This window comes from uncultured Clostridium sp., assembly GCF_963515715.1.
Lineage (GTDB): Bacteria > Bacillota > Clostridia > Clostridiales > Clostridiaceae > Clostridium_AW.
Map to the genome: position 1 here is coordinate 1 of NZ_CAUPZS010000014.1, position 95,556 is coordinate 95,556.

The window sequence follows — 95,556 nt, forward strand, 5'->3', positions numbered from 1 at the left end:
TTAGCTTGGGTAAACTTGGCACATTAGTGCTATTGACCAAGAAGCTCCCACCTCTTTAGGTGAAGAGCAGTTCACGTATGGTATATAATTTTTTATCGTAGTATAATTAAATCATTATATGAAATTTTTATATGTTATGATTAAGGGGGTCGTAAGTATGAACATTAATATCATTGGAGTTCCAATGTTTTATGGTAGTGACATAGAAGGCGTGGAATTTGGACCGCAAAAGCTGAGAGAAAAAAATATTTATGGAGTTTTAAATAAATACCATAAAATTAATGACTTAGGCGATGTATATGTTCCTGAGGAAAATGTCTCAAATAAGTTTTTTTATCATCCTAAGATGAAATATTTAAAACCTATAATTGAAGTAAATACAGACTTAGCACATCAGGTATATACCTCCTTAAATTCCGGAAAATTTCCTCTTGTACTTGGCGGTGATCATTCAATTGGTTTAGGGAGTATTTCTGGGGTAAGTAAATATTATAAAAATTTTGCTGTTATTTGGATTGACGCTCATGGAGATATTAATTCTTATATAACCACTCCTAGCGGAAATGTTCACGGAATGCCATTAGCCGCTGCTATGGGAATTGGATATAAAGACCTAACAAATTTATATTTCCATGGAACAAAAATCAAACCTGAAAATGTATTTATAATTGGAGCAAGAGATTTAGATGTAGGAGAATCGGATCTTATTAAAGAGAAAAAACTTGATGTATATTCTACTGCAAGACTTCATGAAGATGGAATTACTTCAATAATTAATGATATATTGTGTAAAATAAATAAGCTTAATATTAAAGCCATACATTTGAGCTTTGACATTGACTGTATCGATTCAGATTACGTACCTGGAACTGGTACTCCTGTGAAAAATGGAATGACTGTAGGCGAAGCTAAGACCCTTTTAAAGTCATTAGCTGAGACAAATCTCATAAAATCTATGGATTTTGTTGAGTTAAATCCAAAGTTAGATAAGGAAGATGAGACTGCTGATTTATGTATAGAATTAATTGATTGGACATTTAAATATATAAAATAATATATTTATAAAAACTGCTGTAGTTAAACAGCAGTTTTTATTTTACTTCATTCCTACTTTTACCTGTTTTTTCAAATTCACTTAAACATTCTAATGAATATTCAACCATATTATCTACAGCTTCATCAGTATAAAACCCATAGTGAGGTGTAAATAACACATTGGGAAATTTTAAAAGTCTTACTAGAACGTCATCTTCAAGTATAGAATTTCTATGATCATTATGGAATATACCAACTTCATTTTCATAAACATCCGCTGCAAGGCCGCCAATTTTTCCGGATTCAAGACCTTCTATTATGTCCTCTGCATTCATTAATCCACCACGGGCAGTATTCACTATTATTACTCCATCTTTCATTTTAGCTATGCTATCTCTATTGATTAAATGATAGTTTTCTGGAGTCAAAGGACAGTGTAGAGATATTATATCAGCTTCAGCAAACAACTCATCTAGAGTTTTATATTCAATATATTTTTTTGCTTCTTCATTTTCATATAGGTCATATCCAATTAATTTACCACCAAAGCCTGAGAAAGCTTTGATTGCAGCTAATCCTATTCTACCTGTGCCAATAAATCCTATAGTCTTATTTCTGAGTTCACTACCTATAAGACCAGCTAGCCCAAAGTTCTGATCATCTACACGGCGTATAGCTTGCTGAATATTTCTGAGCACACATAATGTTATTCCAACTGTAAATTCTGACACCGCATTTGGAGAATAAGCTGGCACATTAGAAACTTTTATATCACATTTTTTAGCTGTTTCTAGATCTATATTATTCACGCCTGCGGAACGACTGGCTAGATATTTCACTCCAAGTTTTGCAATAGCTTCTATTCCTTCTTTATTAGCTTTGCAATTTCCTAGTATACTGACTCCATAAAAACCCTCTGCCAAATAAGCATTATGTGGTCCAAATGGTTCTTTTATTAAAGTAACATTATGACTATATCTTTTAGAATATTCTTCAAAACTAGCTATTTCGTCTGGACGTACAGCATAAGCTATTACTTTCATATTAATCTCTCCTATTCAAACTTTAGTTTATAATCTTCTGGCTTTACTAACTTAACTGCTTTAGTAAATACATAGTTAAATACGAAGCCTAATACTATAGGTATAACAACAAATATTAATGTCACCATAATAATATTTGTTGCTGACCATCCACCACTCATTAAATTTAATGCATTAATTGGACCTATTAATCCTGATATACCGAAGCCAGCACTCATTGGTGTTCCAGGTATATTAAACATTCCAGCCAAAGCTCCTAATACTGCTGCATTGCAAACAATTGGTATTATCATCTTAGGTTTCTTTATAAAATTAGCCATTTGCATTTTAGGTGATCCTAAAAAGTGTGCTACTGAAGTACCCACAGAATTGGATTTCCATCCTGATATGGCTAATCCAAATCCTGCTGCAACAATTCCTAAATTTGCTGCTCCAGAAGCAATTCCTGATAGGGAAATTGCTGTAGCAACACCTACTGTAGAGATTGGTGATACGATCAATAAAGCAAAGGCAACTGCTGTTAAAATACCCATTAGTATTGGTTGTAGTAGTGTAAAGTTTTGTACTACTCTACCAATTCCATCCGTGATTAACTTAATGTATGGTAATGTAAATAATCCTAAAGCTCCTGCCACTGTAATTACAATGGTTGGAACTAGCAATATGGTGTATGCTTTTAATTTAGAACCTAATACTAATACTATTACTACTGCTATCGCTGCTGTTATACCAGCATTTATTACATCACCAGTTCCAACAAATGCAAATATCCCTTTCTCTCCAGTCATGGCAACTCCAGATCCCACTACTGTTGCAATTCCTATTGACGCAGTCTGTATTGGAGTAAATCCAAATTGCATTGCTACTGTTACTCCGATAACCATAGGTAACATTCTTGCCGCTAAATTTGTCATATCTATAATTAATTTAGCACCAGGAAATACAGGTAATAATGCTTTAGCTAATTCTCCAAGTAAAGCTCCTGGAACCAATGCAACAACTATACCTATGCTTAAGCCTGCAAGAATTTTATTGAAGAAATTTTTGTCTGACATTTTTCATCTTTCTCCTTTGTTTTTATCATATTTTATATTCTTTAGTATGAAAGTTATTTACCTTTTATATAATTTTCAAAGAGTCTCAATAATATTATTTCTTTATATAAGTCATTTATTCTAATTCAGAAATTAAAAAAAGATCAGCCTTATTAGCTGATCTTTACCTTATCTATAAAGTCCTCAAAAATTACTAGCATTATGTTATTTCCTCTTCCTGCCCTATTTTGAGATTTAATATTATCTATAATTATCTTTTCTTCATTCTTTTTCTTTGAAATTAAATGTAGTTGTTTATATTCTTTTTTTGCTAAAAAAGCAAATGCTGCATTATCGTCCTCTTTTAGACTTATTCCTGTAACTCCCGAAGCAATTCTTCCCATAAGACTTACAGAGGAGGATAAAAATCTTATACACATAGCTTTTTCAGTTATTATAATTATATCTTCTTCTTCCTCTTTAGAATATTGTACTGATATTAATGAATCTTTTTCCCATTTAAATTTATATCCTTGGTATAAGAAGTTTTCTCCTTTAAATTCGCTTAAAGCTGTCTTTTTTACTAAACCACTTTTAGTAAAGAAATATACGTATCCCTCTTCCTCATCTTTAAAGGAAATTATATTTAATATTTCACTTTTATCAATTTCTAATAAATCTTCAAGGTTTATTCCCTTATCATCTAAGTTTTCTAACATAAATGAAGGTATGGATACTACTTTTCCATCTTTAAAGAATATAAGTAATTTACTACTTGAATCTGTGTTTAATGTGAAATGGAAGCCTTTTTCTAATTTATTACCTTTCTTAATACTGCCAAATTTATTCCATAATATTTTAAAGCTATTAAATACCCCTTCCCTTACAAAATCAGCCTCTATTACTTCATCTTTTTCACTAATAGAGAATAATTGAATTGGAAGTATGTTTCTATCTACGCTTTCTAATGAAGGCTCTTCTATTGTAAATTCAAAACCTATTTTAGTTAATATTTTAATAAAACTCTCTTCTCTGTCTCTTGAAACTAAATCAACTTTTATTAATTCTTCACCTTGCTTTAATTTAGATGCAACCAACTTAGCATAGCTAGTAATATATTTATCTAACCCTGTTTTCTTTATACCGCCCTTTGAGGTTATGAATATAATATCCTTTTGAGAAGAGAAATTTTCTATAGAATAAGCATTGATTATCCTTTCTTCTTCAAGGTCTAATCCTTTTATAATATAATCTATTCTCTCTCCTTTTTCCTTCCATCTCATTTCAGGTATATCTACCACTTTTATTTGATACATATTTCCCATGTTTGTAAATAACACTAAAGTATCTTTAGTGTTAGAGTTTAGTAAAAATCTATTATAATCTCCTTCTCTATAATCAATTTCCTCAACATCCGTATTAGAACGATTATAAGTTTTTTGAGATATTCTCTTTACGAAGCCTTCATTAGACATGGTTATTACAACTTCTTCTTCTATAATCAATTCTTCTATATCTATTTTTGCCTCTTCATCATTTTCTATTATTTCAGTTCTTCTATTGTCACCGTATTTATCTTTTATTTCATTTATTTCTTCTTTTATTACCTTTAATAATTCTTTTTCACTTTGCAATATTTTGTTTAATTTATTTATTTGCCTTTGAAGTTCCTTATATTCTTTTTCAAAAGCTTTGATTTCAAGTCCAGTAAGCCTATATAACATAAGCTCTAATATGGCATCACTTTGAATTTCTGTAAATCCAAATTTACTTATAAGATTTTCCCTAGCATCTTTTTTTGATTTAGAGCTTCTTATCGTCTCTATTATCTGATCCATTATACCTATAGCTTTGATAAACCCTTCTACTATGTGAAATCTTCTTTCCGCTATTTCTAGTTCTTTTAGAGTTCTTTTTGTCACTACATCCTTTTGATGTTCAACATAGTGGTGAATTATAGTTTTAAGGCCCATAGTTTCAGGTTTTCCTTCGGCTAGAGCAACCATATTAAAAGATAGGTTGCATTGTAGTTCTGTTTTTTTATATAGATATTTTAAAACCTTTTCCCCAATTTCTTCATCTACGGATTTTTTAAATTCAATAACAGCCCTTATACCAGTTCTATCAGACTCATCCCTTATATCGTTAATTCCCTCAAGGGATTTTGCATGTCTTTTATCTGCTGTCATTTCAGAAATAGTCTGTAATATTCTAGCCTTGTTTCGTCTGTATGGAAATTCAGTTATGACAATACCTAGTCTTCCATTTTCAAGTTTCTCCAAAGAAGCCTTTGCTCTTAAAGTAACTTTTCCTGTCCCTGTCTCATAAGCGGATAAAAGTGAATTCTTCCCTATTAAAATTCCTCCTGTAGGTAAATCAGGGCCTTTGATATGTTTCATCATATCTTTAGTGCTTATGCTACTATCATCTATATAAGCTAAAGTAGCATCTATAACTTCTCTAAGGTTGTGAGGTGGTATATTAGTTGTAAGTCCCACTGCTATCCCAAAAGCACCATTTACTAAAAGATTTGGATACCTAGCTGGAAGTACCCCTGGTTCCTTTTCTGAAGATGAGTAGTTATCCACCATGTCAACTACTCCTTTTTCAATATCCCTAGTTAGTTCTAAAGCAATAGGGGTAAGTCTTGCTTCTGTATAACGCATAGCAGCAGCACTATCTCCATCTATACTCCCCCAGTTACCATGTCCATCAATTAATGGCATTCTAGTTGAAAAATTCTGAGCTAATATTACCATAGCATCATAAACAGATGTATCTCCGTGAGGGTGGTACTTACCTAAAATATCCCCTACAATTCTTGCAGATTTATAATATGGTTTATCTGGAAAAGCAGATAACTTATATGCCCCATATATAATCCTTCTATGTACTGGTTTTAATCCATCTCTCACGTCCGGCAGAGCTCTTTCTTTTGCTACCTCTACTGCATAAGGAAGATAATTATCTGGCATAGCTTCTTCAATTGGTATATTAATTATATTTTTATCCTCTGGTATATTATTTTTTTTAGACATTCAAACACCCCTCTAGACTTAAATAGGTTAAAATTCTCCGTATTTATACATGTAGTTCTTTCTAGGTTCAACCACATCTCCCATAAGTAAAGACACCATCTTTTCCGCCTTTGCAGCATCTTCTATGGTTATCCTTTGTAATGTTCTGCTTTCTGGGTTCAAAGTAGTTTGCCAAAGCTGATCAGGATTCATTTCACCTAACCCTTTATATCTTTGAATCAAAAACCCTTTTCCTATTTCCTTCTTTGCACCATTTAATTCCTCATCACTATAGGCATATTTAACTATCTCTTTTCCCTTAACTTCTTTATATACCTTATACAAAGGTGGTGATGCAATGTAGAGATGTCCATTTGTAATTAATGGTCTCATATACCTATAAATATATGTCATCCACAAAGTACGAATATGGTATCCATCCACATCCGCATCTGAAAGAATGATTACTTTATCATACTTTAGATCCTCTTCACTATAATTATCAAGAACTCCAGTACCAACAGCAGTATTAAATATCTTTAACTCCTCACTGCTCAATACATTCTCCAGTTTTTGTTTTTCTGTGTTCATTATTTTTCCCTTTGAAGGCATTATGGTCTGAAATCTTCTATCTCTTGCTTGCTTGGCAGATCCTCCAGCGGAATCTCCTTCCACTACTATAAATTCACAAAATTTAGAGTCTCTTAACGTACAAACAGCTATTTTCCCAGCAAGAGGCGCCGTGCCTTTTCCTATTTTTTTCTTTTCAGCTTCATTTATCTTTTTAATTTTTTCCCTTCTTGCCGCGGCTTCCATTGCATTATTTATTAATAATGTAGCGGTATCCTTATTATCCTCAACCCATTCAGATAGCCTGGTATACGCTAAATCATTCATCGCAGCATAAGCTTCATTATTCCCTAATTTTGTTTTAGTTTGACCTTCAAATATAGGATTAGTTAACTTTATTCTTATTATGGCAGTCATACCTTCTCTAAGGTCATCCCCCTCAAAGTCTTTATCTTTTTCTTTCAAAATATTTAGTTTTTTAGCCCATTCTTTAAAAGCCCTAGTCATACCTGTTTTAAAACCTGTTTCATGGGTTCCTGACTCTGTGGTTGGAATGTTATTTACATAGCTTGCAATATTCTCCGTAGTTGAATCAGTAAATTGAATACACACTTCTCCATACATACTGATTCCATTTACTTCTCTTTCCCCATCAAATAATATAGGAGGATTGTGTAATACGGTTTTGCTTTCATTTAAATAATCTATAAAATCTAAAAGCCCTCTCTCAGAGTGATATTCTTTTGTTATAGGCTCCTCTTTTCTATCATCTATTAGAACTAAAGTTATTCCTTTGTTTTGAAATGCTAATTCTTGAAGTCTCTCATCTATTATGTCAAATTTAAAATCTATTGTTGAGAAGACTTCTTTATCCGGCAAAAATGTAACCTTAGTACCAGTTTCTTTTGTCTTCCCTACTATCTCTAGCTTTGTTACTGCTGTTCCTGGCATACTTTTTTTAAAAGATTGGTCATAAGAATATTCAAATCTTTGCCTATATATATTTCCGTTTTGTTTTATTTCAACTTCTAACCATTCTGAAAGGGCATTAACTACTGATGCACCTACTCCATGAAGGCCTCCAGATGTTTTATAATTAGAATTATTAAACTTTCCCCCTGTATGCAGCTCAGTAAATACCATTTCTACTCCCGATTTTTTCTTTATAGGGTGTATTCCTGTAGGTATTCCTCTACCGTTATCCTGTACAGTAACAGTTTTATCTCTATTTAAAGTAATAATAGCTTTATCTCCATAACCATTGGTTATCTCATCTATAGCATTATCTAATATTTCCCATATGCAGTGATGTAAACCCTTACTTCCTGTAGAGCCTATATACATCCCTGGTCTTACACGTACTGGCTCCAACTTTTCTAAAGAAGTTAACGCAGTTACATCGTATATAGAATCCATCTCCAAATCTTTATCCATATTTCTCCTCCTAACTGCTGATATATCACAAATCAAAATTATATCAGAAATAATCTTCAAAAACAAATGTTCTTATCTAATACCTAAGCAGTAAATTAATATTTTTTATTTTAATCGATGAGTATTAGGACTGCTTAAGTATGGGATAAATTAAAAAGGTTCTTGGCGTTAGCACAAAAACCTTTGAGCATTTGAATTTTTATAAATCCTTTGCTTTTTTAAAGAAAAACGTGGCTGAAGCCGTTGCAAAAATTATAAAAGCTAATGGAACAATAAATTTGGCAGAATAAGGATTAAATATATTTCTGCCCATTACTGAATAACATAAAGTTTCAGGCACTACTCCAATAATAGAAGCTAATATAAAGTCCCTATACCTTATTTTGCTAAGTCCACAAGTATAGCTTAGTGGATCATAAGGTAACACCGGAGGAAGCCTTAATAAAAGCAACATCTTAAATCCATTTTTCTCAATATTTGCATTTATATCGGCAGCTCTTCCTTTTAGCATCTGGCTTATTTTAGATTGTCCAAGAAATCTAGCTATTGAAAAAGCTACTGTACCAGATAAGAAGAATCCTACCATACTTAGTATAAATCCTATAATAGGTCCAAATAAAATTCCACCAATTATAGAAAACATAGCTGATGGCACGCAAATTAAGAGTGGCTTTAATAGACATATTATTAAAAAGCACAACATAGCAAACTTACCATAGGTAGATATATAATCTACTAAATCATCAATTTTTATATTTCTTATGTCTATATCAAATATTTTCATCATATAAAAAGCTAACATTATAATGATAATAATAAGAGTAATTTTTAATATAGTCTTTTTATTTTTCATATTTATCTCCTATATTGTGGCAATATTTTCAATTACTATTATAATCATACAACAAATAAATATTTTATTCAAACTTAAGCTTATATGTGTCTTTTATTTTAACACACTCTTTAAAGTTTATATTTCTTATTATTTTTCTTACTTTTAATATGGAAGATGGACTCATGCTAAACTCATCTAATCCCATTCCTAAAAGTAAAGGAATTAACTCCTCTCTTCCTGCCATCTCTCCACACATTCCAACCCATATTCCTGCGTTATGTCCATTTTCTATTACTAATTTAATTAATCTAAGAAGTGCTAAATTATTAAAATCATAAAGGTATGAAACCTTTTCATTCATCCTATCCACTGCCATAGTATATTGTATTAGATCGTTCGTTCCGATGCTAAAAAAATCTACTTCTTTTGCTAAAATATCAGAAATAATAGCTGCAGATGGAACTTCAATCATTATTCCTACTTCTAAATTCTCATCATATTTCAATCCTTCTTCTTTTAATTCATTTTTACATTCTTCTAAAACTTTTTTACTCTCTAAAAGTTCCTCTAAATTACATATCATAGGGAACATAATCTTTAAGTTTCCATACTTAGAAGCTCTTAATAGAGCTCTTAATTGTGTTTTGAAAATATCCTTTCTATCTAAACATAACCTTATAGCTCTGTACCCCAAAAATGGATTTAATTCTTCCTCAATCGGTAAATATGGGAGCTTTTTATCGCCTCCGATATCTAGAGTTCTAATCACTACAGGTTTTCCATTTAATTTTTCAACTACACGTTTATATGCTAAAAATTGCTCTTCTTCATTTGGGAAATTTTCCTTTTCCATATACAAAAACTCGGTTCTAAAAAGTCCTATACCGTCTCCTCCATTTTCAATTATGCTATCCACTTCTTCTACCGTTCCAATATTTCCTGCTATTTCTACTTTTCTAAAGTCTAAAGTAATACTTTCTAAATCTCTATACTCTAATAGTTCTTTTTTATCTTTCATGTACTTTTCCATTTTTTCTTTATAGTTTTGCAAGGTTTTTTCATTAGGATTTAGTATAACCCTACCTTCGTTTCCATCTAATATTAAAATCTCTCCATTTTTAACTTCATTTAATAAATTATGTATACCTAATACTGCAGGAATTCCTAAATTTCTAGCTATTATCGATGAATGAGAAGTGATTCCTCCCATTTCTGTAGCAAAACCTAATACTTTATTTTTGTCCATTTGAGCAGTTTGAGAGGGCGTAATATCTTTTGATATTATAATACTTTTTTCTCTAATGTTTTTTATATCTTCTTCAGTTTGCCCCGTTAATATTCTTAATATCCTTTCAGTGACGTCTTTTATATCTACAATTCTCTCCTTTAAATATTCATCTTCTATCCCATTAAATACTTCTACTAATTCGTCACATACAGTCTTTAACGCATATTCAGCATTTATCTTTTCTTTTAATATTTTTCCCTTAACTACTCCAATGAACTCTGGATCATCCAACATGGTCAGATGAGCCTCAAATATTTCTCCTTCATTTTTAGTAAAATTTTCAATAGTGGCTTCTATCAATTCTTCTAATTCCTCTTTTGCTTTTTCTACAGCCTTATTGAATCTTTTTTGCTCTAAACTGCTATCTTTTATTTCAGTTTTCAAAGGTTTAAAATCATGTTCTTTTATCACAAATGCTTTACCTATAGCTATTCCTGACGACGCTTTTATACCTTTCAACATAAAAAATCCTCCCAGATATAATTAATTTCATCTAAATATGTAAAGATATTACACATATTATATCATTAATAATTTCCAGTTCATAGCGAATTCATTAGTAAGCATTGCCAAATTAAATTTATCTTAAAGTAATAAAAAATAATAAGTTGCTAAAACTAAGAAAGATGATAAAAGATAAGGGGATGATTTTATGAAAGCTAGAAAAACATTGTTGATTTTAATAACTACCCTACTTATAGGAGCTGCAGCACTTTATGGCTCATTTTATCTTCAAGCCTCAAAATGGAATAATAAAATTTATCCAAATACTTTAATAAATGGTATTGATGTATCAGGTAACACAAAAGAAGAAGCTAGAAAAATAATAGAAGATCATTTAAATACAATAGAAAATAAAAATATAAAAATCAAAGCTGGAAGCAAAATTTATGGTCTTGAACTATCTGGTGCTGAAACAAACTCTTTAGACGGCATATTAAATAATGCTTTAACCTATGGTAAAAATCTAAATATATATAATAAATATAAAGCAATTAAAAATCCTGATAAAAAAGAGTATAACCTTTCATTAAACTATAAAGGTAATATGGATAAAGTGATTGACCAAATAAATAAAGATGTAAGTAAAGCACCTGTAAATGCACACATTAAATCCATCTCCTCTGGAAAACCAGTAATATCTAAAGATACACCAGGTGAAAAGCTAGAAAAGGAGGATTTAATAAATCAAATCAATTCAACCCTTAAGGAAAATGCAAAAGATAAGGAAATTATAGCAAAAATACAACAATATGAAGGTAATATTACAGAAAAAAAGTTAAAACAAATTGATTCCTTATTATCATCTTTTTCCACTAATCTAGGCGGTTCTCCCCCAGGTAGGATTAAAAATATACAGCTAGGTACTAGTTTTATTAATGGTACTTTATTAATGCCAGGAGATAGTTTTAGCTTCAATGATAAACTGGGTAAAACATCTGTAGAAAGAGGCTTTGTCGAGGCTCCAGTTATAATAAAAAATCGTTTAGAAAAAGGTATTGGAGGAGGCCTTTGTCAAGTTTCTACAACTTTATATAATGCTATTACTACTTCAAATATAAAACCCATTGAAAGAAAAAACCATTCCATACCTCCAGCTTATGTAGAGCCAGGTTTCGATGCGACTGTTAGCGAAAATTTTGTAGATTATAAATTTAAAAATACACTAGCATACCCAATATACATTGAAGGAATTGCAAATGAAGAAAAGATAACTTTCAATATTTATTCCAATTCTTCATTAAATAAAATAAAATATAAATTAGTTAATGAGGTTTACGATAAAACAGAACCCAAGACCATACATGAAGATGATCCTTCTCTTCCTAAAGGTAGCATAAAAAAAGTTCAATCTGCTAAGCCTGGTTGTAAGGTGAATGTGTATTTAATTGGATATAAAGACGGAAAAGAAATGTCAAAAGAACTAATATCAAAAGATATATATAAACCTTCAGATGAAATAATAAAAAGAGGAACTAAATAGAAAGCATAACTTTTATCATTGATGATAATAATATTTTTAAAAGAATATTATTTTCAAGGAGGCTATTTGTTATGAATAATAGGGATTCTATTAAAGTAAACGCAAATACAAAAAAGAGACCTATAGAACAACACGATACAGCGGCATGGGCAAATATAGAATACTTAAAACCTGTTTCTCAAGTTTCTGTGCCTAGTGAAGTAGAAATGTTCAATGCTAAAGAATGGGTAGATACGAATCAAAAATAACTTTCTAATCAAGCTTTGTTAAGCCTTGTTTTTAACAAGGCTTTATTTATTTCTACTAAATATAATGGTTTTAAAAACCCTTTTTCTTATGATAAAATATGTATATATTAATATATGCATTTATAAATAGGAGGACTTTAAAATTATGAAAGTAGGTATGAGAAATATAAAAACCTCTATATCTGTGGTTTTATGTGTAGTATTATTCAAACTTTTAAACAGGGAATATCCATTTTTCGCCTGTATAGCCGCTGTTGTAACTCTACAACACTCCGTTTCCGATTCTTTTAAAGCTGGACAAAACAGACTTATCGGAACTGTTATAGGTGCCACAACAGGTTTAATTTTTTCCTATCTACCTCAATTTAACTTTTGGATACATATTGTTTACATTGGATTAGGTATATGCATGGTGATTTATCTTTGTAATATATTTGATAAAAATGACTCAATATCCATAGCTTGTATTGTATTTTCTGCTATAATGACTAACCTAAAAGGTGTACCTTCATACGTATATGTAGTAAACAGAACAATCGATACTTTCATTGGAATAATAATATCTATTTTGGTAAATAAGTACTTTAATTTTAATTTTTTAAATAAATTTAAATAAAATATAAGGTTAGGTGATTGATTTGAATAAAATATTTAATGTGGGTCTAATTGGTTATAGTTCTGGCGGTAGAATTTATAATGGCCCAATAATATCAAGTATTCCTGGCTTTAATATACTAAAAATATTTGAAAGAAAAGACCATAACATTTATTATGCTCGAAATAATTTTCCTAAAGCTACAATAGTATCAAATTTAGAGGATATATTAGAAGACCCCTATATAGATTTAGTAGTTATAGCTACACCAACTCCCCTTCATTATTCATTAGCACATAAATCTATTTTGGCCGGGAAGCATACAATCGTAGAAAAACCTTTCACTATAACAGTTAGTGAAAGTGATGATTTAATAAAATTAAGCAAAGAAAATAACAAATTATTATCTGTACATCATAATAGAACTTGGGACAGTGATTTTTTAACAGTTAAAGACATAATAGAAAAAAAATTATTAGGTAGATTGGTAAAATACGAATGTAATTTTAATAGATTCAGGCCTGAAATAGCTCCAAACACTTGGAAAGAATCCCCTTCTCCAGGCTCTGGAGTACTTTATGATTTAGGATCTCATTTAATTCATCAATCCATATATCTTTTCGGGCTTCCTGAGTATATTACAGCAAATATATATATTGAACGAGAAGGCGGAAAAGCCCCAGATAGTTTTCATATAAAACTTCAATATCAGGATCTGAATGTATATCTTAATTCCAGCATGCTTGTAAGGGGAGAGCTTCCTAAGTTTACTCTTTTAGGGGACAAAGGCTCCTTTATAAAGTATGGATTAGATCCTCAAGAAGAATTCTTAAAGAAGGGACTTCTTCCTAATCTTCAAGATAACTGGGGAAGGGAAGATGAAAGTATATGGGGAAATATAAATACAGATATCCATGGAACCCACATCATTGGTAAGGTTGAAAGTAAGTTAGGTGACTATAGAAAGTATTACGAAAATATTTATAATACTCTTTTAGGTAAAGAAGAGCTAATAATTTCACCGGAACAAGGAAGAGATGTAATTAGAATTATAGAATTAGCTATTGAAAGTGATATGAAAAAATCTTCACTACCTTATACACCTTAAACATATATAAGAGGTTGTAGCCATTAAGGCTACAACCTCTTAATTTGTCTCTCTTAAAGATGGCTTTATAATCAATCTCAACTCACATTTCAGCGTAAATTAAACGCTGGGCAATTCTACAGTGAATTTTGTGCCTTTGTTTTGCTCACTTTCAAAATAAATTCTGCCGCCTGAAATCTCAACAATCCTTTTGGCGATGACAAGCCCTAATCCATTTCCTTCTTTATTTCGAAATTTATTACTTCTATAGAATCTATCAAAAACTCGGTCTTTATCCTCTTCTGCGATACCTTCACCATTGTCAGCAATGGTGGTAATAAAGATGTCATTTTGATGATGTAGTGTAATTGATATTAAATCGCCGTCATTCGAAAACTTGATTGCATTTTGTATGAGATTAAGCCAGACTTGGCGGAGCAAATCTTCTTCACCTGTATATTCTATTTCTTCAAGATCAAGATCAAATATGATATTCTTTTTTGTCCACTGTGATTCAAGAATAAGAATGGTTTTTCTGATTTGCTCATCCAGTGAAAAACGGGATAACTCTTCACGAATCACTTGGCTGTCAAGCTCTGAAAGCCGAAGCATATTGCTTGATAGCTGTGTAAGCCGTTCACTTTCATCCACAATGATATCGCTGTATTCTAAACGTTGCTCTTCTGTTAATCTATCATCCCGAATCAACTTTGCGAAACCTTTAATAGAGGTGATTGGTGTTCTGAATTCATGTGATACATTTGACACGAATTCCTTGCGGAGTAAATCTATGCTTTTTAATTCCTGCACCATTGTATTAAAATCTGTAGCAAGCTGTCCAACCTCATCGTTACTATTTGTATTAACGCTAATGTCAAAATTACCTTTTGCAACTTCTTTCGAAGCAGCTGAAAGCTGTTTGATTGGCTTCACAATTCCCCGTACAACAAATAAAATAACCACTGTTCCAAGACATGAACTGACAAAAAAAGAAAATCCAGTAAGGACTCTTACTTTGTGAAATTCGGCAGACATTTCAATAAATTGCGGTGCCAATCTCACTAAAGGACTATTTGCCATAACATGCATGATAGCACCAAAGGTCAAAAAATTTAACATCCACCAGACACTTAAAAAGATAATGGTAAACTTGTCATATATGGATTTGAATTTAAACCTAAACTTCTTTTTCATACCTTTCGTTCCGCCTTGTATCCAAGACCTCTTATGGTTATGATCTTAAACTCAGTAAGATGATCAAACTTTTCTCTAAGCCGCTTAATATGGACATCCACCGTTCGCTCATCGGTTTCGGTGTCATAGCCCCAAATCTCATCCATAAGATCTTGCCGCGTAAATATCTTTTGAGGATAGCTAAGAAGTTTAAACAAGAGATAAAACTCTTTCCCCGGGAGCAGAATCGCTTCCGTTTTTGTTGACACCGTCAATGTATCATAATCCAGTGTAACATCTCCCATAACAATCTTTTTCTCATTAGAAATTTTTGCGCGCCTGAGCAGTGCAGAAACTCTTAGCAGCATTTCATCAAAATCAATGGGCTTGACCATATAATCATCTGTACCCACAGTAAATCCTTTTTTCTTATCTTCTATTCGCTCCTTTGCGGTTATCATAAGAATGGGCAAATTATAATTTGAAGAACGTAAATTCTCAGTTAATGTATAGCCATCCATATTGGGCATCATGATATCCACAATCATAAGGTCAATATGCTCCTGTTCAAGTACATCCAGTGCCTCTAAGCCATCAGCCGCGGCAAATGTATTATAGCCTTCACGTTTTAGATAAGTGATAATTAATTTTCTAATACTGTCGTTATCATCCACAACTAAAATATTAAACATGATTTTCACCCACACTCATTATATAATTTAAATTTGAGAATGATCTATAAGAGTATTATGTCACAATTGAGCAGATTCAATTCTGCTCAATTGTGATTTTAAAACTATTCGGTACGCAAGGCAACAACGGGGTCTTTCTTTGCGGCCATTCTTGATGGAATAAGTCCCGCAATTAAAGTGAGGGTCATGCTACCGAGAATGAGTACTGTAGCGTGCAACGGGTTCAAGTTAGCAATGTTGTCAATACCTACAAGCCTTGAAATAACCACGTTGATCGGTATTGTGAGTAAGTAGGATAATCCTACGCCAAGCAACCCTGCAGAAAATCCTACAATTAGTGTTTCTGCATTGAACACTCTTGAAATATCTTTTTTTCTGGCACCCACGCTTCTCAGTATTCCGATTTCCTTTGTACGCTCAATAACGGACACATAGGTGATAATACCAATCATAATAGTGGAAACAATTAATGAAATGGCTGCGAATCCTATTAAAACATAAGAAACGGTATCAAGCAAAGTTCCGGTCATAGAAGCAACCATTTCCGCCATATCAGAATATATGATCTGATTCGCTTCAGCCTTGCCTTCATTATAGGCGTCTAAATATTCTTTAATATCGTCCTTGCTTGCAAAATCTTTTGGATAAATATTTATGCCCGTTGGTGTAGTATCTGCACCTAAGCTTAAAAGTCTTTGCTCTTTCGCTGTATCATTTGCAAAAGGCGTACCTAAAAGCACATCTTTATTTGAGTCTTTTTGTGTAGTGGCTATTTCTGATTTTTGTGCATTATCTACAACATAGTCTGTCAAAGCAGTAGTATATGCTATACCACTTGATAAGTAACTGCTTGTCGCATCTTCCTTAATGCGTACAATACCTGTAATAGTAAGCTTTACGCCGCTGTCACTTTCATACAAAGCATTGTATTGGCTTGGATTTGCTGCAATAAATGTATCTCCACTTTTTGTGTAGAAATCATCATTGGGAACAACCTTTAATATTGTCTTGCCAATAAAATCCGTTAATTTGTAGTTTCCCCCGTCTGTAGATATACCCAATTTCTCAAAAAAGGCTTCATCTAATCTGTTATATTCATCTACTACAAGAACTACTTCGTTCTTAGCTTTAGGTAGACGGCTTCCTTCGCCTATAAGATCATATAATGAAAGAACAAACTCTTCATTGTCAGGCATTTCCTGCCAATAGGTACTGCCCATTCCCATTGCAGCAGGCATTTCCTGCATACCTGTAAAAGCGGCGGATGTTTCATATTTTGTGACAGCATCTTCGCCTTTTGCTAATAAATTGATACCTACGCCCCTTGAATATGAAATATTGTTTACTGTGCCCGGCAATGCGGTTTCCAATTTAGATACATAGTCTAAATAATCCTGCGTTAAATCATTAGTGTGCTTGGTTGCGTTTTCGTTGCTGTCATAGGGATAAATCACATCTTCCTTTGTAAATTTTTTCGATGCATTTGTATCTTTATCCTTACCCATCATTCCAGGATTGCTGAAATCAATACTTTGTTCTGTGGTATTTACTGTGATGGGAAAACCGGATAAAGCTTCTGACTGCATACTACTCATATATGTGGACAAGCCATTTGAGAGTGCAAGTACAAGTGCAACACCTATAATGCCTATGCTACCCGCAAAGGAGGTAATGATGGTTCTTCCTTTTTTGGTGAGCAAGTTTTTAAAGGATAGGGATGTGGCTGCAAGCAACGACATGGATGTCTTTTTCAGCTTTGTTTTTTTGCCATTGGTTTCTGCTTTTTTCTGTTTAGATAGCTGTTTCTTTTCAATTGGATTACTGTCTGATTGAACCTCACCATCTAACAATCGGATAACTCTGCTGCTGTATTCATCAGCCAATTCACCGTTGTGGGTAACCATAATTACTAGACGTGTTTTAGATATCTCTTTAAGTATTTCCATGACCTGCACGCTGGTATTACTGTCCAGTGCTCCGGTGGGTTCATCCGCAAGGATGATGTCGGGATCATTGACAAGTGCTCTTGCTATAGCAACCCTTTGCATTTGTCCACCGGACAGTTGACTAGGTTTTTTATTTATTTGGTCATGAAGGCCTACCGATTTAAGGGCCTCTATTGCTCTCTGTTTTCTCTCTGCTGCCGGTACGCCGGACAGGGTCATAGAAATTTCAACATTATGCAGTATAGATTGATGGGATATCAGATTGTAGCTTTGAAATACAAAACCGATTGACCTGTTTCGGTATGCATCCCAGTCTGCATCCTTAAATTTTTTAGTTGACATATCACCAATAATCAGGTCGCCGCTATCGTAATGGTCAAGTCCACCAATAACATTCAAAAGAGTTGTCTTTCCGCAGCCTGACTGACCTAAAATTGAAACAAGTTCACTTTCTCTAAATTCAAGTGATATGCCTTTTAAGATTTCGACAGATTCGTTACCTGCCTTATACGATTTTCTAATCTGAGATAATTTAAGTTTGGACATTATTTATTGCTCCTTTTCACTTTTGTATGGTCACATCTTAACAGGCTCATATGAACTCAACGTGAACTGTTTTTTTAATTGATTTTTTAAATTAATTAAAAATATGGTTTATAAACAAAAAAATAACAGCGAATTATTCATTCGCTGTTCTATACTCATTTTCTACAGAAAATTAAGTTTTATTATTTCAAATTGGCTATAAATGCATCTGTAAGTCTTGAAATCTCTTCAGCTTGGGTTCGATAAATAAAATGAGTGCCATCAAGTATAATATAGGATGCCTTATCCCCTAAACGCTTTAAGTGGTCTTCTTGAAACTCCATACTTCCCATATATTCAGATGTCTTTTTCATATCCTCATCTGTAAGTGGTACCACCTTTTCCGTTGTTTGTTTAGCTATAATTTTCAGCACAGGAATATCCTCTGGAAATGGTAAATCTTTAACTTCTCTCACACAACTATACAAGTTTTCAATCTGCTCAATGATTGTATCATTTATATTGTAGTTCGAATATTTTTTATAATCCTCTATTTCCTTCTCGGTATAACCATTTTCTGTCGTTAGAAGCACATCGTTTTTTACCAATATATCTTCAGGAGCGAGGCTTAATGATAATCGTGTTAGGCTTATCGACTGGCCAAATTTTCCAGTATTAAAAAGCGCAATCTCCTCTTTTGGCATTTCCTCCATTGTAAATGCTGTTGAGGTAGTATCAAGTAAAATCATACCTTTAACTTCTTCTGGATATTTTGTAGCGTAATATTCGCTATAGATACCTGATATTGAATGTGGCATTAATATATAAGGAGGTTTAAACCCTGCCTTATGAAGAGAAGTTCTGATTTCCTTCATATAGTTTTCACAAGTACGTGGCTTGTCCGTTTCGCCGCTAAATCCAACCCCAAAATATTCTACCGTCACAACTGTATATTTTTTACTCAATTCACGCATAAGGGGAGCAAATTCTGCTGATGGCAGAGGGATACCATGACCTGCTAAAAGTACTATAGTTTCCTCCCCATTACCCATAGAATAAACATGCATACTTTCATTATCTACTTCCACCATTTTACCATAAGGTTTTATTTCCTCCAGCTGGCTCTTATAATAAGTGTTATGCAATGTGAAACCTGTAAGCATAGCTAGTGCTATCAGACCTACAATAATACCTATAATCCAAAGAACTATTTTACCTATTTTTCTAATTTTTGTTTTCATTGTTCTCCCCTTTCATTATTTTCTCCTTTTATTGCTTTTAGCTTTTCTACCATGCTTTGAAAACTACATTCATCAGCAAGTGAGGAAAAAACAGGGCTATTAACCACCAAATCTACCACGTTTTGCTTAATTGTTTTTTCATTTTTAACCATCCCAGCTCCTAAATCTAATTTATTCAGCCAATGGTCAAGTGAATCAAAAAAATTATCGCCGTGGGGCGTCAACTGATAAATATTGCTTGTGGCAAGCTCTGTGTATTTTTGCAACATATTAAGGCTTTTTTCTGAATTACCTTGCACTATATACCCTTGTGCAGCCACTATATAGAGCTCCATAATAACAGTAGGGAGAAGCTGTTTTACATTAAAGGTTTCTTCTACTGCCAATGCACGATTTAATACTTCCTCATATCTTTTTGGCTCATCGATACACATTGCAAGATATAAGGGAAAAACACTGAATAAGCCTATAACATATTGATATATTCCTATTTGCAATGTGGATTTTGCTTCATCTGTTTTTCCTGACATTTTATAAGCAGAAGCAAGAAGTGCTTCTACAGGGAGCAGGGGCTTGTTCATAGCTTCAAGTAATTCCATGGCAGATTGTGGATCTCTAATAGTAATATAGCAAAACGCTTCCATATATTGTGCCTGTTTGATAAGCTCCACATCTCCGCTTTCCTTTTTTACTCGAATAAAAAGCTCTTTTGCTTCCAAGGTCAAGGCAGTGGTTTTTTCTGTGTCTTTTGCCAAATCACTATGAAAGAGTATCAAAACCCCCATTTGCAATAGAAGAGGAAGGCAAGCATAATATTTTTTGATGATATCCCTACAGTTGTTTAAAACCTCATCATAGGGTTTTGATGTAAAATCCGTGGATAATTTGTGATAAAGCTTGCAAATATCCTCTCTTGACATTTGCGGCTCGTATCCCATTAAATCATCTATACTAATATTAAAGTAAGCTGCAAGTTGCGGTAGAAAAGTAATATCTGGATAACTTTGTCCCCTTTCCCATTTAGAAACAGAGGCCTTTGAAACACCAATATATTTTGCCAACTCCTCTTGAGTAATACATTTTTCTTTTCTCTTATTTACAAGTGTTCTAGCGATATTTATTTCTTTCATTTCATCACCTCTACTGCTCTCTTATTTTAATTATACTTACTATGGCTAAAGAACTCAAAGGATTTGCAGTTGACTTTGGTTGATAAAATCAACTACAAAGAAATATGGAGCACTTTCAACTTCATAGGGATGTTACCCGGGAAATAACGAAAAAAGCACAGGATATTTCAAGGTATCCTGTGCCAATCCAACGGTTTTTATTAAAAGTTTTCTGATAGCTTTTTATATATTTCGTATCTATTTTTAGCATGTTTTTCTGCTTCGTTAAACATTTCTTCTGCAACTTCTGGGAATACATTTGCTAATGAAGTATATCTTATTTCCCCTCTTATAAAATCTTGGAAAGATTCTTTTGCTTCTTTAGATTCCAGTATAAATGCATTTTTCCCTTCCTCTTTAAGCTTCGGATTGTATCTATATAGATGCCAATATCCCGTTTCAACAGCTTTTTTGCTTTCCATAATACTTGTTCCCATACCTGTTTTAATACCGTGGTTAATACATGGAGCATAGGCTATTATTAATGAGGGTCCTTTATACTCTTCTGCTTCTTTTATTACCTTAACTGTTTGATTCATATTGGCTCCTATGGATATTTGAGCAACATACACATAACCGTAACTCATAGCCATAAGACCAAGATCCTTCTTTCTTATCCTCTTTCCTGCCGCCGCAAATTTAGCTACTGCTGCAGTTGGTGTTGATTTTGACATCTGTCCGCCTGTATTCGAATATATTTCTGTATCTAAAACTAAAATATTTACGTCATCCCCTGAAGCCAATACATGGTCTAAACCGCCATATCCAATGTCATAAGCCCAGCCATCTCCTCCAATTATCCATACGGATTTCTTAACTAAATATTCAGCATTATCCATTATCTCTTTGTATAGAGGATCTTTCATGTAGTCTACCTTCCTCAATGCATTTATAACCCTTTCTGATGAAGACTTTGATTTATCACCATCATCTATATTATCAATCCACTGAGCAAAAGCTTCTTTAAGCTCCTCATCTATATCTTTATTTAAAGCTTCATCCATAAGTAAGGCTAATCTTTCCCTTATTTGTTTAATACCTAAGTACATGCCATATCCATATTCCGCATTATCTTCAAATAGAGAGTTGCCCCAAGCTGGCCCTTGACCTTTTTCGTTTGTAGTATATGGCACTGAAGGTGCACTTCCTCCCCAAATTGATGAACAACCTGTAGCATTAGCTATCATCATTCTATCTCCATATAGTTGAGTTATCAATCTAACATAAGGAGTTTCTCCACAACCTGGGCATGCTCCATTAAACTCCAGAAGTGGTTTATTGAATTGGCTACCCTTAACAGTATAAATATCTTGAACATTATGTTTTTCACGTAATGTTATAGCAAAATCCCAATTGTCCCCTTCCATTTCTATTTCTTGATCAGCTGGTTTCATAATTAATGCCTTACCTGGTGCTGGGCAAACATCCGCACAGTTACCACATCCAGTACAATCTAAAGGACTTACTTGAATCCTATATTGATAGTTTTCTAATCCTTTACCTACTGCTTTCTTTGTCTTAAAGGTTGATGGAGCTTTATTTACTTCTTCTTCATTAAGTAAGAATGGTCTTACAGTAGCATGAGGACAAATATAAGAACATTGGTTGCACTGTATACATTTATCAATTTGCCACTCTGGTACAAGTACTGCAATGCCTCTCTTTTCATAAGCTGTTGTACCCAATGGGAAGGAACCGTCTTCTCTTCCTGTGAAAGCACTTACAGGTAATTCATCTCCTTCCATTCTTGCCATAGGAATTTGAATGTTTTTAACAAACTCTGGAATATCTTTTTCTAAGTCTTTTTCTATTTCTACATTACTCCATGAATTTGGCACAGCTACCTTAATTAATCCTTCTACTCCTTTATCTACAGCAGCTTTGTTCATTTCTACGATTTTTTCACCTTTTCTACCATAAGTAGTTTCTATAGAGTCTTTTAGATATTTTACTGCATCTTCTATTGGAATAACTTTAGCTAACTTAAAGAAAGCTGCTTGCATTACCATATTTATTCTTCCACCAAGGCCTATGCTTCTTGCAATACTTACAGCATCTATTACATAAAAGTTAATATTATTATCTGCAATGTATTTCTTTATAGAAGCTGGCAATTTTTCATCTAGTTCGTCTCCCCTCCAAGGACAGTTAAGTAGAAAAGTACCACCTTTTTTAATCCCTTTTAAAAGATCATAATTATATAAGAAAGACTTGTTGTGACAAGCAATATAATCAGAATTATGAACCAAATAAGATGACCTTATAGGTTTACTTCCAAATCTTAAATGAGATACTGTAGTACCTCCTGACTTTTTACTATCATAAGAAAAATACGCTTGTGCATATAAATCTGTTTTATCTCCAATGATTTTTACTGCAGTTTTATTTGCTCCTACAGTACCATCAGAGCCTAACCCCCAGAATTTACAGCTTATTGTTCCTTCTGGAGTTGTATCAACAAATTTTTCTGTAGCCAATGATGTATATGTAACATCATCTGTAATTCCTATTGTAAAATGGTCCTTAGGATTATTACTCTTTAAATTTTCAAATACTGCAATTATTTCTGAAGGTATTGTATCTTTTGAACCTAAACCATATCTTCCACCTATTATTAAGGGTCTATTTTCTTTTTTATAAAATAAATTTGATATATCAAGACAAAGTGGCTCAGCTAAAGAACCTGGCTCTTTAGTTCTATCTAAGACCGCTATTCTTTCTACGGTTTTTGGTAATACCTTAAAGAAATACTTTTCTGAGAAAGGCCTATACAAGTGTACCTTTATGAAACCTACCTTCTCACCTTGTTTTAGTAGATAATCTACGGTTTCCTCTAATGTGTCACATACCGATCCCATAGCAACGATTATATGCTTTGCATCTTCGGCACCATAATAATCAAAGGGGTGATACTCTCTTCCTGTTATATTTTTTATCATTCCCATATAATCTTCTACTATATCTGGAACTGCATTATAAAACTTGTTTGATGCTTCTCTCCCTTGGAAATATATATCTGGATTTTGCGCAGTACCTCTTAATACTGGTCTTTCAGGATTTAAAGAATTATTTCTGAATTCATTTAAAGCATTGTAATCTACAATCTTTGCTACATCTTCGTAATCTATAACCTCTATTTTTTGATATTCATGAGAAGTTCTAAAGCCGTCAAAAAAATGCAAAAATGGAATTCTAGATTTTATTGATGATAGATGTGATATAAATCCTAAATCCATAGCTTCCTGCACATTAGAGGAAGCAAGCAATGCAAATCCTGTTTGTCTACAGGCCATAACGTCTTGGTGATCACCAAATATAGATAATGCATGAGCAGCTATTGCACGAGCACTAACATGAAACACTCCTGGCAATAATTCTCCAGATATTTTATACATATTAGGTATCATAAGTAGCAGCCCTTGAGAAGCTGTATATGTAGTCGTTAGAGCCCCTGCTACTAAAGAACCATGAACTGTTCCAGCAGCACCAGCCTCTGATTGCATTTCTACCACTTTAACCCTTTGGCCAAATATATTCTTTTTACCATGTGCCGCCCACTCGTCTACTCCTTCTGCCATTGGAGTAGATGGGGTAATAGGAAATATAGCCGCAACCTCTGTAAAAGCATACGAAGCATAAGCTGCTGCACCATTTCCATCCATTGTTTTTGTTATCTTTTTCATAGATTACCCTCCTTATATATGTTAGCCATACATAAGTTATTATTATATTAATACTCATGTTTTATGTATTAACTGCATATTAATAGATGGGAATATTAAAACCGCTTAATTATGAGATAAATCATATTCTATAAGTTAAAATTTAAAATATATAGCCTGCAAAAATAAACTTTTTGCAGGCCGTTCTTTTAATATTCCTCGTGTTCATCGTATCCATCGTTCTCAGTTTCAAAAATGCTATCATTTATTGCTTGACTCTCTATAGTCTGAACCATATTGCTGCTACTAAATTGTCCTTTAGATTTGTGTCCCTTTTGGTTATAATTCTTTCTATTTTCGCTTTTTACTTCCTCTCTACTTTTCACTTAAATTCCTCCTAAAATTCATTTGATTATAAACTTATATTTCCCTCGTAAACTATTCTTTATCCTAATATAATATAAAAAAACCTACAATCCAGTAAAATAAGTGATTGTAGGTTTTTATATTAAGCTTCATTAACTTCATAATCCAATGCATCATCTTCATCTTCTATATCTAATCCTCTTCTTACAAAGAATATTCCCGTTAGCCCCGATATTATATCCGATAATGGATAAGCAATCCAAGCTCCTAAGGTTCCAAACATCTGCATTAATATCAATAGCAAAGGTATAAATACAACTATTTGCCTAAATATAGATAATAAGAAGGATGATTTAGCTTCTCCCATTGCTTGATAGTAATATATTGCAACATAATAGACACTTACTATTGGAAATACCAAAATTACAATTCTAAAGATTTTTGCTGCATCATATAATATTTCACTTTCATTTATAAATAATCCCATTATATTTTTTGAGAATATAAACATTCCTAGCCAACAAATAAGGGATGAAATTACAGCAATTTTTATTGTACTAATGACAACATCTTTAACTTTCTTATAGTCCTCTCTACCAAAATTGAAAGCTGCTATAGGTTGCATAGCTGAACTTATTCCAATCAATGTTATGAATAAGAACATAGACACTCTGGTTACTAAACCAAAAATAATTACAGATTCTTCTCCACCATATGTTAATAGTAGATTATTTAGTATAAATGCCACTACGGCATCAGAAATTTCTATCATAAAGGTTGAAAATCCAACACTTACTATCGATCCTACAATTGCTTTTTCTAAAGTAAATTTAAATTTAAGATTTAATTTAGTTCTTACTTTTTTATTAAAATAATAATAAGCATATACAAAGGAACCCATCTGTGATATTACCGTAGCAATAGCAGCTCCTTTTACTCCTAAATTAAGGTTAATTATTAAAATATAGTCTATAATAATATTAGCGATAGCACCTATAGAGGTGGCTTTTAAGGTTATTTTCGTATCTCCTAATGCAGTCATTATATAACAATAAACCGCAGTTAGACACTGAAATATTCCACCAAATATCACTATAGAAATATAGTCTCTTGCATAAGGAAATATGCTGTGGCTTGCTCCTAAGTTTAAGATTATTTTATCTCTAAATATATAGATTAAAAAGGTTAAGATTAAGATTATTGAAATTATCAAACTAATAGAGTTGGTTATTGAATTTTTAATTTCTTCTTCATTCTTTTCTCCTAAGTGTCTAGCAACGGATGTATACACACCTACTGCCACCATAAGACCTAGGGCTATTATTAACCTTTGTATAGGGAAAGCTACTGTTAAACCTCCAACTGCCATAGCACCAATAGTTCTTCCTACATAAAGGGTGTCTACCATATTATATAATTCTCCTACTAGTAAAGATATAATAGACGGCACTGCAAATTTTAACAACAATTTATTAGTACTTTTTTCATTAAAAATACTACTACTATTCATAAAAATCCTCCTCGATTTAAATTAATATATAATGCTTTAAGAGCCACACCCTCATTTCTACTTTCACCCTCTTTCTAAGTCTTATAATATAAGTATACATAATTTCTTTAGAACCTTCATTCACCAATGTACCTAGTATAAAGTATAACTTTAAGTATTTCTGAGTATTGTTTTTTTCTGTAAATATAAAAAAAGCACCTTATTAAAAGTGCTTTTGTACTTTTTGCAGTATAATTAGTACCGCTCCATATCCTTCGACTTTTGGAACTATATTATAAATAGGACTTTTTTTACTATAGGATAGGCCTATATAAGGGTTGCTTGTAGTTTTAAAAAGATTTATTTCATCATAATTTATCTGCTTTGGCTTACCCATGCTTACCCAATTGTTATAAGCAGAACCTTTCTTTTCATTAATTTCATATTTTATAACCTTATAATCAGAAGGTAGTCCCTCAAAGTTTATAGAATATTTATTTTCTATAGTACTTTTGTCCTTTTTGAAGTTATAAGAAATATTATCTAAACTTTCTTCCTTTAAATTATCTTTAATGGTATATAAAAGTATTTGAATCTCTTCATCTTTCTCAGTTATTATATATCCTTCACCTTTTGATAGTACATTATCTCCTAATTTAGATAAAAAATAGTAGGCATAATAGGAAGGTTTTTTTATACCCTGTATATTAACTAATCCATTACACCCAAAAAACACTTCATTATCTATAATTTCCTCACTATTAAATTCATCTATGATATAAAAATTATTATTTGTAAATTTATTATCCAAGTTTCTCTGTATTAAATATGGAAGCATAAATGGACTATCATGGATTTTATTATAATTAGGTTTTTTAATATCTTCTTCTAGTACCTCTAAACCATAATCTATTAAATATTTTTTTAACTTATTTTTGCTTTCATCATCCATATTATGATCTAAATAGAATTTCCATTTTTCTAATTCATAACTACTATAGATGTCCTCGAAATAGTCTAAAAATGAATAAAAGGCTACGGAATAGTCTTCTATATATATGGCAGGTCTTAAGTCCATGTCCAGTAAGAATTGAATGACTTCTTTTATTTCTCCCCAGTAATAGAATTTTCTATTTTCTTTTGAAATAACATCTTTTAATAAAACATAGGAAAAATTGATATCCTCTTTCATTCTTTTTAATATCTTTTTATTTTTTTCTTTAAACAATTTACTTACGCTACCTAGTATAAATAAACTTTCCCAAGGCTTATCTAAAGTTTCTTCTGAGGATAATACTACATCTATCCTATTTATCTTTCCTTCATAATTGAATCTTAAATAGTCTTGTAGATAGTAAGAGACTTCTTCTAAAGCTTCTTTTATAGGCAAGATTGTAAATTTTTTCATTTCAATGAATTTTTCTTCGTCAACTTTGTATTTTTTTCTATATTGCATGGGAGTACATTTATAGTGTTTCTTGAAATGTTTATTAAAATACCTAGTATGAGAAAATCCTAGTTCTTCTGATATTTCTGATATTGTTTTATCCGTATCTAATAATAATTTTATAGCTTCTTCAACTCTAGTTAAGTTTAGAAAATCATTGAAGCTATATCCTACAGTATTTTTCATACTATAAGAAAGATAGTGAGAACTTAGATACTCTCTTCTTGCAATATCTTGTAAACTTATTTTATTATTATAGTTTGAATATATATATTTAATTATTCTATCATATCTCTCAAATTGTTCCTCATTTCCTTTTAAACTCTCTTCATCATATATTAAATAATGAAAATTGTTTATAAGATGATATAAAATATCAACTAAAGTGTCCTCAATTACATCTTCATAGTCCTCTCCTTTTTGAGCCATTTCACAAAGAAGTATACTCAAATAGCTTCTTAACTCTTCGTATTTAGCATGTTTTTGAACATCCTTTACTGAGGACTCTGTATAGAAGAATATATTTTCTATATTATAATATTTATTAAAAAATGAGGTGTCAATTTGAAATATAAGTATTTTATTATCCTTATCCAAACCAGCAATACTATGCGCTTCATCAAAGTTTATGATTTCTAGCTCGCCTTCATTTATTATATGAGTTTCTGTCTCAATATTTATTTTAATCCTACCTTTTAGGCAATATATTATTTCCATACAATCATGCCAGTGAATAGGATATTCAATAATATTAATATAACTCACATTTATAGGTATATTAGATAAAAAGTCTACATACTCTCTTCTCATAATTTCCCCTCTTTTAGTATTTCCATCTATAGTGCCCATCTACTTTTAATTTTTTATAATTATAAAGGGTTTCTCGAGCATAGGGATAGTAATTATGGATAATATAAGGCACTCCATTCCTATCCCTTTTATCAGAAACTATAACCACATGCTCATATGGTTTATACATAATAATTATATCACCAGGTTGCCACTGCTTTAAATTTTCCACATCTCCTGGTATTATTTCATTAATCAAACTTTCTGCATTATTCTTAAAAAACACATCTTGGTTAGGAACTCTTCTAAAATCTATATTGGGTTCTGGTGTTCCCTGAACCCTCCAATAGATTTTTGTATTCTTTTTAATGTCTTCATCTATAAGTTCCTTCAAATTTAAATCTATACTTTTAAAAGCTCTCCATATAACATCAGTACATACACCTTCTGAGTCTGGAGGGTATCCTCCATTATAATATGCATCTACATATTTAGTTTTATTCTTAACCTCTTCTCTCGCTCCTTTTACAATATCTAAAGAATCTGGTATACCGTTATTATTCCTATCTACTTTAGAATATTCTTCAGGTACAATCACTCTTTTACCTGCCATCTGTTCTATTTTAATAATTAGTTCTTGTACATCATAATCCACACTTTTTAAAAGTAAGAATCCAATAGTCAATAAAAACATTAGTATTAATATAAACACTTTTTTCTTACTTCTTTTCATAAATTACCTCTTAATTATTAAACCTTAATAATAGTTTTTCTAAATAAGTTCTTATTATAGCCATAACTGGTACTCCAAGTATCATTCCTACAGGACCATATAGTCCTCCACCTAATGTTACGGCAAATATTACAGCAAAGGGTTTTAAACCTACCTTATTTCCTATAAGTTTAGGATCTAAATACCATCCATCAAATTGCTGGAGAAGGAATAAGAAAATTAACACTACTAATGCCCTTATTGGACTAAAGAATAAGTTAATAATTGCAGCCACTACCATTCCTATAAAAGGGCCAAAATAAGGTATCATATTAGTTACTCCAACTATTAAAGCTATCAAAAGTGAATAAGGTGATTTTATTATGGATAAGCCCACCAAAGCCATTATTCCTATAATTGTAGAGTCTATGGCTTTAGTTCCAATATAAACACCTATCATGTTATGTAAATTCGAAATAAATTCTAAAGCCTTACCTGCGTTTTTCTTTCCTAAGATGGCATATATAATTTTTCTTACCGTTTCTAAAATACTTTCCTTGTCCGCTAAAATATATATAGAAATAATAAAACCAAAAACCCATTTTACAAAGTAGTTTGTAAAAGACACGGTTTTGGATAAGAAAGAATTTAATACACTTGCAAGAAAACTGCTACCCTTTGATATTATAAAATCAGTCTTTAATTCCATATTACCTGTGGAATAAAGTATATTTTGTACCCTCTCATCTTTAATTAATGTATCAAAATAATTTTGAGCTACTTTAGTAAATTCGGGTATGTTTTTAATTATATCCATTATACTAGTTATGATTCTAGGCATTAAATAAGATGAAAAAATTGCTAACATCAACACTATAGTTATATAGGTTATTAAAATGCTTTTCCCTCTAGTAAGCTTGAATCTTCTTTCAAAAAAGCTCATCAATGGATTCAATACATAAGCTATGATAAAAGCATATATAAATGGAGATATTATGCTAAAAATTCTATTAACCCCTGTAAAAAATAGTTCATAGTTGTCCACAATCTTAATTGATATCATTATAGTTATAACTATTTTTATTATATCTAGATATTTTATCTTATCTTCTTTAAACAGTTGCACCTGTACTCCTCCTTGTAGTATTTATATGTTTTTTAAATTATAACATTTATTGTCACGCCGAACCATTAACAATTTATTAAATTTTAATGTTTATATAATAAAATCAATAATAGAACTAGTATTTTCACTAATTCTATTATAAATTAAAAAGTATACACATTTTTATTTTTTAGTAATTTTTCAATTTCCTTTGCTTCAACTGGTTTACTAAACAGATAACCTTGCCCTACATCACAGCCATATTCTTTTAATAGTTTTAATTCTGATTTAGTTTCTATTCCTTCTGCTACGACCTTCAAATCTAGAGCTCTTCCAAGCTTAACTACAGATTTTACTATCTCCTCTTTTTGCGAATTCGCTGTAACTCCTTTAATAAATTCTCTATCAATTTTCAACACATCTATAGGAAGATTTCTTAGATACGTCAAAGAAGAATATCCTGTTCCAAAATCATCTAATGCTATTTTAATTCCTTTTTTCTTCAAGCTTTGTAGTATTTCTATAGCCATATCCATATCTTCCATTACTGCAGTTTCAGTAATTTCTATAATTATTCCTCCTGTTAGATTTAGTTCGTCTAGTATTTGACTTATCTCATATGCTAAATTACCTTTTTTCAATCTAGTACTTGATAGATTTATGGATACTTGCAAATCTTTATATCCTTCTTCTTCCCATTTCTTTTTTTGATATAGCGCTGTTTTTAATACCCAATCTCCTATCTCATAAATCAACCCTATTTCTTCTGCAAAAGGTATGAATTCCATAGGAAATATAATTCCCTTTTCTGGATGATTCCATCTGATTAAAGCCTCAACCCCAATAATTTTTTTAGAATGTAAGTCTACTAATGGCTGATAAAACAAAACAAATTCTTTATTATTTATAGCCTTATGAAGTTGATTAACAATATTTAAATAATTGTAGGCCTTTTCCTTCATATTTTTAGTATAAAAGCCATATCCATTTTTCCCTTTTTCCTTAACATTAAACATAGCAGTATCTGCATGCTTCAAAAGAGTGCTATAATCCATTCCATCTTCAGGATAAATAACTATTCCCATACTGACAGATATGAAAAGTTCATTGCCATCGTTCATCCATGGGGTTCTTAAGTCCTTTAATAAATTTTCTAATTTATTTACTACATCCATTCTATCTTTTATTTCTACTAATATTATTACAAATTCGTCACCACTTAATCTTCCTATTAGATTTGGGAATTTTAAATTATTCTTCATTATTTGTGATATATGTTTTAATAAAGCATCTCCTGTTATATGGCCTAAGGTATCGTTTACATGTTTGAAATTATCTATATCCAAATATATAAAAGCAAATTTATCTTCACTGTCTTTATGCTCCTCAATAATTATATTTACTTGCTTTTCAATCATCGTTCTATTAGGCAATCCTGTCAAAGGATCATAATATGCTAATGTATGAAGTTTTTTCTCCATTCTTTTTCTCTCTGTTATATTAGTCCCAACTGATATAATTTCTGTAATATTATCATGACTATCATATATTGCACTGCTATTCCATAAGACATCTATAATTTTACCATTTTTGCTGATCAATTGGCTTTCATAATTTATAAGACTTTTGCCGCTTACAATCTTTTCAAACACAAACTTTGTATAAATTTTGTTTTCTTTTGGAATCACAAACTCCATCCAGCTTTTATCTTTAACTTCATCACAACAATATCCAAACAATTCTTCTGCAAAGGGATTGATTCTCTTTATTTTTCCATTACTTTCCCAAATGGCTATAATTACAGAAACATTATTCATGATGTTTTCTGATAAGGCTTTCTCTAATCTTAAATATTCTTGAAGGTTTAATTGTTCAGTAATATCAGTATGTGAACCAGCAAATCGAATGGGGGTTCCATCTTTATTCCATAGAGCTTTACCGTGACTTAAAATCCATCTATAACTGCCATTTTTACAGCGCAATCTGTAGGTATCTTTATACACTCCATACCCTTTTTTAAAATATTCTTCCATTATTTTAATTGTCATATCTTTATCTTCAGGGTGCAATAGTCTTTTCCATCCTTCTATAGTATTTTCTATCTCCCCTTCTTCATATCCGAAATATTCTTTAAAATTTAGAGAAAAATAATACTTATTAGTTTTAATTTCCCAATCCCAAATCCCATCATTAGCTCCCTCTACCGCAAGCTCATATCTTTGTTCACTTATGAAGAGGGAAGCTTTACTCTTTTGAAGCTCATTATATTGTTCCCTAAGTTCTTCTTCTACAGCCACTAATTGTTCATGAGCCGAACTAAGGTCTTTATAAGACTCATTTTCCCTCTTAATAATTGATTTAATTAAAATTATGTTATTACGATTTAAAAAATAAACTATTATGGCAATAATTAAAACAAAAAATATCTCTTTGTATTTTTGAATATTTTCAAAAATAATATTATCTTTATAAAATAAATTTATAATGTTATTAAAAAATAATATTAAAAAAACTCCAATTCCCAGAAAAACTATTGATATTTTAAGCGATTCAAATGCTGGATTTAAATTTTCATTATAATTAGCAAAATAATCTTTTTTATTATTTTTCCACATTTTCTCACTTCCTTGATAAAAATTACATTTTTCATCTTTATTAACCTAATTTTATCATATTTAACCAATTTTTTAAATTACAAAATATATAAATTAATTGTAAACAACCTATGCAATTTAATATTTGCATAGGTTATTCATATAGATACTATCTAGTTTTGGTAGCAATGCATATATAGCTGGAAGTTTATAATTTTTTATAATTAATCTACCAACAAAAATTAAAAATTCATGAAAAATATGAGATTTAGGTAGATTATATGTATTTTATGTGATATTATGACTTTGTTTGCGCAAATTTATGACAATTTTATAGTAAAGGGTGAGTGTGAATTGAATAACAAGACTGTGAAAGAAGTGCTATCCATAGCTCTCCCTGCAGTAGGTGAAATGTTCCTTTATATGATGGTTTGGGTCTTTGACACAATGATGGTAGGTAAATATGGTGGACAAGTTGCCGTAAGTACTGTAGGACTTTGTTCTGAAATAATGACAGGAATTGTAAACATTTTTATTGTTTTAGGTGTCTGTGTGGGTGCTGTATCCTTAGTTTCTAGAAATTTGGGTGCAAATAAATTTGATTTAGCAGAGGAATACGCCTCACTTTCTCTTGTTATAGGCATTATATTATCTTTAATAATTTCTAGCTCTGCTTTTATATTGGCACCTAAAATTTTATCTTTCGCTGGAGCTAAAAACCAAGTATTAAATCTGGGAGTAATATATTTAAGAATAACTTCCATAGGCTTATTTTTTAATATGATTATGAATGTTCTAAACTCTATATTAAGAGGAAGTAAAAACACTAAAACTCCACTAATTGCTGCTGTAATCATTAATATTATAAATATATTTCTAGATTGGGCTATGATATTCGGTAAGGCAGGTTTTCCTGAATTAGGAGTTAAAGGCGCAGCAATAGCAACTTCCTTCTCTCATATAATAGGTTTTTTATTTATTTTTATATATACTTTTAAATATTCTAAAATAAAACCTAGATTTAAATACATAAAAGATATGTCCTTAGCAAAGCTAAGAAACCTAGTTAAACTAGCCATTCCTTCCTCTTTGCAAGAAGCAGCCTATAGCTTAGCTCGAATATGGGGAATTTTTATGGTGATGGGTTTAGGAGAAACCGCTTTTGCAGCAAATCAAATAGCTACCACTATTGAATCCATTTCTTATATGCCCGGAACGGGATTTGGAGTAGCTTGTACCGCATTAGTAGGACATAAAATAGGTGAGAAAGATTTCAAAGAAGCTAATGAATATGCTCATACTTGCGCTATTTTAGGGCTTATTTTTATGGGACTTTGTTCCACTATATTTTTAATATTCCCTAAATTTATAGTTTCATTATTCATTAGTAGAAGCGAATTAGAAGTTATAAAGCTAGGTGCCCTATGTCTTATGGCAGGCGCTTTAGAACAGCCTTTTATGGCCTTATATTTAGTTTACGGTGGAGCTTTAAAGGGATCTGGAGATACAAAGACTCCTTTCTATATTGCCCTCATTGCCGCTTGGGCAATTAGAATTCCACTAATGTTATATTTCATAGGATACTTAAAAGTAGATATATACTATAATTGGTGGATTACAGGAGCTCAATGGGCTTTCCAAGGGATTGGAATATATATGCTATTTAAAAAGAGATTTTCAAAGTATGTTAATAATCAGGAGAAAGCAATTAAGCTTAGCGCTTAATAGAAAATTGAGATGAAAAACTAGCTATATCCAAAAGATAATTTAGGTATCCAAAATGGGAACTGAGATACATAGTGACGTCGCTTCAAAAAAGGCACTCCTCTCACTATATACCTCAGTTCCTTTATTTTTTACAAATAACTTTTCAAAATTTTATTATGACAGGTTAGTTTTTCATTTATCCTCCCAAATAAGTCTTCTTTACGTTTTCGTCTTTTAAAAGGTCACATCCATTTCCCTCTAAAGCTATTTTTCCTGTTTGAATAACATAAGCCCTATGAGCTATAGATAATGCCATGTTGGCATTTTGTTCAACTAAAAGTACCGTTGTTCCAGACTTATTAATATCTTGTATCGTTGAAAATATTTCATCTACCATAATAGGTGCAAGACCCATAGATGGTTCATCAAGAAGTATTAATTTAGGTCTTAACATCAAAGCTCTTCCCATTGCAAGCATTTGTTGTTCCCCTCCGCTTAAAGTGCCTGCCATCTGGGTTCTTCTTTCTTTTAGTCTTGGAAATTTTTCGAATATCTTCTCGTAATCTTCTTTGATTTCTAATTTATCTTTTCTTATAAAAGCCCCCATCTCTAAATTTTCCATAACAGACATGTTCGCAAAAACTCTTCTTCCTTCTGGAACATGTGCTATTCCCATTTTCACTATATTCGACGCTGAACTATCTGTTATATCTTTATCTATATATTTTATAGCCCCCTCTTTTGGTTTTACTATACCTGATATTGTTTTAAGCATTGATGTTTTGCCAGCCCCATTGGCACCTATCAAAGTTACTACTTCCCCTTCTTTTACTTCTATTGATAAATCCTTTAGTGCATGAATTGCTCCGTAATATACGTTGATTTTATCAAGTTTTAACATGCTTCATTCCTCCCAAGGTAGGCCTCTATAACCCTTGGATTATTTATAACGGATTTTGGATCTCCTTCAGCTATTAAGGTTCCATAATCTAAAACAGATAGTTTATTACATATATTCATTACTAAGGACATATCATGTTCTATTAAAATAATTGTAAGTTCATAGTTATCTTTTATCCATCTTATTAATTCCATAAGCTCTCTTGTTTCATTAGGATTCATTCCAGCTGCTGGTTCATCTAATAATAAAAGACTTGGTTTTGAAGCAAGAGCTCTTACAATCTCTAAACGTCTTTGTTCTCCATAAGGTAAATTTTTAGCAAGTTCATCCTTTTTATGGTCTAAGTCAAATTTCTTTAAAAGCTCTAATGCCTCATTGTAAATTCTCTTTTCCTCTTTATAAAAAGAAGGAAGTTTAAAAAAGCTAGCCAAAAGTCCATATTTAATATTTTTATGAAAACCTAAAGTTACATTTTCAATAACAGTCATATTTTTAAACAATCTTATATTTTGAAAAGTTCTTGCTATACCATAATCCGTTATTTTATAAGGCTTTAAATTATTAAGATGTAAATCTTCAAAAGAAATCTTTCCGCTAGTTGGAGTATACATACCGGTTAATAGATTGAAAAAGGTAGTTTTCCCCGCTCCATTTGGCCCTATGAGACCCACAATGTCCCCCTTATCAATCATCATATTAATATTAGTTACAGCTTTTATACCCCCAAAACTTTTTGATAAATTATCAATTGTTAATACTGCCATTTAATTTTCCTCCTTTCTTAAATAACTTTCCCTTGCTTTCATATTTTCCCAAAAGACCTTCAGGTCTATATACCATAATCAAAAATAATATTACCGAATAAATTACCATTCTAAGTTCTGGGATGTTTTGAAGGAATAAAGATATTATAGAAAGTGCAACTGCTCCAGCAATAGAACCTGCAATACTTCCCATTCCTCCAAAAACTACTATGACCAAAATATCTACAGATTTCATAAATCCAAAATTATTTGGTTTTATAAAGTAGAAGTAGTTTGCATAAAGAGCTCCCGCTATACCTGCAAAGAATGCTCCAATTACAAAGGCAAGCACCTTGTATAAAGTAGTATTTATCCCCATAGACTCTGCTGCTATTTCATCCTCTCTAATTGATATGCAAGCTCTTCCTGCATAGGAATTTATAAAATTTTTTATTAAAATAATGGTTCCTACTACCCCAAAATAAATCCAAGTCCAAGTAGTGTACTGCGGTATATCATTTAATCCACTAGCCCCTCCTACATAATCAACATTCAATAGAATTATCCTTACAATTTCACTGAATCCTAAGGTAGCTATAGCAAGATAATCCCCCTTTAACCTTAAGGTTGGTATTCCTATCACTAGCCCCGTAAAAGCTGCACATATTGCAGCAATGATTACTGATATAAAAAATGGATAACTGAATTTGGCGGTCATAATTGCGGATGCATAGGCCCCAACAGCCATAAAAGCTGCATGTCCTAATGAAAATTGTCCAGTGTACCCAGTTATTAAGTTCAAGCTAACAGCAAGTATAATATTAATTCCAATTACTACTAAGTTTAATAATATATATGAGTCTATAACTCCAGCACTTATAAGACCTTGAGATAGTGCATATAGTATAATTATTAAAATAAAACTTATTATATTTTTTTTATTAAACCAATTCAAAGTATCACCCCCTACACCTTTTCTCTCACATTTTTACCTAAGAGACCATTAGGTTTTATTATTAGAACTATAATCAATATGGCAAATGCAACTGCGTCCCTATATAGTGAATTTCCATAGGCACTGACCATTGTTTCCGTTAATCCTAAAAACATTCCACCAAACATAGCACCGGGGATGACTCCAATTCCTCCTATGACTGCTGCTACAAAAGCTTTAAGCCCTGGCAACATACCCATTAGAGGATCTATTGAATTATAGTATACTCCAACTAAAACTCCTGCTGCCCCTGCAAGAGCTGAACCAATTGCAAAGGTATATGATATTGTATTATCCACATTTATTCCCATAAGTTGTGCTGCCTCCCTATCGTGGGATACAGCTCTCATAGCCTTACCTACTTTAGTCTTATAAATGATATATTGAAGTAATAGCATTAGTAAAACTGTTATTATAACTATATAAATGTCTTTCGTATTTAATAATACTTTCCCACTAAACAAACTTATTTGTTTTCCTTTTAATACTTCTGGGAAAGTTCTTGTTTCTGCTGATACAAAATACATTGTTCCATATTCTAAAAATAATGATACACTTATAGCCGTTATAAGAGCGGCTATTCTTGTAGAATTTCTAATAGGTTTATAAGCTACTTTTTCTATAACAACTCCAATCAAAGAACAGGCTAACATAGAGATAAGAAGTGCTGGTATAAAACTCATGTGAAAAATTGATGTCATTGCAAACCCCACATAAGCTCCTAACATATATACATCACCATGAGCAAAATTTATTAGATTTATAATTCCATAAACCATAGTGTATCCTAGTGCAATAAGAGCATATATACTTCCAAGGGAAACTCCATTAATTAACTGCTGCAAAAACTTCTCCATTGAATCACTTCCTTTTTTTATTAAGATTAATGGGTAGGAGGGGAAACATCCCCTCTTTATACTAAATTTTATGGTTCTTGCTTCTTTAAGAAAGTTGGTTCCCCATCTTTTACTTCTAATATTGTTATAGATTTTACTGGATTGTGGTTATTATCAATGGATAAAGAACCAGTTATTCCTTTAAAATCTTTTGTTGATGCAAGTGCATCTTTTAATTTTTCTCTATCTGCTTCTCCAGCTCTCTCCAATGCATCCGCTACAAAGTAAGCAAGGTCATATCCTAAAGCATTAAAAGCATCTGGTTCTTTACTGTATTCCTTATTAAAAGTATCTCTAAATTTTACAACCTCTTCACTAGTATCCTTTGAGGAATAGTGATTTGTATAATAAACTTTATTTAAAGCTTCTTTTCCTGCAAGTTCTAATAGCTTTGGAGAGTCATATCCGTCTGCACCAAGAATTGGAACATTTAAACCTAATTCTCTTGCTTGTTTAACAATTAAACCTACTTCTTCATAATATCCTGGTAAATATATTAAATCAGGATTTGAATTTTTAATATTTGTTAAAACAGCTTTAAAATCCTTATCTTTACTCTGATAGGCCTGTTCTGTTACAACCTTTCCTCCCAAGCTTGTATAAGTTTCTTTAAAACTCTTTGTAAGACCTTTACTGTAGTCACTTGTAGTATCCATAAGAATAGCTGCATTCTTAAGTTTAAGATCTTCTGCCGCAAAGTTTGCAAGGATTACCCCCTGAAAAGAGTCACTAAAACAAGTTTTAAATATATAGTCTCTCACCTTTCCATTGCTGTCTATGGTAACATCGTCAGCAGTTGATGATGCTGAAATTAGAGGAACCTTATTTTGCGTGGCCTGAGGTATTGCTGCTTTAACACTACCAGATGTTGCAGGTCCTAAAATTGCTACAACCTTATCCCTAGTTGCCAATTTAGATGCTACATTAGCAGATTCTGCTGTATCTGATTTATTATCTGCTTTTACCAGTTCAACTTTCTTTCCTAAAACTCCACCAGCTTCATTAATTTCTTTAAATGCCAGCTCAATTCCCACAACCATACTTTGTCCATATGTGGCAACTTCATTTGAAAGTTCATAATTTAATCCTAACTTTATAGTATCTCCTTTATCTCCACTTTTCTTATCTCCACTTCCACCACATCCTGTAAATAGGGATGCTGTCATTAATAATGCCATAAATAATGATAATTTTTTATTCATAATATTACTCCTTTCTTATTACACAATTCTCTCCTCTTTTAACCAAAATATATATAATACCATCTTCATCCAGACTACTGACTAACCCCAACAAAATCGCCCCCTTTTTATTGTTGTATAAAAAAAGCCTCTATACGTATTATTCATACATATAGAGGCGTATTCTTCGCTGTACCACTCTAATTCGTTACTGTTTTATAACAGTAACCTCATTTAAGGTTCTTTAAGTAAACCCTGCACTATAACGTAATGCAAAACGGTAATGACCTACTACTATTTCAGCCACACAATTCAGGAATGACCATTATATATCTATTAGTACTAGGCTTCCACCATCCCCAGCTCTCTTTAACTAATTTTTAGATATTTTTCTTTCCATCATCATTGTTAAAATTTTTAATTATATATCTATGCATAAATATAACTTCTTGGTAATAATTTCACACTGCAAAAATTATTATACTCACTTTAGCACACGGAAATACAAAGGTCAACAGACTTTCTTAATGTTCTATTATTATAATTATTGAACTGTTAATTGCATCTATATACATAAATAATTAAATATAAACTTTCTTCAATCTTAAATTTTGCAAGTTTTCATGCTTTGATTGTTGCAGTTTTTTCACTGGTGAATGCTAAATTTCCTTATAAACTTCAAATTTAAATGGAATTCGTATTGATTTTCTGTTGAAATTGATTACATCTGACCATTTTGATGAATTCACTTCATAAAATCCAATTAGAGTATATTTATTAATTTACGAAAATGAAAGTTGAATTATATAAAATCATATGTGCTTATTAAGAATACATTTGTTTTTGAAGAAAGTTTCCTTGCATATTTCCTTATAAAATCAAACTTATGTAATGTTTTCACTATTAATCTCCACATAGTTTTTTAATATTTTTAAGGATATATACGTTCTATGCATTGAAAATACTAGATTTCCTAAAACGAAACTTATCTTTCAAAAATTTTAGCTAAATTTATAAAAAGCTAATATTTTTTTAAGTTTTAGATAATGAAATTTAAAAAGTCAATGTTTGAGAGGCTAATTTGACATAATAAAAATTTGAAAATAGATTTGTAAAATACAAAAGAGCTAAGTATGTGGTGAAATAGCGACTTTTTTCAGAGCGGCTTCACTACATACTTAGCTCTCTATTTGTGAAACTAAGTTATCTTCGTAGAATTTTATAATTTATAAAACCAATTTAACTTTTAAGCAAAAAATTTCCTAGCAATATTAACCCCTTCTTTTGCATCTTTAGCATAGAAGTCAGCATTTATCATATCAGCATACTCTTCATTTAACACAGCTCCACCTACCATAACTTTGCAATCAACATTATTTTCTTTTAAGTACCTAATTGTTTCTTCCATGCTTTTTACTGTGGTAGTCATAAGTGCGCTTAAACCTACTAATTTAATATTGTTATTTAATATAGCCTCTAAAATTTTTTCTTTATCTACATCTTTTCCTAAGTCAATAATGTTAAAACCATAATTCTCTAAAAGAGTTTTAACTATATTCTTACCTATATCATGTACATCACCTTTTACTGTTGCCAGCAAAATTGTACCCTTACTTATTTCATTTTTGTTTTCAAGAATAATTTTTTCCTTTATAGCTTGAAAGGCTTTTTTTACAGTTTCCGCTGATTGGATAAGTTGAGGTAAAAATATCTCTCCTTTTTCATATTTTTCTCCTACTATATCTAAAGCTGGTATTAAAAAATTTTCTACTATTTCTAACTCTTCCTTTTCATTAAGCAATCCTTTTGTAACAGAATAAGCTTCATCTTTGATACCATTTATTATAATATCTTTTAAACTTCTTTCTACCTTTTTAATATTTTTAGTTTCAGTTACTATTTGAGAATAATTACTTATATATTTTTCCCCGCTGACATCTTCATTATTTAACACTTTAAAAGCATTTATAGTATCAATCATATCTTCTTTATTTGGATTTATTATTGGCAAATCCAATCCTGCGTAAAGAGCCATATTTAAGAAACTTCTATTTAAAAGCTCCCTATTAGGTAACCCAAAGGATATATTAGAAACTCCTAATGTGGTTTTTACACCCAGTTTTTCTTTTACCATTGTTAAGGCCTTTAATGTTTCTAACACTTCTTTTTGTTGAGCTGATGCTGTTAAAGTTAGACAATCAATAATTATATCCTCTTTTTTTATACCATAATCTAAGGCTCTACTAACGATTTTCTCTGCGACTTTAAACCTTTCCTCCGCAGTTTTAGGTATTCCTTTTTCATCAAAGGTTAATCCGACTACCATGGCACCGTATTTTTTTACTAGTGGCAATACTTTAGTCAAGGATTTCTCTTCACCACTTACTGAATTTACTATAGGTTTTCCATTATAAATTCTAAGCCCCTTTTCTATAACTTTAGGGTCACTAGAGTCTATTTGAAGTGGAACATCTATTATGCTTTGTATTTCTTTTATAACCTTAACTATCATCTCTTCTCCATTTATTTCTGGAAGACCTACATTAATATCTAAAATATCTGCTCCATCCTCTATCTGACTTATTCCTTCTTTTAAAACATAGTCCATATCACCTTTTTTCAAGGCTTCTTTTAATAGTTTTTTTCCTGTGGGATTTATTTTTTCTCCTATGACTTTAACTCCGTCTATAAAAATAGACTTTGAAGGGGTGCATATACCTGAAAATTGCTCTACCTCTATCTTATTTATCACTTTACCCCTAAGAACCTTCGATAATTCCTCTATGAAAGTATCATCAGTACCACAACAGCCCCCCACTACGCTTACTCCTTTTTCCACCATAGATTCTATAGCCCTACAGAACTCTTTTGGAGTAATCTTATATAAAGTTTTACCATCTTTCACTACAGGAAGTCCTGCATTTGGCTGTATCATTACAGGTATATTTGAATATTTTAATATTTCTTCAACAATAGTTTTAAGCTCGACGGGTCCTAAAGAACAATTTACACCTAGAGCATCCACTCCTAAACCTTCTAAAGTCATCACCATAGAAGGAATAGTACATCCTGTAAATGTTCTTCTATCTTTTTCAAAAGTCATTGTACAAAATACAGGAAGATTTGAATTTTCTTTAGCTGCAAGTATTGCCGCCTTAGCTTCATAAAGATCTGACATAGTTTCTATAATAATCAAATCTACTCCATATTTTACTCCAGCAATAATTTGATTTTTAAATATATTGTAAGCCTCTTCAAAGGTCAAAGTCCCCATTGGCTCTAAGAGTTCCCCTATTGGCCCAATATCTAAGGCTAATAAAACATCACTATCTCCTATGGCTTTTATCCCATTATCTACGGCTGCTTTTATTATCTCCTCAACGGAATATTTAACATCTTTAAGTTTTTTCTCATTACACCCAAAAGTATTAGTAGTTATAATATCCGCTCCTGCACAAATATATTTCTCATGTATACTTATAATAACATCTTTTTTTTCAATATTTAAGATTTCGGGTATTTCTCCTCTTTTAAGATCATGCTTTTGAAGCATGGTACCCATTGCCCCATCAAATATTAAAATCTTTTCCCCTAATAACTCTTTAATTCTCACAGCTTCCACCAATCTTTCTATAAGTACAATTATTTTTACTTAAACAATTTTCACAGCTTCTTTTATTGGTTCTTTTTTCTTTAGAAATTATGCCTATTATTGCCGTTACCGATTTTTTAGGTATGAGCATGCTGCTTTCTGAAAGATATAGACCAATATTTTTATCCTTTTGTAATAATTTTAGTAATTCTCCTTGAATATTTAGTGATAAATCTCCATATCCTGGGCTATACCTCCAGGTAATATCCTCATTTGAGGAGCAATATTCTTTTCTTATCAATTTTTCTACAAAATCGCATCCTTCTTCAATAAAAGCAGTGGCCCCTGCATTCATTATCAAAGCTTTAAACATATCAATTTTTTGATAGTAGTTTATTTTTTTATCTACTTCTCCCCCTAAAGTAGCCCCCATTATTATGCATTTATTTGATTCTTTCAAATGGGATTGTATATCTTCTCCTCTTAATATAATGTTATAGTCCTTTAATAGTACTCCCTCTTCTTTAATTTCTATATCAAATATGTCGTAGATAAATCTAAACCTTACTATTTCTTTTAATTCTTCTTTTATTTTGTATAATTCCTTCTTTATTTCTTCTTCCTTATTGTCTTTAACTCCTAAATACCTTAATATTTCACCTTCATCACCTATAAATTTATATTGAATCATTAATTATCACCGTATATATTTAGATTAAATCCTTTTTCTAATACGTATTTTGCGTACTCTTTAGCTCCAAATAAGGACAAATCTCTATAGTTTCCACACTGTAAATCATTAGCTGCTGGAACCTCTTCTGCTTCCACAACTTTTTTTAGTGATTCTTCTAAAGCTTTCTTTATTTCAGAGGCTTCCCTATCCCCCCACAAAGTTAAATAAAACCCTGTTCTGCATCCCATTGGTGATAAATCTATTATGCCTTCTAAATACTCTCTTAAAAATCCAGCAAGTAAATGTTCTAACGCATGAATTGCCCCTGTTGAGATATCTTCTTTGTTTGGTTGAGTAAATCTTAAATCAAACTTTGTTACAAAATCACCTTTTTCTCCACTTAATACAGTGCATTTCCTTACATAAGGTGCTACAACCTTTCTATGGTCTAATTGAAAACTTTCAACTTTTTTCATAATTTTCGCCTCCTAAATTTCACTTTATTCATCTATAGATTTAATTATAGAACTTACATTTTCTACAATAGCTATTTATTTCTTCTAGTGTATCATATATTTTTTCTATTGTGGTAGCTGCTTCTGATGAAAAAATTTCAAAAGAAAAAATTATTTTATGACACACTAAAATAGCCTAAAGGCATCCCTTTAGGCTATAAAATTCGAGCACTCTTATCTTCCAGCTCACGCTGCAGGATTTAGCACCTTGTATGATTTCCATACGGTTGCTGGGTTTCATGGGGCCAGTCCCTCCACCACTCGTGATAAGCTCTATCAAATTATTCTATTTTAATTTTGAGATGCCCAATCTGCCGGATATGTTACATATATAAATCTAGCATAGTTCGGAACTGAGAATTGTATTTTGCTTCCTTTAGGAATTAATATTATCTCTCCTGCATCTGCTGATACCTTTCTTCCGTCTATTATTATATCTAAATGTCCTTCGATAATGTAATCTATCTCATCATAGTTGAGAGTCCAATCAAATGTAGTTTCCTTCATTTCCATCATACCACAGCCTAGTCTTGGACTTTCTTCTAATGTAAATAAATCCTTTGTATAAACTACATCCTTAGGGTTACCTGTATCTAATCTATTTTCTTCACTAACTTTTACTGTAGGAAGTTTTATTGAGGTAATTCCACTAATGTCTTTATGTCTTACAAAATCTACTTCATCTTTACCGCCTAGTTTTTCTTCAATTATTTTTCTAATTAATTCTTCAAGCATTTGTGGATCCATGTTTTTCATTTATTTTTCCTCCTTTTGTTTATCCAAAATCTTATTTGCTATAAACATAGCTACAAATACAGCAGCAACACCACCAACAAGCTTACCAACTATCATAGGGAAAATCATATTTTTTGCAACTCCTGCAACAAAACCTAAATGATCCCCAAATACGAATGCCCCAGATACAGCAAAAGCAACGTTAATAATCTTTCCTCTGTTATCCATGTTTTTCATCATTCCAAACATTGGGATATTATTTGCTAAAGTAGCTACTAAACCAGCTGCTGCAACATCATTCATTCCTAAAACTTTACCTAAAGCTAAAAGTGGCTTATTGAATACTTTAGTTATTATATAAACCATTGGGAAAGCTCCTGCTAATACCACAGCTATATCTCCAACTACTGCAATACCCTCTGAGATTGGTGCCATTCCTGGTATTACGACTATTCCAGTGAGCATTTCAACTACACCAGCTGCTAAACCTATTGTGATTATTATAACAACAAATTTACCGAAATAAGTAAATCCTTTTACCATCTTATCAGGCATTTTCCATAACCCTAGAGCTATTAGTGCTGCAACTAGTATAATTGGTACTAAATTTTTTAATATCATCATTATTGGAAAACCAGCAACTAATCCTCCCACTAATGCTCCAAGAGGAATTGTGATTATTCCTGCCAATACTCCTGTTGCTAAAAATCTGTGATCTTCTTTTTCAATTATTCCAAGAGCTACTGGAATAGTAAACACTATTGTAGGTCCCATCATAGCACCTAGAATCGTTCCTGCAAATAAACCTGCTTCTGGAGTTTGAGCAAGTTGAACTGCCAATGAAAATCCTCCCATATCACAAGCAAGAAGTGTTGTAGCAAACATAGCCGGGTCAGCCCCTAAAGCACTATATATTGGAACTACAATTGGCTTTAAAATATTTGCTAGCACTGGTGCTAAGGAAATAACTCCTACCATAGCTAATGTTAATGATCCCATTGCCATAAAACCTTCTTCAAAGGCTGCCCCTAAACCAAATTTATTATCAAGGCATTTATCTATAGCACCCAAAACCATAAAAATGACCATTGCGTAGATTATAATTTCATTAATACCCATTTTCAATCTCCTTTCAATTAAAACAAATTAGATAATATAAGTTCGTCTGGTGAAGGGATTACAGAAGTTTGTATTATTTTCTTTTCTTCTATTTCCCCCCTAGCTTTTTTAATGGAATCTTCAACATCGCTAACTGATCCAGAAATTGTAAAAACTAATTTTCCACCTATAGTATTTGCAATCTGCAATTTCGCTAAATGGACATCTGAAGACTTCAGTGCCTTGTTTAAAGCTTTTATACCACTGCAAACATTTGCAGTCTCAACTATACCTATGGCATCAAATTTTTGTTTTACATATTTATTTTTTAAGCCCTCAATAATACTTGGATGAACTGCATTTATAATAAAACTGTCTACTAAATATTCCCCAGCAGCACCAACTCCACAAGTTATTGCTTCTTCAATTTCTCCTTCATTTCCACTAAGTATTACTAAAAACTTACCTATACAAATGGTTCTGAAGAAAGCTACATCTACTGTAGCTCTCTTCACCATGAGGTCTGATACTTCTACACCTTTGCTAATGCTTCTAAACTCTAAGGCTCCTATGCTTTTATTCATCTTCCACCTCTATGGAATCCACAATACCAACAATAACAGCATCTACAGGTATATCTTTTGCCTCCAAGGAAGCTCTTGCAGCTCCACCTTTAGTGATGAGAACTAAATCTCCAACTCCTGCTCCTGCATTATCTGCTGCTACAAAGAACTCGTCTTTTTCTTTATTTTTACTTATCAAGAGTTTAACTACTAAAAATTTTTGTCCATTTAATTTCTCATCTTTTCTAGTAGCCCAAAGGTTACCAACCACTCTTCCTATTATCATATTATCCCTCACTAAACTCGTTTTATATTCAACTTTTGAATTCTTATAAAATCACTAGCTAAAGGTGTTATTATGCTCTTTTTATCAATAATAACTTCTTCCATGTCTCTTTTGTAAAGCCTTCTTAAATCTGATTCCACGATGAGCTTTTTATTTCTTAATTCAAGACTCTTCTTAGAATAACTTTCACATTTTTCTGACACTTCTTCTTTTACAACATTATTTTTCACTACATCTTTACATTGTTTTATTTCTATAAGAGAATCTATAAACTTTACTCCATAATCTTTGAGTTTTTCTTCAAATTCTACATATTTATTATAAAGAATTTTTGGTGCAGTCTTTGAATATCTTTTGTATTCAACACCACTATTTACTACAAAAATCTTTTTACCCTTCATAATCATTTTTAAAATAAAACGTTCTTCATTAGAAACATTCATTCCATTGGCTAAATTCGCCAATCCTCTTAAGCAAAGCTTTGAAACTACTACAGTATCGCAATCTTTTATGCCATCTTCATAGGGATATATCTCGTATTCTTTAGTTAATTCCTCTTTATATCCTTCTAAGGAATCTTCCCATAAAACTACAAGTTTTTTCTTTTCATTAAATACTTCTTCATTTCTATTTTCTAATCTCTTATATACCTCTGCAACAACTAAATCTACAAGTTTTTCAAAATCCATGAACTCACCTCCTAAAAGGTTACTTTATTATTTTGCCTAAAGTCCCCTTAGTAAAGCCACAAGCATTAGCTTCGTCATAATCTATATGCATATAAGTTCTAAAGTTTGGACTTACTCTCACTACCACATCATCAAATATCAATGGTCTATCCCCAAATATTTGAACTTTTACTTTTTCCTTGTCTCTTACTTTAAATTTTTCTGCATCCTCTGGAGTGATATGCACATGTCTTTTTGCTACAATAACTCCTTGCTCTATTCTTACTGCACCTTTTTCAGAAGCTATTATTACAGGTGGGGTTCCCTCGATATTCCCGCTTTCTCTAACTGGTGCTTTAATACCTAAAATTAAGGCATCTGTTTGAGATATTTCAACCTGAGTATTCTTTCTTTCTGGTCCTAAAATTACCACATTAGAAATAGATCCCTTAGGCCCGATAATTGTCACCCTTTCCTTGCAAGCAAACTGTCCTGGTTGTGACAAATCCTTAGTTTTAGTAAGATTATGTCCTTCTCCAAAGAGCGCCTCTAAAGTTTCCGTATCCACATGAACATGTCTCCCTGATGCTTCTACTTCTATAAAGGCTTCTTTTTTTACTCTTTTAATTACTTCATCTATCAATTCTTCTGGTAATAGATTGTCCATAGAGCTCCTCCCTCTTTATTTATATTTTCCTGTTCTAACTTTAAACATCATAATCCAAAATAATGAAGATAATCTATTCAATCCCCTTATTAAATCTTCTCTTTCTACATCACCATACTCATTTTTGAATGTAGAAAATGCTATTAACTCCGTTTCTCTCGTTAGACTTCTACAACTATTTAAAGCAATAACAACCTCTCCCATTGTATGATCTGGAAAAAAGTGTCCAATTCCAAAATATTTTTGAGGATTGTGAGATTTTTCTCTAAGTTCTTCTGCTGTCATCCCCTGGAGATTAACTTCTTGTAACTTTTCATTTAACACTTCACATCTTAAAACATTTCTTACAAAGTCTAATACCTCTTGTAAATCACTTACAAGTTTAATCATGCCTAGCTTTGAACAGGTAATTTGCGTCTCTAATATTTTAGATTCAAGGGAGTCTATTTTCCCTCTAAATATAATTCTTTTATGATCCTTAAAAACAAGAACATTTCCATAAAGATGTGTCATATGTTCTGGCTTTTCTTCTAAGTAGCCTCCATATATAGTTTTAAATTTATAGTTATGCTCTTTAATAACTACCTTTTTTTCCTCTGTTTCTTTAATTTCTTCTTCACCATCAACATATTTAAGCTGTATATTATTCTCACTTAAAAATGACTTTGCTGAAGGTGTTACTATTTCTCCCTTTAATACTTTTAATTCTTTAATTTCCTTAACATCTTTTCCTTTTAAGCGTTTTCTAATTTCACTTTCTGTGATAACACTCATGTACTCACATCCCTTATTAGATGTATGAGATGTGCCCTATTTGGCACATCTCTTTATAACTTTACTATTCTTGTACTTTTGGAAGAATAGCATCTACTTCAAAGTGTGGTCTTGGTATTACGTGAACTGATACTAATTCTCCTACTCTTTCAGCAGCAGCAGCTCCTGCATCTGTAGCTGCTTTAACAGCTCCAACGTCTCCTCTTACCATAACAGTAACAAGCCCACCACCTACGTGTTCTTTTCCTACTAGTGTAACATTTGCAGCTTTAACCATAGCATCCGCTGCTTCAATTGCTCCTACCAATCCTTTAGTTTCAATCATTCCTAATGCGTTTGTATTTGCCATAATAAAATCCTCCTTAAATTTCACTTACTTAAATTTTTTAATTTAATTGTTGAAGTATTCTTTTTACTAATTCATCTATAAGCTCTTCTTTGTCAGCTTTAGAACCAAAAGTTTCTATAGATGATATTGGTTTTTCATTGCCTCTTAATTCTTCAAGTTCTCTAACTCCATAAGCCACTCTTCTTATATTCAAAAGATTAAATGGCCCAATGTTATCTGAAGTGGAACTTCCTCCGACAGCACCACAACCTAAAGTTAGAGCAGGCATTAAGTTGGTAGTTGCTCCAATACCTCCTAGAGCACCTGGGGTATTTATAAGCATCCTTGATACTGGTTTTCTTAATGCAAACTCTCTTATTATTTTCTCATTCTCTGAGTGAATTATAAGAGTGTGACCAGCACCTTCATTATTTAATATCTCTATGCACTTTTCACAAGCACTTTCCCAATCCTTTTCTGTATAGAATGCAAGTATTGGAGCAAGCTTTTCTCTTGAGTATGGAACAGTATTACCAACCCTTGTTTCTGCGGCAACTAGAACCCTTGTTCCTTCTGGAATACTTAAGCTTGCAAGATTAGCTATAGCTTCTACACTCTTTCCAACTATCTGTGGATTCATGGTTCCATTAGCTCTCATTATAAATTTTTCAAGCTTTTTAGCTTCTTCATCAGTTAAAAAGTAAGCCCCTTGTTTTTTAAGCTCTTTAATTACTTCTTCTTTAATACATTCTTCAACTACTACAGATTGCTCAGAAGCACATATTGTTCCATTATCGAAAGTTTTAGAGTCCAATATTCTCTTAACTGCTAAAGGAATATTAGCACTTCTTTCAATAAATGCTGGACCATTTCCAGGACCTACTCCAATGGCTGGAGTACCAGATGAGTATGCAGCTTTAACCATAGCTGAACCACCGGTAGCAAGGATTAATGCTATATCATTATGTTTCATTAACACATCTGTGCCTTCCATCGTTGGAACTGTCATACAAGCTATAGCACCATCTGGGCATCCTGCCGCTTTAGCAGCTTCAGAAATAATCTTTACAGTTTCAAGTATACAATTCTTAGCATTTGGATGAGGTGAAAAAACTATAGCATTTGCCGATTTTATGGATATCATAGCTTTATATATAGCTGTAGATGTTGGATTTGTTGAAGGTATTAGTCCTGCAACGACTCCAACTGGAACTGCTACTTCTATAATTTTATTCACTTTATCATCTTCTAATATGCCTACTGTCTTCATATCTTTGATGGCATTGTAAACTATTTTAGAAGCAAAAGTATTTTTCACTATTTTATCTTGCCATTTTCCAAATCCGGTTTCTTCGTTGGCCATTTTAGCTAATCTTTCTGCATTCTCAAATCCTGCATCAGCAATAGCCTTTACTATTTTGTCAATCTGCGATTGACTCATCTGTGCTAGCACTCTTTGGGCTTCTTTAGCTTTTTTTATTAAATTTCTAACTTCTTGTACTAAGACCAAATCTTTATCTAGAAGCTCCATTAATTATCACCCTCTCTGTAAAAATTTAATATTTGTTTTATTAGTTCATCTTTTTTTCCAAACTTAATCTGTTTATTTGTCATGGTAGGTAATTTTAATTCCCTTGCCAATTTTCTTAAATCTTCAACTTTCATTTCTAAAAGTTCATCTTCTTTATATTTATTCTCTGATTTCTCAGTTTCTTTTACATCATCTATTTTATTTATATTTACATCTATTTTTTCTATGTCTTGTATATGTTCAATTTCTTCTTTTTCTTTAGTTTCTTCTTCTTTAATTTCTTCTTTAACTGATTTTTCAAGTTTGCTTTTTAAATCTATGTTTTTAATAGAATGATTCTCATTCATTTCAGGGATTATTTTTAAAGTTTCCTCATGCATCCTTGGAATAACGTGAGAGGTTAGGAATACTCCCAGTCTTTCTACAGATGCCACTCCAGCATCTACAGCAGCTTTAACTGCATCTACGTCTCCAGTAAGCTTTACTGTAACTATTCCGCCTTTCACTTTCTCCCAACCTACAAGATTTACATTAGCAGCTTTAAGTGCAGAGTCAGCAGCCTCTATAGCTCCTAGTAAACCCTTAACTTCTATTAATCCTAGTGACTTATACATATTTATTCCTTAAAATTAATAGTTAGTTGGGTTTTCTGCTACAGATTGCACTGCTGCTGCAAATGCGTCACAAGCAGCTTTAGCAGCTGATTGACTTCCTGTTAATAATCCCCCACCAAAGTTGGTTTCTGATGGTGGTCCGAAAAAGGCTACCATCCTAACATCTGCCGCTTTTAATGCTGCATCTAATCCGTACATAGCTTCAAGGGGTGGGGCTATTAAATAAGCTAACGGCTCTCCCTCTTCTATTCCAGCTACTCCAGATAAATATGAACCTGTTCTTGATACAGTGTGAGCAAAATATGGTATTGTATTGTCATCATTAGCACTTGTAAAATGTGCTCCATTTCCACTTTCTATGAAATCAACAGCAGCATTTAATCCGCTTCTTACTTCTGCTGGGCTAGGTCCTGCAAGTATTCCTATAACTTCTCCTGCAAGTTTCGTTGAAGCATTAGCAGAACCAGCGTACATTGATCTTGCATAAACAACATCTACATCAGCTGCTTTAGTAGCTTCATCAAGTGCAGTATAAGTTACGTCATCTATATCAGCAGTAATTAACCCTAAGCTTTTATGGTGTGGTTTTAATTCAAATTTTTCAGCTAAGTCTAGGCTTACGTTTGAAATAATCTTAACACTTAACACTGTAGCGCGAATTGCTTCATTCTTCACTTTCAATTCCTCCTATATTATAGTTTCAAATCTATACCGGATGCTTTTCTATCAAGCATAGTTTTTATAAGTTCAGCTATGTGGGCGCCAGCTTCAACAGGTGGTGTACCACCTTTGTGTATATTGGAAATAACTGTTCTCTTTGCTTCTGGCATATTTACTGTTGGCTTATACGCAATATAAGCACTCATAGATTCAGCTGTAACCAACCCTGGTCTCTCTCCAACAAGTAAACATATTACATCTGCTCCAGTAGCTTCACCTATAACGTCCATTGCCGGAACTCTGCAATGTTTTACAAAGATAACTTCAGGAACATCTATTCCATAAATTTTTAAACCTTGTTTTAAAGCTGGTAATATATCTCCAAGATTTGCTTCAATAGCAGAAGAGCTTAATCCATCTCCTACAACTACTTGAACCTTTGCATTCTTTCTAAAATTATCCTTTAAAAGTTTAATTGTATCTTCTGAAAACTTTCTTCCTAGATCTGGACGTGTTATATACTCGTCTTTATCCTTACATAATGTCGCAATAGGTACTAAATTATTTTCTTTTATATATTCTTCTCCTACATATGAGAACACAGCATCCTGAGCAGCTGCGTGATCCGCTCTGAATCTAAGAGAGGTTTCAGTTTTATATCTTGGACCTGCTCTCCATATTCCAATTCTTGCTGGCGTTTTTTCCTTCATTTTCAAATAGCCTTCTCTATCCTCAGGCTCTGGTACTAAAAGTTGTTTTCTTATTTCAACTTCTGTTACATCGTCTAAGTATCTATCTTCTGTATCAAATGTCTCTGTGGATTTTCTAATAACTTTTCCAACAGTCTCTTCGCTACCATTTGATACCATTTGCGCTAATAACTTTTCAACCATTGACTTTAATTCTTTTTCATTAATCACCCTATATCCCTCCTATTTCAAGAATACTGATGCGTCTCCTGCTTTTTTAGTAAGCTTTCCATTATGGTAGAATCCCATTTTTTCTAACCATGTTTCAAATTCCTTTATTGGTTTTAATCCTAATAATTCTCTTAATGCAGCAGTTTCATGGAATCCTGTACATTGATAGTTAAGCATCACGTCATCACCATGTGGAATTCCCATAAAAAAGTTGCATCCAGCTGCTGAAAGTAATACTGATAAGTTTTCAATATCATTTTGGTCAGCTTTCATATGATTTGTATAACAAGCATCGCAACCCATAGATATTCCTGTTAGTTTACCCATAAAGTGATCCTCTAATCCTGCTCTTATAACCTGTTTGGAGTCATAAAGAAATTCTGGTCCTATGAATCCTACAACTGTATTAACTATAAAAGGATCATATTTCTTACCAAATCCATAGCATCTTGCTTCCATTGTAACCTGGTCAACATCATGATGAGACTCAGATGAAAGTTCGGAACCTTGACCTGTTTCAAAATACATTACATTTGGACCTTCTCCTGTACCTTCTTTTAGAGCTAAATCTCTGGCTTCCTCAAGCATGCTTGCTGAAATTCCAAAGGCTTCATTTGCCTTTTGTGAGCCAGCTATGGATTGGAATATAAGATCCGTAGGAGCTCCCTTTCTTATAGCCTCCATTTGTGTAGTTACATGTGCAAGCACACAAATTTGAGTTGGTATTTCCCACTTTCTCTTAAATTCATCAAATCTTTTTAGAACTCTTGATACACTTTCAACAGAGTCATCAACTGGATTTAATCCTATTACAGCGTCTCCTACTCCATAAGATAAACCTTCCATTAGCGATGCTGTAATTCCATCTGGATCATCTGTGGGGTGGTTTGGTTGAAGTCTTGCTGCTAATACTCTTTCATCCCCTATAGTTGTGTTGCAATGAGCTGTAATTCTTATTTTCCTTGCTCCATAAATAAGGTCCATATTTGACATTAACTTTGCAACAGCAGCTACCATTTCTGAGGTTAAACCTCTTGATATTCTCTTTATATCGGCACCTGTTGTATTTTCGTTTAAAATCCACTCTCTAAGTTCTGATACAGTCCAATTTCTAATTTCATTGTAAATTTTTTCATTAACTGAATCTTGAATTATTCTTGTAACTTCATCTTTTTCATAAGGCACCGCTGGGTTATTTCTTAAATCTGCTAATGTAAGATTTGATAAAACAACTTTTGCTGCTACTCTCTCCTCTGCAGATTCAGCTGCAAGCCCTGCTAGCTTATCACCAGATTTTTCCTCATTTGCCTTACCTAATACTTCATTGAGGGTATTAAATTGATAAACGTGTCCAAATAATTTTGTTTTTAAAATCACGTTAATCCTCCTTCCATTTAGTTAAATACTAATGTTTTTATTACTACTGGTAATACTTTACCTTCAGCTATAGGCTTACCTATATCGATATAATCTCCATTTTCCACTTTGATACCATCGATACAAATAACATCCTTTTTAAGCTGAAAAGCAGCGTATAATGCATGACCGAGAACCTTTGCCATATCATTTTCTACTATTATTATTATGGGAAGCTCTCTTTTTATTAACTCTTCCATACCTTCAGCAAAACCTTTAGCATACGCCTGTATTTCATTAAAGGATGGATTTTTTTTGCCATTTATTGCTATGGCAACTTTTTGAAGATCATTTTCTACCTTGAACCAATTAAGCTTTTCTTTTATAGCTTTTTTTAATGTATCAGTTCCTCCTTTTTCATCTTCCTCAGAAAGTTTTAATATAGGAAGATTTTTTATAGGGAAATGATCTGTTGTATATGTGATTGTGCTTCCGCTAATTTCAGTTGTATGAGAGCCAGCTCCCACCACTGTAGCTCTAATGGTCTCTAGTGGTTTTACAATTTTAAGCTTTTTGCACATATCTGACTTTGCAATTGCTTTTCCTAGTAATATACCTATGTCACCATATTCAAAATAATCATTTACTTCTCCTTGATGATATATGTAGTCTGCTACTCCCCCAGAGAATGAAATGCAATCTATCTTCTCATTTAAACCTATAGATTTATTTGTTACTATAAGATCAAATAATGAAGTCTTTTCTTTGATTCCTACACTTTGTTCTAGTAGACTTACCATTTCATTTATAATTGGGGAAAGTTTTTCACTGGTGACCTTATCTCCAAGTTCTATATCAAAATTCTTTTCTCTAATTATAGTTTGAATTTTTGGTGCAATATATTCTACTTTTTTTGTATTTTTATCAATTTTTATAAGTCTTCCTCCGATGTCAAGACAGCCAGTTTCTTTTACGTCTCCTCTTGAGAAAAGGGCTAGATTGCTAGTTCCTCCTCCAATATCTATATTTACTACGGAAACAGAGTGCTCTTTTGAATAAATATGCGCTCCTGCTCCCTTGCCAGCTATTATGCTCTCTAAATCTGGTCCTGCTGTAGCTACAACAAAATCTCCTGCAAATCCGCTTAAAGAATGTAAAACTTCATTAGCGTTATTCTTTCTTGCAGTTTCACCTGTTATAATTACTGCTCCGGTTTTTATATCTTCTTTTTTTATATTTGCTTTTTCATATTCTTTGTGTACTATATTTTTAATTCCTTCTGCATCTATCTCATCCTTTGATATTAGAGGCGTAAAATAAACTTCACTTTTATAAATTATTTGCTTATCTACTATGGTAATTCTAGGCACTGTAAAGTTTGAGGCCATGTTTTCTATTATAAGTTTTGAAAATATCAGTTGAGTAGTACTAGTTCCTATATCAATTCCAATACTTAATAATTCCTCTCTTATGACAATCACCTCCAAAAAAAAGCTTAAAGTTATATAAAGATTATAAAAATCTTTACAACAACTTTAAGCTTCTTTGCTTAAATAAAACTACATCATTGTAGTCATATATATATTTATTTAAATAAAGGGAACTCAATTATAACTTTTGTACCGTTTTCATCTGAGTATATATTAATATTTCCTATAAGTTTATCCTTAACATAGCTTTTAACTATGGACAACCCAAGGCTATCAATATTTTCTTCCTCAACATTGAAACCCTTCCCGTTATCAATTACAGCTATTATTTTATAATCTTCATCACCTTCAATAAGAACTTGTATTTCACCTTTTGTCATATCTTCAAAGGCATGATCATAACAATTTTGGATAAGTTCATTTATTATTAAAGCTATAGCTGTAGCTCTGTCACTATCAATATAAAAATCCTCTCCAATAAGGTCTATTTCAATTTGTTTAGATGTATTATTAAAGCATCTTTTTATATTTAACAGAATAGAATTAATTACATTAGTAATGCTTATAAGATCCGAAATCTGCTTTGATAAAATTTCATGAGTAGCTGCAATAGCTAATATTCTGCTAACACTTTCTTGAAGGTTAATCTTCGCCTCTTCTGAGACACATCTTCTACTTTGTATTCTTAAGAGGGAAGCCACAGTTTGAAGATTATTTTTAACTCTATGATGAATCTCCCTTATAGCTACAGATTTTGAAATAATTTCTGCTTCCTTATTTTTTATTTCAGTTATGTCGCTTATTATCATAGCTAATTTCAAGTCTCTTTCCTTCATAATTATTTTTTTTATAACAAAATAATATTTTCCTACTTTTATTTCATTTTTTTCAGGCTGTTCCACCATATTTTCACCATAACCATATACCACTTGATCAAAAGTAGTATTATCCAATGACAAATTATCATAGTGAAGTCCTTGTATATCATCCATATATCCAATATTACTGTAGTAAGTGTCTGCTTTTACATTTTTAATTCTTAAAAGTCCTTCTTTATCAAAAATTAAAATAGCATCACCTAAATTGTTATTTATTATTTGATTTGAATTTATCGCAGTCATAAATTGATGAGAAATAAGTTTTTGTTTTAATGGAGATAATTTGCCTATACTAAATTCTCCTTTTATCTCATCACTTATATCCTTTTCAACTATTATAACTCCCACAACTTTTTTCTCATTAGTTATAGGAAAAACCTTTTGTCTAACAAACCTATCTTCTTGAGTCATTGCTCTAATGTCCCTAGAGGGTACTCCAGTTTTTAAAGTTCTTAAAGCTCCTGGTTCATTTTTTCTTAAAGCTTTTTCTCCTACTACTGAAGAGCTATATACAGATTTTCCACTAGAAGGTTTTGCTTCGCATACTACTATAGCTATATCATTATCTCTGGACATAACGTCTATAAAAACATCGCTTTCATAAAATTCAGCCATAATTTCTAAAGATTTGGAAACCTCTATTACCTTCTTTACATCTAAATCTGTTAGATCTGTGTGCTTCTTGCAAAGGGCATAAATAGCTGCACTAGTATTCATAATTTATAAGTATAGTCTGAGCAATTTCAGCCATAGAACATCTTTTATCCATGCTCAGTCGTCTTATCTTTTTGTAAGCTTCATCTTCTGTAATTTTGAATTCTTTCATAAGCATACCCTTTGCTTTTTCTACTACTTTTCTCTCATCAAATTTCCTATTTAATTTTTCTAAATCATCTTTTAGATTTCTAAAATCCTCTCCTCTAGCTAAGCACATCTCTAAAGTTGAAATTAATGATTTTTCATCTAAAGGCTTTACTAAATATCCAAAAGCTCCTACACTTTTAGCTTTTTCTATATATTCAGTATCATTAAATGCCGTTAAAAGTAGAATCCCTCCTGCTAAATTTTCACTCATTATCTTTTTGCTTGCCTTTAGTCCATCTAGTAAAGGCATTTGAATGTCCATTAGCACTATATCGGGAAGATGCTTTTTACAAACTTCAATTGCGTCAAATCCATCTGCAGCCTCTCCTACAACACTGTAGCCTTCTGCCTGAAGGATATCTTTAATATCCATTCTAGTAATAGGTTCATCATCGACTATTACAATTTTCTTATTCATAATATTAATTTTCACCTCAGCTATTTTATCTTAAATAATCGAGCATATCTTTTATGCCAATATCTTTTACTGAAGAAACTTTAAATATTCTCGTAGCACCTGCTGATTCTAATTTTTCTTTTGCTCTTTCAATCTGGTCTTCGTCTTTAGCTAAATCTATTTTTGTAATTATTCCTATAGCTTCTTTAGAAAATATTGATGCAAAACCTGGAGGTATGTATCCTTCCTCCTGAGTACAATCATGTACTAATGCTATAACATCAGCTTCTGCTGCAGTTACAATCAGCGCTCTATAATAAACTCTATTCTCTATATACTCCCCAGGAGTGTCTATAATATTATCATAAAACTCAACTGCTTGAGTTTTTTTATATTCTAAATCTATTTTATTTATCATTTGAGATAATGTGGTTTTTCCGCTTCCAGTTCTTCCAATAAAAATTACCTTTTTCATATTTTCACCTTTATCAAGTCTTAGTTATCTTAGCAGCTGAAAAATTCAGAAGATTTTGAAGCACATTAACCACTTCTTTTAAAGCTGATTCAACCGAAGATACATCACCTGTTAATACCACTGATCCACTAAATCTATCCACAAAGCCAAGTGCAATGCCCGCTGATTTAGTTGCTACATCAGCTGCGATTATAGATGCTTCGCTTGGAGTTATAGTAAGTATTCCAATAGCATCCCTTCTATCTGTCACCAATCCTAATTTTTTGTATATATCCTCATTAGGATTAGCAATGATATGAGCGAGAGTTACTTGTTTACCTGGAACATATTCTTGTATCATCCTCTGCTTTTCTTCATTCATATAATCAACCTACTTCACATTTAAAATAATAAAAGCTTCTTAAAAATAAAATTTCATTTTTAAGAAGCCTCTTTGCTTACTAATAATTTGATACTACATTGTATCTAATTCAATTATAGAATTTTCTCAAAATATTGTCAAGATTTTTATGACTTAATTTTATCAATAATTTGAAGGATGTCGTTTTTTGTAGAAATTCTAGGGTTTGCAGCGGTACATGCATCCTTTAGTGCAAGTTCAGAAATTTCCTCTTTTACTCCATCTATCTTGCTGAGCTCTACATCACATGCTCTTAGTGTAGTTGGCATATTCATAGTTTTTTGCATCTTTTTTATTTCATTTATTAAGCTTCTCACTGCTGACCTTGGAGTAGAGGATGGAAGTCCTAACACTTTAGATAAATCAGCATACTTAAGAGCAGCTCTGCTACATTCATGGCTTCCAAAACCATTAATTTCAGAATTATATTCTACTATATGTGGAAGAAGAATAGAGTTTGTTCTGCCATGTGGAATATGCAATTTACCTCCTATTGCATGGGCAATACCATGGTTTAGTCCTAATCCTGCTGCATCAAAAGCTAACCCTGCTAGACATGAAGCATTATGCATTTTTTCCCTAGCTTCCATGTCTTCTCCATTTTCATATGCTCTAATCAAATATTTAAATACCAAAGAAACTGCTTTTTCAGCAAGAGCATCAGAAAAATCAGAAGCATTTATGGATACATATGCTTCCAATGCATGGGTCAATACGTCCATTCCTGTATCTGCTGTAATAAAGTTTGGCACACTTTTAACCATATTAGGATCAAGTATAGCAATATTGGGTAACAACTCCTGAGAAACTAACGGATATTTTGTTCCCTTACTCTTATCTGTAATTACAGCAAAAGATGTAACTTCTGAACCTGTTCCACTAGTAGTAGGTATAGCTATAAATTCTATATCATTGTTATCTAGTATTTTCTTTGAAAAATCCATTATTGCCTTAGCAGAATCTATAGCAGATCCTCCACCTAGTGCTATAAGTATATCTGGATTTACTTTCCCCATCTCCTCAATTCCTTTTACAACGGTTTCAATGGGAGGGTCTGGAACTATATCTGAAAATATTTCATACTGAACATCTTTTAGCTTCTCTGTAATGAGACTTATAGTTCCTGATTTAACCATAAAAGGGTCTGTAATTATAAAAACTTTTTTATCTTTTATTTGAGAAAGCATATCTAAGGAACTTTCTCCAAAATAAATCTTGGTTTTAATTTCAAAACTATTCACGTTATTTCTCCTTTCTTAAAATACTTCTATTCGCTGTGGTTAAAAATTAGAACAAAAAACTCCATAGGTAATTTAATTACCTATGGAGCTCCTGTGCTCACGTTACACTTCATTGTGTTTAATTCTAATATACTATTGTGAAAATCCATTGTCAATAATTATTCCTAGTTTAACTCTGGATGCATAACTTTATACATTTTAATGCTTTATATAAATTATTTCTTATTTTTGAAATATATTACAAAAACGAAATAAAGGAGAGCTTACAATTTTAAATAAATTCTCTTATAATAAATTAATTGTTATAATTCTTCATCATTTTTGTATTCTAAAATATCGCCTGGCTGACATTGAAGTATACTGCAAATAGCATCTAAGGTAGAAAACCTTATAGCTTTTGCCTTTCCAGTTTTTAATATAGATAGGTTAGCAGGGGTTATACCTACTTTTTCCGAAAGTTCATTAAGAGAAATCTTTCTCTTAGCCATCATAACATCCAAATTTACAACTATAGCCATAATCATTACCTATATAGTTAATTTATTTTCTTCTTTTAGTTTATAAGCTTCATAGAATACATGGGATAATATAAAAGCTAATAATGATAATATCACCAATATTAAAGTTTCTAATCTGATTGCAAATACGCTAAATAAGTTTATTATACTCATACTATTTGATTCCCAAAAGCAACTTATGACTGCTATAAATAAAAATATATACCCTATTTCCTGAAAATTTTTCCTATTTCTTTCTATAAACATATTTCTATTTCTAACAGTATCTGTAATTTTTTTCAATTTATATATCACTACCAGTGTTGCCATAAATATAAGTATAAACACTATATTACTTAATAATGTCATTGAATTTCTATTATTATAAAAATTCATTCCTCCAAATATTATAACAATAATCGCAAGAATATTTAAAAGTGTTTTTAAAGTTTTTATTTCCTTCATATAAATCTTCCTCCTTATTTAATTTATATAATTAAATGTTTTTCTTAGATTATTCTAATCACAAAAATTATAGTAACGAAAAAATGTAGAATATATGCTAATTTAAATTTTTTTATATGTTCCCTAATACGGCCTCTTAATTTATAAACCACAGCTAATATAATCATTAAAAATGCAGCTAGAAAAATACCATAAGTCATCCAAACGGGCAAATTCATGGCTTTTGCTATTAAACCTTCATCATTTATATAGAAAGTATTTACCCCACCTAGTATAGAAAATAAATAAGTATCTAATCTTGTTAAACACATAATTATAGTTATATATGCCCATACATCTTTATTCTTTTCGGTGATATACAATGCAACAACTCCTGCTAAGGCAAGTGTTAAAGACATTACAGGTCCTCCTAATAATCCATAAATACTTATTGCATCTCCTAAAGGCTCTGTATAATTAAAACCAATTACAGCAGGTATATCATCTACTCTATATCCAAACCAATGTCCTAGCTCATGCAATGGTGCTGCTATAATAGTGATAATTATAGCTATTATAGTTTCCTTTATATCCCCATAAGATTTTTTCATATTCCTCTCACCTTTTCAAAATTCTTAATTACATTATATACCACATTTTATCGTTTATCAATAATTATTTATTATATTTTAATATGGAACTTCGATTTACAACTGAGGAGCAAAATCAAGATTCATCAAAACAAAAAGAGTATAACCATTTAGGCTATACTCTTTTTGTCTTTATTTAATTTTTATAAAACATGCTTAGTATAATTAACTCAACCCTTTGGATGTGGATCATAATACATTATTATATTGTCATTATTTAGTGCTGCTTCAATCTTTGTAACGTTAGTATTATTGTTAATCATGCCGAAATTTACATACATAAATTTACAAACTAAACTTATAGTTAAAATCAAAGCTGCGACTTTTTTTCTTTTAACCATTTTACCCCCCCTAAATTTGTTTTATTATATATAATATACTATAAATACCTTAAATAGTAAATAAATTAATTTACTTTGTATGTTTATGTATTATAATATATATAATATTCAGAATTTAGGAGGGGCAAAATGGAACTTACAGACATAACCCAATGTGAGTTTGCACTTAAAACTACAATTAATAATATTAATAGCATGTTTGCTAATGAAAGTTTAAATTTTTATATAATAGAAGATTCTTTGATTAAAAAGGATCCCTCTCATATAAATGATATTTTTGATAAGCTTATAGATTTGTTAACAAATTATAAAGAGGATTCACAAATGGATTTTGTAGATATTATAGAGAATATAGAGAGTTTTCTAATAAATATAGACTATGATATATTGGATATATTAGAAAAGAAAATACTTTTATATGAAAAAATAGGTGATATGTTTAGGGCAAAGAAAGAGTATTATTTAGCTTATACTTATTATATAAAAGCTTTTGAAAATTATTATAATTCCTTTAATGATATTAAATTTTTGAAAGTCTTATCTAGAATATCCTATTGTTGCATTATGCTAACTAAATATAAGGAAAGTATACACTTTGGAAACATTGTTTATTCCTATATTAATAATGGTAGTATTCATAGCAGATTATGTTTTGATGTATTGTTTAATAATGCATTAGCTTATAAAAAACTTAATTTATTTGACCAATCATTAAAGGAAATTGAATATATAGAAAAGAATTTGCCGCCAGAAAGTTTAGTGGATACAGCTGATTTAATAGTACTAAAATCAAATTGCCTTAAAGAAAAAGGCCAATATATTGAAGCTATACAACTAAACTCATATTTGTTATCAATTTTACCTAACTCTGAAGAAGAGATTAAATTAACATCTATAATTAATTTATTAGAGCTTTATTCAGCGATTAAAGACACTGAAAATATTAAAAAATGCTTAGATACATACTTATATATAATAGATAACTATAAACCTTTAAATACTTATAAATATATCGATAAATATTCTCCTGAAATTTATCATGGACTTGGAGTAGCTTATAAGTGTATAGGAAAGTATGCTATTGCTATAAAATATTTTAATGATGCTATAGACAAAGGAGAGTTTTATAGAAATAATATAATAATTAACACCTCTTTAGATAATTTATTTGATATCTATGCCGATCCTGACAATAATTTAGATATAAATGTCCTTAAATATAAACTATTAGAGTTGTTATCTATTAGTACAATTACAATAAATACTTCAATACTGTTAAAATTTATAAATTATTACAATGAACAAAATAGCGGGGATGAGGTAAGAAATTTATTAAGACTTATGTTATGTAGATAAAATAAAAATTGCGGCAAAACTCTTAAAGCTTATTTAGTTAGATGTTTAGATATATAGTTTTTTAGATTTTTAGATAATGAAAAAATTCCCTCAATGGAATTTTCACTACATCTATCATCTACTATCTATTGATATAATCATCTTTAAAAGTATAGGCCACATTACATAGCATTTTTAAGTTTTACACAATAAATAGGTATTTACAATATGTATAGCAATCAATATTTGAAAATATATTTGTAAAACATAAAGGAACTAAGTATATAATGTGAGGAACACCTTTTTCCGAAGTGACATCATTATGTACTTAGCTCCCCTTTTTAGATAATCAATTATTTTAAAATTATAATTTTCCATGGGTCGCAATTTTTATTTATTAAATCACAAATTTACAACAAAAACATTCCAACATATGCTAGTGTATCTTCAGAATAATTGAATTTAAGTCCACAGGAAGTTAGTAATGTTCCTAAGTTTATTCCATAAGCTTCCGCTGAAGATATAGCTTTTTCAGGATAATAGCACTTCTCTTCCTTTGAATAAGCACAGCTTGAGCATATTTTACATGGTCCAGCTCCCATAGGTAAGAGATTAGATATTTTGTGCTTGTCCCTTAAATGCTCAGTTAATCTTCTAGTAAAATCATTGTGCATATCTCTTATTTTATCCGTTTCATTTCTATCCTTTATGTTTTTTACAGGATAAATTGTTTGATAAACAATACCCTTGTCAAAGTTCATGACCTCTAATTTTAATTTTTCCATATCTCCAACCCCTGGAGGACACATCCAGTTAGTCCCGTAATTGCCACAACGATTTTCTTCACAGTATTCTCTAAATTTATTTGAAAACTCTAGTTCCTCGGTTTTAAAAGTTTTTGCATATTTTGCACCAAAATTTAGAATATCTTCAATAATTATTTCCAAATTTAGTTCATCCATTTAAAACTCATCTCCTTAAAAATACAATATAAATTAATTATATAGCAATTTTTACTTTTTTACTAATTCTACACATACAATTTCAGGTCTATTAAAAAGTCTTTGGGGAAAAAGGCTATTGCCTAATCCTCTATTTACTACCATATTAGTATTTTTCTCATTATATACACCTTTATGATACTTAGGAAAAAAACCTTGATTGGGAGCTATTATTCCACCTAAAAACGGAATATTTATTTGTCCTCCATGAGCATGTCCTGTAAATACTAAATCCATGTCCTTTTCCACATAAAGATCAAATAACTCTGGTCTGTGACAAAGTAATATATTAAAAGCATTTTCCCTTTTTATTTTTTCTATTTCTTCTTTGGCAATATCATAGTCTTTATATTTTTCTCTATATCCAATTGTATTAAATGATGGATCATCTATACCTAAGATAAATATTTCTTGTTCACTTTTTCTTATGGATATGGATTCATTTCTTAATACAATCACTCCTTTTTCTTTTAACTTTACTTCCAAGAACGAAAACTTATTAGACCATCCTTCATGATTTCCCGTCACATAGTATATAGGAGCTATATCTTTAATTCCGTGGATCAATGACATTGCTTTTTCTTCATTGTAACTCCTTCTATCTATCAAATCTCCAGTTATAACTATAATATCTGGTTGCTCTTTATTTATTTTGTTTATAATTTGTTTATTGTTCTTACCAAAAACTTTACTGTGTAAATCAGATAGATGTAATAGTTTAATATTATTAAATTCCTTTGGAATTTTGCTACTCTTTATCTTATGTCTTGTTATAACTATGCTATTATTCTGAAAATATAGTATTGAACTCATTAATATAATTATTGATAATATCAGGATTATTTTCTTCATATAAACTATCCTCCATATTTTTATTATATAACATTTAATCTATCAAACTAATCCTCGATTTGTTTTAGTATTTTAATATCTAGCTTTTCTAATTTCTTATACAAGGTCGTCCTATGAATTCCCAGTTCCTTTGCTACTTTAGATATCTTATAATCATTTTCCATTAAGGCCTCAATAATTATATCTTTTTCAAACTCCTTTAATATTAAATCTAAATTATTTTTATTGGAACCAATGACCGAACTACTATCTACTGTTAGCAAATTGGAAGGTAGATGCTTTATCCCTATTATATCTTTATCTGCTATAACATAAGCGCTTTCAATAACATTTTTCAATTCCCTAATATTACCAGGCCATCTATGGCTTAATAACAATTCTCTAGCTCTTTGAGAAATAATCGTATTAGTTTTATATTTTTTGTTTAATTGTTTCAAAAAATTATTAATAAATAAATCTATATCTTCTTTTCTTTGTCTTAATGGGGGTATTTTTATATTTATTACGTTTAATCTATAGTACAAATCTTCTCTGAATTTCTTTTCTTTTATTAATTTTCTTAAATCTTGATGTGTAGCTGCAATGACCCTTACATCAATTGGTATAGGTTTATCCCCTCCAACTCTCTCAATTTCATTTTCTTGTAAAACTCTTAAAAGTTTAGCCTGCATATGTAAAGGCATGTCTCCAATTTCATCTAAAAAAATTGTACCTTTATTAGCTAATTGAAATTTTCCCTTTTTTCCACCTCTTTTTGCTCCTGTAAAAGATCCTTCTTCATAACCGAACAGCTCAGATTCCAAAAGCTCATGTGGTATAGCAGCACAGTTTATGGTGATTAATGGCTTGTCCTTTCTAGGCGATGCATAATGTATAGCATTGGCAAAAACTTCTTTTCCCGTTCCAGTTTCACCATTTATTAATACTGATAAGGTACTGCTGGATGCTTTTTTAGCTAATTTTAAAGTCTCCAAAAAACATTCACTATTACCTAATATTTTATTAAAAGCAAATTTACTTTCCCCCAGTCTTTGCAACTCATCTTTATAATATTTAATTTCTTTGTCCTGTTTAATCAATTTTTGAGCTAACTTCATTGTATGTAGTCTAAATTTAACTTGAGCTACTGCTGCAATAACTTCTCCGTTCTTTTTAACTGGTGCTCTTGTTACAAATAAAAATTTATCCCCCTTATAAGTTCTTTCTCCAATAAGATCATGAATCATATCTACCTCTTTTATACCTTTCTCAGCAATTTGAGGCATTTTAGTATTTGGTATAAATTCACTTATATGATAGCCTATAGCTTTTTCCTTTGTGGTTTCTAAAAATGAACAATAGGCATTATTTATTTCTAATATGGTCCCATTGGTTGAGGTAACTACGAATCCATCCTCTGTCATATCTAAAATTTCTTCAAAAATAAGTTTATAATTCTCTTCATCGTTAATTATATTATTAAACTTATTCATACCATTATTTTCTCTCCTTTAATTACTATTTAAGTAATATTATACCATACAGTTAAAGCTATATTGGTACAATACTTGCTCTATTATATACAAAACTAAAATTTAGGAGGTAAATATAAATGGATCTTAAAAACATATTACTAGAAGAAAAAAATTCAATATTAACCTTAACTTTTAATAGGCCTAAGGCTCTTAACGCTTTAAATAATGAAACATTAAAAGAATTAGAAAAAGTAATTCAATATGCAAAAGAAAAATCAGAAATCAAAGGAGTAATACTAACTGGTGGTAATGGAAAAGCTTTTGTTGCAGGGGCAGATATTGTCCAAATGCTCCCTTATAAATCTGAAGAAGGCAGAGATTATGCCTCTTTTGCTCAAAAGGTATTTAACGATATAGAAAATTTAGAAAAACCGGTAATTGCTGCAGTTAATGGGTATGCTTTAGGTGGTGGATGTGAACTTGCCATTAGTTGTGATATAAGAATTGCTTCTACTAAAGCCACATTTGGACAACCAGAGGTAAATCTAGGAGTAATACCTTGCTTTGGAGGTACTCAACGACTGACTAGATTGGTTGGTGTAGGCATGGCTAAAGAACTAATTTATACTGGCCGATTTGTTAAGGCTGATGAAGCTAAAGCCATAGGACTAGTAAACAAAATAGTGCCTACTGAAGAATTATTAAAAGATGCTTTAACTATGATGGAAAATATTATATGCAAAGCTCCCCTAGCCATAAAATACTCAAAAATTGCTATTGATAGAGGTAAGGAAATGGATTTATTTAATGGGCTTGAGTTAGAGAAAGATTTAGCCGCACTATGCTTTGCTTCTGAAGACAAAGAAGAAGGTATGAAAGCCTTCGTAGAAAAAAGAACCCCTATCTTTAAAAATAAATAAAGTATTAAATTAAAAAGCTGTAGAAATTTTTCTACAGCTTTTTAATCTTCTATTGATTCTTCATCTGAATTTCTTCAATAAACCTAAGTATAACAAAGCTTTAACAATTATTGTAGAAGAATTTCTACATATTATAAATATTTATACAGTTAATTTAAAGATTTTATTACTATAATCATCTTACAATCATCCTTTATTCCATATTGAGGAATATTTTTACAAATCAATAGGGTTATGGCATGGATAATGCTATATAGAATCATAGAACTTTATATTATGAATTGTTATATATTTAACAATTCATATCAAGAGGTGTAAGTTTAAAACACCTCTTGACACAAATTATATAAAACAAGGAGGGTATTAAATGTTAAGTATTTTAGGGTTATTTCTAGGATTAGGACTATTAGCTTTTCTTATTATGAGGGGCTACCACATCATTATAATAGCCATTTTATGCTCAGCTATAGTTGCTATTACAGGCCAATTAAATCTTTATAATGCCATAACTGATACATATATGGCAGGGTTTGTATCTTTTTTCAAATCTTATTTTCCTGTATTTTTAGTTGGTACTATATTTGGTAAATTCATGGAAGAAACAGGTGCTGCTGCATCCATAGCTCATTTAATAGTTTCAAAACTTGGAAAGGATAAGGCTGTCCTTGCTGTAACCTTAGCTTGTGGTATTTTAGCTTATGGCGGCGTTAGTGTATTTGTTGTTGGTTTTACCGTTTATCCTATAGCTCTAATGCTGTTTAAAGAAGCTAATCTCCCTCGTAGATTCATACCAGGAACGATTATATTCGGTTCTATAACTTTTGCTATGACTTGTCCTGGCACCCCTCAAATTCATAATATTATTCCTATTAAATTTTTAAACACAACGCCAATGGCAGGAACTACTGTAGGATTTATAACTGCTGCCATCATGCTAGTGGTTGGTCAGATTTGGTTGGAAAAAATGATTAAAACAGCTGTTAACAATGGAGAACACTTCATTTCTAGAAATTCAGATAATATAAAGTCTAATGGAGATAAGGGACTACCTCCTGGATTCTTATCATTATTGCCCTTGATTAGTTCAATAATATTTTTAAACGTATTTAATTTCAAGGTAGAGGTAGCTGTTCTATGCGGTAATATTATAGGACTTATTATTTTAAATAAATATGTAGAATGGGAAAAACTTTCTGATGATTTTGGTAAAGCTTCTGTTTCTGCTGTAAACGCCATAGCTAATACTTGTGCTGTTGTTGGTTTTGGTTCAGTAGTAAAGGCTGTTCCAGCTTTCACAATCTTAGTTGATGCCATAGTAAAAATACCTGGTCCTCCACTAGTTGGGGCTGCTATTGGAGTTTGTTTAGTAGCAGGTATAACAGGTTCTGCTTCTGGTGGCATGGGAATTGCTGTACCATTGTTATCACCTATTTTCTTAGCTAAGGGAGTTGCTCCTGATGCACTGCATAGAATTTTAGCTATAGCCGCTGGAGGATTAGATTCCTTACCACACAATGGTTATGTAGTAACTACGTTAAACGGTATTTGTGGAGAATCTCATAAAGATGGATACGGACCAGTATTTTGGCTTACAGTTGTTCTACCAATTATAGCAACGGGATTTGCAATTTTATTATTTACATTATTCCCCAACTTACCGTAGAAAATAAATATTTATAAATATAAGGAGGATTTGCATGTGTAAAATAATTTCATCTAAGGCTGCTATTGATTTAATTAAAGATAATCAAACCTTGGCTATTGGAGGATTTGTTGGTTTTACCATTCCTGAAGAACTTTTAGTTTCACTTAAAGAAAAATATTTAAGTGAGGAAAAGCCAAATAATCTATCAATTTTCTATTGTGCAGGTATAGGCGATGGAAAAGAAAGAGGATTAAATCATCTTGCTTATGAAGGTTTAATTGGAAAACTTTATTGCGGTCATATTGGACTAGCACCTAAATTAGGCGCTTTAGTTTCCAAAAACCTGTTTCCAACTTATACAGTTCCTCAAGGAGTTACAGTCCATCTATTGCGTGCCATTGCGGGGAAAAAACCTGGAGTATTAACTCATATTGGCTTAAAAACCTTTGCTGATCCAAGAATAGAAGGCTGCTGTGCAAATGAATTAGCAAAAAAAGAATCTATTGTAGATCTTATATCAATTGGAGGAAAAGACTATTTATTATATAAGTCATTTCCTATTGACGTATGCTTCATTAAAGCAACTACATCAGACACTCACGGAAATTTAACTTTCGAAAATGAAGCAGTATTTGCAGACCAACTTTCTATGGCTGAGGCTACTAAAAATTCCGGTGGAATTGTTATAGCCCAAGTAGAAAGAGTTACAGAATACGGAACTCTAGATCCTCATAGAGTCAGAGTCCATAGTCATCTAGTAGATTATGTAGTAGTAGGTAAACCAGAAAATTGTCCTCAATCTTTCTTATACCCAAACTTTGTTCCTGAATGGACAGGACAAATAAAAAGACCTTTAGACAGCCTTGAAGCAATGGATTTAAATGAACGAAAAGTTTGTGGAAGAAGAAGTGTTTTAGAAATAAAGAAAAATATGCTAGTAAACTTAGGAATTGGAGTACCTGAATCCGTTGCCGCTGTTGCTGGTGAAGAAGGAGTTTCAAGTGAGTTTACATTGACTATTGAATCTGGAGTAATGGGCGGTGTTCCTGCCTCTGGTCTTGGCATAGGTGCCACATATAATCCTGAAGCTATTCATGAACAAGGATTTATATTTGACCTATACGATGGTGGTGGAATAGATGTAGCTTGCTTAGGTGCAGCTGAAATTGATAAAAAAGGTAATGTAAATGTTAGCAAATTTGGTGGTAGAGTTGTAGGCCCAGGAGGATTCGTGAATATATCTCAAAGTACAAAAAAAGTTATCTTCTGTGGTACCTTCACTGCTAAAGGATTAGAAACCAATATTAAAGATGGCAAATTAGAAATATTACAAGAAGGTAAAAGTAAAAAGTTTAAAGATGAAGTAGAACAGATTACTTTTAGTGCTGAATATGCAAATGAATCCGGCCAAAATGTTTTATATGTTACAGAAAGGGCTGTATTCAAACTAACTGATAAAGGCCTTATGCTAATAGAAATTGCTCCAGGAATAGACTTAGAAAAAGACATATTGGCTAATATGGAATTTATGCCATTGATATCAGAAGATTTAAAAGAAATGGATGAAAGAATTTTTAAAGAAGAAGTTATGAAAATTACTATTTAAAATTATTATTAAATTCAAGGAGGCTATATAAATGAAATTTGATTTTACCAGTGAGCATGTTATGATCAGACAAACTATTAAAGAGTTTGTTGATAATGAAATAACTTCTATAAGCGCAGATATTGATAAAACTCAAAGATTCCCACGAGAAGTTTTTGAGAAATTAGGTGATTTCGGTTTTTGTGCTATAGGTTTCCCTAAGGAATACGGTGGTGCTGAGGGAGATGAAATATCAAAAACTATAGTACTAGAAGAGATCTCTAAAAAAAGCGGCTCTATTTCCGCTATATTATCAGTTCATTATCTTCCTGTTAATTTAATATTTAAATTCGGTACAGAAGAGCAAAAGAATAAATATTTACCTCAAATGATAGGCGGTCAATGGTTAGGAGCCTTTGCTTTAACCGAGCCTAATGCTGGATCCGATGCCTCTAACGTGCAGACTACTGCTGTATTATATGAAGATGAATATATATTAAATGGAACAAAATGCTTTATTACAAACGGCGGCGAAGCAGATGTTTATGTGATTCTTGCTATGACAGATAAAAGCAAAGGAACTAAAGGAATGTCAGCTTTCATAGTAGAAAAAAACACCCCTGGATTTACCATAGGAAAAATAGAAGATAAGATGGGAATTCGAGCTTCTTCTACTGCAGAATTAATCTTTGAAAATGTTAAAATACCTAAAGAAAATCTACTTGGAAGAGTTGGAGAAGGTTTTAAAATTGCAATGGCTGGACTAGATGGTGGAAGAATAGGAATTTCCGCTCAGTCTCTAGGTATTGCTGAAGGAGCTATGGAAGAAACAATAAAATATCTTAAAGAAAGAGCTCAATTTGGTAAGCCATTAATTAAATTTCAAGGTTTGCAATGGTATTTAGCAGAAATGGAGGCAAAAATAGATGCCTCAAGACTCCTTGTTTATAAGGTATCTTACTTAAAAGACTCCGGTAAACCATTTACTAAAGAAGCTGCTGTGGCAAAACTATTTGCTTCAGAGACCGCTATGTTTGTAACCCATAAAGCAGTTCAACTTCACGGTGGATATGGCTTTATGACAGATTATCCATTAGAAAGAATGATGAGAGATGCTAAAATAACGGAAATATACGAAGGAACTTCCGAGGTAATGAAGATTGTTATTGCCAATCAAATCATTAAATAAAAATTTGTTAAGGAGGATGAATTAATGAAGATTGTAGTTTGTATAAAGCAAGTTCCAGATACTAATGAGGTAAAAATCAATCATGAAACTGGAACCTTAATTAGAGATGGAGTGCCTAGTATAATAAATCCTGACGATAAATATGCTTTAGAAGAAGCTTTACGTATAAAAGACAATTTTGATAAGGTACATGTTACTGTATTAACCATGGGACCGCCCCAAGCTGAACTAGCTTTAAAAGAAGCTATTGCAATGGGTGCAGATGAAGCCATTTTATTAACTGATAGAGCCTTCGCTGGTTCTGACACTTGGGCAACCGCAACTATTTTAAGTGCGGCTATGGATAAAATAGCAGACTATGACATAATATTCTGCGGTAGGCAAGCAATTGATGGAGATACAGCACAAGTTGGCCCAGAGCTCGCTGAATTTTTAGATCTACCTCAAATTACTTATGTAAATAAACTAGAAATTAATAAGGATGAAAATGAAATTATAGTCCATAGAGCTGTTGAAGATGGGTACTATACTATAAAATCTAATATGCCAATTTTATTAACAGCAATTAAAGGATTAAATGAGCCTAGATATATGTCCACTTGGGGCATATTTCAAGGCATTCCTAATGCCCCTATAAAAAAGTGGTCTTTAGATGATTTAGTTATAGACACTACACAAATTGGATTAAAGGGTTCTCCTACAAATGTATTTAATACCTTTGTACCTGTACGTAAATTTGAGGGAGAGAGGATTACCGGCTCTACAAATAAAGAAATAGCAGATAATTTAATCTCAAAATTAAAAACCATTCAAATATTATAAGGAGGCAGATCATATGACAAAGGCAAAAGTAAATACTGGAATTGATATAAATGATTATAAAGGCATTTGGATTATTGCTGAACAAAGAGAAGGTAAGCTTCAGCCTGTCTCATTAGAGCTTTTAGGAATTGGTAGAGAGTTAGCTGACAAGCTACATGTAGAACTTACAGCAATACTATTAGGGGATAATTTAGATGTGGCTGCTAATGAGCTAATTAAATACGGCGCCAATAGAGTTGTATTTAATAGCCATAAATTACTTCATACTTATACTACTGATTTGTATACTAAAGTTATAGCTGATTTAATATTTGAAAGAAAGCCTGAAGCAGTGTTGATTGGTGCCACTACTATAGGGAGAGATTTAGCTCCAAGGCTGGCTGCAAGAGTTGGAACTGGTCTTACTGCTGATTGTACAAAGTTAGATATAGATGAAACCGATGGAAAAATACTTCAAACTCGCCCCGCTTTCGGTGGAAATTTAATGGCAACAATAGTATGCAAAAATAATAGACCTCAAATGTCTACCATAAGACCAGGTGTTATGAAAAAATTACCTTATGATCCACAAAGAAATGGATGGGTAGAAACATTAACTCCTACTTTAAGGGAAGAAGGCATAAAAGCTAAAGTTATAGAAATAATCAAAGAAAGAAAAGAAAGAGTTAGCTTAACTGATGCAGAAATAATAATATCTGGTGGTAGAGGCCTTGGAAATAAAGAAGGCTTTGAATTGATAGAGAAATTAGCAAATAAACTAGGAGGTGTTGTAGGATCCTCTAGAGCTGCTGTGGATAATGGATGGATACATTCCTCTCATCAAGTAGGCCAAACAGGTACTACAGTAAGACCTAAATTATATATTGCTTGCGGTATTTCTGGAGCTATCCAGCACTTAGCTGGCATGAGCGAAGCAGAATGCATAGTTGCCATAAACAAAAATCCTGACGCACCAATATTTAAAATTGCTAATTATAGCATAGTTGGCGATGTATATGATATTATACCTGAAATAATAAATTCTCTGGATAGTTAATATCTAAAATTAATAAATATACATTTAAATAATCATAAAAAAATGTGTAGTATGCATAATCAAGCTAAAGCATACTACACATTTTTTAATATATATTGTAGAATTAAACTATAAATATTTAACTTGGAGGGATAATTATGGCATATACTGTAGAATTGATAAAAAAAGAGGATCAAAAAACAAGCTGTTGGTCTGGAGGAACGACAACTCAACTAGCAATATATCCTCCTTCTTCTGACTATGGAAAGCTTAATTTTAAATGGAGACTAAGCTCTGCAAAAGTTGAGGTTGAAGAATCTACCTTTACAAATTTGCCAGGTATTTGGCGACATATAATGGTAATAAATGGAGAATTAAAACTAAATCACGAAGGACATCATAACATAAATCTTAAACCCCTTCAAAAGGATAGCTTTAGTGGAGATTGGACTACTAAAAGCTATGGTAAAGTTACAGACTTTAATCTAATGCTAAACAAAGGTTGTTCTGGAGATATATCTCCTATAATACTAAATAAAAATTGCAGCTTTATAGTTAATTCCAACTTATCTACTACTGAAGCATTATATTGTGTACAAGGGTCTATGGAAATAGTTATAAATAAAGATGATAAAATAACATTAAATATGGGAGACCTTTTGCTCATAAATAAAGAAAAAGAAGATATTGAAATAGAATTAAATAGTAATAATGAAGATTCTATAGCAATCAGAGGATGTATAAATTACTAATAAGCAACCAATGAACTAACTAATAAACCATTAAAAGGGATAATTCCCAAAAAGAAATTATCCCTTTTTAAATTAAACTATTTTAAATTGTCTAACTGTACTTATCAAGTTATCTTTTCCTTTATTTAATGAAGACACTTCCTTTAATATGCTCTCTGTAGCTGCAGCAATTTCCTCAGTATTCTGTGCAATATTGGAAGTACTATTTGCCCCTTCGTCCGCCGCTGAAGCTACATTATTAATTACTTCTACAACGCTTTTTATTGAAGATAACAGCTCTTCAGAAGTGGCACTAAAATCTTCTGATATTTGGTTATAATATGAAGCATCTTTGCTATATTCATCACATACTTTAGTGGTATTATTGTACACTTCATCCATATCCTTATCCATGAACTGAAGAACTTCTTGAGAATTAATTTTAAGATTTTCAACAGCATTTAGTACAATTCCTGTTGTATCTTGTATTTCTTTTGCCCTCTTTTTTGATTCCTCTGCAAGCTCTCTTATTTCTTCTGCAACTACAGCAAATCCCCTTCCCGATTCTCCTGCTCTTGCTGCTTCTATTGCAGCATTTAATGCAAGCAGGTTTGTCTGAGAAGTAATCTGTAAAATTGCATCCGTTAAAAGCTTTATTTGTTCAATAGATTTAGAGTCTCTTATGGACTTATCCATTTTATTATTGATATTTTCTTTTAATTCATGAGCTAGTTGCTGTGATTTCATTGCCTCTTCCTTTAACTTGCTAGCTTTATCTAATATGTTTATGGAACTTATAGCTCCTTCTTCAGCTTTTATTGCTATCTTCTCAATTGCCTTTTCAATTTCTTGAGATGTAGCACTCATCTCCTCAGCAGAAGCTCCTGTCTCTTCCATACTAGCAGATAATTCTTCCGCCGCCGCTGATGTATTATGTACTTTATAATTAAGTGTGTCCATATTTAAGCTTATATTTTCAACAGATTTCCCTGTATACTCTGATTGTTCTAATACATTTTTAATAATTTCTTTTATAGAAATGTTCATTTTTTCTACAGCCTTAGTCACATCACCCATCTCATCTTTTCTTCCTATTAGTTTTTCTGAGATGCTTTCACTAAAATCTCCTGTGGATAATTTATTTAAATAAACAATAGTATCCTTCAATGGCTTTACTAGTGAATTTGATATAATTTTTGTTAAAAGCATTCCTATTAGAAATATGAGAATTAGAACTGTGGTAATAATCTTTACAGATGACTCATATTTATCTTGGCTAAAGTTTTTGAAATCACTAGCTTCTCGTATATTATAATTTGATAAATCTACTAAAGCATCTTGATAAGTTTCAATTAATTCACTTATAGAATTAAACTTTTTTATAGCTTCTTCAGATTTTCCCTCTAAGGCTAATGATATAATCTCTTCCCTTTTTGTTCTATATTCATCTAGATTTTTCTCCATACTCTTTACTATTTTATTTTCTTCTTCACTATCCATTCCTACTTCTTTAAATCTTTCTATATCTTTATCAAATCTTGCTACTCTTGTTTCTATGTCAGTTATTATCTTTTCTTGCTCAGAAGAATTTCCTATTGATAATATAAGCTTCATTATATCTCCTTCTATAGCCCTCGCTTGAGCTCTAGAATCATTTATAACTTCCACACTAATTAAATTTTTTTCATAAAGTTCTTTAAGATAATTATTTGTGTTTTTATTAAAATAAAGTCCTACTCCTCCCATAATGCATAAAAAGCTCAACATGCTTATAGCCATGAGTCGTAGTTTGTTTATAACTTTTAAATTGTCGATCATATTAGTCCCCCTTATCTATTATAAAATTATTTTTTATGATTTTCATTATTTATATATTTAATGGATTCTACAAAAATTTACATAATAAAGCACAAAACTGGTTTTATTTACTATTATATAAAAATATATATTATTCGATATTAAATGTCAATAAGCAATGCCTAATATAAAAAAATTTAAATACTCTATTGATTTTTTTTGATAACATGATATACTTACGCTATAATACATAGTAAACATATGGGTAATGTATATTTAATTATTATTAGACAATCTTTAAAAAGAAAGGTGATTGTATATGAATTTTATATTTTTTATAGCCTCATTGTTATTTTTATATTTTCTAAAGAAGAAAAAAATTAGCTTTGGCAATAGAGTTCTTATCTCCATGGTTCTAGGAACCATGGCGGGAGTAATTTTAAAAGGAAATGTACAGTTTATTGAGATTTTAGGAAAAGCATATGTTAATTTAATTAAAATGCTAGTTATACCTCTTGTAATATCTACTGTAATATCTAGCGTTACTTCATTAGAAGATCCTGATAGGCTTAAAAAAGTAGGAATAAAGACCATATCCTGGTTATTAATTACCACAGCAGCAGCATGTATAGTTGGAATAATAGTATCTCTAATGATAAATCCAGCTGCTGGAATAAACTTTGTAAAAGACCCTAGTTTTGAAGCTAGAGAAATTCCTAGCATAGCCAATGTAATTCTTGATATGGTTCCATCTAACCCTGTTTCAGAGATGGCTGATGGTAAAATAATACCGGTTATCATATTCTCTGTACTAGTTGGAGTAGCTATAACTATTGAAGGGGCAAAGAATGCCTCTATAGTAAAACCAGTAAAAGATTTCTTTAAGGGTTTTTCGCAGATTATGTTTAGAATCACAAAAATAGTTCTTAGGTTTACCCCTTATGGAGTGTTAGGACTTATGGCCTCTGTTTCTTCTAAATATGGTTTAAGCACTATTTTATCTCTTGGAAAATTAATCATTGCAGTTTATTTGGCTTGCATTTTACAAATGGTATTAGTTCATGGAGGGCTTTTAGCATTTGTAGCTAAGGTAAATCCTATTAAATTCTTCAAAAAAATGTACCCTGCTCAAGTTGTAGCTTTTACTACAAGAAGTAGTTATGGCACATTGCCAGTGACCATAAAGTGCCTGACTGATAGCGTGAAAATTTCTGATAAAATTGCAAGCTTTGTTGCTCCTATGGGTGCTACTATGGGCATGAACGGTTGTGGCGGAATATATCCAGTTATTGTAGCTATGTTCGTGGCAAAAATATTTAATATACCAATGAATTTTTATAGCTATATAGTATTGGTTTTAGTGACTACAATTTCTTCCATCGGCACTGCAGGGGTACCTGGAACAGCATCAATTATGGCTACAGTAGTTCTAGCAAGTATGGGACTTCCTATAGAAGGAATTGCAATGGTTATCGGTATAGACACAATTTTAGATATGGCTAGAACTGTAACTAATGTTACTGGTTCCTCTGTAGCAGCATTATTAGTTGCAAATTCAGAGAATGAGTTTAATAGAGAAGAGTTTAATTCTAACGAAGATGACAAATTAGAATTAAGTGCATAAAATTAATATAAATAAAAAAGTATGTGATGCTTACTCTTAACATCACATACTTTTTTATTCCGTATATCTTTCATGGCATGACTTTTAATTATAAGTTTAGTTTATATAACTTGATATAACTTTTCTTTGCCAACTATTTTTTCTATAAATAGCAAATCCGTATAAACATATTATTAAATTACTAAAACTCATAGAAAACCATATACCTGAAGGTCCTACAGTGGTAAAATATTTAAACATTAATATCATAGGTAATCTAACAAACCAAAGACGTCCAATTTCCATAGCCATGGAGTATTTAGTGTGGCCTGATCCTTGAAAAATCCCCTGAAGCACACTAAATATCCCCATAAGAGGCATTGAGAAAGAAATATATTGAAGATAAGTAATCCCTTGTGATATAACTTCTTGGCTATCTCTAGATTGTATAAAGAAATTAATTATCTCTTTATCTTTCCAAATTAAAAATACACATCCAACTATTGAAAATGAAACAGTAAGCTTTAGAGATTTTATAAAAGCTTCCTTTGCTCTGTCTATTTGATCGCAACCTAAGTTTTGACCAACAATAGAAGTCAATGCTGTCCCAACTCCCATAGCTGGTTGCATTACAAGGGATGTGATCCTATTAACCATTCCGAAAGCAGCGATTGTTGCATTTCCATAAGATACTATAAAACTATTTAAAACTATAAATCCTAATGCTGAACCAGATTGTCCAATTGAAGAGGGCAATGCTACATCCACTATACTTTTTATTATCTCTTTATTAAACTTAAAGTTTTTAAAATTTGGCTTAATCATAGTAGAAGAATTCATCAATACATATAACCCGGCAATAGCAAGTATAGCTTTGGATAGTAATGTGGCTATGGCAGCTCCTGCTATTCCCATATTAAATGTAAATATGAAAATGGGATCTAGCACAACATTAACTATGGCACTTATAGCACTTAATATAGTTGGAGTTACCGTATTCCCTTGGGCATTCATAATTGAATTAAAGTTAAAAAATAGAAAAGTAAACGGCATATCTAAGAAAGTAATTTTTAAATATATATTACTATACTCCCCTAATTCGCCTGTTCCTCCCATCAATTTAATAACAAAAGGACTGACAATGTACCCTATAATTGCAAAACAAATAGAACATATTAAAGACATTACAATAAGCTGGCTTGCATATTTATTTGCTTCCTTATATTTTGATGCACCGATTAGTTGAGATAACAGCGATGTACCAGCAATAGATAGCCCTATCCCTAGGGATATAAACAAAAAGTTTACTGGCCATACAAAAGAAGTAGCCCCAAATTGAACAGAGCCTAATTTACTAACCCAAACTCCATCCGCTAAATTATAAAGTGTTTGAATTAAGTTGTTAATCATAATCGGCAGAGATAGTGTAATAATTAATTTGTACATATCTCCCTTAAGTATTAAATTCTTTTTTTCTTGAACTTCCATTAACCCCACCCTGTCCTAGTAAATTTTAAATTTGTAACATATCGATTATATCACTAAATACTAAATAATATTAATTAAAATTTACAAATATTTTATTAGTTACTAAATTATAATTCTTTTTCTATTTCTCTTAATAAAATCTATGTTATTTTGGTAAAATATTTATAAAATGAAATAATCAGAGGTGAAGTTTATGAAAATCAAAAAGTATGGAAAGCCAAATGCTGATGAATTAAAAAGAAGTCTTACCCCTCTACAGTACAAAGTAACCCAAGAAAGCGCTACAGAAAGAGCTTTTGAAAATGAATATTGGAATAATAAAAAAGAAGGTTTATATGTTGATATATGTAGCGGTGAACCTTTGTTTTCATCTAATGATAAATTCGATTCTGGATGTGGTTGGCCTAGTTTTGCAAAGCCTGTAGATGAGTCTACTATAACTAAAAAAGAAGATCTTTCTTATAATATGCGTAGAATAGAAGTAAAAAGTAAATCCGCTGATTCACATCTCGGTCATGTATTCAAGGATGGACCAAGAGACAGAGGAGGTTTAAGATATTGCATAAATAGTGCTTCTTTAAAATTTATACCTGTTGACGATTTAGAAAAAGAAGGTTATGGAGAGTATTTAAAGCTTTTTGAGAATGATTAAATTAGCTTGTTGTGCTAGTTAATCACTAGCACAACAAGTTACTTTAGCTTCAGAAAAGCTAATCCTATCAATATTAATCCAGACAGCCATGATAAATTAAGTTTTGTTTTTTCAACAAATTTTCTACCTAAAAATAGTCCTGCCCATACAGCAACTGCGTCAGTTATTAAAGAAAAGAGTACTACTTGCTTATAATTAATATTTCCTAAAGCACTGGCGAAACCTACTGCTAATGAATCTAGAGAAAGAGCAGCGGCTAAATAAAAAGCTTCTTTTGATTTAACAGATTTTAAGCTATTCGATTCCTCTTCACTTTCACTGACATATATATTTAATACAAATCCTAAATCATATAGTTTAAACTTTATTGATTTATCTGAGTTTTTATTCTTTTCTGCATAACTTTTAATAATACTCTGTACTATATATCGTCCACCTAATAATAGTAAACCTGTAAAACTTATTATTGTACTAATATTTCCTGGTAAGAATCTTTTTACTATAGAGCCAAAAAACAATGATATAGCAAGAATAGATGAACAAACTAAATTAATAATCTGTATAGATACAAAAGGTATTTTTACTTTATTTGTTCCATAGGCAATACTGGCTACAAATGCATCCAAGGAACATGATGCTGCTAATAATAAAGCTTCCATGATAATGACACTCCTTCATATTTTTCTTTTTATGCTAATATAGTATAAAAAAAAGCTACATATTGTTCCTAATATATCAAATTTATATTGAAATATTATCAACATATAAAAATTACAATAGTATATTATAAATAAAATTTATAATAATTGTTAATTTATTACATATAATTTAATAAATCACCATTTATATAATAATAGGAGTGAATAAAGTGTGTTAAAAAATAAGGAAGAGTTCAATTTAGGAATAATGATTAAATCATTACTAAAAGAACAATCACTCTCCATGCGCAAACTTAGTTTGCTTACAGGAATCGATACATCAACAATTTCAAGAATTGTTAACGGAAAACAACCTCCAAACATTAATCATCTGCAAAAAATTTCTCAGCATTTAAACGTTCCTATAGAAAAGTTGTTAGTAGCTGCTGGATATGATATTGGCGTTTTAGATAAAGAAATTTCTTCAAATAACAATACTGTAACTGATACTATTCAGCAAATTATTAAATATCTAAATATATCAGATCAACATTGTCTAATAGAATGTGTTGAAAAAGATTTGAATAAGTATGAGCAATATGCACTAACGGAAGAAGGACAGGAAATGATTCATAAGAATTTTGATGAGAAAATAAATAAAGTAAATGGAGTTGGTCCATTTATACAACAATTAAAAGAGATGTATGAACAATTTTGCAATGATAGTATCTCAACTAAAGAACGTGCTATACTTGGAAGTGGACTTTTCTATTTTATTCTTTCTACAGATATTATTCCTGATTACATTTTTCCATATGGATACTTTGATGATGTTATAGCCATAAAATTAGTTATAGATCGACTATCTAAAATTAACAATAATGAAACTAATTAAATATTAGTATTTAAAGAGTCTTTAACTTCCACTTCTCAAGTAAATTCCTTTTTCAATTGTAAATTTCTACGAAGATAATTTAGTTTGACAAATAGATTTAATAGATGGTTAGATGGATAAATAGATAATAGATTTGGTGAAAATCCCTTTAAGGAGATTTTTTTCAATATCTAAAATCTAAAAAACTATACATCCAAAAATCTAACTAAATTGTTTTCACATTTATAAAGTTCTATAAAGATAATTAGATGTACAAAAGAGGAACTAAGTACATAATGACGTCGAGTCACAAAAGGCGCTCCTCCCATTGTATACTTAGTTCCTTTATGTTTTTTACAAATATATTTTCAAAATTAAATTATCACATATTAATTCTTTATTTATAAAGTTTTACAAAGATAATTTAGTCTCAAATATTTATATTTTAAATTTTATTTTGTAGAACTTAAAAATGTTATGTAATGTGCATTATCTAAAAATCTAACTAATTTATACCATTCGTTCTTATAAGTTGTAAAGCATCCTTGGCGGTTATTTCAGATAGAATTTCTAGTTTATCGATATATTTTAATATTCCTTCACTTATTTGTATTCTTGTTGATGAATTTTTTATTTTTTCTATTAACTCTTTTACCTTAGAGGTTTCAATTTTATAGTCAAAAATTGATAGCACCTTTAAACTAAATAAGCTTAAGAAAATATCTTCTCCATTCTTCCACTCTTCATAGGTATTTATGTTTGCAAGAATGATTTTTACTATATTATCTATTATACTATTAATGCTTTTCATGCTTTCATCGTAAATAAAGCTAATAGTATCAACTTTTACAAAGCATAATGCTAGTTCTTTCATTATTGAATTTATTATCTCTTCTCCTTCTTCTTTTTCAAAAAATAAATTTATTTTAGTAAAACTTTTATTGTTATAGAATGTATTTTTAAAGTATTTTATAAAACTTTCAAAATCCTCCGCATTGTTTCCAAGTTCTATTTCAAAGAGTATTCTAAAAAATAAATTCCATTGAAAATCCTTATTTAATGAAGATAAAATCTTTCTACCCACTATTTCTGAGAATTCGTCACCAAACTTAACTTCTCTTTCTAAGTATATTTCATTGTGAAAACTGATTTTATCCTTATCTATATAATTTAACCGTGATAAAATCTTTATTAATGTATTATTGTATTCTTGTATATTTTCAGCATTATTGGTTCTAAAAATATATTGCATTATTGCATCACAAGATTTTTTAAAATCTACTATAAAGCCAATGTTTTCTCTCATCCTGGCTGAAAAAATATCATAAATTATTTTTGACAAAGCACTTTCTAACTGCTTTTTTCTGGCTTCTGGATCTGTAGCACTAACCTTATTAAATTGATCGTATATAATGAGAAGTTGATTATCAATCATAGATAAATTTTTTTTAATAGACCACATCATCTCCTTAAAAAATTTATCTTGTAATACATAGTTGTTATTTTTGTATATTACTTTATGTTCAATTTCTCCCCAAAATATATTTACAAGGGATTTTATTTGTAGCTCAAAATTTATATTTCTATCTCCTAAAATATAAATACCATCAATTTTATAAATTTCAAAACCATTTCGTTGTTCTTGGGGTTGATTATCATTTAGATGTAACTTTATGTTCTTATTTTCATTATTGTATAAATATCCATCTTCAGATTTTATATTAAAATACTCCTTCAAAACTTTATATATAGTATTTTCATCTTCGATAAATCTACATTCAATTCTAACTCCAATTAAATCCGAAAGATTTAATAATAGTTCTTCTGCTGAAGAATATTTTTTATAGTATTGATTCCTTATTATTTTTTCTCTTAAGCTTGAAGATGATTTAACTCTTGTACTTATATTTAAAAACCCTTCATTAATCCCTGCCAGTATTTTTTCAAAGTATAGCTCAATTTCATTACATCCAATTTCTAATTCATCATATAATTTATCAAAATCTCTTATAACTTCATTTATATAATTAAACATATCTAATTCCATTGAAACACTCCTTACAAACTTATATACCTTGATTATACTATAAAATATTGATTTTAGCCTTTTTCATTTATATTTTTAATCCTTTTTCTTCTTAATTGCCTCTAATATTTAAACAAGATTCAAGCATATGGAATAGAGTAAATTTTAAAAGAACCCTAAATAATACAGTAAAAAACTGCAGCTAAATTCGTATAAAAACAAGCTTAGCTGCAATATCTATTTAAAAAACTAAAATTTTATTTACTAATTTATATGAAAACTTTATAGGTACAATTATATTATCTAAATCTCCATAATTATTGGAAGAATAATAGGTCTTCTTCTAGTCTTACTGTATAAAAAAGCACTTAAAGCATCTTTAATATTGGATTTTATAACATACCATTCAGTAATTTTGTTTTCCATACAGTTATTCAACTCTTGCATTACTACTTTTTTTGCTTCATTTATTAATTCTTCAGATTCTTTTACATAAATAAAACCTCTGGTAATTATATCAGGCCCTGCAATAATAGAAAATGACTCTTTTTCTATAGTTACTACTACTGTCAAAATTCCATCCTGTGCTAAATACCTTCTATCTCTTAAGACTATATTACCTACATCTCCTACACCTAAACCATCTACCATAATATCACCTGATCGTACTTTACCTGAAATTCTTGCGCTTTTTCTGCTTAATTCTAGGATTTGTCCCGTTTCTAATATAAAAATATTAGAAGGATTCATACCCAATTTTTCAGCTATAAGGGCGTGCTGTCTTAGATGTCTATACTCTCCATGAACTGGCATAAAAAATTTAGGTTTAACTAAAGTATGTATTAATTTCAATTCCTCTTGACAAGCATGACCAGATGCATGAATTTCTTCTAGAGTATGATATATTACATCAGCACCTTTTTTGAATAAATCATCTATTAATCTAGATACAAATTTCTCATTTCCCGGAATTGGAGAAGCAGAAATAATTACTAAATCACCATGTTTAATTCCTATCTTTTTATGGGTTCCAGATGAAATTCTAGCTAGTGCTGACATTGGCTCCCCCTGACTTCCTGTTGTTATTATTGTCACTCTCTCATCGGGATATTTATCAATTTCATCTACACTAATTATTTGATCTTTTGGCAAGTCCATATATCCTAACTCCATAGCCACGCTGGATATATTCTCCATACTCCTTCCACTGAAGGCAACTTTTCTTCCAAATATTAAGGACGAATTGATAATTTGCTGTATTCTATGAATATTAGAAGCAAAGGAGGCAACTATAACTCTACCTTTTGCCTTGCTAAAAACATTGTTTAAGTTTTCTCCAATAATTTTCTCAGAAATAGTATACCCTTTGCGTTCTGCATTAGTACTATCTGCCATAAGAAGAAGAACTCTTTCTTTACCTAGTTTAGCAAAACGTTCAAGATCTATAACGTTACCGTCAATAGGTGTATAATCTATTTTGAAATCTCCTGTATGAACTATAATCCCTTGAGGTGTATATATGGCAAGAGCACATGAGTCTGCAATACTATGGCTAGTTCTTATAAACTCAACCTTAAAGTTATTAGTAGTAATTTTTTCTCCATGTTTAACTACAACAAGATCGCAATCAGAGAGTATATTATGTTCTTTCAATTTATTTTCTAGTAATCCTAAGGTTAATTTTGTTCCATATACTGGTATATTCAATTGTTTTAGCACATACGGTAAAGCCCCAATATGATCTTCATGTCCATGAGTCAGTACAAACCCTTTTACCTTCTCGCTATTATCTATTAAATATGATATATCAGGTATTACTAAATCAACACCATACATCTCTATTTCAGGAAAAGCTATCCCACAGTCGATGACAATTATTTCGTCATCGTATTCTATAGCTGTAATATTCTTTCCTACTTCTCCTAATCCACCTAATGGTATAATTTTTAACTTATTTAAATTTTTGTTTAAATTTTTGTTTGAATTTTTATTTGAATTCTTATCTATCATTTTATTCCCTTTCCCTTTTATATTTTTATCTCTATAAATTTACTAAGAATCATATTATATATTCTCACCGCGTTTCAAGGCTTCTATAAACTCAGTAAGATCGTTTTTCTTTATTCTCCAATGTCGTCCGATTTTAAAAGCAGGCATTTTTCCTTCTTGAACCAATTTGTAAGTAGTAACTTCACTAATCTTTAAATACTCTGCTACTTCACTAATTGTCATAATCTCATCTGTATTATGATTTTCATATATCATTTTTTTCTCCTTTTCTAAAATTAAACCCTTCATTAAATATAAGTTACTTATTGAATATATAACATATTATAATCTATTAACTTATATTATAATTCATTAACTTATATTATACACTATATTGCTTGATTATATTCAATTTTATCAAATTTTATTAAATTTAATTATTTTATAAATAGTTATAATTGATTATATTATACTACGGTGGATTTAAAATAGGTATTCTTTCTGAAGCCGATTATATTGTAGATATCGGATCACATGTAGGAAGTGATAGCGGGCATTTAGTATTTGAAGGTAGCATTGATAACTTTTTAAAGAGTAATAATTCTATAACTGCTCAATGTTTAAGAGATAATAAAAAAAAATTTAAAATTAAACTATAGAAAAGGAAATAATGAATTAGTAGACAAAGGTAATACCGTCGTTATGATTGAACATAATCTAAGTGTTATTCGTGAAGCAGATTGGGTTATTGAACTGGGTCCTGAAGGAGGAGATAAAGGACGTGATTTCCTAAAAAGGGCTGAAAAATCCCGCAATGAAGTTCTAAGGATAATAGAAAATAGTTTGACAGATGATGAAATAGAGCAATTTACAGAAATATGCAAAAAGATAAATGAGCTTTTATAAAGCTCAGATGAGGTTAAATCCTCATCTGAGCTAAGTTTCATTTTATAAGATTTATGCTTTATAAGGTTCTTTTGCTAATTCTTGAAGCCTTTTAAAATCTAAAATTACTATCGACTTTTCTTCTTTTCTAATAATATTTTTATCACTAAGTTTTTTTATTGTTCTTAACAAGTGTCTATAACTAGTTCCTAACAAGTCAGCTATTTCTTTTAATTTATCTATATAAATTGCTTCCCCATAGTTATCTTCCCTTTCTGAACACATGGCTAAAATATAACTAGCCAGTCTGTTTTCCAAGGGATACAATATGTTAACAGAACTAAAAATTGTGTAATCAAGAAATTTTTCACTCAACTTCTTGCCTAAAAATCTTATAAATTTAATATCATTATAGGTTTTATCCTTAATTATATTTAACGGTACAGCAATACAAATGGTGTCAGTAATAGCTTGAATATTACATTTTGTAATATTGTCTTCAAAAAATTCCGCATCTCCTATTATATTTAATGGCTCATAAAAATGAAATAACAATACCCTTCCATTTTCGACAATAGTATATACTTTAATTTTTCCCTCTACTAGAAAATAAAAATATTCAATTTTTTCTCCTTTTCTTAAAATATTCTCCCCTTCATCAAAAGAAATTAATTGCATATGTTTCTTCATATTTATTTGAAAAATATTATTCAGCTCATATTTTTTTATATAATATTCTAGCTGGCTTTTATCATTTAATATTTTCATTAGTCAATCCTCCATCTTTGTTGTATAAGAATACTAGTACAAATATGATATATATTATTATTTTATATTATGTTTAATAATATCATTGTTTTGTATCTAATATAAATATATTCTTACCTCAAGATGAAATATTAGCTTGTCCTTTTACATCCCATTTAAATTATTCTTTCTAGTTTATAGATAACAGGATGAAGCCCATCATTACATGATTGTATTGATAGCCCTTCTTGTTTTACATAAGGGCTATTTTTCCCAGATGCTAAAAGCAAAACCTTGTCTTTTATAACTTTCCAAGCCCCTAAGCAAAAATTACTAGGCATATTACAATTTTTAGATATATATTCATCCCCTTCTTTATTACGTTTGCAAATTAGAGGAAAATCCTCTGCTGCATACTCTTTATGAATATCTGAAAGTTCTAATCTTTTCAATACTGTAATTTTCACATCATAATAGTTTTCTTTTTCCATAACATTATCCCTCCAAGACTATAATACATATGTTTTTTTAATATCCCAATCTTTCATCTATAATAATCACCTTTATTCTATCCTTTAAAAAATCAAATTGCCTTTTAATAACAACATAAGTGTTGCATATTCTATCCTGCGAATGACAGTCTACACAATGTCCAATCTTAACGCAAGGAGTATCCTTTCCAAGTCGTTTAGCATCTATAGGAGCTGCTATATTCTTAATTCTATTCTCTGCTTCCTCTAAATCTTTAACTATCTTATTCTTTCCTGCAACAATTATTACTTGTTTTGGACCAAAAATCATTGGAGCCACTCTAGCCCCATATCCATCTACATTATACAACTCTCCCCTTTCTGTTATTGCATTGACGCTACATAAGAAAGTATCTGCGCTAAAACATTGTGTGTATAATTTATTTTTATCCTCCATAGTCAGACCCTCTTTATATTTATCTAGAAAAATATAATTGCCGCTTCTTAATAAATCTATAATTCCTGTTTCAAACAATGTCATAGAATCTCCAACGCCCACAAGGGAATTATGTGGAATTAATTCTTTTATTTTTTCTATCAATTCTTCCGTGGTTTTTATATAAAAGCCTTTCAGATTATTTTTCTCTAAATTTTCTAGAAGCCTGTTAATTTTTAAATCTTCATGCCATTGTACATTCTTATCCATTTTTTCTTCTCCTTTTATAAATTATCCATATATTATTTTAAAATTATTAGCTCTTGTAACAATTTTTTTTATTTTAAAAAGCTTATTATAGTTTAACCTTTAACATCATTATATATAAAAATGATGTTAAACAATATGACATGTGTCATATGATTTAACATCATCACTTTTTATGATATCTCTTAATATAATTAGATATCACATTGTTCAATTTCTATAGCATAATTTCCACAATTTTCACATACTATTATCATTAAAACAAAACTATTATCTATCTTTCCTAATTTTAATAGTTTGGAAAATGATGTGTTTTCATATTCCTTAGATATGTTACTAATTACATATTTATTATTCTTAGTAAATATGCAAAAGTGGTACTCCAAAAAATTAAAGTACTTCAATTTTTCCCCTTTTCCATTTAAACATTTTTCGCAGGGTTCACTGTAATATGTTGGATCAAAACTAACTTCTGTACACTCATTTAAAAGCTCTAAAACATCTGAAAGTTCTATACCTGTGATTTCATTTTCCTCATGACTTAGCAATATATAGTCACAGTTATCTTTAGATAACTCATAAGTTTTATCTTTATAATTAAATTTGTAACTTTTCATATATGTATCTCCTTTTTATAAATCTATACTATTCTCCTAATTTTTTTCAACAACTCTATTAATTAAACTAAGTTCTATTAATTCAGATTTAGAAAATCCTCCTCTAAAACATCTAACCTGCTTAAACTTAGTCCCGTTCATTTCAAAATCTAACACATCTATTCTATCCCCTTTGTAAACTACAGGCTCTTTTTGTCCCTTTATAAAAATTTGTACTTCCATGACATCTCTCCTAAAATTTAGTTTATCCGATGACTACCATCCGTAATACTCCCATCTTCTACAAGTGGGAGATAACGGATGCTACGTCCCTGGATAAGTTCTTCTAAGCTTCAGTTGGAGTAAGTATTCCTTTTAAGCAAACTCCATCTGAAGCTAAGAATCACTTGATATACTTTTTACACTCTATTTTATTATATCAATTATCCGCTAAAAAACCCACATTTTATAACTTACATAGTTAATCACTTGTAATTAGTATAATTATCTAAGGCTTTCAATAGAGTTTTTAGCCCAATGAGAATCTGTTAAAATAGCCCTTCCAACTCCAATAAGATCTGCCTTTTCTTCTCTTAACAACTGCTCTGCATATTTCACTTCAGTAATTCCTCCAGTTAAAATTACAGGAATAGATACTGTTTTCTTTATTTCCTCAGTCAAGGTTGCAAAATATCCTTGACCTGTAACTCCTGGTATACTATATCCATATATCCCTCCTGAAACATCAATTATGTCTATCCCTACTTTTTCAAACTCTTTAACTGCTATTTTACTATCTTCTATGGTAGTTCCTCCCTCAGTAAAGTCTGCAGCACCTAATCTTAATAAAACAGGAAAATCTTTACCTACAGATTTTCGTACTTCCTCAATAATTTCAAGATGGATTCGTATGCGATTATAGATATCTCCACCATATTCGTCTTTTCTTTTATTAGTTAGTGGTGAAAAAAATTGATTTAAAAGATATCCATGAGCTGAATGTATTTCTACACCATCAAATCCAGCTTTTTTAACTCTAACAGCAGCATTACTAAAAGCTTTTACAATATCTTTAATTTCTTCTTTGGTGAGTTCCCTTGGAATACACCCAGTGCGTGAATTAACAATACTTGAAGGAGCTACGGGAGTTAACCCTGTAATTCCTTCCTGCGCTGTGCCTCCTGCATGATTTATTTGCATAACAGCTTTAGAACCATTACTGTGAATTATATCTGCCAATTCTTTCAAATCTTTAATTACACTATCATCTGCAATAGAAAGCTGATTATTACTTGCTTTTCCTTCAATCTTTATAAAACTATGTTCAATAATGATAAGGGATATATATCCTCCCTGTGATTTTTCCTTGTAATATTCTAGAAGCTCATTACTTATATCTCCATCTTGTTTAGCCTTTGCTGTTGCCATTGGTGGCATTATTAAACGATTAGACAAGGTCAAAGTATTCATTTCTAATGGTTTAAGTAAATAGGACATAGATTAAACCTCCTTAATATCTCAAAATTTTATTAAATCATCTTTATTTATTATATTTTTACTTTATCTTAGTATATTACTCTTTCTTATTATATTCTTATGCTAAATAATATTGCCACCGTAAAATTATTACGGTGGCAGCAAGATTGGATTGCTTATTAATTTGCTTTTGCGCCAGTTGCGCCATTGCTTTTCATTATTTTTTTCATTCCCTCTGTTGCTTCTATTTTTCCATCAGGCATAACCCATATAGCCTCAACACCTTCTATGCTTTCTACAAGTGCACGACTTTCATTATAGGGCATTAAAAATGCAGTAGTTGATAAAAAATCAGCAACACCTGAATCTTCGGCTACTAGTGTAACAGCACGATAATACTCCCCCGGCATAAGGGTTTGTGGATCTATAAGGTGATGAATAGACTTACCATCTACAATGTAATACCTTTGATAATCTCCACTACTAACTACTGATCCATTATTAAGGAAAATTGTATCAATACTTTTAGATTCATCAGAAACTATAGATTGACTAGGGTCCTGTATTCCCACTCCCCAACGCTCACGAATACCATCAAGGGGTTTATCTAGCGTTCTTACATTACCACCTGAGCTTATAATTCCTGACGTAAATCCTTCAGCCATAATCTCTTTTGCTACAAGTTCAGTTGCATAACCCTTTGCCACTGAACCTATATCAAGGCTCATTCTTTTGTCAGCAAGATACACTGTATTATTTTCAGTATCAACTATTACCTTGTCTATGTCTGTATATTTGGTAGCATCCATCAGTTCATTCATAGGTGGCAATTTTGCATTTTCAGGATCTTCTCTTCCTTCTTCACGATAGTCATGCCATATACTTAATACTGAACCCATAGCAATGTTGGTTCTGCCTCCTGTACGATTATACCAATCTTTAGAAAACAGAATCAAGTCTATTACATCCTTATCAACCTTTACTGGTTTTATACCAGCATTATCATTTATTGTCTTTATATTGTTGATTCCTTCATAATCGTTATATATATCATAGAGTTTATGAAGTTCTTGAAAGCGCCCATGGATCTTTTCCATATAGGAATTAAATTCATCTTCACTTTTTGTATAACCCACAACCATTGTCATAGTATCAAAGGTATCAAAAAAACTTTCGCTATATTTACTATATTCATTTTTCGGTGCTCTTTGACAGCCTATAAAAATGAACATACTCAAAAGTGCTATCCCTAGCCCTGCGGTTATTTTTCTCATTTGTTACCCCCTCGTATAATATGGTTAATATTAACTGAAAGTTAAATTTACACAAAACTCCCTCACTTCATGTGAGGGAGTTTTATAAATATCTAAATTTTATTTTATGTTCTTTGCGTTTGAATTAGCTTTTTCAACAACAGCAATGTAATCTTGAACAGTCATAGTAACTGTTGATTTTAACTCTTCAACATCTGGTACAGCTGGGTGAGCATCATCTCTCTTAGTAACCTTCATGCCCTTAATTTCATCTACTGTCTTACCAGCCATCCACTTTTCAAGTTCATCTATTTGTTCAAACCATTCTTTTTTAATTCCTGAAACTGCTTTCATGCCATATTCATCACCAAGTTCAGTCTTAGTTTTGAATTCACCATTCTTGTCTGTAGTTAACTTTCCTTCTTTGTCAAAATTAACTTTAGTCTGAGCAACGTCAATTGCTGTAGTTACAACTTTACCATCTTTATCAAATGCAGTTGCTGACATAGTAGTATTTACCTGTGCAACTGGAAGAACTTCTTTTCCGTTTTTGTCTGTGCCAAGACCTTTTGAGCTACCAATTGATACTTCTGTTCCTAAACCTACAGTTGCAACTCCTTCTTTAACATCAACAGCGTTTGCATATGCTTTTTCAAGAGCTTCTAAGTAACTTTCAACAGTGATAGTAACTGTTGATTTTAATTCTTCAACATCTGGTACCGCTACGTGAGAGTCGTCTCTCTTAGTAACTTTCATACCTTTAATTTCTTCTACTGTTTTACCTTCCATCCATTTTTCAAGTTCAGCAATCTGCTCGTTCCATTCTTTCTTAATTCCAGAAATTTCCTTCATGCCATAGTCTGCACCAAGTTCAACCTTAGTTTTTATTGGTGCATTAATATCTGATTTTAATTTAAGGTCTTTTTCAAACTCAACCTTAGTTTGTGCAGTATCTATAGTTACTGATACAACTTTACCATCTTTATCAAAAGCAGCTGCAACTATAGTTTCATCAACTTGTCCAACAGGAAGAACATCTTTACCATTTTTGTCAGTTCCAAGTTCTTTAGATTTTCCAATTGATGTGATGTGTCCAAGACCCATCTTTGCTACGGTTGGCTCACCTGCTGGCGTTTCCTTTCCTGCATTATCCTTTGGTGAACATCCTGCTAATGTACCAACAGCTAATATTGTTGATAAAAAAATTGAAAGTGATTTTTTCATGTTTACCCTCCATCCCTTCAAATAAATAAATTTTTTAAATTCATTATCACATTTAAATTTTAGCATATTGTTAATAAAGAAACAATACCAATTGGGTAATTCTTTTATAAATTCCACAATTGGAATTCATCGGATGGAATTCATTTCATAATTTTCAATGTTCAAAAATTGATAACATTTATATTTCTATGTATTTTTCTATAACAAATTTAATAAGAGCGCTATAATTCCTTATCTATCAGATAAAATTCTCAATTATCAATATAACCAATTTCCTATGTTTTCCAATTTATTGATATTAATAAACTCAAATGATTTATGTTATTAAATGTAAATTCATCAAAAAATATCATTAAAATAAATCATATGTTAAATATGTTAATAGATACTTTAACAACTTTACATATTTTCCCTAAATGCAATTATATATATTATTTTTATTGAGGTAACATAGTAAATTAAGTAATTTAGATACTTTAGTTTTACTCTTAGTTGTGATTATTAAAAATCAATTGTATAATATAAAAGTTATATTATATACTAATCGTACACTTTAAGAATAAATAACTTTTAAATAAGATATAAATAGGTGATAATATGAAAAATAATAAATTTTTACCCATTAGTAAAGAGGACATGATAGATAGAGGATGGCAAGAATTAGACTTTGTTTTAGTTACAGGAGATGCCTATATAGACCATCATAGTTTTGGAACTGCAATTATCTCCAGAGTTCTAGAAGATGCAGGATATAAAGTGGGGATAATAGCTCAACCAGATTGGAAAAACAATGAGGATTTTAAAAAACTAGGTAGACCGAGACTAGGTTTCTTAGTTAATGCAGGAAACATGGATTCCATGGTTAACCACTATACTGTAAGTAAAAAACTAAGAGCAAAAGATTTCTATTCTCCTGGTGGAAAAATGGGTTTAAGACCAGATAGAGCAACAATTGTTTACTGTAATAAAATCAGAGAGGCATATAAAAATACTACTATAATAATTGGTGGAATAGAAGCAAGCCTTAGAAGATTTGCCCATTATGATTACTGGAGCAATAAAGTAAGAAAATCTATTTTAATAGATAGTGGAGCAGATCTTTTAGTATACGGAATGAGTGAAAAACAAATTGTAGAGGTTGCAAATAATTTAAATGATGGATTAGAAGCTAAGTACATTAGACACATACCAGGAACTTGTTACACAGTTGATGATTTGGAGAATATATATGATTATATCCAAATCCCCTCTTATAAAGAAGTATGTTCTAACGAAAAAAAATATGCTGAGGCTTTCAAAGTTCAGTATGAAGAACAAGATCCTGTTAGAGGAAAAAATATAGTTCAAAAACATGGAGATAAATATATTGTACAAAACAAACCAGAAATGCCACTATCAAGAGAAGAGTTGGATGTGGTTTATAATCTTCCTTACCAAAAGAACTACCATCCTGTTTATGAAGCTTTAGGCGGAATACCTGCCATAGAAGAAGTTAAATTTAGTATAGTTAGCTCAAGGGGATGCTTTGGAAACTGTTCTTTTTGTGCAATAACCTTCCATCAAGGTAGAATCGTACAAAGTAGAAGTGAAGACTCCATATTAAAAGAAGCAGTAGAAATTACAAATCTTAAAGATTTTAAAGGATACATCCATGATGTTGGTGGCCCAACTGCAAACTTTAGATCTCCAGCTTGTAAAAAACAATTAAAATTAGGTGCTTGTAAAGATAGGCAATGTCTACACCCAAGCCCTTGCAAAAATATGAATGTAGATCATAGTGAATATTTAAATTTGCTTAGAAAGTTAAGAAATCTACCTAATATTAAAAAGGTATTTGTACGTTCAGGCTTAAGATATGATTATATAATGGCAGATAAAAATGATAGATTTTTAAAAGAGCTTATAGAACATCATGTAAGTGGCCAACTAAAAGTTGCTCCAGAACATGTATCAGCTAAAGTTTTAAAATACATGAGAAAACCTGCTGGAAAAACCTATGATAGATTTAGAGAAAAATTCTTTAAAATAAATGAACGATTAGGAAAAGAGCAATACATTATACCCTATTTAATGTCTAGCCATCCAGGGAGCACTTTAGAATCAGCCATAGAGCTAGCCGAATACTTAAGGGATATTAATTATCAACCAGAGCAAGTTCAAGATTTTTATCCAACCCCCGGAACATTATCAACAGCTATGTTTTATACTGGATTAGACCCACTTACTATGGAAGAAGTTTATATTCCAAAAGCCAAGAAGGAAAAAGCTACACAAAGAGCTTTACTTCAATTTAGAAATCCTAAGCATTATGATTTGGTATATGAAGCCTTAGTGGAAGCTAATAGAATGGATTTAATAGGGCTTGGACCAAAGTGTCTAATAAAACCCAAAGGAAATAAAGCAGAGCATATTGGTAAGAGTAGACAGTACAAAGGTAAATCTAATGGGAAATTAAATAATAATAAATTTAATAATGCCAAACTAAAT

At 31.1% G+C, this 95,556-nt stretch carries 85 protein-coding genes, 1 pseudogene, 1 riboswitch and 1 other annotated feature; of the genes and pseudogenes, 20 read left to right on the forward strand and 66 right to left on the reverse strand.

From position 1 onward, the window contains the following. Window positions 1-157: 157 nt before the first annotated feature. Window positions 158-1,054 carry an arginase gene (gene rocF, locus RYO54_RS10875; protein WP_315118518.1) on the forward strand — a complete coding sequence of 299 codons (897 nt, stop codon included), beginning with the start codon at window positions 158-160 and terminating at the stop codon, window positions 1,052-1,054. Between the two features lie 37 nt (window positions 1,055-1,091). On the opposite strand, the gene RYO54_RS10880 is transcribed toward rocF, so the two are convergent. The 6 genes from RYO54_RS10880 to ptsP form a co-directional block, all read right to left on the reverse strand. After that, complete coding sequence (locus RYO54_RS10880) at window positions 1,092-2,078, reverse strand: D-isomer specific 2-hydroxyacid dehydrogenase family protein (RefSeq protein ID WP_315118520.1); 987 nt, start codon at window positions 2,076-2,078, stop codon at window positions 1,092-1,094. 11 nt (window positions 2,079-2,089) lie between these two features. Next, window positions 2,090-3,133, reverse strand: coding sequence for a PTS sugar transporter subunit IIC (locus tag RYO54_RS10885; RefSeq protein WP_315118522.1), 1,044 nt, complete (start codon window positions 3,131-3,133; stop codon window positions 2,090-2,092). A gap of 152 nt (window positions 3,134-3,285) precedes the next feature. After that, entirely contained in the window at window positions 3,286-6,150 is a 2,865-nt protein-coding gene (locus RYO54_RS10890) for a DNA topoisomerase IV subunit A (protein ID WP_315118524.1), read from the reverse strand. A 27-nt stretch (window positions 6,151-6,177) separates the two neighbouring features. Next, window positions 6,178-8,133 (reverse strand): DNA topoisomerase IV subunit B, encoded by a 1,956-nt coding sequence (locus tag RYO54_RS10895; RefSeq protein WP_315118526.1) that lies wholly within the window; start codon window positions 8,131-8,133, stop codon window positions 6,178-6,180. 199 nt (window positions 8,134-8,332) lie between these two features. Then, window positions 8,333-8,986, reverse strand: a complete 654-nt coding sequence (locus RYO54_RS10900) for a VTT domain-containing protein (RefSeq protein WP_315118528.1) — start codon at window positions 8,984-8,986, stop codon at window positions 8,333-8,335. 64 nt (window positions 8,987-9,050) lie between these two features. Next, entirely contained in the window at window positions 9,051-10,718 is a 1,668-nt protein-coding gene (ptsP, locus tag RYO54_RS10905) for a phosphoenolpyruvate--protein phosphotransferase (protein WP_315118530.1), read from the reverse strand. 190 nt (window positions 10,719-10,908) lie between these two features. Here ptsP and RYO54_RS10910 point away from each other — a divergent pair, with 190 nt between their 5' ends. The 4 genes from RYO54_RS10910 (at window position 10,909) to RYO54_RS10925 (ending at window position 14,191) form a co-directional block, all read left to right on the forward strand. Further along, window positions 10,909-12,240 (forward strand): VanW family protein, encoded by a 1,332-nt coding sequence (locus RYO54_RS10910; RefSeq protein WP_315118532.1) that lies wholly within the window; start codon window positions 10,909-10,911, stop codon window positions 12,238-12,240. A gap of 71 nt (window positions 12,241-12,311) precedes the next feature. Then, on the forward strand, window positions 12,312-12,488 hold the full coding sequence (locus RYO54_RS10915; protein ID WP_315118533.1) for a DUF3787 domain-containing protein: 177 nt from the start codon (window positions 12,312-12,314) through the stop codon (window positions 12,486-12,488). 145 nt (window positions 12,489-12,633) lie between these two features. Next, a complete protein-coding gene (locus RYO54_RS10920; protein ID WP_315118534.1) occupies window positions 12,634-13,104 on the forward strand; it encodes an aromatic acid exporter family protein in 471 nt (156 codons plus the stop codon). Between the two features lie 13 nt (window positions 13,105-13,117). Next, window positions 13,118-14,191, forward strand: coding sequence for a Gfo/Idh/MocA family oxidoreductase (locus RYO54_RS10925; protein WP_315118536.1), 1,074 nt, complete (start codon window positions 13,118-13,120; stop codon window positions 14,189-14,191). 99 nt (window positions 14,192-14,290) lie between these two features. Here the strand turns inward: RYO54_RS10925 and RYO54_RS10930 are convergent, their stop codons facing one another. The 12 genes from RYO54_RS10930 to RYO54_RS10985 all read right to left on the reverse strand — a co-directional run bounded on the left by RYO54_RS10930 (window position 14,291) and on the right by RYO54_RS10985 (window position 33,101). Further along, window positions 14,291-15,364, reverse strand: coding sequence for a HAMP domain-containing sensor histidine kinase (locus RYO54_RS10930; RefSeq protein ID WP_315118538.1), 1,074 nt, complete (start codon window positions 15,362-15,364; stop codon window positions 14,291-14,293). Further along, window positions 15,361-16,035, reverse strand: a complete 675-nt coding sequence (locus tag RYO54_RS10935) for a response regulator transcription factor (RefSeq protein ID WP_315118540.1) — start codon at window positions 16,033-16,035, stop codon at window positions 15,361-15,363. Before RYO54_RS10935 ends, RYO54_RS10930 begins: the two co-directional genes overlap by 4 nt. A 104-nt stretch (window positions 16,036-16,139) precedes the next feature. Next, window positions 16,140-18,527 (reverse strand): ATP-binding cassette domain-containing protein, encoded by a 2,388-nt coding sequence (locus RYO54_RS10940; RefSeq protein WP_315118542.1) that lies wholly within the window; start codon window positions 18,525-18,527, stop codon window positions 16,140-16,142. A gap of 182 nt (window positions 18,528-18,709) precedes the next feature. After that, complete coding sequence (locus RYO54_RS10945) at window positions 18,710-19,747, reverse strand: alpha/beta hydrolase (protein WP_315118544.1); 1,038 nt, start codon at window positions 19,745-19,747, stop codon at window positions 18,710-18,712. Further along, the gene (locus RYO54_RS10950; RefSeq protein WP_315118546.1) at window positions 19,744-20,877 is read right to left on the reverse strand and encodes a helix-turn-helix transcriptional regulator; all 1,134 of its coding nucleotides are present in this window, start codon (window positions 20,875-20,877) and stop codon (window positions 19,744-19,746) included. Before RYO54_RS10950 ends, RYO54_RS10945 begins: the two co-directional genes overlap by 4 nt. A gap of 200 nt (window positions 20,878-21,077) precedes the next feature. After that, window positions 21,078-24,599 (reverse strand): pyruvate:ferredoxin (flavodoxin) oxidoreductase, encoded by a 3,522-nt coding sequence (nifJ, locus tag RYO54_RS10955; protein WP_315118548.1) that lies wholly within the window; start codon window positions 24,597-24,599, stop codon window positions 21,078-21,080. 188 nt (window positions 24,600-24,787) lie between these two features. Then, complete coding sequence (locus tag RYO54_RS10960; protein WP_315118550.1) at window positions 24,788-24,964, reverse strand: hypothetical protein; 177 nt, start codon at window positions 24,962-24,964, stop codon at window positions 24,788-24,790. 122 nt (window positions 24,965-25,086) lie between these two features. Then, window positions 25,087-26,454 (reverse strand): MATE family efflux transporter, encoded by a 1,368-nt coding sequence (locus RYO54_RS10965; RefSeq protein ID WP_315118552.1) that lies wholly within the window; start codon window positions 26,452-26,454, stop codon window positions 25,087-25,089. Window positions 26,455-26,656: 202 nt separating this feature from the next. Further along, window positions 26,657-28,690 carry a helix-turn-helix domain-containing protein gene (locus RYO54_RS10970; RefSeq protein ID WP_315118554.1) on the reverse strand — a complete coding sequence of 678 codons (2,034 nt, stop codon included), beginning with the start codon at window positions 28,688-28,690 and terminating at the stop codon, window positions 26,657-26,659. Between the two features lie 13 nt (window positions 28,691-28,703). Then, on the reverse strand, window positions 28,704-29,402 hold the full coding sequence (locus tag RYO54_RS10975; RefSeq protein ID WP_315118556.1) for a DUF1287 domain-containing protein: 699 nt from the start codon (window positions 29,400-29,402) through the stop codon (window positions 28,704-28,706). A 10-nt stretch (window positions 29,403-29,412) separates the two neighbouring features. Then, the gene (locus RYO54_RS10980; protein WP_315118558.1) at window positions 29,413-30,507 is read right to left on the reverse strand and encodes an AI-2E family transporter; all 1,095 of its coding nucleotides are present in this window, start codon (window positions 30,505-30,507) and stop codon (window positions 29,413-29,415) included. Window positions 30,508-30,650: 143 nt separating this feature from the next. Beyond that, entirely contained in the window at window positions 30,651-33,101 is a 2,451-nt protein-coding gene (locus tag RYO54_RS10985; RefSeq protein WP_315118560.1) for an EAL domain-containing protein, read from the reverse strand. A 279-nt stretch (window positions 33,102-33,380) separates the two neighbouring features. Here RYO54_RS10985 and RYO54_RS10990 point away from each other — a divergent pair, with 279 nt between their 5' ends. Beyond that, window positions 33,381-34,805 (forward strand): MATE family efflux transporter, encoded by a 1,425-nt coding sequence (locus RYO54_RS10990; protein ID WP_315118562.1) that lies wholly within the window; start codon window positions 33,381-33,383, stop codon window positions 34,803-34,805. 178 nt (window positions 34,806-34,983) lie between these two features. Here the strand turns inward: RYO54_RS10990 and RYO54_RS10995 are convergent, their stop codons facing one another. The 31 genes from RYO54_RS10995 to RYO54_RS11145 all read right to left on the reverse strand — a co-directional run bounded on the left by RYO54_RS10995 (window position 34,984) and on the right by RYO54_RS11145 (window position 62,099). Then, on the reverse strand, window positions 34,984-35,688 hold the full coding sequence (locus tag RYO54_RS10995; protein WP_315118564.1) for an ABC transporter ATP-binding protein: 705 nt from the start codon (window positions 35,686-35,688) through the stop codon (window positions 34,984-34,986). After that, a complete protein-coding gene (locus RYO54_RS11000; RefSeq protein WP_315118566.1) occupies window positions 35,682-36,452 on the reverse strand; it encodes an ABC transporter ATP-binding protein in 771 nt (256 codons plus the stop codon). The genes RYO54_RS10995 and RYO54_RS11000 overlap by 7 nt, the downstream gene beginning before the upstream one ends. Further along, complete coding sequence (locus RYO54_RS11005) at window positions 36,433-37,386, reverse strand: branched-chain amino acid ABC transporter permease (RefSeq protein WP_315118568.1); 954 nt, start codon at window positions 37,384-37,386, stop codon at window positions 36,433-36,435. The genes RYO54_RS11000 and RYO54_RS11005 overlap by 20 nt, the downstream gene beginning before the upstream one ends. A gap of 11 nt (window positions 37,387-37,397) precedes the next feature. Beyond that, window positions 37,398-38,282, reverse strand: coding sequence for a branched-chain amino acid ABC transporter permease (locus RYO54_RS11010; RefSeq protein WP_315118570.1), 885 nt, complete (start codon window positions 38,280-38,282; stop codon window positions 37,398-37,400). A gap of 68 nt (window positions 38,283-38,350) precedes the next feature. Next, window positions 38,351-39,523 carry an ABC transporter substrate-binding protein gene (locus RYO54_RS11015; protein WP_315118572.1) on the reverse strand — a complete coding sequence of 391 codons (1,173 nt, stop codon included), beginning with the start codon at window positions 39,521-39,523 and terminating at the stop codon, window positions 38,351-38,353. Window positions 39,524-39,673: 150 nt separating this feature from the next. Next, window positions 39,674-39,914, reverse strand: a binding site (T-box leader). Between the two features lie 834 nt (window positions 39,915-40,748). Beyond that, window positions 40,749-43,064: a homocysteine S-methyltransferase family protein gene (locus RYO54_RS11020; protein WP_399549394.1), complete on the reverse strand. Its 2,316-nt coding sequence runs from the start codon at window positions 43,062-43,064 to the stop codon at window positions 40,749-40,751. A 40-nt stretch (window positions 43,065-43,104) separates the two neighbouring features. Further along, window positions 43,105-43,785 (reverse strand): vitamin B12 dependent-methionine synthase activation domain-containing protein, encoded by a 681-nt coding sequence (locus RYO54_RS11025; protein ID WP_315118576.1) that lies wholly within the window; start codon window positions 43,783-43,785, stop codon window positions 43,105-43,107. Then, window positions 43,785-44,243: an S-ribosylhomocysteine lyase gene (locus RYO54_RS11030; RefSeq protein ID WP_315118578.1), complete on the reverse strand. Its 459-nt coding sequence runs from the start codon at window positions 44,241-44,243 to the stop codon at window positions 43,785-43,787. The genes RYO54_RS11025 and RYO54_RS11030 overlap by 1 nt, the downstream gene beginning before the upstream one ends. Window positions 44,244-44,453: 210 nt before the next feature. After that, window positions 44,454-44,555, reverse strand: a riboswitch (SAM riboswitch). An 18-nt stretch (window positions 44,556-44,573) separates the two neighbouring features. Beyond that, a complete protein-coding gene (locus RYO54_RS11035) occupies window positions 44,574-45,038 on the reverse strand; it encodes a cupin domain-containing protein (RefSeq protein WP_315118581.1) in 465 nt (154 codons plus the stop codon). Then, entirely contained in the window at window positions 45,039-46,136 is a 1,098-nt protein-coding gene (gene eutH, locus RYO54_RS11040) for an ethanolamine utilization protein EutH (RefSeq protein WP_315118583.1), read from the reverse strand. It lies immediately after the preceding gene. A 17-nt stretch (window positions 46,137-46,153) separates the two neighbouring features. Continuing rightward, complete coding sequence (locus tag RYO54_RS11045) at window positions 46,154-46,699, reverse strand: BMC domain-containing protein (protein ID WP_315118585.1); 546 nt, start codon at window positions 46,697-46,699, stop codon at window positions 46,154-46,156. Beyond that, window positions 46,692-46,964: a EutN/CcmL family microcompartment protein gene (locus RYO54_RS11050; protein WP_315118588.1), complete on the reverse strand. Its 273-nt coding sequence runs from the start codon at window positions 46,962-46,964 to the stop codon at window positions 46,692-46,694. Before RYO54_RS11050 ends, RYO54_RS11045 begins: the two co-directional genes overlap by 8 nt. A gap of 11 nt (window positions 46,965-46,975) precedes the next feature. Next, complete coding sequence (locus RYO54_RS11055; RefSeq protein WP_315118590.1) at window positions 46,976-47,653, reverse strand: TIGR02536 family ethanolamine utilization protein; 678 nt, start codon at window positions 47,651-47,653, stop codon at window positions 46,976-46,978. Between the two features lie 19 nt (window positions 47,654-47,672). After that, entirely contained in the window at window positions 47,673-48,299 is a 627-nt protein-coding gene (gene eutD, locus RYO54_RS11060; RefSeq protein WP_315118592.1) for an ethanolamine utilization phosphate acetyltransferase EutD, read from the reverse strand. A gap of 15 nt (window positions 48,300-48,314) precedes the next feature. Further along, the gene (locus RYO54_RS11065; RefSeq protein ID WP_315118593.1) at window positions 48,315-49,073 is read right to left on the reverse strand and encodes a cobalamin adenosyltransferase; all 759 of its coding nucleotides are present in this window, start codon (window positions 49,071-49,073) and stop codon (window positions 48,315-48,317) included. Window positions 49,074-49,137: 64 nt separating this feature from the next. Continuing rightward, a complete protein-coding gene (locus RYO54_RS11070; RefSeq protein ID WP_315118595.1) occupies window positions 49,138-49,422 on the reverse strand; it encodes a BMC domain-containing protein in 285 nt (94 codons plus the stop codon). Window positions 49,423-49,459: 37 nt separating this feature from the next. Continuing rightward, complete coding sequence (locus RYO54_RS11075) at window positions 49,460-50,932, reverse strand: acetaldehyde dehydrogenase (acetylating) (RefSeq protein WP_315118597.1); 1,473 nt, start codon at window positions 50,930-50,932, stop codon at window positions 49,460-49,462. Continuing rightward, entirely contained in the window at window positions 50,932-51,546 is a 615-nt protein-coding gene (locus RYO54_RS11080) for a BMC domain-containing protein (protein ID WP_315118598.1), read from the reverse strand. The genes RYO54_RS11075 and RYO54_RS11080 overlap by 1 nt, the downstream gene beginning before the upstream one ends. A gap of 15 nt (window positions 51,547-51,561) precedes the next feature. Next, entirely contained in the window at window positions 51,562-52,221 is a 660-nt protein-coding gene (gene eutL / locus RYO54_RS11085; RefSeq protein WP_315118600.1) for an ethanolamine utilization microcompartment protein EutL, read from the reverse strand. A 17-nt stretch (window positions 52,222-52,238) separates the two neighbouring features. Then, the gene (eutC, locus tag RYO54_RS11090; protein WP_315118668.1) at window positions 52,239-53,123 is read right to left on the reverse strand and encodes an ethanolamine ammonia-lyase subunit EutC; all 885 of its coding nucleotides are present in this window, start codon (window positions 53,121-53,123) and stop codon (window positions 52,239-52,241) included. Between the two features lie 15 nt (window positions 53,124-53,138). Continuing rightward, window positions 53,139-54,503, reverse strand: coding sequence for an ethanolamine ammonia-lyase subunit EutB (locus tag RYO54_RS11095; protein ID WP_315118602.1), 1,365 nt, complete (start codon window positions 54,501-54,503; stop codon window positions 53,139-53,141). A 17-nt stretch (window positions 54,504-54,520) separates the two neighbouring features. Next, window positions 54,521-55,954, reverse strand: a complete 1,434-nt coding sequence (gene eutA / locus RYO54_RS11100; protein WP_315118669.1) for an ethanolamine ammonia-lyase reactivating factor EutA — start codon at window positions 55,952-55,954, stop codon at window positions 54,521-54,523. A 113-nt stretch (window positions 55,955-56,067) separates the two neighbouring features. Then, entirely contained in the window at window positions 56,068-57,507 is a 1,440-nt protein-coding gene (locus tag RYO54_RS11105) for a sensor histidine kinase (RefSeq protein WP_315118604.1), read from the reverse strand. Next, window positions 57,497-58,072 carry an ANTAR domain-containing response regulator gene (locus RYO54_RS11110; protein ID WP_315118606.1) on the reverse strand — a complete coding sequence of 192 codons (576 nt, stop codon included), beginning with the start codon at window positions 58,070-58,072 and terminating at the stop codon, window positions 57,497-57,499. The genes RYO54_RS11105 and RYO54_RS11110 overlap by 11 nt, the downstream gene beginning before the upstream one ends. Before the next feature lie 25 nt (window positions 58,073-58,097). Further along, the gene (locus RYO54_RS11115) at window positions 58,098-58,526 is read right to left on the reverse strand and encodes a EutP/PduV family microcompartment system protein (protein WP_315118607.1); all 429 of its coding nucleotides are present in this window, start codon (window positions 58,524-58,526) and stop codon (window positions 58,098-58,100) included. A gap of 13 nt (window positions 58,527-58,539) precedes the next feature. Further along, entirely contained in the window at window positions 58,540-58,887 is a 348-nt protein-coding gene (locus RYO54_RS11120; RefSeq protein WP_315118608.1) for a BMC domain-containing protein, read from the reverse strand. 146 nt (window positions 58,888-59,033) lie between these two features. Next, complete coding sequence (locus RYO54_RS11125) at window positions 59,034-60,167, reverse strand: 1-propanol dehydrogenase PduQ (protein ID WP_315118609.1); 1,134 nt, start codon at window positions 60,165-60,167, stop codon at window positions 59,034-59,036. 302 nt (window positions 60,168-60,469) lie between these two features. Next, the gene (locus tag RYO54_RS11130; RefSeq protein WP_315118610.1) at window positions 60,470-60,685 is read right to left on the reverse strand and encodes a helix-turn-helix transcriptional regulator; all 216 of its coding nucleotides are present in this window, start codon (window positions 60,683-60,685) and stop codon (window positions 60,470-60,472) included. Window positions 60,686-60,694: 9 nt separating this feature from the next. Further along, complete coding sequence (locus RYO54_RS11135) at window positions 60,695-61,129, reverse strand: DUF2975 domain-containing protein (protein WP_315118612.1); 435 nt, start codon at window positions 61,127-61,129, stop codon at window positions 60,695-60,697. Window positions 61,130-61,173: 44 nt separating this feature from the next. Further along, window positions 61,174-61,719, reverse strand: coding sequence for a hypothetical protein (locus RYO54_RS11140; protein WP_315118614.1), 546 nt, complete (start codon window positions 61,717-61,719; stop codon window positions 61,174-61,176). Between the two features lie 209 nt (window positions 61,720-61,928). Beyond that, on the reverse strand, window positions 61,929-62,099 hold the full coding sequence (locus RYO54_RS11145; protein WP_315118616.1) for a hypothetical protein: 171 nt from the start codon (window positions 62,097-62,099) through the stop codon (window positions 61,929-61,931). A gap of 129 nt (window positions 62,100-62,228) precedes the next feature. Here RYO54_RS11145 and RYO54_RS11150 point away from each other — a divergent pair, with 129 nt between their 5' ends. Further along, window positions 62,229-63,455 (forward strand): hypothetical protein, encoded by a 1,227-nt coding sequence (locus tag RYO54_RS11150; RefSeq protein ID WP_315118618.1) that lies wholly within the window; start codon window positions 62,229-62,231, stop codon window positions 63,453-63,455. Between the two features lie 389 nt (window positions 63,456-63,844). Here RYO54_RS11150 and RYO54_RS11155 read toward each other — a convergent pair whose 3' ends face one another. From RYO54_RS11155 to RYO54_RS11165, 3 genes are read right to left on the reverse strand one after another with little or no spacing between them, the layout of a single operon-like run. After that, window positions 63,845-64,396 (reverse strand): DUF2284 domain-containing protein, encoded by a 552-nt coding sequence (locus RYO54_RS11155; protein WP_315118619.1) that lies wholly within the window; start codon window positions 64,394-64,396, stop codon window positions 63,845-63,847. Between the two features lie 51 nt (window positions 64,397-64,447). Continuing rightward, window positions 64,448-65,287 carry a metallophosphoesterase gene (locus tag RYO54_RS11160; RefSeq protein ID WP_315118621.1) on the reverse strand — a complete coding sequence of 280 codons (840 nt, stop codon included), beginning with the start codon at window positions 65,285-65,287 and terminating at the stop codon, window positions 64,448-64,450. A 47-nt stretch (window positions 65,288-65,334) separates the two neighbouring features. Further along, window positions 65,335-66,759 carry a sigma 54-interacting transcriptional regulator gene (locus RYO54_RS11165; RefSeq protein ID WP_315118623.1) on the reverse strand — a complete coding sequence of 475 codons (1,425 nt, stop codon included), beginning with the start codon at window positions 66,757-66,759 and terminating at the stop codon, window positions 65,335-65,337. A 119-nt stretch (window positions 66,760-66,878) separates the two neighbouring features. Here RYO54_RS11165 and RYO54_RS11170 point away from each other — a divergent pair, with 119 nt between their 5' ends. The 7 genes from RYO54_RS11170 (at window position 66,879) to RYO54_RS11200 (ending at window position 74,669) form a co-directional block, all read left to right on the forward strand. Next, entirely contained in the window at window positions 66,879-67,661 is a 783-nt protein-coding gene (locus RYO54_RS11170) for an enoyl-CoA hydratase-related protein (protein WP_315118625.1), read from the forward strand. A gap of 367 nt (window positions 67,662-68,028) precedes the next feature. Then, window positions 68,029-69,324, forward strand: a complete 1,296-nt coding sequence (locus RYO54_RS11175; RefSeq protein ID WP_315118627.1) for a GntP family permease — start codon at window positions 68,029-68,031, stop codon at window positions 69,322-69,324. 34 nt (window positions 69,325-69,358) lie between these two features. Continuing rightward, on the forward strand, window positions 69,359-70,912 hold the full coding sequence (locus RYO54_RS11180) for a CoA-transferase (protein ID WP_315118628.1): 1,554 nt from the start codon (window positions 69,359-69,361) through the stop codon (window positions 70,910-70,912). Between the two features lie 31 nt (window positions 70,913-70,943). Beyond that, window positions 70,944-72,080, forward strand: coding sequence for an acyl-CoA dehydrogenase (locus tag RYO54_RS11185; RefSeq protein ID WP_315118630.1), 1,137 nt, complete (start codon window positions 70,944-70,946; stop codon window positions 72,078-72,080). Between the two features lie 24 nt (window positions 72,081-72,104). Then, window positions 72,105-72,902, forward strand: coding sequence for an electron transfer flavoprotein subunit beta/FixA family protein (locus RYO54_RS11190; RefSeq protein ID WP_315118632.1), 798 nt, complete (start codon window positions 72,105-72,107; stop codon window positions 72,900-72,902). A gap of 13 nt (window positions 72,903-72,915) precedes the next feature. Beyond that, a complete protein-coding gene (locus RYO54_RS11195; RefSeq protein WP_315118634.1) occupies window positions 72,916-73,938 on the forward strand; it encodes an electron transfer flavoprotein subunit alpha/FixB family protein in 1,023 nt (340 codons plus the stop codon). A gap of 137 nt (window positions 73,939-74,075) precedes the next feature. Beyond that, window positions 74,076-74,669, forward strand: coding sequence for a HutD family protein (locus RYO54_RS11200; RefSeq protein ID WP_315118636.1), 594 nt, complete (start codon window positions 74,076-74,078; stop codon window positions 74,667-74,669). Between the two features lie 72 nt (window positions 74,670-74,741). Here the strand turns inward: RYO54_RS11200 and RYO54_RS11205 are convergent, their stop codons facing one another. Next, window positions 74,742-76,466: a methyl-accepting chemotaxis protein gene (locus RYO54_RS11205; protein ID WP_315118638.1), complete on the reverse strand. Its 1,725-nt coding sequence runs from the start codon at window positions 76,464-76,466 to the stop codon at window positions 74,742-74,744. A 298-nt stretch (window positions 76,467-76,764) separates the two neighbouring features. On the opposite strand from RYO54_RS11205, the gene RYO54_RS11210 reads away from it, so the two are divergent. Then, window positions 76,765-78,069, forward strand: a complete 1,305-nt coding sequence (locus tag RYO54_RS11210; protein ID WP_315118640.1) for a dicarboxylate/amino acid:cation symporter — start codon at window positions 76,765-76,767, stop codon at window positions 78,067-78,069. A gap of 96 nt (window positions 78,070-78,165) precedes the next feature. Here RYO54_RS11210 and RYO54_RS11215 read toward each other — a convergent pair whose 3' ends face one another. Further along, entirely contained in the window at window positions 78,166-79,536 is a 1,371-nt protein-coding gene (locus tag RYO54_RS11215) for an MATE family efflux transporter (protein WP_315118642.1), read from the reverse strand. Window positions 79,537-79,729: 193 nt separating this feature from the next. Here RYO54_RS11215 and msrB point away from each other — a divergent pair, with 193 nt between their 5' ends. After that, the gene (msrB, locus tag RYO54_RS11220; RefSeq protein ID WP_315118644.1) at window positions 79,730-80,188 is read left to right on the forward strand and encodes a peptide-methionine (R)-S-oxide reductase MsrB; all 459 of its coding nucleotides are present in this window, start codon (window positions 79,730-79,732) and stop codon (window positions 80,186-80,188) included. 38 nt (window positions 80,189-80,226) lie between these two features. Here msrB and ytaF read toward each other — a convergent pair whose 3' ends face one another. Then, complete coding sequence (ytaF, locus tag RYO54_RS11225) at window positions 80,227-80,850, reverse strand: sporulation membrane protein YtaF (protein WP_315118672.1); 624 nt, start codon at window positions 80,848-80,850, stop codon at window positions 80,227-80,229. Between the two features lie 208 nt (window positions 80,851-81,058). On the opposite strand from ytaF, the gene RYO54_RS11230 reads away from it, so the two are divergent. After that, window positions 81,059-81,721, forward strand: coding sequence for a helix-turn-helix domain-containing protein (locus RYO54_RS11230; RefSeq protein WP_315118646.1), 663 nt, complete (start codon window positions 81,059-81,061; stop codon window positions 81,719-81,721). Window positions 81,722-82,205: 484 nt separating this feature from the next. Here the strand turns inward: RYO54_RS11230 and RYO54_RS11235 are convergent, their stop codons facing one another. From RYO54_RS11235 to RYO54_RS11245, 3 genes are all read right to left on the reverse strand, one after another. After that, on the reverse strand, window positions 82,206-83,747 hold the full coding sequence (locus RYO54_RS11235) for a hypothetical protein (RefSeq protein ID WP_315118648.1): 1,542 nt from the start codon (window positions 83,745-83,747) through the stop codon (window positions 82,206-82,208). A 282-nt stretch (window positions 83,748-84,029) separates the two neighbouring features. Beyond that, window positions 84,030-85,736 (reverse strand): ribonuclease J, encoded by a 1,707-nt coding sequence (locus RYO54_RS11240; RefSeq protein WP_315118649.1) that lies wholly within the window; start codon window positions 85,734-85,736, stop codon window positions 84,030-84,032. Between the two features lie 54 nt (window positions 85,737-85,790). After that, the gene (locus tag RYO54_RS11245; RefSeq protein WP_315118651.1) at window positions 85,791-86,024 is read right to left on the reverse strand and encodes a helix-turn-helix domain-containing protein; all 234 of its coding nucleotides are present in this window, start codon (window positions 86,022-86,024) and stop codon (window positions 85,791-85,793) included. A 149-nt stretch (window positions 86,025-86,173) separates the two neighbouring features. Here RYO54_RS11245 and RYO54_RS11250 point away from each other — a divergent pair, with 149 nt between their 5' ends. Beyond that, a complete protein-coding gene (locus RYO54_RS11250; RefSeq protein ID WP_315118653.1) occupies window positions 86,174-86,374 on the forward strand; it encodes a hypothetical protein in 201 nt (66 codons plus the stop codon). Between the two features lie 16 nt (window positions 86,375-86,390). Further along, a pseudogene (locus RYO54_RS11255) lies at window positions 86,391-86,621 on the forward strand (hypothetical protein); the annotation flags it as partial. A gap of 51 nt (window positions 86,622-86,672) precedes the next feature. On the opposite strand, the gene RYO54_RS11260 reads toward RYO54_RS11255, so the two are convergent. The 8 genes from RYO54_RS11260 to RYO54_RS11295 form a co-directional block, all read right to left on the reverse strand. Continuing rightward, a complete protein-coding gene (locus RYO54_RS11260; RefSeq protein ID WP_315118654.1) occupies window positions 86,673-87,368 on the reverse strand; it encodes a cyclic nucleotide-binding domain-containing protein in 696 nt (231 codons plus the stop codon). A 155-nt stretch (window positions 87,369-87,523) separates the two neighbouring features. Next, entirely contained in the window at window positions 87,524-87,838 is a 315-nt protein-coding gene (locus tag RYO54_RS11265; RefSeq protein ID WP_315118656.1) for a TIGR04076 family protein, read from the reverse strand. Window positions 87,839-87,875: 37 nt separating this feature from the next. Next, a complete protein-coding gene (locus tag RYO54_RS11270) occupies window positions 87,876-88,523 on the reverse strand; it encodes a lactate utilization protein (RefSeq protein WP_315118657.1) in 648 nt (215 codons plus the stop codon). 191 nt (window positions 88,524-88,714) lie between these two features. After that, complete coding sequence (locus RYO54_RS11275) at window positions 88,715-89,137, reverse strand: DUF3785 family protein (protein ID WP_315118659.1); 423 nt, start codon at window positions 89,135-89,137, stop codon at window positions 88,715-88,717. 36 nt (window positions 89,138-89,173) lie between these two features. Next, window positions 89,174-89,359 (reverse strand): hypothetical protein, encoded by a 186-nt coding sequence (locus RYO54_RS11280; protein WP_315118660.1) that lies wholly within the window; start codon window positions 89,357-89,359, stop codon window positions 89,174-89,176. A 261-nt stretch (window positions 89,360-89,620) separates the two neighbouring features. Then, window positions 89,621-90,613 (reverse strand): NADH:flavin oxidoreductase, encoded by a 993-nt coding sequence (locus RYO54_RS11285; protein WP_315118661.1) that lies wholly within the window; start codon window positions 90,611-90,613, stop codon window positions 89,621-89,623. Window positions 90,614-90,771: 158 nt separating this feature from the next. Then, window positions 90,772-91,866, reverse strand: coding sequence for an FAD:protein FMN transferase (locus RYO54_RS11290; RefSeq protein ID WP_315118662.1), 1,095 nt, complete (start codon window positions 91,864-91,866; stop codon window positions 90,772-90,774). Window positions 91,867-91,965: 99 nt separating this feature from the next. After that, the gene (locus RYO54_RS11295) at window positions 91,966-93,069 is read right to left on the reverse strand and encodes a hypothetical protein (RefSeq protein ID WP_315118664.1); all 1,104 of its coding nucleotides are present in this window, start codon (window positions 93,067-93,069) and stop codon (window positions 91,966-91,968) included. 597 nt (window positions 93,070-93,666) lie between these two features. Here RYO54_RS11295 and RYO54_RS11300 point away from each other — a divergent pair. Then, on the forward strand, window positions 93,667-95,556 hold a 1,890-nt coding region (locus tag RYO54_RS11300; RefSeq protein ID WP_315118666.1), incomplete at its 3' end, for a YgiQ family radical SAM protein.

What these genes read in the sequence shown, in the direction of transcription:
- RYO54_RS11080 (WP_315118598.1), bottom strand. Translation starts at nt 51,546, where the DNA reads ATGTATAAGTCACTAGGATTAATAGAAGTTAAGGGTTTACTAGGAGCT.
- RYO54_RS11190 (WP_315118632.1), top strand. Translation starts at nt 72,105, where the DNA reads ATGAAGATTGTAGTTTGTATAAAGCAAGTTCCAGATACTAATGAGGTA.
- RYO54_RS11170 (WP_315118625.1), top strand. Translation starts at nt 66,879, where the DNA reads ATGGATCTTAAAAACATATTACTAGAAGAAAAAAATTCAATATTAACC.
- RYO54_RS10995 (WP_315118564.1), bottom strand. Translation starts at nt 35,688, where the DNA reads ATGTTAAAACTTGATAAAATCAACGTATATTACGGAGCAATTCATGCA.
- RYO54_RS11205 (WP_315118638.1), bottom strand. Translation starts at nt 76,466, where the DNA reads ATGATCGACAATTTAAAAGTTATAAACAAACTACGACTCATGGCTATA.
- RYO54_RS10890 (WP_315118524.1), bottom strand. Translation starts at nt 6,150, where the DNA reads ATGTCTAAAAAAAATAATATACCAGAGGATAAAAATATAATTAATATA.
- RYO54_RS11000 (WP_315118566.1), bottom strand. Translation starts at nt 36,452, where the DNA reads ATGGCAGTATTAACAATTGATAATTTATCAAAAAGTTTTGGGGGTATA.
- RYO54_RS11265 (WP_315118656.1), bottom strand. Translation starts at nt 87,838, where the DNA reads ATGGAAAAAGAAAACTATTATGATGTGAAAATTACAGTATTGAAAAGA.
- RYO54_RS11130 (WP_315118610.1), bottom strand. Translation starts at nt 60,685, where the DNA reads ATGGCTATAGTTGTAAATTTGGATGTTATGATGGCTAAGAGAAAGATT.
- RYO54_RS11180 (WP_315118628.1), top strand. Translation starts at nt 69,359, where the DNA reads ATGTGTAAAATAATTTCATCTAAGGCTGCTATTGATTTAATTAAAGAT.
- RYO54_RS10935 (WP_315118540.1), bottom strand. Translation starts at nt 16,035, where the DNA reads ATGTTTAATATTTTAGTTGTGGATGATAACGACAGTATTAGAAAATTA.
- RYO54_RS10915 (WP_315118533.1), top strand. Translation starts at nt 12,312, where the DNA reads ATGAATAATAGGGATTCTATTAAAGTAAACGCAAATACAAAAAAGAGA.
- RYO54_RS11115 (WP_315118607.1), bottom strand. Translation starts at nt 58,526, where the DNA reads ATGAAAAAGGTAATTTTTATTGGAAGAACTGGAAGCGGAAAAACCACA.
- RYO54_RS10965 (WP_315118552.1), bottom strand. Translation starts at nt 26,454, where the DNA reads ATGAATAGTAGTAGTATTTTTAATGAAAAAAGTACTAATAAATTGTTG.
- RYO54_RS11075 (WP_315118597.1), bottom strand. Translation starts at nt 50,932, where the DNA reads ATGGAGCTTCTAGATAAAGATTTGGTCTTAGTACAAGAAGTTAGAAAT.
- RYO54_RS11200 (WP_315118636.1), top strand. Translation starts at nt 74,076, where the DNA reads ATGGCATATACTGTAGAATTGATAAAAAAAGAGGATCAAAAAACAAGC.
- RYO54_RS11150 (WP_315118618.1), top strand. Translation starts at nt 62,229, where the DNA reads ATGGAACTTACAGACATAACCCAATGTGAGTTTGCACTTAAAACTACA.
- RYO54_RS10950 (WP_315118546.1), bottom strand. Translation starts at nt 20,877, where the DNA reads ATGAAAGAAATAAATATCGCTAGAACACTTGTAAATAAGAGAAAAGAA.
- RYO54_RS11270 (WP_315118657.1), bottom strand. Translation starts at nt 88,523, where the DNA reads ATGGATAAGAATGTACAATGGCATGAAGATTTAAAAATTAACAGGCTT.
- RYO54_RS10975 (WP_315118556.1), bottom strand. Translation starts at nt 29,402, where the DNA reads ATGAAAAGAAGTAAGAAAAAAGTGTTTATATTAATACTAATGTTTTTA.
- RYO54_RS11140 (WP_315118614.1), bottom strand. Translation starts at nt 61,719, where the DNA reads ATGAAAAAATCTTATGGGGATATAAAGGAAACTATAATAGCTATAATT.
- RYO54_RS11240 (WP_315118649.1), bottom strand. Translation starts at nt 85,736, where the DNA reads ATGATAGATAAGAATTCAAATAAAAATTCAAACAAAAATTTAAACAAA.
- RYO54_RS10900 (WP_315118528.1), bottom strand. Translation starts at nt 8,986, where the DNA reads ATGAAAAATAAAAAGACTATATTAAAAATTACTCTTATTATTATCATT.
- RYO54_RS11185 (WP_315118630.1), top strand. Translation starts at nt 70,944, where the DNA reads ATGAAATTTGATTTTACCAGTGAGCATGTTATGATCAGACAAACTATT.
- RYO54_RS11045 (WP_315118585.1), bottom strand. Translation starts at nt 46,699, where the DNA reads ATGAATAAAAGCATAGGAGCCTTAGAGTTTAGAAGCATTAGCAAAGGT.
- RYO54_RS11210 (WP_315118640.1), top strand. Translation starts at nt 76,765, where the DNA reads ATGAATTTTATATTTTTTATAGCCTCATTGTTATTTTTATATTTTCTA.
- RYO54_RS11160 (WP_315118621.1), bottom strand. Translation starts at nt 65,287, where the DNA reads ATGAAGAAAATAATCCTGATATTATCAATAATTATATTAATGAGTTCA.
- RYO54_RS11290 (WP_315118662.1), bottom strand. Translation starts at nt 91,866, where the DNA reads ATGAGAAAAATAACCGCAGGGCTAGGGATAGCACTTTTGAGTATGTTC.
- RYO54_RS11105 (WP_315118604.1), bottom strand. Translation starts at nt 57,507, where the DNA reads ATGAATACTAGTGCAGCTATTTATGCCCTTTGCAAGAAGCACACAGAT.
- RYO54_RS10990 (WP_315118562.1), top strand. Translation starts at nt 33,381, where the DNA reads ATGACTTTGTTTGCGCAAATTTATGACAATTTTATAGTAAAGGGTGAG.
- RYO54_RS11025 (WP_315118576.1), bottom strand. Translation starts at nt 43,785, where the DNA reads ATGATTCAATATAAATTTATAGGTGATGAAGGTGAAATATTAAGGTAT.
- RYO54_RS11010 (WP_315118570.1), bottom strand. Translation starts at nt 38,282, where the DNA reads ATGGAGAAGTTTTTGCAGCAGTTAATTAATGGAGTTTCCCTTGGAAGT.
- RYO54_RS10930 (WP_315118538.1), bottom strand. Translation starts at nt 15,364, where the DNA reads ATGAAAAAGAAGTTTAGGTTTAAATTCAAATCCATATATGACAAGTTT.
- RYO54_RS10895 (WP_315118526.1), bottom strand. Translation starts at nt 8,133, where the DNA reads ATGGATAAAGATTTGGAGATGGATTCTATATACGATGTAACTGCGTTA.
- RYO54_RS10945 (WP_315118544.1), bottom strand. Translation starts at nt 19,747, where the DNA reads ATGAAAACAAAAATTAGAAAAATAGGTAAAATAGTTCTTTGGATTATA.
- RYO54_RS11015 (WP_315118572.1), bottom strand. Translation starts at nt 39,523, where the DNA reads ATGAATAAAAAATTATCATTATTTATGGCATTATTAATGACAGCATCC.
- RYO54_RS11020 (WP_399549394.1), bottom strand. Translation starts at nt 43,064, where the DNA reads ATGGGTACCATGCTTCAAAAGCATGATCTTAAAAGAGGAGAAATACCC.
- RYO54_RS11145 (WP_315118616.1), bottom strand. Translation starts at nt 62,099, where the DNA reads ATGGTTAAAAGAAAAAAAGTCGCAGCTTTGATTTTAACTATAAGTTTA.
- ptsP (WP_315118530.1), bottom strand. Translation starts at nt 10,718, where the DNA reads ATGTTGAAAGGTATAAAAGCGTCGTCAGGAATAGCTATAGGTAAAGCA.
- RYO54_RS11275 (WP_315118659.1), bottom strand. Translation starts at nt 89,137, where the DNA reads ATGAAAAGTTACAAATTTAATTATAAAGATAAAACTTATGAGTTATCT.
- RYO54_RS11280 (WP_315118660.1), bottom strand. Translation starts at nt 89,359, where the DNA reads ATGGAAGTACAAATTTTTATAAAGGGACAAAAAGAGCCTGTAGTTTAC.
- RYO54_RS11195 (WP_315118634.1), top strand. Translation starts at nt 72,916, where the DNA reads ATGACAAAGGCAAAAGTAAATACTGGAATTGATATAAATGATTATAAA.
- RYO54_RS10880 (WP_315118520.1), bottom strand. Translation starts at nt 2,078, where the DNA reads ATGAAAGTAATAGCTTATGCTGTACGTCCAGACGAAATAGCTAGTTTT.
- RYO54_RS10885 (WP_315118522.1), bottom strand. Translation starts at nt 3,133, where the DNA reads ATGTCAGACAAAAATTTCTTCAATAAAATTCTTGCAGGCTTAAGCATA.
- RYO54_RS10940 (WP_315118542.1), bottom strand. Translation starts at nt 18,527, where the DNA reads ATGTCCAAACTTAAATTATCTCAGATTAGAAAATCGTATAAGGCAGGT.
- RYO54_RS11120 (WP_315118608.1), bottom strand. Translation starts at nt 58,887, where the DNA reads ATGAATGAAGAAAAGCAGAGGATGATACAAGAATATGTTCCAGGTAAA.
- RYO54_RS11135 (WP_315118612.1), bottom strand. Translation starts at nt 61,129, where the DNA reads ATGAAGGAAATAAAAACTTTAAAAACACTTTTAAATATTCTTGCGATT.
- RYO54_RS11050 (WP_315118588.1), bottom strand. Translation starts at nt 46,964, where the DNA reads ATGATAATAGGAAGAGTGGTTGGTAACCTTTGGGCTACTAGAAAAGAT.
- RYO54_RS11110 (WP_315118606.1), bottom strand. Translation starts at nt 58,072, where the DNA reads ATGAATAAGAAAATTGTAATAGTCGATGATGAACCTATTACTAGAATG.
- RYO54_RS11155 (WP_315118619.1), bottom strand. Translation starts at nt 64,396, where the DNA reads ATGGATGAACTAAATTTGGAAATAATTATTGAAGATATTCTAAATTTT.
- RYO54_RS10970 (WP_315118554.1), bottom strand. Translation starts at nt 28,690, where the DNA reads ATGAGAAGAGAGTATGTAGACTTTTTATCTAATATACCTATAAATGTG.
- eutD (WP_315118592.1), bottom strand. Translation starts at nt 48,299, where the DNA reads ATGGACAATCTATTACCAGAAGAATTGATAGATGAAGTAATTAAAAGA.
- RYO54_RS11235 (WP_315118648.1), bottom strand. Translation starts at nt 83,747, where the DNA reads ATGGAATTAGATATGTTTAATTATATAAATGAAGTTATAAGAGATTTT.
- RYO54_RS11055 (WP_315118590.1), bottom strand. Translation starts at nt 47,653, where the DNA reads ATGGATTTTGAAAAACTTGTAGATTTAGTTGTTGCAGAGGTATATAAG.
- RYO54_RS11035 (WP_315118581.1), bottom strand. Translation starts at nt 45,038, where the DNA reads ATGAAAAACATGGATCCACAAATGCTTGAAGAATTAATTAGAAAAATA.
- msrB (WP_315118644.1), top strand. Translation starts at nt 79,730, where the DNA reads ATGAAAATCAAAAAGTATGGAAAGCCAAATGCTGATGAATTAAAAAGA.
- nifJ (WP_315118548.1), bottom strand. Translation starts at nt 24,599, where the DNA reads ATGAAAAAGATAACAAAAACAATGGATGGAAATGGTGCAGCAGCTTAT.
- RYO54_RS10920 (WP_315118534.1), top strand. Translation starts at nt 12,634, where the DNA reads ATGAAAGTAGGTATGAGAAATATAAAAACCTCTATATCTGTGGTTTTA.
- RYO54_RS11215 (WP_315118642.1), bottom strand. Translation starts at nt 79,536, where the DNA reads ATGGAAGTTCAAGAAAAAAAGAATTTAATACTTAAGGGAGATATGTAC.
- RYO54_RS11030 (WP_315118578.1), bottom strand. Translation starts at nt 44,243, where the DNA reads ATGAAAAAAGTTGAAAGTTTTCAATTAGACCATAGAAAGGTTGTAGCA.
- eutH (WP_315118583.1), bottom strand. Translation starts at nt 46,136, where the DNA reads ATGGGTATTAATGAAATTATAATCTACGCAATGGTCATTTTTATGGTT.
- RYO54_RS11245 (WP_315118651.1), bottom strand. Translation starts at nt 86,024, where the DNA reads ATGAAGGGTTTAATTTTAGAAAAGGAGAAAAAAATGATATATGAAAAT.
- rocF (WP_315118518.1), top strand. Translation starts at nt 158, where the DNA reads ATGAACATTAATATCATTGGAGTTCCAATGTTTTATGGTAGTGACATA.
- RYO54_RS11175 (WP_315118627.1), top strand. Translation starts at nt 68,029, where the DNA reads ATGTTAAGTATTTTAGGGTTATTTCTAGGATTAGGACTATTAGCTTTT.
- RYO54_RS11070 (WP_315118595.1), bottom strand. Translation starts at nt 49,422, where the DNA reads ATGGCAAATACAAACGCATTAGGAATGATTGAAACTAAAGGATTGGTA.
- RYO54_RS11260 (WP_315118654.1), bottom strand. Translation starts at nt 87,368, where the DNA reads ATGAAAATATTAAATGATAAAAGCCAGCTAGAATATTATATAAAAAAA.
- RYO54_RS11065 (WP_315118593.1), bottom strand. Translation starts at nt 49,073, where the DNA reads ATGAGTGTTATCACAGAAAGTGAAATTAGAAAACGCTTAAAAGGAAAA.
- RYO54_RS11285 (WP_315118661.1), bottom strand. Translation starts at nt 90,613, where the DNA reads ATGTCCTATTTACTTAAACCATTAGAAATGAATACTTTGACCTTGTCT.
- RYO54_RS11165 (WP_315118623.1), bottom strand. Translation starts at nt 66,759, where the DNA reads ATGAATAAGTTTAATAATATAATTAACGATGAAGAGAATTATAAACTT.
- RYO54_RS10985 (WP_315118560.1), bottom strand. Translation starts at nt 33,101, where the DNA reads ATGTGGAAAAATAATAAAAAAGATTATTTTGCTAATTATAATGAAAAT.
- RYO54_RS10910 (WP_315118532.1), top strand. Translation starts at nt 10,909, where the DNA reads ATGAAAGCTAGAAAAACATTGTTGATTTTAATAACTACCCTACTTATA.
- RYO54_RS11295 (WP_315118664.1), bottom strand. Translation starts at nt 93,069, where the DNA reads ATGAAAAAATCACTTTCAATTTTTTTATCAACAATATTAGCTGTTGGT.